The organism is Methylobacterium sp. 142-1Y, assembly GCF_057747795.1.
In genome coordinates, this window is sequence record NZ_CM173224.1 from 3492141 (window position 1) to 3602253 (window position 110113).

Sequence of the window (110113 nt, forward strand, 5' to 3'; positions counted from 1 at the left end):
CCTCGGGGAGCGGGATGAACTCGGCGTCGTTCGGCACCGTGTCGAACCGGCCCTGGCGCCAATCCTCCTTGGCCTGGGCGATCCGCTCGGGCCGCGAGGAGACGAAGTTCCACCAGAGGTGCCGCGGCCCGTCCATCGCCTCGCCGCCCAGCACCATGACGCGGGAGGCCTCGCTCGCCCGCACGCTGATCCGGTCGCCGGGTCGGAAGACCAGGAGCTGGCCGGGGCCGAAGCCGTCGCCGGCGATCTCGATCGCGCCCGACACCGTGTAGATCGCGCGCTCGTCGTAATCGGCATCGAGCGGCAGGACGGCGCCGGCCTCGAGCGCCACGTCGGCATAGACCATCGGGGTCGAGGTCCGCACCGGTGAGCGCGCGCCGTAGGCCTCGCCGGCGATCAGCCGGACGGTCTTGCCCTCGGCAGAGACGATCGGCAGCGATGCGGCGTCGTAATGCTCGAAGGCCGGGGCGGTCTCCTCGTCGTTCGCCGACAGGGCGACCCAGCTCTGGAGGCCGAACAGCCGCGAGCCGGTCCGGCGCAGGGCGCTGCCGGTGCGCTCCGAATGGGTGATGCCGCGCCCGGCCGTCATCCAGTTCAGCTCGCCCGGGCGGATCGGCAACTCGGTGCCGAGGCTGTCGCGGTGCATGATCTCGCCGTCGAACAGGTAGGTGACGGTGGACAGCCCGATATGCGGATGCGGCCGCACGTCCATGCCCTGCCCGAGCAGGAATTCCGACGGCCCCATCTGGTCGAAGAAGATGAAGGGGCCGACCATCCGGCACTGGGTCGAGGGCAGCGCGCGGCGCACCGCGAAGGAGCCGAGGTCGCGCGAGCGCGGCACGATCAGGGTCCGGATCGCGTCGCAGCTGAAATGATCGCCGGGAACCGGATCGTCGGCACTGTGCCAGCTCATCGCGCGTGCTCCTTCTCGCTGAGTCCTGCGCCCTGTGTCGGGCCGGGCGCGTCGGATCGGCAAGAGATTGAGGCCTAACGGACGATTTGAAAATGGAAACGATCGAAACGCATCGTTTCGCCACTCGGGGGGATCGAGGGCCGCGACCGGTTCTTGCAGCACCGACTTTCACCGGTCGGCGGCTGTCCGGAGACCCCGGCGGGAAAGCTCCGCGCAATCCAGCGGAGGCACCGTGCATCCCTGCTGGCAGGAGGGATGAACGCATGCGCGACGACGCGCCGACGGAGGCGCAGGCGGCCGAGCGCCTGGCTCATCATCTCCTGGGGGAAGCCTATCGGGACCTCGCCGCGGTGCTGCTCGGTGTCGACGCCAAGGCGGCCGCGGGCCTGTTCCACGCCATCGAGGCGCGGACCGCGGACGCGCTCCGGGCGATCGTCGCGGAGAAGAGCGAGGGAACCGCCTCGACCCGCATCGCCCGCAGCGCCGGCAAGGCGCTCAGCGACCTGTTCGAGGAGGCGCATCGCCAGACCGGGACAAGCCGCAACGGGATTCCTGCCTCGCGAAAGGTGGCCTGACGCTCGACAGCGCCGGATTCCTGCCTTACGCAAGGATAGAGCGACGGCAACAAGTCACCGGCGGTCCGGCATGCGCAGGCTCTTGAGCATATTTCGCAAAATCGGTGGCCGGTCTCGCGGCGAAAATCTGCAACACGACAGAAACATCGGCGGACGGAGCGTCGGCCTGCCGACGCAAGTCGGCTTCGTCCTTATGCTCCTCCTGTGCGCTACGGAAGGCCGCGCCGCCGAGCGGCCACTCTGGCTGCGGGAGCCGGCCCTGTCGCCGGATGGCCGCCGGATCGCCTTCCGCGTCCGGGGCCGGATCTGGACCGTGCCCGCCGCCGGCGGCGAGGCGCGGGCGCTGACCCCCGCGGGTCTCCATGCCGAGACGCCGCTCTGGTCGCCCGACGGACAGAACCTCGCCTTCGCCGCCGACCGCTCCGGCGCCCTCAGCCTGTACAGCACCCCGACCGAGGGCGGCGAGGCGCGGCGCCTGACCTGGTCCTCCCTCGACGAGCGGCCGATGAGCGTCACGCCCGACGGGCGGGCGGTGCTGTTCGCCTCACGGCGCCTCGGCGACGCGACCCGCACCTTCGCGCCGCCGGGCATCTCCGAATACGCGGCCCAGGTCTATTCCGTGCCGCTGGCGGGCGGGCGCGAGACCCTGGTGCTGCCCAACGCCGCCCTCGACGCGGTATGGGACCCGGAGGGGCGGCGCCTGCTCTATACCAGCCCCAATATCGAGCAGCGCTTCCGCCAGCATCAGGTGTCGCAGGCGGTGCGCCAGGTCTGGCTCTACGATGCCGCCACCGGCCGCCACGAGCGCCTGACCGACGGCACCCGCGAGAACCGCGGCGCGGTCTGGCTGCCGGGCGGGGAGATCGCCTATCTCGGCGAGGCGTCCGGCACGCTCAACGTCTGGCGCCTGTCCCTGGCGGACAGGGTGCCGCACCCGGTCACGCATTTCGACGGCGCGCCCGTGCGCTTCCTCTCCGCCTCCCGCGACGGCGACCTCGCCTTCGCGCGGGACGGGCAGATCTACCGCCTGCGCCGGGGCGCTGCGGCACCGGAGCCCGTGCCGGTCACGGTGTCGGAGGCGACCTTTTCCGACGAGGTGCCGGCCCGCCTCTCGGATTTCAACGACCTTATCGCCTCGCCGGGCGGCCAGGAGGTCGCCTTGGTGGCCCAGGGCGAGATCTACGTCGCCTCGCGGGACGGGAAGTCGGTCAAGCGCATCACCCGCACGGCCGGCGAGGAGCGCGGCCCTGCCTTCTCGCCGGACGGCCGCCGCCTCGTCTACGCCGCCGAGCGGGACGGCCATTGGGGCCTCTACGAAGCGACCCCGGCGCAAGCCGACGAGCGAGGATTCGCGCAGGCGACGCGGCTGATCGAGCGGGCGCTGCCGACCCCGCCGGGCGATGCCTTCCGGCCGACCTGGTCGCCGGACGGAAGCCGCATCGCCTATATCCACGACCGCAGCGCGGTCCACGTCCTCGACCCGGCAACCGGCGCCGACCGGGAGGTGGTGCCGCCGGGGCGGTTCTATCCCTATCGCGATGCGTCGTGGTGGCTGTCCTGGTCGCCGGACGGGCGCTGGCTGGCGCTGCCGGTCCAGCTCGACCGGGGCTTCACCGACAACGTCGCGGTGGTGCCGGCGGACGGCTCGCTACCGCCCCGGCGGGTGGCGCCGGCGGGCGAGGGCCAGGGCGAGGCGCAGTGGAGCCCGGATGGCGGGATGCTGGTCTGGCGCAGCGAGCCGGAGGACCTGCATTCCGCCTCCGGCGCCGCCGAGCCCGCCGACATCGACGCGGTCTTCGCCTCGCGCCGGGCCCGGGACGCCTTCGAGGCCCGCCTGCGCGCGCCGGTCCTGCCCGAGGCGGCCACGACTTCCGCACCGGGCCGAGCGGCGGAGCCGGGAGCGGCAGGTCCCGCGCCGGAGCGGATGGCCGCCCGCCCGGCACCCGAGCCGCAGGCCTTCGACCCGGACGGGCTGGAGGACCGCCAGCACCGGCTGTCGCAGGGCCATGTCGACGTCGTCCAGGCCATGATGCTGCGCGACGGCATGAGCCTGCTCGTCGTCGAGCAGAGCGAGCGGCCGAAGGGCGAGGGCTACGCGCTCACCGGCACGATCCGCGACCTGCGCCAGGGCACCCGCCGGACGGTCTTCTCGGACGTGCCCGCCAAGCGCTATTCCCCGGTGCGGCTGAGCCGCGACCAGCGCACCCTCTCGTTCCTCTCCGGCAACGGCTTCACCGAAATCGACCTGACCAAGGGCACCTCGCGCCATGTCCGGGTCGAGGCCGAGGCGGGACACGATCCGGCGGCGCGTCTCGCGGCCGGCTTCGACCAGTATTGGCGCCTGACGCGGGCGAAGTTCCTCGATCCCGGGATGCACGGGGTCGATTGGGACGCGATGCGGGCCCGCTACGCCCGCTTCCTGCCGGCGCTGGCGGACGCCCGCGACCTCGCCGAGCTCCTGTCCGAGATGGCGGGCGAGCTCGACGCCTCGCATACCCGCGCTTTCCTGAGCCCGAGCGTGCCGCCGGGCGAGGAGACCGCCTCCCTCGGCCTCTTCTACGACGAGACCTATGCCGGTCCCGGCATGCGGGTGGCGGCGATCCTGCCCGCCGGCCCCTTCGATGCCGGCGACACGCGGCTCGCCCCCGGCGACGTGATCACGGCGATCGACGGTGAGGCCGTGCCCGAGGAAGGCGGCTTGCGCCGCCTGTTGCGCGGCACGAAGGACCGGCGGATCGAGGTGGCGTTCCTCAAGCCGGACGGGACGGCGTTGCGCGAGCGACGGGTGCCGGTGAGCCTGGAGCGCGAGCGCGACCTCGCCGTCGAGCGCTGGCGGCGGCGGCGCCGGGACGCGGTGGCGGCCCGTTCCTGCGGCCGCCTCGGCTACGTCCATGTGCGGGCGATGAACGCCGCCTCCTACCGCAGCACCTTCGCGGAGGTGTTCGGCCGCTTCGGCCAGGCCGAGGGGCTGGTGGTCGACGTGCGCTTCAACGGCGGCGGCAACCTGCACAACCAGCTGCTCACGATGCTCTCGGGCCGGCCCTACCTGACCTTCGCGCCCCGCTCCGGCCCGGTCCAGAGCGACCCGCGCGACCGCTGGATCCGCCCGTCCGCCGTGCTGATGAACGGCGCGAGCTATTCCGACGCCTCGATCTTCCCGCAGGGCTACCACGATCTCGGCATCGGCCCGCTCGTCGGCGAGCCGGTGGCCGGCACCGGCACCTTCGTCTGGTGGGTACCCTCGCCGATCGTGCCGCGGCTCACCTACGGGCTGCCGCAGATCCCGCTCTACCGCACCGACGGCACCCGGCTCGAGAACACCGACGTGCTGCCGGACCTCGCGAGCCCGGCCGACCCCGCCGCCTGGGCCGAGGGACGCGACCCGCAGCTCGATGCGGCGGTGGACCGGCTGCTCGGCGGGACCGGAGGGACCTGCCGAGCGGTAGGGGCTGCGGCGGTGCCGGGGTGACCCGAGGCCAGGATGGGATCAGTCTGGCGATATGAGTAGGTACCTTCGACCTCTCGCGGACATTTCGAGCAAGCTGACCCAGGATGGTAGTGGATATGAGGACGGCTTCGCCCAGCGAACTGGATCTTGTGAGAGCCTTGGAAGAGCGTCTGCATGATCCCGCCATTCGTAGCTCACAAGATAAGGTGGCCGCACTGCTGGCAGATGATTTTCTTGAATTCGGAAGATCTGGTGGAGCATACGGGAAAGATGAAGTCGTTCGCAGACTGGCTGCGGAGCAGGAATGCGAGCGATCGGAGCTGACCGCCTACGGATACGAGCTGAGGACCCTCTCTGCGGGCGTCGTGCTTTTAACCTATAGAACCGTTCGGAAGGTGGAAGGAGTACCGGACATGCATACGCTGCGCAGTTCGGTTTGGAAGCTGATCGACGGCAACTGGCAGATGGCATTCCATCAGGGAACGCCAACCGTTGCCGAAATCTAACGTCTGCCCACCCCCCAGCGGTCCTCTGCGAGGTCAGAGTGTTCGAGTTTCCGCGCTACAGAAAACTCTGCGGATCGACGTCGATCCCGACCCTGAGATTCCCCCGCACCTTCGGCCCCCGGGCGAGCCAATCGCGCAGATAGCTCTGGAGGTCGATCTCGCGCTCGGTCTTGACCAGGAGGCGGAAGCGGTAGCGGCCGCGCACCAGCGCGAGCGGCGCCTCGGCGGGGCCGAGCACCATCACGCCGGGCGGCGGCTCGGCGACGCGGGCGAGCGCGCGGCCATGGGCTTCCGCCGCCTCGCGGTCGGTGCAGGAGATCACCAAGGCTGCGAGGCGCCCGAAGGGCGGCAGACCGGCGACCTCGCGGGCGGCCGTCTCCTCGGCATAGAAGCGCTCGGCATCGCCCGAGATGAGCGCCGAGAGCACCGGGTGCTCGGGCTGGTAGCTCTGGACGAGCGCCCGGCCCGGCTTCTCGCCGCGCCCGGCCCGGCCCGTCACCTGCTGGAGCAGCTGGAAGGTGCGCTCGGCCGCGCGGGGATCGCCGGAGGTCAGCCCGATATCGGCATCGAGCACGCCGACGAGGGTGAGGTGCGGGAAGTTGTGGCCCTTGGCGACGAGCTGGGTGCCGACGACGATGTCGCAGCCGCCCTCGGCCACGGTCTGGAGCTCGGCCCGCAACCGCTCGGCCCCGCCGGGAAAGTCGCTCGACAGGACGATCACCCGCTTGTCCGGGAAGGTGGCGGAGACCTCCTCGGCGATGCGCTCGACGCCCGGCCCGCAGGCGGTCAGGTTGTCGAAGGTGCCGCATTCGGTGCAGGCCTCCGGGCGCCGCTCGGCATGGCCGCAATGGTGGCAGACCAGCGCCCGGCGGAAGCGGTGCTCGACGAGCCAAGTCGAGCAGTTCGGGCATTGGTAGCGATGGCCGCAGGCCCGGCACAGGGTGAGCGGGGCGTAGCCGCGGCGGTTGAGGAAGAGCAGCGCCTGCTCGCCCCGCGCGTTGGTCTCGGCGATGGCGGAGACGAGGCTCGGCGACAGGTAGCGCCCGCGCGGCACCTTCTCGGCCCGCATGTCGATGGCGCGGATCTCCGGCAGGCGCCGTCCGCCGAAGCGCTCGGGCATCACCACCCGGCGGTAGCGGCCGCGCTCGGCATTGACCCGGGTCTCGATCGCGGGCGTGGCCGAGGCCAGGACCACGGCGGCATTCTCCAGCTTGCCGCGCACCACCGCCATGTCGCGGGCGTGGTAGCAGACGCCGTCATCCTGCTTGTAGGCGCCCTCGTGCTCCTCGTCGACGACGATCAGCCCGAGCTTGGCGAACGGCAGGAACAGGGCCGAGCGGGCGCCCACCACCACCTGCACCTCGCCGGAGGCCACGCCGGCCCGGATCTTTTCGCGACGACGCCCGCCGATTCCGGAATGCCAGGCGGCGGGCCTGACCCCGAAGCGCTTGGCGAAGCGGTCGAGGAACTGCGCCGTGAGCGCAATCTCCGGCATCAGCACCAGGGATTGCACGCCCCGGCGCAGGGCCTCGGCCACCACCTCGAAATAGACCTCCGTCTTGCCCGAGCCGGTCACGCCTTCGAGCAGCGTCACGCCACCCTCTCCCGCCGCCCCCCCGCCGGCGGGCGGGGCAGTGAGAGTGGCGATCAGGGCGCGAGCCGCCTCGGCCTGGGGCTCGGAGAGGGGATCGTGCGGATGATCGGGATCGGGCGGCTCGGCGACCCGTTCGGGGGCGAGCGCCACGGTCTCCAGCACGCCGTCGTCGATCAGCCCGTCCACCACGCTGGCGCTGACGCCGGCCTCCAGGCTGAGCGCCCGCTTGCCCCGCACCACGCCGTCGGCCGCCACCGCCACCACCTTGCCCCGCGCCGGAGTCATCCGGCTCGGCGGCATGCCGGTCGCGCGGACGCCGACCTTGGCGGTCTCGGTGCGGCTCTCCTCCGGCAGGCGGAGCGCCATGGCGAGCGCCGAGCCCTTCGGCGCCAGGGTGTAGCGGGCGATCCACTCGACGAGGCGGCGGAGCGCCGGGCTCAGAGGCTCGACACCGATCCGGCCGGTGACCCGCCTCAGGTTCGAGCCGGCGCCGTCGCGCAGGCTCCACACGACACCCACGATCTCGCGGGGCCCGAGCGGCACCTGCACCACGTCGCCCTCCGCCAGCGCCAGCTCGGGCGGCACGGCGTAGCTATAGGCCTGGTCGAGGGCGAGCGGGATCAGGACGTCGGCGATCGGGGCGGTCATCGGGCTGTGCAGTCGGGCGGCATCACCCGTTCATATAGGAACGGTCACGCCGGCGCGCCGCCGGATGCCTCCGATCCCGACGCCTCGTCGTCCTCGCCGATCCGCCGCCGCACGCCCCACTCGGCGAGAATCGCGTTGAGGTCGTCGAGGACGAAGTGGCGGGCGCTGTCCTGGTCGTAGCCCTCCTCCAGGAGGGAATCGTACTCGGTGAAGACGTGGCGGGCATACGACACCATGCCGAGCCAGGCGGCGGTCTCCGGCGCCGCGTTCCGCAGGCCGGTGCTCGCCAGCGCCCGATCGACGATCGCTTCCGCTTCGAAGTCCGGCACCTTGGGGGCGAGGCGGGCGAGCGCCGCCTCGACCGCGTCGCGGCGCGTCGGGAGCGCGCGGGGCGCGGGATCGGGGCGTCGGGTCATCGGCGTCCTTCGCGGGCGGGAGGCCGACCCTGCCGGAGCGGACCGGTCCTGTCACCCCCGGGCACGCGGGTGCCAACCGGCGACGAGTGAGGACATGTGCGGACGCGCGCCAGACACCGACCCGGATGCGCCGATCGGCGCCGGTGTCCCTGCCGGCCGAAAGATGCATAAGGGAGGACGATTGCCCGTTCCGCCGTCCCGCGACCCAGCGGGCGGCGCCCGAGACCCACCATGCGCCTTCTCCTCGCCACCACCCTCCTCGCCCTCGCCGCCGGCACCGCCTCGGCGCAGACCGAGGCCCCCGCCCCGCTCGGCACGCCGCCCGCGGGCGTCACCGCGCCCGACGCGGCGCCGGCCGCGCCCGCCGCCGGCCGGCGCCAGCCGCGCCGGGTCGACGGTGCCGCGCAAGGAGCGGCCAAGCCGGCCGCTCCCAAGCCCGACTCGGCCGAATCCCTGCGCAAGGCCCAGGCCGCGACCGCGGCCCGCGACAAGGCCTGGGACGTGCGGATGAAGCGCACCCTCGGGTCGATCTGCCACGGCTGCTGAGCCCGGCCGGGCGTCCGACGCGGGAGGCGTGCCGATGATCCGCTTCGAGGGTGCGGGCAAGACCTATCCCGGGCAGACCAGGCCTTCGCTCGACGCCTTCGACCTCGCGGTCGAGGCCGGCACGACCTGCGTGCTGATCGGCCCCTCGGGCTGCGGCAAGTCGACGGCGTTGCAGATGGTCAACCGCCTGGTGTCGCCGAGTGCCGGCCGGGTTTGGGTCGAGGGGCGCGACGTCGCCGGACTCGATCCGATCGGCTTGCGCCGCCGCGTCGGCTACGTCCTCCAGGGTGTCGGGCTGTTTCCGCACCGCACGGTGGCCCAGAACGTCGCGACCGTGCCGGGCCTCCTCGGCTGGACCCGGCCCCGGATCCGGGAGCGGGTCGACGCGATGCTCGACCTCGTCGGCCTCGACCCCGGCGAGTACCGCGACCGGCGGCCGGACGCGCTCTCGGGGGGGCAGCGCCAGCGCGTCGGCGTCGCCCGGGCGCTCGCCGCCGACCCGCCGGTCTTGCTCATGGACGAGCCGTTCGGTGCCGTCGATCCGGTCGCCCGCGCCCGCCTGCAGGACGAGGTCCGGGGGATCCTGGTCAAACTCAAGAAGACCGTGCTGATGGTCACCCACGACATCGATGAGGCGGTGCGGATGGGCGACACGGTCGCGCTGATGCGCGAAGGGCGCCTCGTCCAGGTCGCGCGGCCTGAGACCCTGCTCGCCGCCCCCGCCGACGCCTTCGCGGCGGAGTTCGTCGGCGGCGACCGGCTGCTGCGCCGCCTCTCGCTGCTCCCTGCCCGCGACCACGCCGAGCGCGAGGCCGCCGGCGACGCGCCGCGCCTTCCCGCGGACGCCTCGCTCAAGGACGCCCTGGCCCTGATGCTGGCGAGCGGGCGGGAACGGGTCGGGCTCGGCGAGGGCTCGGTGACGCTGTCGGGCCTGCGCGCCGCCGCGGAGGCCGCTCCTCCGGGATGAGCGGCGGGTGCGCCTCGCGCGGGGCATCGCACCATCCGTCGCGAGACGACGACCTTCGGTCCCGAATCGTCGCCGGATTCGAGGGTCCCGGACCCGGACCGGAGGCAGCCTATACCGACCGTGTGATCCCTCCATCGACCCGCAGGTTCTGCCCGGTGATGTAGCCCGCCCCCTCGGAGGCCAGGAAGGCGACCACGGCGGCGATCTCGTCCTCGCGTCCGTAGCGGCCCATCGGAATCCGGTCGCGGATGCCCGGCTTCTCCGGCAGGCTGTCGATGAAGCCCGGCAGAACGTTGTTCATCCGGATGTTGTCGGGGGCGTAGCGGTCGGAGAAGAGCTTGGTGAAGGCGGCGAGCCCCGAGCGGAAGACGCCCGAGGTCGGAAAGGCCTGCTCGGGCTCGAAGGCCGCGAAGGTCGAGATGTTGATGATCGTGCCGCCGCCCTGGCGTTGCATGATCGGCGTGACGAGGCGGGTCGGCCGCACCACGTTGAGAAAGTAGACCTCCATCCCGCGGGTCCAGTCCTCGTCGGTCAGGTCGAGCAGCGGGCCCTTGGGCCCATGGCCGGCGCTGTTGACCAGCACGTCGACCCGTCCCCACCGCGCCATCGTGCCCTCGACGAGGCGGGCGAGATCGTCCGGCGACCGGTTCGAGCCCGTCACCCCGAAGCCGCCGAGGGTTTCGGCCAGGGCCTCGCCCTTGCCCGACGAGGACAGGATTGCGACCCGGAACCCCTCCCCCGCCAGCTTGCGGGCGGCCGCGGCCCCCATGCCGCTGCCGCCGGCGGTGACGATGGCGACGCGCTCGTGGCTCATGATGCTGCTCCCGGTTCTCGACGCCGCCTGCATGCCACGGGCGGGCCCGGGCGTCACGGCGCCGCCGGGCTCAGCCTCTCGACGGGCAGGCCGGCCTCGCCCCAGCCGTCGGTGCCGTCCGGGTACCAGTGGACGTGGCGGTAGCCCAGCGCCAGGGCGCGCTTCGCGGCGTTCCACGACATCCAGCAATTCCGTTGGCAGAACAGCACGATGGGCGTGTCGAGCCGGCCCTCGGTCGCCGCCGCGAGGCCGCTCCGAAAATACGCCTCGGTCTGCGGCGCCAGCGCGCCGAAGCCGGTATTGGGCAACCAATGGGCGTGCGGGATGCTGTCGTGGGGCGCATCGCGCCAGATCGTGCCGGGGGGCAGGGTCGTGGGCCGGGGCGGGCGCGGCAGCACGTCGACGAAGGCGGCGCCGGCCCGCCACAGCCGCTCGGCCTCCGGCGTCGTGACCGTCTGGGCGCCGCGCAGGGTCGCGGGCGTCGGACTCCGAAAGTCTTCCTGGCGGTACCCGTCGGGCTCGGGCGGCGCGGCGGCCGCGCGGCCGACGGTCGCGGCCGGCACCAGGGCCGAGAGCATCAGAGCAAGGACCGCGAGCGGCCGCCTCACGGTTTCGGTTCCGCCGGCAGCAGCCGGTTCTCCTCCTCGTCGAGGAGCGGCACGGCGTAGTCGCGCAACACCGCCTCGATCTCGGCCCGGCGTTTGCGCAAAGCGGTGTTGAGGATCCGCTTCCACTCGTTCTCGCCGTGCCGCACGCCCATGGCGATGCGGTAAGCCAACGGCGGCCGGTCGGGCTCGCGCAGCAGCGGCACCAGGTCGAGGCCGCCGGCCTGCTTGCCGGCTTCCTTGGCGAGCCAGCCGGCGGCGGGCCCCCACAACACCGCGGCGTCGAGCTTGCCCGAGGCGACGTCGGCGACGATCTCGGCCGAGACGGTCTGGTACTTGCGCGCCGGGTCGAACTGATACGGCGAATAGGGCTTCATCGTCGGCACCAGGCCGACGGCCCCCATCCGCTCGACCGGGGGCGTGCCGACGATCACGCCGATCGCCTTTGCCTTGAGGCGCGGATCGTCGAGCCCGGTCAGTCCCTCGAAGGTGCCGTGGCGCGACACCAGGACGTAAAGCGAGCGGTAATAGGGGTTGGTGCTCTGCACCAGCTCGTTGCCGAAGGCCGAGCCGACGATGACGTCGCACAGGCCGGTGCCGAGGGTGTTGCGCACGAAGCCCGGCCCCTGCGTGAGCCAGTAATAGCGCAGTTTCACCTTCAGCTCGTCGGCGATGATCGCCGCGATGCGGTTCTCGAACCCGTCACCCTTGCGCTCCGAGAACGGCATGTTGCCGGGATCGGCGCAGACCCGCAGGGTATCGGTCGTGACGAGATCCGGCAGGTTCTGCGCCCGCGCCGGGGCGGCCAGCGCGAGGCCGGCCGCCAGGACGAGTGCCGTGAGAGGTGCCCGCGTCATCAGCCGCCCAGGCACTCCTTCTCCTGCTTGCGCGCCGCTTCCGGCTTGTCTTCCTTCTCGCCCGGCCGGATCCGGCCCATCGCGCCGGCGGCCCGCGCCTTCAGGTAGACGTAGATGTCGTCCATGTAGCAGGTGACGTTCTTGTTGTCGCCGAAGGCCGGCATGACCTTCTGGGTCGAGGCGTTCACGTCCTGCTTGCCGCCGACGACGATGCCGACGAATTCCTCGTAGGAGAGGGACTTCAGCGAGTCCTTGAGCGCCGGAGCGTAGGTCGAGCCCATGCCGTCCGGGCCGTGGCAGACGTGGCACTCGGCGTGATAGCGGCGGTACCCCGAATAGGCGTACCAGTCGACCTTCTTGCCGTTGTCGGTGACGTGGAAGGTCGGGGCGCCGGCGGCGTCGAAATACTTGCCATCCTCCACCTTCACGGCGGCATCCTTGGCGAGCAGCTTCTCGTCGGGCTCGGCGGTCTTGTCGTTGGGGTTGAGTTGGTTGGCCAGCGCCGGATCCGGCTTGGCATCGGACTTCTTGGCATCCTCAGCATGTACGGCAACCATCGCGACGGTTGCTAGGGCGAGGCCGGCCGCGAGCGGCCGCAGGACAACTTTGCTGAGGTGACGCAAAGGACGCTTCTCCCTGATATCATTGAGCTGCCGCCAAATCGGCGTTCCGCAACCCTGATGATAATCTAATCATAAGGAGGCCGGCGCGGATACCCGCGCCGGCCCGGACTTAGGTCTGAGGCAAGGAGGCCGAAGCGGCCTCCTGCCGGTCCCCGCGCGATCAGTTCGGCAGGGTGAAGACGGTCAGCTGGCCGCCGAGGTTGGTGTAGCTCGACAGGGCGGCGTAGCCGCCGACCGCGCCGAGGCCGGCATTCGGGTCGGTGAGGCCGGCCGCGAGGCCGATGCCCGCCCAGCCGCCGACGCCCGAGAGGACGGCGACCTGCTGCTTGCCCTTGTGCTGGTAGGTCATCACGTTGCCGATGATGCCCGACGGGGTCTTGAACTTGTAGAGTTCCTTGCCGGTCTTGGAATCGACCGCCTTCAGGTAGCCTTCGAGCGTGCCGTAGAACACCACGTCACCCGCGGTGGCCAGCGCGCCCGACCACACCGAAAACTGCTCGGGCACCGACCACTTGATCTTGCCGGCCACGTTGTCCCAGGCGATGAAGTTGCCCATGCCGCCGTGGCTGTTGGGCGCCGGGTACATCGACAGGGTCGCCCCGACATAGGGCTGGCCCGGGGTGTAGCTCACCCGGAACGGCTCGTAGTCCATGCAGACGTGGTTGGTCGGCACGTAGAACAGGTTGGTCTTGGGCGAGTAGGCCGCCGGCTGCTGGTCCTTCGAGCCGAGCGCCGCCGGGCAGATGCCCTTGGAGTTGGTGTCCTCGCCGTTCTGGTCGGTCGAGTACTTGGCGACGACGAGCGGACGGCCGTAGGTCTTCGAGGACTTGTCCTGGTCGACCTTGGTGGCCCAGTTCACCGCCGGATCGTACTTCTCGGCGACGAGCAGCTCGCCGGTGGCCCGGTCGAGGGTGTAGCCGAAGCCGTTACGATCGAAGTGGGTCAGGAGCGGACGCTCCTTGTCGCCGACCTTCTGATCCGTGAGGATCATCTCGTTGATGCCGTCATAGTCCCACTCGTCGTGGGGGGTCATCTGGTAGACCCACTTCGCCATGCCGGTATCGGCGTCACGGGCGAAGATCGTCATCGACCACTTGTTGTCGCCCGGGCGCTGCTTCGGGTTCCAGGTCGAGGGGTTGCCGGTGCCGTAATAGACTAGGTTCAGCTTCGGATCGTAGGAGTACCAGCCCCAGGTCGAGGCGCCGCCGGTCTTCCACTGGTCGCCTTCCCAGGTCTTGATCGACGAGTCCTTGCCGACCGGCTTGCCGAGCTCGGTGGTCTTCTCCGGGTCGATCTTCATCTCGGCGTCGGGCCCGACGTTGTAGGCGCGCCAGGCCTGCTTGCCGGTCTTGAGATCGTAGGCGGTGATGTGACCGCGGATGCCGTACTCGGCGCCCGAGATGCCGACGATCAGCTTGTCCTTCACCGGCATCACGGTGGCGGTGTTGGTCTCGCCGACCTTCGGGTCGCCGTTCTGGACCGACCAGTTCACCTTGCCGGTCTTGGCGTCGAGCGACACGATGGTGGTGTCGGCCTGGTGCAGGAAGATCGCGCCGTCGGCATAGGCCAGGCCACGGTTCACCGTGTCGCAGCACATCACCGGGATGACGTTCGGGTCCTGCTTCGGCTCGTACTTCCAGAGGATCTTGCCCTCCTGGTTGAGGTCGAGCGCGTAGACGATGTTCGGGAACGGGGTGTGGACGTACATCACGTCGCCGACGACCAGCGGTGCGCCCTCGTGACCGCGCAGCACGCCGGTCGAGAAGGTCCAGGCCACCTGCAGCTTGTTGACGTTGCCGGTATTGATCTGGTCGAGCTTGGAATAGCGCGTGTTGGCGTAGTCGACGGTCTGAAGGACCTGCTCGGCCGGGTTGGCCGTGCGCTTCAGGACGTCGTCGTTCGCGAGCGCCGGGACGGCACCGAGGATGCCCGCGCTCACCGCAAGAAGATGGACCGCTCTCATGGATTCCTCCGACAGGTGCATTCCGCTGCGCGCCCCCGATGGGGGCGCATCAAGCCGTTTCCTGCTGTTTGCGTTTGGGGATGTCGTTGGCCTCGGCAGCGTGTCACAACCGGCCGCCAGCGGGACTGGCGCGAGAGGTGCCCGGGCGGGGCCTGCCGTGTCTGCGAACCGAACACCGCCTTCCCCTGGCGGCACCGTTGAAACCGAAGCTTGAAGGAACTCTAAGAGAAATTGGGACGCCGTCAACACACCAGCCTGCCGCAGGGTGGCCTCCCGCGGCTCCCAAATTCATAACTAAGGTATATATCCCGTTGCATGCTGCGGGGCAGCATCGAGATGGTGCCATGCAACATCAACGGTTCGTGTACGGACTTGTTGGCCGGCGAACGAGCACGATTCGCCGCACGAGCCTAACCGTAAGTCGTCGACTATTCCCATTCCAATTCCTGGTAGGCGGTCGTGGCGTTGCGGGCGTTGAAATCGTCGAACAGAGCCCAATCGCCCGCCTCTCCCGCCGCCGCCCGGCCGGCCTCGCCGATCGGCGTCCCGTCCCGCACCATCGCCCGCACCTGCGCCTCGAGGACCGCGAGGTAGCGGTCGATCGGCCCGGCGGCGGCGGGCCACGGGACGGCGGCGGGGCCGTGGCCGGGCACCACCCGGGCGGCGGGCCGCGCCCGCAGGGCGCGCAAGGTGGCGATCCAGCCGGTGAGCCGCCCGTCGAGGGCCGGCACGTGGCCGACGAAAAGCAGGTCGCCGAGGAACCAGGTCTCGGTGGCCCCGTCGCGGACCGTCAGGTCGCTGTTGGTGTGGGAGGTCGGCCAGGCTTCGAGGTGGAGCGCCCGGCCGCCGAGGTCGAGGTCGAGGGCGCCTGAGACCAGCAGGGTCGGCGGCACGATCCGGGTGCCGGCAAAGTCGGGCCCGACGAGGTCGGCATTGGCCCGCAGGTAATCCTGCGCCCGTGCCGCCAGGGCCTCCGGCAGGGCGCGGTGGCCGACGAAGGTCGTGCCGTCCGTGGCGAAGGCGGCGTTGCCCAGCACGTGGTCGGGATGGACGTGGGTGTTGACCACATAGCGCACCGGCAGGGCCGTGCGCTGCCGCAGCGCCGCGCGCAGGCGCTCCCCCGCCCGCAGGCTACCGCCGGTATCGATCACCGCCACGGCGTCGCGCCCGATCACGAAGCCGACATTGGCGATGGCCCCGTCATTGCCGCGCCCGGCGAGTGCGTAGGGCGCCGCATAGACGAAGACGCCCGGCGCGACCTCCTGCATCGGCAGGGGCGTTGCCTCGCCGGCCTGCACGGCATCGGCCCGTGCCGACGATGCGACCACAATCAGGACGAGGAGGAGCGCGGTGACGATCCTCACGCGGCACCGGTCTGCGCATCCCCCGCCTGCGGCGGCGCCAGGGGAGTGAACAGGGTGCGGTCGGGCTTGAGGTCGAGGAGCGGCGTGCCGTCGAGGCAGTCGAGCCCGCGCACGTGCAGGTTTCCGTCCTCGACCCCGATCAGCCGGACGATGCTGGTGCCGATCGGGTTCGGCCGCACGGGCGAGCGCAGCGAGAAGGTGCCCCGCGTCGTGCCGTCGCCGGCCGGGCTCTGGCGCACGAGGTCGCGCCGCGACCGGTCGAGCCAGTACAGCACCTCCAGGCGCTCGTAGAGGGCGACGCCGTCGAGGGCCTCGCGCCAGGGGGGATAGACCTCGATCCGGCAGAGAGGCCCGTCGGGCCGGCCCTGGCGCGGGCAGACGAGGCGGTCGGTCCAGGGGGTGCGGATGCGGCCGATGAAGACGAGGCCGGCATCCAGCGCGGCGGGAGGCGCGACCGCGACCTCGCCGGCCCGGATCTCGTTCAGGCGCACCATCGGACATCGTCTCCCCGGGGGTCGTTCTCCCCCGTCGTGCAGGTCGGGCGCTGACGGAGATGTTCAGACTGCGCCGGCCCGACCTGCCGCCGGCCCGACCCGCGGGGGCAGTCGTCGGGCCTAGCGTCGAGACCCTAGAGCAGCGTCGGCTCGCCTGGCAATCGCCGGACGGGATAGGCCGTCGCGCCTGGGCGCCGGCGCCTCAATAGGTCGCGAAGATCTCCCGCAGCGTCGCAGGGTCGCGCGTCGTCGTGAGGGCCAGCGCCAGGAGGATGCGGGCCTTCTGCGGCGTCAGGTTGTCGGCGCTGAGGATGCCGAGTTCGGCCAGCCGCTCGGTGTCCGGCACCACGCCGCTGCCGGCGCGGGTCGATTGCACCACGGCGAGGCCGGCGGCGACCGCCTCCCTCAGGGCCTCGGCCTCCGCCGGCGGGGTCATGCCGGGAGCGAGCCCGGCCGAGACGATGCCCCGTGCGCCGGCATGCGCGAAGGCCCGCACCGCCGTGCCGTCGGCATCGGCGTAAGCATAGGAGATATCGACCCGCGGCAGGGCGTCGAGGCCCCGGATGTCGAACGGCGTCCCGGGGGCATGACGGCGCTCGGACCTGCGGTAGTAGCGCACATGCGGCCCGTCGACCTGGCCGAGCACGCCGAAATCCGGTGTCCGGAAGGTCTGGAGCCGGGCGACCGAGGTCTTGGTCACCTCGCGGGCGGCCTGGATCTCGTCGTTGAGCACCACCAGCACGCCCCGCCCGCGGGATTCCGGCGCGGCGGCGGTCCGCAGGGCGGCGACGAGGTTGAGGGGGGCATCGCTCGACAGGGCGCTGATCGGCCTCTGCGAGCCCACCACCACCACCGGCACCGCGACCGTGAGGGTGAGGCTCAGCGCGTAGGCGGTCTCCTCCAGGGTGGCGGTGCCGTGCCCGATCACGATGCCGGCGAGGTCCGGATGCTCCGCCACCAGGCGCTCGCAGATCAGGACCAGCTCGCGCCAGTCGGAGAAGCCGATCCCGGGGCTCGTCACCGCCCGGAAGCGCACCGGCACCACCTCGGCGACGGTGGCGGCCTCCGGCACCCGGCCAAGAATCTCCTCCGCCTCCAGGCGTCGGCCGGTGGCGGTGTAGTCGAGGATGTCGAGGGTATCGCGGCCCACCGACGAGAGGGTGCCGCCGGTCCCGATGAAGGCGACCTTGGGGAGTGCGGTCATTCTGCTGGATTACCTCGTGTGTGTGCCGCTCCGGCTGGCACGAACCGGGCCAGCCTCGTTGCCGCAGCCCGGCATATCGAACAGGGCCGAGAGGCCGCAGGCCGAGCCGAGCATCCGCCGACCGCTATGGCCGACGCCCGGCACCACGTGGAGGGGTTGCCGCAGGTCGGGATGGCGCGCCTTCAGGGCCGCCCGGTAGAACTCGCCGCGGGCGAGCCGGAACGGCCCCTGCGCCTCGGCCATGCAGCTCTTGTCGAGGGCCGGGTGGTCCGGGTCGGTGTCCAGGCCGCCGAGCAGGTAGGTCACCGGCCGGGCGACGTAGGCCGCCTCGAGCGCCCCGGGGTCGGCCCCGGCGGCGTAGCGCGGCAGATCCTGCACGCCGTATTTCCAGCGGTCGTAGCCGGGGCAACCGGCGGTCGGGCCCGGCCGCTCGGGGGTGAAATAGGCATAGCTGCTCGGATTGGCGACGACATAGCTCACGCGCACGCCCTGCCGCGCCAGGGCGTCGCCGGCCCGGGACAGGACGGCGTAGCGCTGCGCCACCTGCCCGCCGCCGGAATGCCCGGCGACGACGATGCGCGACAGGTTCGGGAAGCGGGTCCGGTCGCCGAGGCGGGCCAGGATCGCGTCGAGGGCATCGAAGGAACTGAGGGGCTTGGATCCGGGAAGATGAGATCCGGGAAGATTGGGCCCGAGCGCGTCGTCCCCGCCCTCCCAGCCCTCGCGCGTCCAGCGCAGCACGTCCTGCGGCAGGTCGTAGGCCTCCCAGTCGGTGCGGCTGAGGAATTGCGGCGCCACGATCAGCGTGCCCTCGCCCGCCGGGCCGGCGGCCTCCCGGGCGGACAGGCCGGTCTCGAAATAGGTCGCGGCGTCGCGCAGGCGGCCATGGAGCACGATCACCGCCCGGGTCACCTCCGGGTGGCGCCCCTCCAGGTCGGCGGAGGCGAAGAGCGGCAGACGCGCGCCCGGCGCCACCGTAAGGCTCCGGTCGGCGAGGACCGCGACGGGCCCGTGGTGCCGGCCCGCACCGTCGGCGGCCTCGGGTCGGCCGACCGACGCCGCGAGCAGGAGGGGCACCGCGATCAGGAGCTGGCGGATGCGGAAGGACGGCATCATCGCGCCTCGACCGATGGGGCGCCGCCCGAGCGGCCTTGTCCGGGATGAATGGTGCCGGCGGAGGGGATCGAACCCCCGACCTTCGGTTTACAAAACCGCTGCACTACCGCTGTGCTACACCGGCTGGACGGCGCAAATATCTGCCATGGCTGGCAAATCGCGGACATCCGGGGCGACATAAACCGCGTTTGCGCGCGTCTCGTCAAGGCACAAAACTCGGGTCCGCCGAGCCGGGCGACCGGCCTAAGCAGCCTTGCGTCGGCAGACCAACGCTTCGTCCGCTTAGATCCTTGTTTTGTCGCAGATTTTTTCCGCAAAACCGGTGGCGACTTTTGCGAAATCCGCTTAGCCGCCGGGCGTCTCGCCCGTCTCCACACCGGAGGCGGCCTTGAGGGCGATGCGGCCCGGCCCGGACTGCCGGCGCTCGGCCGCCTCGCGCATCAGGAGGTGGGCCTGCTCCGTCAACGCGTGGCCGATGTCGGACATCCTGTCCGCCGTCTCTTCGGGCAGGTTGGTCGCCCGGCGGGAAAGCTCGACGAGGGGTTCCGTCTGATCGACGATGAGCCCGAGGGCCCGGACGAGCCCGGGCAGCATCGCGGCGACGTCGTCGACGGACGGGAGGGGGCGCTGGGTCATGGCCGGTTGAAATCCTTCACGCCACCAGAGCCGGTGCGGGACGGTGGACGAGCACGGGTGTCGGATCGCCCCGCATCTCGCCGAGCCGGCGGATGGTGCGGGCGTCGAAATGGGCCTGCCCCGCCAGCGTGCGCTTCCCATCGATCTCGGTCGGCAAGCCGAGCGGAACGACGCGGAAATACGCGTCGAGAAAGGGTCCCAGATACGACATCGGCATCAGCGTCGTCACGCTCGATACGCCATTCGCCATCCCCCATTCGACGATGCCGGCCAACAGCCGCATCGTGACCAGGCGGGACGTGCCGCGGGCGCGATGGGATGGAGCGACGGCCTGCCGGGTCCACTCCCAGACGTGAGGCCCTCGTGGAATCTCCTCGCAGACGTGCGGAAACACTTCCGACAGCAAATGCGGACCAATGGTCGGCACCAAACGGCTGTATCCGATCACCTGGCCGTCATCGATCGCCAAGAGATGGACGGCGGCAGGCGTATCGAATTGGTCGATCTCGCGTCCGTCGGGACGATCAAGATCTCTCCAGCCCATTTCCTCGACAAATACTTGATGTCTGAGTCGCCACACGGCCTCCATTTCGCATCTGTATTGATGAATGTTCGCAGCATCCACGGCATGGATCATTGGCATTTCCCCAGTGACACTGGGGAAATATTCATTTTGCGCAACGGCCGTGTATTGGGAAATCCCCTAATGAATGAGTCCCTGCCGAAGCGCGTTGGCGACGGCTTGAACGCCGTTCAGCGCACGGAGCTTCTGGCGCGATGTCGACAGGTGATGCTCCACCGTCTTCGACGAGACTGCCAATATCTCACCCGTCTCCCAGGCCGTCTTTCCGTCTGCCGCCCATTGCAGCACCTCGCGCTCGCGATCGGTCAACCGAACCTCGACCGATTCCGACCCGCGCAGCAGCATCAGGCGCGCGGCCGCGTAGGTGGCGATGAGTTGCACGGTGCCGACCTTGTCGGGAGGCACGTCGAAGTGGCGTCCGGAGACGCTGCATGCCGCGAGGCTGGCATCAAGGGTGAGCAGCGGGATGGTCAGGCCCGCGCGTGCGCCATGGTCGGCGGCCTCGTGCATGATCCGCACCGCCATCGGATCATCGGCATACCGCTCCGCGGCCGACGACCAGGTGAACGGCTCCTGATCGAAGCAGAGCCGGCGTACTGTCGCGTCGCGGTAAATATAACCTTTGGCAGCGTATCGCTTGATCCAGGCCGGCGGCATGCCGTCGAGAAGGACGTGCCCATACTGGCGCCCGGCGGAAGCGCCTGGACTGGGGATCATGCCGGCCAGCATGTGCTCGACTCCGTATTCGGAGAGCTCCTGACGCAGGAGAGTCCCGACATCTTGCGGGCTGGCGGCTCGATCAAGCGCGCGAAGAAATGCGAGCGTGGTATCAAGCGTTCTGCGTGTCATGGCTCGGCCGTCCCATCTCCCTTGGAGGAACGCAAGATAGATTGTCCGCCGCGAACTCCATCGTGAGAAGCGCGCGCGATCTCATCGGCAATGCGGCCTGCCCGAACGGGCTGGAGGAGGCACACGCTCGTCCAACCGGCCTGCGGCATGCTTCCGACATCATGATCTCGCCACCCCGTGGTCTCGACGAAGACGCGATGCCGAAACCGGCACAGGGCATGCGGGAGGGGGTGCTCCGACGGTTGTTGTCCGCGTCGACGACCGTGACCGCCGCCGCCCCTCCTCCGCGGAGCGGGGTACGGCATTCGTCGGCGGTTGCGATACCCCGTGATTCTACGATCGCCGGCTCAGCCGACGATCCCCGTCAATCGATGATTCCGTGGCGCAGGGCCTGCGCCACGAGATGGGCGCGGTTGGTCGCTCCCAGCTTCTGCGCCGCCGTGTTCAGGTAGCTCTCGACGGTGCGGTGCGACAGCGACAGGATCTCGGAGGTCTCCCAGCCGGTCTTGCCGGCGGCGGCCCACTTGATGCACTCGATCTCGCGCGGCGAGCAGCGCGGCGATCCCGGGGCGAGCGCGCGCTGCCGCGTCGCGGCCGGCACCCGGACGGCGAGATCACGGACGGCGAGGTCGGCGTAGATGGCCAGCATGTGCAGCCCGGACAAGGCCTGGTCCGGCAGGTCGAGATGCGCACCGCCGAACGACACGATCCGCGTGCACGTCAGGTCCTGGATCGGAATGCAGTATCCGTCCCGCAATCCGATCTCGGAGGCCTCCCCCATGATGGTCCGGGCCAGGCGCTCGTCGCGGCCGACGGGCGCGTCCGACCACCGGAACAGCCCGTTCATCCGCCGCGCATGCGCGACGACGGGATCGTGGTGGATGTAGCCGCATTCCCCGTAGCGCTCGGACCATCGTGCCGGCAGCCGCCCGAGCGTCAGCCGGTCCTGCAGGTTGTCCTGAGATTTCAGTGGCGCCCCGGCGACGACGAACGTCTCGTATCCAAAAATGTGCGAAGCATGCTCAAGTATCGCGCAAACCTGATCCGCGTCGGAACTTTGTTTTATTGCCGAAAGCAGGTCAAAACTGATCTGGGTGAAATTGGTCATGACTCCCGGCGCCTTGATTATCGTCTGCTGCGGAATATGATATGAGCTTTGGTTGCGCCATATTTTGTCGACCGAGAGATATTAGCATATTCGCGCGGGGAATGGAAAATCGAGCGGCGACAATATATTTTTCAAAGACCTCGCAACGAAACGCGCAATCAGAAGAAAAATTCGCGCCTTCCGACTGGATCGCGGAATATCGCGACTGAAATTCGGCGACCTAGTCGGCGTATCGGATCACCAGATCATGAAATACGAGCTTGGTCAGGACCATATCAGCGCAGGATTGCTCTGGAAGATCTGCTCGATCCTGCGATGCCCGATCGACTCGATCTTCATTCCACCGGAAGCCGGCCGGGTCGGGCTGGAGGCCGCGCAGGACGATGCGCCGCTGCCGGACGAGCAGGCGATCCTGGCAGCCTTCCGGCGGATCACGCCGCCCGAGGTCCGGATGCGGGTGGCGCGGCTGATCCTCTCCCTCGCGGCGCAGGGCGCGGAGGCGGAGCGGGACGGACCCGAAGGGTGAACGCGTTCAGGCAAGCGCCATCGGGGGCAAGCGCCATCGGGGGCGAGCGCCATCGGGGGAATGTCGCGAACGACATCCCCCTGACGGCGTGACGTGATCCCTCGACCCTGGTCATCGCCTGATCACGCTGCGATCGGTCTCCGGTTCTGCCGCTTCGTCCGCGACGAATCGGCGCCAACGTCTTCGAAAAGTGCTCCGAGCAGGCTTGGATTCCTGTTTTGTCGCGGGCTTTTATCGCAAAAGCGGCGGCCACTATTGCGAAGCCTGTTTAGAGCGCTTCACGATCGCGCTGCAATCGCGAAGCTCTCCAAGTCTTTGTCTTGTCTCGTTTTCTGCGACGAGCCGGCATCCACTTCGTCGGAAAATGCTCTAGCCGAAGAGCCGCCGGTCCGTGAGGACGTCGTCCCGGATCACCGGAGCCTCGCTGCCGCGCACGGTCCGCAGGCGCTCCAGCGTCCGCTCGTCGAAGGCGGCGGTCACCGCGACGGTTTCCTGGGTGCCGACGATCTGGGGAATGCCGAGGGGCGTGACCCGGAAATGCAGTTGTACCAGCCGGAGGAGCCACAACGGGTTCATCTCGATGACGATCTGATCGACCCCGCTGGCGAGCCCCCATTCCACGATTCCCGTCAGCAACGCGCTGCCGATCGGGCTCAGCATCCGGCCGCGGTCGCGATGCCCCTGCTTGACGCAGTAGCGCGTCCATTCCCAGATGTGCGGGCCCCGCGGTGCCGGCCCGTCACAGAGTTGCGGCAGCACCTCCGTCAGCAGGTACGGTCGGGTCGTCGGCAGCATCCGCTGGTAGCCCAGCACCTCGCCCCGGTCCGTCGCCAGCATGTGCACGGCATGCTGGTCGTCGAACTGGTCGATTTCCCGTCCATCCGGCCTCTCGATGTCCTTCCATCCCATCTCGGTGACGAAGACCTGATGTCTCAGGCGATAGGCCTGCTCCATCTCGGATGCAAAGCTGCGGATATTGGCGGCGGTGACGATGGAGATCATGGCGGCTTTCCTGAAATGGCAACACCATTTCAGCATCCGGCACCGAGACCCGGCAGTACGCGATCGCGTACCTTGTCGGACGGGTTCCGCATCGCTCAAGCGTGTGGAGCCACCGACTCCACCGCGCGGGCTTGCCGATACGGTTTCCGAACGGATCGTCCGAGAACCGCATCATACGATTTCCGACTGATCGCTTCGCGATGCGGAAATCGGCTTCGCTCACGCGCCGCGCGGGCTGGTGATACGAAATCCGGAAGTGTTCTTCCGGATTTCGTATCAGTTCGTCACCGGCTTCGCGGTCCCTTGCGGATGAAACATATGGCAGAGTGGACTTGCCGTCGGCGGAGAGATCGGTTCGTCTTTGGTGTGCCAGACCCCGCGTATCAGTTGGATCCGGGCTCCTCTTCAGTCCCCTCGCTTGCGTCACGGGCCGGTCCTCGGGCCAGCCCCGGAGCGCGTCATTTAGATTTGATCTCACGGGAGCCTGCGCCGGCGGCCTGACGGCAAGGAGATCGTGATGGAGGTCCTCTACCCCCGCTGCGCCGCCCTCGATGTTCACAAGGACACCGTCGTCGCAGCCATCCGCCTGGCCGAGAGCAGCGAGGTTCAGCGTGAGGTGCGTACGTTTGCCACCACCACGCCCGCTCTGCTCGACCTCTCCGCCTGGCTCTACGAGCACGCCTGCACCCATGTCGCCATGGAGGCGACCGGCATCTACTGGCGCCCGGTCTGGCAGGTCCTCGACGCCGACAGCCGCACCCTGATCCTGGCCAATGCCGCCCATGTCAAGAACGTGCCCGGCCGCAAGACCGACGTCGCCGACGCGGTCTGGCTCTCCGACCTGCTCGCCCACGGCCTGATCCGCGCCAGCTTCGTGCCCGAGGCCCAGACCCAGGCGATGCGCGACCTGCTGCGCACCCGCAAGCAACTGGTCCGCGAGCAGGCCAGCCACGTCCAGCGCATCCAGAAGACCCTCGAGGAGGCCAACCTCAAGCTCTCCTCGGTGCTCACCGACATCATGGGCCAGTCCGGTCGCGCCGTGCTCGACGCGCTGGTCAAGGGCGAGCGCGATCCGGCTGGGCTGCAGGCGCTGGTCAGCCCACGGGTGAAGGCGGCGCCCGAGGCGATCCGGGCCGCGCTCACGGGCCGGATCGGGGATCACCACCGTTTCCTGCTCGGTGTGCATCTACGCCAGTACGACGGGTTGGGGCGAGCGATCGCGGAGATCGACGCGCAGGTGGAGCGCGACCTCGGCCCTTTCCGGGAAGCGGTGAAGCTGCTGGTGACGATCCCGGGCATCAGTGACCTCACCGCGCAGGTGATCCTCTCCGAGATCGGCCCCGACATGAGCCGCTTCCCGACCGCCGGCCATCTGATCTCCTGGGCCGGGCTGTGCCCGAGGAACGACGAGAGCGCGGGCAAGCGGCGCTCGACGCGGCTGCGCAAGGGCGCGCCCTGGCTCAAGACGGCCTTGGTGCAGGCCGCCTGGGCCGGAGTGCGCAAGAAGGCGAGCTACATCAGGGCGCAGTTCCAGCGCTTGCGCGGCCGGCGCGGCCCCAAGAAGGCGATCTGCGCGGTCGCCGCTTCGATGTTGACCGCGATCTATCACATGCTCAAGGCCGGCACGGCTTACGTCGATCCCGGGCCTGATCACGGCCGCAAGGCGGCCCCGACCATCCGCGCCAAGGCGCTCGTGCGGCAGATCGAGCGCCTTGGATTTGCGTGCGAAATCAAACCCGTAGAGCCAGTTTCTATTTAGACGATCAGCCCGAGCCGGATGCCCTGGGCGACGGCATGGACCCGGCTCGACACGCCGAGCTTCGCGCGGGCATTGCGCAGGTGCTTGTCCGCACCGTGCTCGGAGATGCCCATGATCATGCCGATCTCCCATTCGCTCTTGCCCTCCGACGCCCATTGCAGCGCCTCCTTCTCGCGCGGAGCCAGGGATACGCCCGTGCCGGGCGTTTCGCGGATCAGGAGCAGGCGGCCGAACGCGTAGGTCGCGACGAGGCGCAGCATGCCCAAGTCTTCCGGGGAGATGTCCAGCTTCTCTCCCGCAAAGGAAAATCCCGCAACGTCGCCCTCGATCGTCAGCAACGGGATCGTGATGCCTTGGCGCAGGCGAAAATCCGCGGCCTCGTCCATGATCCGCTGGGCCGTCGTGTCGGCTCTGCACAGGGGTTGCAATTCGTCCCAGCGAAAATCGCCCGTCTGCGTCATCAGGTGCCGAATGGCCGGGTCCCGGGCGATGTAGTTTTTCGCAAAATATCTTTCGGTCCATTCCCGCGGCCAGAAATCGATCAGCACATTCGATAATTGCTGCCGCTTATTGGCCCCCGGATGGGGAATTGTTCCGGCCATGAAATTCTGTATTCCTAAACGGTCGAGCAATGGAAGAAGTCGCCGACACACATCCAGAGGGTTGCCGGCACCGTCGATGGACTTCAAGAAATCAAGGGTTGTGTCAAGCTGTTTACGTGACATGTCTGCCTCTTAGCAAAGATCACGACGCAATTCTTATAGCTGGATGCGGCAGTACATGAGTCAAATCGCAATGCGCGCGCCGTAGGGGCAGGTCGGCCGAGGCGGGAAGACTGGGCGAGGATGGACCGCCGCGCCACGGTCCCGGGCCCGGGCCGGATGTTGCGCTGCAACATAATGCCGCGGTGTTCGACCTTGGTCCGGTCCTGGCACGCGAATCGCTCCGCCGGACCGGTACGGCGCGAGCAACCCGTCCGGCCCGGACCTGCGCCCGACCCGTAGCGCGAGCGGCCGACGGAGGTGGCATGGCGGAATTCCTCACCGTTGCCCTGGTCTGCGCCAGCACCCTGGCCGCGCCGGACTGCTCCCGCGAGACGGCGCTCGACGTCGCGGTGGCGCCGGCCCCCTCGCCCGTCACCTGCCTGATGCAGGGCGAGACCCTGGCGGCGCAGAGCGGCTTCGTGCGCGGACGCGAGACCTACCTGAAGGTCGCCTGCGAACGCCGCCGCACCGCCGCGCTTCGGTCCGAGGCGGAGGCGCAATAGGCCGAGGGGTCTCGCAAGCGGCCTCTTGCGAGGTCGCCGGGGGATGGATGGATCGGCTCCGCCGGTCTATGGGCTCGCCTCCCGTTGCGTGGGGGACCGTGCGGTCCCACCTGCGCGGGAGGAGCCGCCTCTTTCGGCGCGCAATCAGGAGCGTCGCCCCCGCCCCATGCCCATCGAAGCCGTCCCGCCGCAGACCCACCTGCCGCCGCTTGCCAAGCTCGCCCTGGAACTCGGCCCCCTCGGGGTCTTCTTCCTCGGCAACGCCTATGCGGAAAAATTCGGCTTTGCCGCCGACCAGCGCCTGTTCGTGGCAACCGGGCTGTTCATCGCCGCGACCCTGGTGGCGCTGGCGGTCCATTACGTCTGGGTGCGGCGCCTGCCGATCATGCCGCTGGTCTCCGGCGTCGTCGTGGTGGTGTTCGGCGGCCTGACGCTGCTCCTGCGCGACGAGGTGTTCATCAAGCTCAAGCCGACCATCGTGAACAGCCTGTTCGGGGCGGTGCTGCTCGGCGGCCTCGCCTTCGGCCGGCCGTTGCTGGCCCTGGTGCTCGACAGCGTGTTCGACCTCACCCAGGAGGGCTGGCGCAAGCTCACCTTCCGCTGGGGCCTGTTCTTCTTCTTCCTCGCCGCAGTGAACGAGGTGGTGTGGCGCACCCAGACCACGGATTTCTGGGTCAGCTTCAAGGTGTTCGGCATCATGCCGCTCACCATCGTCTTCGCCCTTGCCCAGACTCCCCTGCTGCTGCGCTACGAGCGCAAGAAGGACGAAACCAAGTCAGGATCCGGCCAAGGGTCCGGTCAAGCATAGGGACGCGGTGCCGCAGGCGGAACGGGTGCAGGGTATCGGCGATTCACCCCGTCATGAGCCCCGCCCCGACCGACCTCACCGAGAAGGCCCTGATGATCCACCGCCGCCTGTGCGGGGTCTATGGCTGCCCGATCGCTTATTTCCACGACCTCGACCCGGTGAGCGAGCTGATCTCCTCGCTCCTGTCGCACCGGACCCGCAACGCCGAGTCCGGCCGCGCTTTCAAGGCGCTGCGGGCGCGCTTCGACGACTGGGATTCGCTCATCGCCGCGCCGACCGAGGAGGTGCAGGCGCTGATCTCAGGCGTGACCTGGCCGGAATTGAAGGCGCCGCGGATCCAGGCGGTTTTGCGCGCGGTGCAGGAGCGGGCCGGGAGCCTCGATCTCGGCTTCTTGCGCGAGATGCCGGTGGCCGAGGCGCGGGCCTGGCTCGAGGCGATTCCCGGCATCGGGCCGAAGACCAGCGCGGCGGTCCTGTCGTTCAGCGCGTTGCGGATGCCGGCGCTCCCCGTCGACAGCCATCATCACCGGGTGGCGCAGCGCACCGGACTGATCGGCCCGAAGGTCGATGTCGGCCCCTCCCACGCCGCCTTACGGGCGCAGCTGCCGGCGGACTGGGACGCGCAAAAGCTCTACGACAACCACGAGGTGCTGATGCTGCACGGCCAGCGCTGCTGCTTCCACCGCAACCCGGCCTGCGGGCAATGCGCCGTGCTCGATCTCTGCCCCACCGGACAGGCGAGGACGGGCGCGCGGGCGACGCGGGAAACGGCTGCCCTGCACCCCTGATTCCTCCTGCTTGACCCCCTTGCCGGAACGGTCCAGAACGCCGCGCCCGCGGGAATGTGACAGCCCTCGGCCAAGGGACCACGATCACGATGCCCGCGTTCAAGGAACTGGTCTTCTCCGGCGTCCAGCCGACCGGAAACCTGCACCTCGGCAACTATCTCGGCGCGATCAAGCGCTTCGTCGCCATGCAGGCGCAGTTCGAGTGCCTGTACTGCGTCGTCGACCTGCACGCGATCACGGTCTGGCAGGACCCGGCCGAGCTGACGCGGCAGATCCGCGAAGTCACCGCGGCCTTCCTGGCCGCCGGCATCGATCCGGCCCGCTCGGTGGTGTTCAACCAGAGCCAGGTGCCGCAGCACGCGGAACTGGCCTGGATCTTCAACTGCGTCGCTCGCCTCGGCTGGCTCAACCGCATGACGCAGTTCAAGGAGAAGGCCGGCAAGGACCGCGAGAATGCCAGCATCGGCCTCTACGACTATCCTGTCCTGATGGCCGCCGACATCCTGGCCTACCGCGCCACCCACGTGCCGGTGGGCGAGGACCAGAAGCAGCATCTCGAACTGACCCGCGACATCGCCCAGAAGTTCAACAACGACTTCGCCGGCGCCATCGCCGAGCAGGGCCACGGCGAGGCGTTCTTCCCGATCACCGAGCCGCTGATCGGCGGGCCCGCCGCCCGGGTGATGAGCTTGCGCGACGGCACCAAGAAGATGTCGAAGTCGGACCCGTCCGATTATTCGCGCATCAACCTCACCGACGATTCCGACGGCATCGCCACGAAGGTGCGCAAGGCCAAGACCGACGCCGAGCCCCTCCCCTCCGAGATCGCCGGCCTCGAGAAGCGGCCGGAGGCCGACAACCTCGTGGGCATCTTCGCGGCGCTCAACGACGTGAGCCGCGAGGACGTGCTGCGCGAGTATGGCGGCGCGCAGTTCTCGGCCTTCAAGGGCGCACTGGTCGACCTGGCCGTGGCCAAGCTCGGGCCGATCGGCGCCGAGATGAAGCGCCTCGTCGCCGATCCGGGCCACATCGATGCGGTGCTCGCCGACGGCGCCGCCCGGGCGGAGGCCATTGCCGCTCCCAACATCGCGGCGGTGAAGGACATCGTCGGGTTCGTGCGCCGGCGCTGAGCGCCCCCGTCAGAGCCGTCACGTGCCCGATCGTTCCGGGGCCGCAACAGCGGAGCCCGGGACGACGCCTGGATTGCAGGACCGACGGACAGGCCGGTGCGCGGAGGTAGCGCCACCGGCAATGTCTGTCGAATATCGAACTGAATAATCAGGCTTGATGTCGGGTATCTGACAATTCAGCCTGCCCTTCCGCGGGCATCTCCCGTGCAGGAAACGGCCACACGCACTGTTGCGGGAAAATCATCCCGTGGACACCATGCTCGCGTGCAGTCGCACACAATCATTCTTACATCTTGCCGCTGGCTTTCAGCCGTGTCAGCCGCGATACGGCGGCCTCGGCAGAATCATCCCGCTGCATCTCCTGCGCCCATTCCTCGATCATCGTCGGCCGGGAACGCATCTTTTGTCGCAGGTTGTCTATCTCGTCGCGCAGGATGGTGTTGCGCGGAGCCGTGTCGTGCTTCGGATTCGGGGGTGATTTGCGGTGACTCGACATGCCGGGCATGCTCTGCCGGCGTCGTTAACAGATGGTAAATTTCCGCCGGATACAGGCCCCGTGCCGGCCCCGCTCACCCGATGGTGATGGGCGGTCTTGAAGCGTGGGCCACAGGGCCGATAACCCGGAGCGACACGAATCCAAATCCGGGAGGCGGCCCGCATGGCGATCCAGGCCCTCATCTTCGACGTCTTCGGCACCCTGCTCGACTGGCATGGCGGCGTCGCCCGGGAGGCGGCGCGGATCTTAGGCCCGTTCCGGCCGGATCTCGACGGTCCCGCCTTCGCCCGGGCCTGGCGCGACCGCTACCAGCCCGGCATGGAGCCGATCCGCCAGGGTGCCCGGCCGTATACCGACCTCGACACGCTGCATGCCGAGAGCCTGGAGGGCGTGCTCACCGGCCTCACCCTCGGCGAGGCGGTGCCGCCCGAGGCACGCCGCGAACTGGTCCTCGCCTGGCACCGGCTCGATGCCTGGCCGGAGGTGCCGGACGCGCTTGCCCGGTTGCGCGAACGATACCTGCTGGCGCCCTGCTCGAACGCCCATGTGCGGCTCGCCATCGCGCATGCGCGCCGCAACCGTCTGCCCTGGGACGCGGTGCTCGGGGCCGAGTTCGCCCAGGACTACAAGCCGAAGCCCGCCGTCTATCTCCGCGCCGTCGAGGCTTTGCGGTGCGAGCCGGCCGAGGTGATGATGGTGGCGGCCCATTCCTCCGATCTCGCGGCGGCCGCGTCTTGCGGGCTTGCCACCGCACACGTCGCGCGGCCCGGCGAGAGCGGCCCGGGCACCGGCGAGCCGGCGCCCCTGGTTCCGGTGGATGTCGCGGCGTCGGACCTGGCGGATCTGGCGCGGCAGCTCGGCTGCTGAGGAGCCGCTCGATTGTCGGCGACCGCGACGCAGTAAGCCTCATTCCAACCCACGACCTCGTCCTGAGGTGTCAGTTCATCAGAGATGGACTGACCTCGAAGGAGGGCCCCAGGGATCGCAGCGGCATCGGGAGCCCTCCTTCGAGGCTCCTTACAGTCGCACCTCAGGATGAGGCCGCGAGTGGGATGAAATGCTATCGGTCCGTCGGACAGGCCTTGCAGGAAAGGCCCGCCTCCTTCGAGGAGGCGGGCCCTATCGTCCTCAGTTCAGCAGAGCATGCGCCGGCCGCCGCTCGTCCGGCGACACCGACTGGTCGCCGATGAACAGCCCGGCGGGGCCGAGGCGCACCGGCACCGTCTCGCCGTCATGGACCTTGCCGGCCAGGATCTGCTCGGCGAGCGGGTCCTGCACCGCCTTCTGGATCACGCGCTTCAGCGGGCGCGCGCCATAGGCCGAGTCGTAGCCCTTCTCGGCGAGCCAGGCGCGGGCGTCGGGCTCGATGTCGAGGGTGATCTTGCGATCCTCCAGGAGCTTGGCCAGGCGCCCGAGCTGGATGTCGACGATCGCCCCCATCTCCTGCCGCTGCAGGCGGTGGAACAGGATGATCTCGTCGACCCGGTTCAGGAATTCCGGCCGGAAGTGCGAACGGACCACGTTCATCACGTCGTCGCGCACCACGTCGGTATCCTGGCCCTCCGGCTGGTTGACCAGGTATTCCGAGCCGAGATTCGACGTCATGACGATCAGCGTGTTGCGAAAATCGACCGTCCGCCCCTGCCCGTCGGTGAGCCGGCCATCGTCGAGGACCTGCAGCAGGACGTTGAACACGTCCGGATGCGCCTTCTCGACCTCGTCGAACAGCACGACCTGGTAGGGCCGGCGCCGCACGGCTTCGGTCAGCGCGCCACCCTCCTCGTAGCCGACATAGCCCGGAGGCGCGCCGATCAGGCGGGCGACCGCATGCTTTTCCATGTATTCCGACATGTCGATGCGCACGAGCGCCGTGTCGTCGTCGAACAGGAAGCCGGCGAGCGCCTTGGTCAGCTCGGTCTTGCCGACGCCGGTGGGGCCGAGGAACATGAACGAGCCGATCGGCCGGTGCGGATCCTGCAACCCGGCGCGGGCGCGACGCACGGCGGTGGCCACCGCCACCACCGCCTCGGTCTGGCCGACGACGCGCTTTCCGAGCGCCGCCTCCATCCCGAGCAGCTTCTCGCGCTCGCCCTCCAGCATCTTGTCGACCGGCACGCCGGTCCAGCGCGACACGACCCCGGCGATATGGCTCGGCGTCACCGCCTCCTCCATCATGCCCGAGCCGTTGCCGCGCGAGCCGTCGGCACCGCGGGCCTCGATCTCGGCGAGTTCCCGCTCGAGCCCCGGAATGATGCCGTAGGCGAGCTCGCCCGCCTTCTGGTACTGGCCCTGCCGCTGCGCCGCCGCGAGTTCGTTCCTCGCCGCGTCGAGCTTCGTCTTCAGCTCCGCGGCCCGGCCGAGCTTGTCCTTCTCGGATTTCCAGCGCGCGGTGATCGCCGCCGACTGCTCCTCGAGGTCGCCGAGTTCCTTCTCCAGCCGCTGCAGGCGATCACGGGAGGCGGAATCGGTTTCCTTCTTCAGGGCCTCGCCCTCGATCTTGAGGCGCACGATCTCACGATCGATGTTGTCGAGTTCCTCGGGCTTCGAGTCGACCTGCATGCGCAGGCGCGAGGCCGCCTCGTCGACGAGGTCGATCGCCTTGTCGGGCAGGAAGCGGTCGGTGATGTAGCGGTTGGACAGGGTCGCGGCCGCCACGAGCGCCGAATCCTGGATCCGCACCTTGTGGTGCTGCTCGTACTTCTCCTTGATCCCGCGCAGGATCGACACCGTATCCTCGACGGTCGGCTCCGAGACGAAGACCGGCTGGAAGCGCCGGGCGAGCGCTGCATCCTTCTCGACGTGCTTGCGGTACTCGTCGAGCGTGGTCGCGCCGACGCAATGCAATTCGCCGCGGGCGAGCGCGGGCTTCAACAGGTTCGAGGCATCCATCGCCCCGTCCGCCTTGCCGGCGCCGACCAGCGTGTGCATCTCGTCGATGAACAGGATGATCTGGCCTTCCGCCGCCGTCACCTCGGACAGCACCCCTTTGAGCCGCTCCTCGAACTCGCCGCGATACTTCGCACCGGCGATCAGCGCGCCCATGTCGAGGGCGAGCAATTGCTTGTCGCGAAGCGATTCCGGCACGTCGCCGTTGACGATGCGCAAGGCCAGACCCTCGACGATGGCGGTCTTGCCGACGCCGGGCTCGCCGATGAGCACGGGATTGTTCTTGGTGCGCCGCGACAGCACCTGGATGGTGCGGCGGATCTCCTCGTCGCGGCCGATCACCGGGTCGAGCTTGCCGTCGCGGGCCGCCTCGGTGAGGTCGCGGGCATATTTCTTCAGCGCGTCGTAGGCATTCTCGGCCGTGGCGTTGTCGGCGGTGCGGCCCTTGCGGAGCGCATTGATGGCGCCGTTGAGCGAGGCCGCGGTGACGCCGGCCGAAGCCAGAATCTTGCCCGCCTCGGACTCCTTCTCGACGGCGAGCGCCAGCAGCAGGCGCTCCACGGTGACGTAGGAATCGCCCGCCTTCTCGGCGGCTTTCTCGGCGGTGTCGAACAGGCGCATCAGCTCGCGGGTCGCCTGCGGCTGCGAGGCGCCGCCCGAGACCTTCGGCTGCTTGGAAAGCCACGCCTCGGTCTGGGCCAGCGCCACGCGCGACTGGCCGCCGGCCCGGTCGATCAGGCCGGCGCACAAGCCCTCGGGATCGTCGAGCAGCACCTTCAGCACGTGGCCGGGCGACAGCTGCGGATGGCCCTCGCGCAGGGCCAGCGACTGCGCCGATTGCACGAAGCCCCGCGCCCGCTCGGTGTATTTCTCGAAGTTCATGCGTTCGCTCCTCCTTGGCCGGTCCTCCCGCCCTCTCGACGAGGCGATGGGGGACCGCGGGTTCGCCCTCGCGCGTCTGCCGCGCGCCGGGCGCCGGCCCTTCTTGGAAGCGACCGGCCTCCCCCATGTGGTGTGACATATCGGTAACACAAGGGGCGCGCCCTCGAATTTGCGGTCACGAGACATGCGGTGTGCGGATGCCTCGACGGGCGCCATCCGGGTCCGATTCCCACGCGCGGCGAATCCGGCTAGGCAGGGGGCATGAGCAGTCCCGCCCTGACCGTCACCGCCCTCCACCGCTACCCGGTGAAGGGTCTCTCGCCCGAGGCCCTGACGCGGGCGGCGCTGACGGCCGGCGGCTACTTCCCGGGCGACCGGCTGTTCGCGATCGAGAACGGCCCGAGCGGCTTCGATCCCGCTACGCCGGTGCATCAGCCGAAGATCAAGTACCTGATGCTGATGCGCAACGAGGCACTGGCCCGGCTGACCACGCGGTTCGACGACGCGAGCGGCGTGCTGACGATCCGCGAGGGCGACCGGGAGGTTGCGCACGGCGACCTCGCGACGCGCGAGGGACGGCTCGCCGTCGAGGTGTTCTTCCGCCGTTACCTCCCCAAGGAGCTGCGCGGCCCGCCGAAGGTGCTGACGGCGCCGGACGGCTACCGCTTCACCGATTCGCGCAGTGGCTTCCTCTCGCTCATCAACCTGGCGAGCGTAGCGGCGGTCGAGGACATGGTCGGGGCACCGGTCGATCCCCTGCGCTTCCGCGGCAACCTCCACGTCACCGGCCTCCCCGCCTTCGCCGAACTCGACCTCGTCGGGACGGAACTCGCCACGGAGGCGGGTCTGCGCCTGAAGGTGACGAAGCGCATCGTGCGCTGCGCCGCCACCAACGTCGACCCGGTCACGGGCGAGCGGGATCTGGCGATTCCGGGGGCACTGCAGAAGACCCTCGGTCACGCCGATTGCGGGATCTATGCCGAGGTGATCGCAGGCGGCGAGGTGCGGGAGGGCGACGTGCTAAGGGTGGTGGCGAGCTGAGGCGGCGGGCGCTCACCGCTTCGTCGGCAGCCAGTCCGGTTCCGGCTCCTGGCGCGGCAGCACCGCCGCCACCTCGTCGAGGTCGACCGTGTAGCTGTCGGTCAGCAGGCGCCAGAGATCCTGGCGGCTGGCGGCGCGGCGGCTCAGCGAGGAGACGGTCGCGGCCAGCAGCGACGGGTTGGTGAGGGCGGGACGCGGCAGGAGCGAATCGGCGAGGCGCATCGTTGGGAGATCCGGTGGACCGTCCACAGGATGCTCGGATCGTGGTTAAGCAGGGGTAAAGCGTGGCCGGTCTCCGGCGCCGTCATCGAACCGTCGCGGGCCGCCGCCAGAACCCGGCGACCCGAGGGGAGCGGCCGTCGCGTCGAAGTCCGCGCGTGAGATTTCGGTGTGACACGCCGCGCGATGATGCTTAGAACCCCGCGCCGACCGCGCGCCGCGAGAGTGCCGCGGCCCGACCTTGCGAGAGGAAACCCGCCACGATGAGCGATTCCGGAGCGGACAAAGCGCCCAACGCCCAGCAGCCCGACGTCCAGCTACCCAACGTTCACGTGCGGGCCGAGGTGCTGGTCCAGGCGCTGCCGCACATGCAGCGCTACGACGAGGAGGTCGTGGTCATCAAGTATGGCGGCCACGCCATGGGCGACCGCGCCGCGGCGGAGGATTTCGCCGAGGACATCGTGCTCCTCGAGCAATCGGGCCTCAAGCCCGTGGTGGTCCATGGCGGCGGGCCGCAGATCGGCCGCATGCTCGACCGGCTCGGCATCAAGTCCGAGTTCCGCGAGGGCCTGCGCGTCACCGACGAGGCCACCGTCGAGGTGGTCGAGATGGTCTTGGCCGGCTCGATCAACAAGCAGATCGTCGGCTGGATCTCGGCCGAGGGCGGCAAGGCGATCGGCCTGTGCGGCAAGGACGGCAACATGGTGCGGGCGCGCCGCGCCGCCCGCACGGTGACCGATCCCGATTCCCACATCGAGCGCCACGTCGATCTCGGCCTCGTCGGCGAGCCCGAGCACGTCGACCGCACGGTGCTCGACGCGGTGCTGAAGGCCGAACTGATCCCGGTCCTCGCACCGGTGGCGGTCGGCGCCGACAACCAGACCTACAACGTCAACGCCGACACCTTCGCGGGTGCGATCGCCGGGGCGATGCGGGCCAAGCGCCTGCTGCTCCTCACCGACGTGCCGGGCGTGCTCGACAAGAACAAGAAGCTGATCCCGGAACTGTCGATCGAGGATTGCCGCCGGCTCATCGCCGACGGGACCATCACCGCCGGCATGATCCCGAAGATCGAGACCTGCATCTACGCCCTGGAGCAGGGCGTCGAGGCGGTGGTCATCCTCGATGGCAAGGTGCCGCACGCGGTGCTGCTCGAGCTGTTCACCGATTACGGCGCCGGCACGCTGATCCGCCGGTCCTGACGCCCGCCCGACGATCGCAAGACCGGGCGGCCGACCTCACGGCCGCCCGACCCGTCCTTCCCTTCTTTCATCTTCCCTTCCGCCCCGCCTCGCTTAATCTAGGCGCCCGGGGCCGTGGGGCCCCCGTCTCCGGATCGTCCCTTGCTCCTGCCAGGCGAGAGCCACCTCACCGCGCCTCAGGCCCGCGGCTTTTCCGGGATCGACACCTGGGTGTTCGACCTCGACAACACGCTCTATCCCCACGACGCCCGCGTCTGGCCGCAGGTCGACGAGCGCATCACCCTCTACGTGATGAACCTGTTCGGGCTCGACGGGATCTCGGCGCGGGCCTTGCAGAAATATTTCTACCACCGCTACGGCACGACTTTGCGCGCGCTGATGGCCGAGTGGAATATCGACCCCTACGAGTTCCTCGACTTCGCCCACGACATCGACCATTCGAGCATCGCGCTCGATCCGGGTCTCGGCGTGGCGATCGAGGGATTGCCGGGCCGCAAGCTGATCCTCACCAACGGGTCGCGCCGGCACGCCGAGAACGTGGCGGCGAAGCTCGGCATCCTCGACCATTTCGAGGACGTGTTCGATATCGCGGCGGCCGATTTCGTGCCGAAGCCCGAGCGTAGCGCCTACGAGAAGTTCCTGAACCGCCACGGCGTCGACCCGACCCGCTCGGCGCTGTTCGAGGACATCGCCAAGAACCTCGTCGTCCCGCACGATCTCGGCATGGCGACGGTGCTGGTGGTGCCCCGCACCATCGACCCGTTCCGCGAGACCTTCGAGCAGGAGGCGGTGCGCGCGCCCCATATCGACCACATCACCAACGACCTCGCGGGTTTCCTGACCGACCGGGTCGCCCCGGTGCTGGCGGCGTGAGCCCGCCGGAGGATCGCGAAGCGCACGACCCGGCCGAGATCTGGGGCCGGCGCATCGGCCGCGGCCTGGGTGTCGTGGCGCTCGCGGGTCTGGCCTACTGGCTCGGCCGGCAATTGCAGGTCTGGTGACACCGATGACAGAGACGCCCGACGCCGACTGGAGCGCCCGCCGCGCCCCCGACCTCGCCGCCATCGAGGCCTTGGCCGAGGCCGCCTTCGCGCGCCTGCCGGAGGCGTTCCGCGCCTTATGCGAGGGGGTGGTGATCCGGGTCGACGAGTTTCCCGACGACGAGACCCTGGAGGAGATGGGCTGCGAGAGCGAGTTCGACCTCCTCGGCCTGTTCCGCGGCACCGGCCTGGCGCAGGGCGGCGGCGTCCTGAACCTCGCCACCGGGCAGTTTCCCAACATGGTCTGGCTCTACCGCCGTCCGCTGCTCGATTACTGGGCCGAACACGACGAAACCTTGGGCCATCTCGTCGCGCACGTGCTAGTGCATGAGATCGGCCATCATTTCGGCCTCTCCGACGACGACATGACGGCGATCGAGGCGGCTGCGACGGACGACTAATTCCCTTTATCGCGAGATCGCCCTCGATATCGGCAGATTGTTGCGCCCGATACGGCGAAAACAATACGGATTGCTCGCCAGTGCGACTACGCTGAAGCATCCGCATGAACCCGACCGATGACGGGCCCGAGCGCACCCTCAATGGCGGCGCCGGGAAACGGCAGATCATGCGGCGACCTCGACAATTCGGAGCCGGTCTCGGCCGCGAGGCGGCCGGGCGCCGCTCAGGCGAATGGTGCTGCAATGAACGCAACGATCATCCTCGACCCGGTGCGCGTCGATACCGGCAGCGCCGACCGCGACGGCCTCCTGGCCTATCGCAACGGCGCCCTGATCGGCGTCCTGACCCATCTCGATCCGGACCTGCACGAGGAGGAGGGGGTAGGCCGGCACTGGTTCCTGGAGGCCGGGTTCGGGCGGGTCGCCGAGGCGCCGCGCCCCCGCCCCTTCCGGAGCCTCGACGAGGCCCGCTCCTGGCTTCGCCAGCACGCGGCCGGCGTCACGCCGCGCTGCGCGGCTGCCATCCTCCAGGTCAAGCCGCGCTGCGCGGCGGCAGGGCACTCGCCTTCGGCCGGCTGGTGCGGAATTGGCCCCGCTCCACGGCGATGAAGACCAGCACCACCACGGTGACGCTGGTGAACCACCAGCTCGCGGTGGTGCCGATACCGAGGCAGGCGGAGGCGAAGGCGGTGGCGGCGGTGGCCATGGCCCCCGGGGTCAGCACCGGATGCTCGCGGCCGGAATGGCGGATGCCGCTCCACAGGACGAAGGCCGCCGCGAAGGCGCCGACGATCCCGAGCTCGTACCAGATCTCGAACAGCAGCGAGGCCGGGGCGTTGGCCGGCAGCATGCCGATCACCTTGCCGCGGATCGCCGTCTCAAGGCCGTGACCGGTGATGAGCCGCAGGGGCTCGGTCGTCACCACCCGCTGCCAGGCCTTGAGGGTCAGGATCGTCGGGTGGAGCGGTCCGAGCAGAGGCGTCAGCACCGGCCGCAGCAGGAACGGCAGGAGCGGCGCCAGGGCGACGAGGCCGGCCGCGACGCCCGCCGTGACCCGCACGCCGAGGCCCTGGCGCCAGGCCGAGAGCGCGAAGGCCGCCGCCCCGCAGGCGAGCGCCAGCAGCGGCACCGGCCCGGGGGCGAGCACCAGCGCGAGCGCCACCACCACGGCGAGGCCGAGCGCCTCCATGTCGCGCCGGCGCGAGCGTAGCCAGGCGGCGGCGGGCCAGACCAGCAGGGCGAGCAGCATCGCGCCGCGTTCGAGCGAGCTGTCGTCCTCGAAGCCGCCGCGCAGCGAGGCGCCGCTGAACAGCCCGAGCAGCACCGCCCCGATCGCCGCCGCCCCGACGCCGAGGGGCAGGAGGTAGAGGTTGGCCGAGCGCATCCGGTCCGGCAGGGCGAGGTAGCCCGCCACCGTCAGGCCGACCGTGGCAGCGAGGTTGAGCAGGCGTTCGCTCGCCGGGCCGGGGAACGGCGTCCAGACCAGCGACAGGGCGCACCAGCCCAGCAGCAGCGCGCCGGCCAGGATCGCCCGGGCGCCTCCGAGCCGCGCAAGCCCCGCTCCGAGGGGACGCTGAACCCCGTCGAGGAGGGCGGCGATGATGAGCAGCGCGATGCCGATCGGCGCCAGGATCACCACGCTGCGCCGCGACACCAGGGCGGTGACCGGGATCACCAGCGTCAGGCCGAAGAAGGCGAGGCGGCGCAGAAGCGCCGCCGCATCGACGGCGGGATCGGGGGTGTGCGACGTCGCGCGCGGCATGGCGGCCAATCCGGATGACGGCGCCAAAGGGCGCCGTTCCCTCCCCTCCTAGTCGAGAGGGCGGTCCCTGCGCTGTAGATGGGGCGCAACACTGAGGAAGGGCGCGGCGCGAGAGGCGCGTCAGGGGAGCGGCTGGAGCGCCGGTAAAAGGTCGTTGTTCTCCTCGATCCGCAGCATCCGGACGTCGACCACGGCGGCCCGGAACCAGGGGCATTCCCGCGCCACGTCCTGGATCGCCAGGACGCACCGCACCGGGTCGACCTGGTCGTTGCCAAAATAGACGCTGCCCTGCTGCCGATCGAAGCCGTGGCGCTCCAGCACCCGGGCGATGTCCTGGTAACCATTCTGCCAGGACGAGTTATGGTATTGAGTCTTCAGCGTCTCGGTATCGAGATCGAAGCAGATCGCATACACCCGCCTGCTCCATGCCGGCCGATTCGGAATGTGCCTGGGCGGGAGAGTATCGGCCTCATGACCTTGCGGCAAGCGGCGTTTCGGGCGTCGGGTCTTCATCGCTCTGCTGCCAGCCTCGCCGAGACGACCGCCCGGAACCACCCGGACGTCCCTCGGATGGAATCTGGACGGTTCCCGCGCCTTTGTGAAGGCGAGGGATCAGGCCTCCAGAGCCGCCGCCACATCCTCGTCCGTCACCGATTCCAGGGCCTTCGCCACCTTGCAGGCGCGCGAGCGGGCACCGGGGACCATGACTAGGATCACCGTCTCGGTGCCCGGGCAGGCCGGATCGGCGCAAGAAATCTCGTTGACGGCGAGCGTCACCTCGGGGTCGAAGCTCCCGAGGCGGCGGGCGATCTCGGCCACCCGGGCTCGCGCCGCCGCATCCGGCGAGGGGCGCTTCCGGAAGGCGCCGAGGAGGTTCATCGCGTCAGCGCGGCAGGCTGAGGAGACCGGCCTGGCCGTCGGCGCAGCCGAAGGCGAGGTGCTCGCCGCCCGAATGCCAGCTCATCGCCGTCACGGCGCTGCCCCGCACCGCGGGACGCACCAGCAGCTCGGAGGCGTCGGTGAAGCGGATCAGCAGCACGCAGCCATCCTCGTAGCCCGCCGCCAGGACCGGGGCCCTGGGGTGGAACGCCACCCGCGAGACCCGGGCCGGGCGCACGCCGCATTCCCGCGGCGCCTTGCCGGTCGGGCCTTCCTTGGAATCGAACGGCCAGACGATCACCGCCTCGGCGCCGCTCGTCGCCAGCCAGTCGCCGTCGGACGACCAGGCGGTGGAGCGCACCTTGGCCGGGTAGCCGGTCATCCGCATGTGGCCGCGATCGGGCTGGAGGCGCCAGCCGTGCAGGGCGTTCTCCTGCATCGTCGTGATGACGAAGCGCCCATCCGTCGACCAGGTCACGTCGATGTGCGAGCCCTTCCAGGTCAGGGCCTCGGGCGGGGTGTCGAGGTTCGGGTACCACAGGGAGGCGCCGCCGTAATGCGCCACCGCCAGGCGGTAGCCCTTGGGCGCGAAGGCGAGGCCGCGGGCGGTGGAGGGCGCCTCGAAAAGCTTCTCGCGGCCCTTGGCGTCGCGGGCGACGACGCGCTTGCCGGCCGCATAGGCGACGCCGCCGTCCGGATGCAGGGCCAGCGCGTCGATCCAGGCGCCGCCCTTGGCCGTCGCGACCTCCTCGAGGGTCCCGTCGGCCTTGACCGCGACCACCCGTCCGTCGTCGCCGCCGGTGACGAGGCGCTTGCCGTCGCCCGCGGCGACCAGGATGCCGGCCTCCGGGTGGGCCGCGACCCGGGTGGCCTCGCCCCCTTCCGCGACGAGGAGCACCGCCCCGTCGCCGAGCGCCAGGGCGAGCTGCCGGCCGAGCCAGTGCGCCGCGATGACGTGGGCGCCGGCCGGGATCTCGGTGACCTGCTGGGTGAGGGAGGGGGCGGCGGTGGCGCTCATCGCTCTTCCTGTGAACCTCTGATCCCGGTGAACCTGGAATCTTTGGGCCGGGCCTCTCACACGGGGCCCGTCCGCGCAAGGGCGGGCGCGGTTCCCGCCCGGGTTAACCGCCCGTCCCGCAGGGTTAAGGCTTCGCTCACCAAACCGCGTCAATTCGAGGGATCGGGCCTGAACACTGCCCAGGTTCCGGTGGTTCTTCCCTCGAACCGTCGCCGGAACGCCTCAGGGCAAAAAGGCGGCCCCCATCGTCCTGGAGCCAGTTGCGTCATGATCCAGTCTGCCTTTGCGGCGATGGTGCCGCCCGCTGCCCTCCCCTGCGAGACGGTGCTGGTGGTCGAGGACGAGGCGATGGTCTGCGAGATCGCCGCCGAGGCCCTGGCGGACGAGGGCTACCGCGTGCTCACCGCCGCCGACGCGGTCGAGGCCGGCCGCATCCTGATGGCCGAGCGGGTCGACATGCTGTTCACCGACATCGATCTGGCCCGCAACACCAACGGGGTGGCGCTGGCCCGGGACGCGCGGCGCCACTGCCCGCGCCTGCCGGTGGTCTACACCTCGGGCGGCCGCCACACGCTGGGCGACGGCGAGGCGGTGACCGGCTCGGTCTTCGTCCCCAAGCCCTACCGCCCGAGCCAGATCGTGGCGCTCGCCAACCGTATCCTCGGACACTGAAATCCCGGACCTGGAACCCCCTGCCCCAGATGGAGCCCCGTAAGCCGATGCGCCCGCCCTTCGTCCTCTCCGGCCTCCTGGCCCTCGTGCTCGCCGGCCACGCCCTCACGGCCGGAGCCAAGGACGCACAGCAGACGCCCGTACAAACGGCGCCAGTGGCGGCCCCCGCCCCGAGCGCGACCTGCGACATCGTCGGCCTGCGCCTCGAGGACGTGATCGCCAAGTCGCCCGAATTGCAGCGCTCGGCCAACGAGCAGACCGTGCGCGACCTGCGCACCCTGCGCGACGCCGCCGTGGTGCTGGACGCCTACAGGCACCCGCAGGTCTGCGCCCAGGTTCTGGCGGTCCTGCGCGGCCTGGCGGCCAATCCCGAAAAGGCGATCGACCAGAGCGGCGACACCGACGAGGAGAAGGCCGAGGCCGTCGAGAAGGCCCGTACACCCAAGGCACCCGAGACGTCCTCCGGGAAGATGCCGGAGACGAAGGCGAAGTAGATCTTGGTCGAGCGGGCGGGATAATCCGGCAAGACGACTTGCCTGTCTCGCCCGGCCGTTCCCGCGACGGATCGTGTAACAGATTGGAATTCCTCTGAGTTTCGCCGGCGGCCTTGATCCCGCCCGGTCCCCTCGCTAGTTCGGTGCTGCCGGCGGCCCGGGATCGTCTTTCGGGGATGCCGGCCTTGTCCGACGAACAAGAGCGAGAGCCGGGAAGGCGTCGCGCCGACGCTCCCATGGGCGGCCGGCCCGCGCGCCGATGGCCGTTGGCTTTTCGCCGTCCCAGAGGAGTCGCACGACGTGCTCACGCAAGGGTTGCCCCGGTCCCGGGCCCGCATCGGCCGCGCTTTGGCCCTCGGCCTCGCCCTGTCGCCGATGGCGATCGCCCTGGCGGCACCGGCCGAGGCGCAAGGCACCCAGGCACCGGCGCCCGAGACGCCCGCGACCGTCACCCAAGCCGCCGTGAGCCAGCCCGCCGCCCCGCCGCTGCGGGTGGAGCTGAACAAGCTCGAGACCGCCGGGGAGGCCTGCAAGGCGGTGCTGGTGGTCGAGAACGGCAAGGGCGGCGCGATCAAGTCGCTGCGCCTCGATCTCTACGCCTTCGACCCGGACGGCATCGTGCAGAAGCGCAGCATGGTCGAGCTCGGGCCCCTGCCGGCGCGCAAGACGACGCTGCGCCAGTTCGAGATCTCCCCCACCCCCTGCGCCCAGGTCGGCCGGGTGCTGCTCAACGACGTGGCGGCCTGCGACGGCAAGGACGCGTCGGGGCACGACCTGACCCGCGATTCCTGCCTGGAGCGCATCGAGCCCTCCTCCGCCAAGGGCGCCGCGCCGTTCGTGCGCTGACCGTCCCCTCCTCATCCCATTCTTTCCGGAGACCGCCGAGATGGATCCGACGACAGCGACTGCCGGCCACGACTTCTCCTTCCTCGGGCTCTTCCTGCAGGCCGACCCGATCGTGAAGGGGGTGATGATCCTCCTGGTCCTGGCCTCGCTGGTCTCCTGGACGATCATCCTCGAGAAGGTGGTGCGCCTCGCCGGCGCCCGTCGCCAGGCCAAGGCCTTCAACCGCCTCGTGGCCACCGGCGGCATACCAGAGGCGCGCTCGGGCATCTCCGCCCGGGTGGTGGCCGCCGCCCAGGAGGCCTGGCGCGACCAGGATTCGAGCGAGACCCGGGCCGAGCGGCGCGAGCGCATCGAGCGGGCGATGCGGGCGGCGCTGACCCTCGACATCAAGCGCCTGCAGATCGGCCTGCCGTTCCTGGCCAGCGCCGGCTCGGCGGCGCCGTTCATCGGCCTGTTCGGCACGGTCTGGGGCATCATGAACTCGTTCTCGTCGATCGCGAAGAGCCAGGACACCAGCCTCGCCGTGGTGGCGCCGGGCATCGCCGAGGCGTTGTTCGCCACCGCGATCGGACTCGTCGTCGCGATTCCCGCGGTGCTCGCCTACAACAAGTTCTCGACCGACCTCGGCAAGATCCAGGCGTCCTTCGTCGCCGGCATCGGCACCCTGGGCAACCGGCTGGCGCGCGACCGCAGCCACCATCCCCGCAGCGCCGCGGCCGAGTAACCCTTCTTCCCTTCAACGCGTACAGCCCCTGCCGTGATCGAGGCAGGCGGCCGGAGGCCCGCCAGATGGGTATGGGACCGGTGCAGGCCGGCGCCGGCGACGAGGATGGCTTCGACGCCGCGCCGATGTCCGAGATCAACGTCACCCCGATGGTCGACGTGATGCTGGTGCTGCTGATCATCTTCATGGTCGCGGCCCCGCTGATGACCGTCGGCGTGCCGGTGCAGCTGCCGAAGACCGCCGCCGCCAAGAGTTCCGAATCGAAGAAGCCGGTGGTGGTCTCGATCGACAAGGACGGCCAGGCCTTCCTCGCCAAGGAGCCGCTTCCGGCCGACACCGCGCTCGCTCGCCTGAAGGCGCTCGCCGCCGAGGATCCGGGCCAGACCGTGCTGGTGCGCGGCGACAAGGACGTGCCCTACGGGCGTGTCATGGAGGTGATGGGCCTCGTCGGCCAGGCCGGCTTCGCCAAGGTCTCGCTGATCGCCAACGCCCCTTCGGGCGGGGCGGCGACGCCCGCTCCGGCCGCCCCCGCGCCGGCGTCTCCGCAGTAGACCGATGAACCACACCGTGACGACCGACGCGCCGGAGCCGCGCGAGCCGGGGGCGGGCCTCGGCCTCGCCTTCCTGGTGGCGCTCGCCCTGCATGCGGGCGGCCTCTTCGCCCTGACCTACTGGCGCGGCCCCCCGGCCCCGCCCGGCGAGAACGAGATCACCATCGATCTCGCGCCGGACATGGCGGCGGTCGACGTGCCGAACCAGGCGCAGGACGTCGACACCGCGCCGACTCCCACCGACACGACCGAGCCGAAGACCGTGCCGACGGCCGAGCCCCCGTCCGACACGGTGCCGATGGAGACGCCGCCGCCCGAGACGAAGGCGGAGGAGGCGCCGCAGGAGACCCCGGTCGAGCAGGTCCCGGCCGAGGCGGTGCCGATGGAGAAGCCGCCCGAGGCCGTGCAGGCGGTGCAGGAGCCCGAGGAGCAGGTCGTCACCTCGACCAGTCCGGAGGCCCCCGCCGCAGTGGTGGCCAAGCCCGTCGAGGCGCCGAAGCCGGTTCCCAAGCCCGTGCCGAAGCCGGTTGCCAAGCCCAAGCCGGTGGAGAAGCCGAAACCCGTCGAGGCGAAGAAGCCGCCGCAGAAGCCCGTGCGCGACCTGAAGCGCGAAGCGGAGATCCGGCGCGAGGCCGAGAGGGCGGCCGAGCGCCGGTTGGAGGCCGCCCGCCAGCGCCGCAGCGCGGCCTCCGCTTCGCAGATGAACCAGGGCGGCGCCTCGGCCGCCGCCAGCGCCAACGCGGCCCGGGCCTGGGGGGCGATGGTGCGCGGGGCGATCCAGGGGCGGGTCCGCAGCGTCGGGGCAAGCGGCACCGCGACGGTCCGCTTCACCGTCTCGCGGTCCGGCCGGGTCATCGGCGCCTCGCTCGCCGGCAGCAGCGGCAACGGCAGCATCGACGCCGCGGCCGTGGCGGCGGCCTCGGGCAGTGTGCCGCCCGCCCCGCCGGAATTCACCGGCGCGCAGCAGAGCTTCACCCTGCCGGTGCGGTTCAACTGAGGACAGGCCGGCGGAACTCCGCCGGCCGGCGGGATTTCCGATCGGCAGCCCGGCTTATGACGCCGGGCGACCGATCGGATGCCGCATGACCACCTACTTCACCAGCGACACCCATTTCGGCGACCCGCGGGTGCTGCGCATCGACCGCCGGCCTTTTCCCGATCTCGCCACCCACGACGCGGCCTTGATCGAGAACTGGAATGCCGTGGTGGAGCCGGACGACACGGTCTGGCATCTCGGCGATTTCGCGTTGGGACCGCCGCCGGAGCGGGTCCAGGCACTGCTCTCGGCGCTCAACGGGCAGAAGCACCTGATCGTCGGCAACAACGACGGGCCGGCGACGCTCGCCGCGCGGGGCTGGCTCAGCATCGCGCATTACGCCGAGATCGACGTCGACGGACAGCACCTCGTCCTGTGCCACTACGCCTTCCGGACGTGGAACCGGATGGGACGCGGCGTCCTCGACCTGCACGGGCATTCCCACGGCAAGCTCAAGCCGGCGGCCCGTCAATACGATGTCGGCGTCGATGCCTGGGATTTCCGGCCGGTGACGCTGGAAACGATCCGTACGACGCGGCGCAGGCGGCCGACGACCTGAAGCCCGCCGCTCTCACCTCGGGCAGACACCCTGCCATCCATCTGAGCAGTTTTGCGCGGAACCCCGCGGGCGCCCTCGACGTTCCTCGGTCACAATAAGCAAGCTTGGCATCACGCCTCACTCATGGGGCCGATTGCCGCAGCTGCAAATCCCGAATCTGTTCGTGAGTTCAGCGATGACCACACCGCGTCGTCTCCCGCTCGGCTGGCCGCTCGCCGCCGTCCTCCTGCTCGTCGCCGGCCCGGCCCTGGCCCAGCCGGCCTGCATCGCGGCCCAGCGCAAGATCGACGAGGCCGGCGCCCTGCGGTTCCAGGCGCGCCAGGATGCCCGGATCGGCGACCGCGACCGGGTCTGCGACAATCTCGGCGATGCGGAGGACCGCTACGAGGATGCCCGCGACCGCCTCGACGATTGCGGCCTCGGCGTCGCCTCCGTCGATCTCAAGAGCGCCATCCGCTCGGTGCGCCAGGAGAAGCGGTTCTTCCGCTGCGATTGAGCGCGTGCCGTAACGCACACCATTCCATGCACGATTGACCCATCACTCTCACCGGGCGCTGCCGCGACTTGAGGCGCGCCGGATCGGATCATCCGCCATGACCAGCGCCAGCCAGACCCCCTCCGAGTCCCGCCTCTCCGCTCCGACCGCCGGGGCGCATTCGTTCACCGCAGCGCTCTGCGGCTTCCTCGGCTCGACCGCGGCGACGACCGTGGTGATGCTGCTGCTCAGCAGCGTCTGAGGCTCGCGCGGCGCCGAACCTTACGGCGCCACCGACCAGAACCGACGCCGGGCAAACAGCATGTCCGGATGGCCGACCTGCGGGCTTCCCGCCTGGACATGGGTCTGCACCGGCGGCGGGGGACAGACCGGATCGGGGCGCCGCGTCTGGATCGTCGCCGGGACGGGCTGCACGATCCCCATCCTCACCTGGGCTTCGGGATTGCGCAGGGCCGCGACCGTCGCAACGGCGGCCATCAATGCGCCCGCGACGGCGCCGAGGAGGAAATTCAGCATAGCGGCCGGTCCTTGCGCCGACATCGTAGCGGTTTGAGGGCGAATCACCGGCCCGTCGCCAAGCCTGTTGCCGCAACGTCGGTCTTCTTTCACAACCCTAGCTTAACAAATCGATGGCAGACCTGCCCCCGTGGCCGCTTCAGAGGCCAGCCGGAGAGGCAGACGATGAGCTACGCGGCGAACGCCTACGCGAGAACGGCCCAGGTGGCGCTGACCCCCCGCGAGGCCGAGGCCGCGGTGCTGATCAAGGCAGCCGCCCGCCTGCAGGCGATCCAGGACAATTGGGACGTCCAGCAGACGACCCTCAACGAGGCGCTGGGCTTCAACCGCAAGGTCTGGACGCTGCTCTCCTCCGCCGCGACCGAGCCGGATGCGCCGCTGCCCGAGGAGCTGAAGACCTCGATGGCCCGCCTCGGCGCCTTCGTCTTCACCCGCACCCTCGACGCGATGATCGAGCCCACCGCCGACAAGCTGACCGCGCTGATCCGGATCAACCGTGAGCTGGCGAACGGCCTGCGGGGAAATCCCTGATTGCTGTCCAGGCGATCGGCGAGGACGGGTTTCCGATAAACCTCCGACTCTCCACGTCACCCCGGGCCGCGAAGCGGAACCCTGGAGCCATAATCGTGACGATACCGAACGAAGCGGAACGCCGGTAGCCTGGTCCTGGAACGTCGGCGGCTATGAATCCCGGGGCTCTCGACGTCGTCGAGCCCCGGGATGACCATCGAAGGTGTCGATGTCTGTGCCAGACAACTGGCATGAACGAGTCAACCGAGCTTTCGACAAGGTCCGTACGAGCCACGACTCTCGCCGACGATAATCAGCGATGAGACCCCGCATCCGAACGGGTCGAATGCCCCCGCAGAGCGACGCCTACGACTATTTCTGCTGCCGGCGCGCCAGCGCACTGTCGTCACCCGACACCGTGGTCATCGGGGCTTCCAGGCCGCTGGTATTCTGGCCACCGCTGCCCGGGTCGGCCCGGTCACCCAGCGTCTGGTCGAAGTTGCGTCGGTTGGCGGCGTGGTCGTGGTACTGCTCGGTCTGCACGAACTTGCCGTCGAGGCCCCGCGCCGAGCCGTGCTGGGCCTTGTCGCGGTTGCTCAGCACCATGTTCTCCTCGAGGATGCCCTCGGGCAGCTCGGTCATCGCGCCGGTGCCGGAGCCCTTGCCCTGCGCCCCGGGACCCATGTTGTGCCTGTCGGCCTTGGCCATGTTCATCCTCCGATCGAGCGGTCGCGGGAGAGGATCCCGAGGGGATGTCGGCCGCTCGCGGCGCCTCGTCCCGCCTACTCTCTGAGAGTATGATGGACATCGGCCGGGGCAAGCGCGGCCGCAGCAAATATTGCCGGGAACCTTTTGGTGAAGACTGCGATGCAGCCGACGAGCCTGCGTCGAAATTCCTGGCCGCGTGAGCGGACCCGTGACGAAACGACGGCACCTCCGTCTTGCTGCCCGCGGCTGAGTCCTGCCCCGGCGCAGCGGGCCGGCCCGGCACGACCGGCCGCCGCGACGCCGGGAATCGTCACACCTCGCCAGACCAAACGACGCCGAGCCAGGCCGCAGAGCAACGAGCCTCTTCTTCAGCGGCCTGATACAGCCTCACAGCTTGGCACAGAACCCGACCATGCCCGAGCTGTCGGGCGGGCAGAGCGCCACCGCCTCGCCGCTCTCGCGGCGGGTGAAGTTCGCGGTGCCGCCGCGCAGGCAATAGGCCGACACGAAGGTCTCGCCCGCGTCGCAGACCAGTTCGCAATGCGGCTTGGAGCAGCCGTCGGTGCGCAGCATCCGGAACGGCAGCGCACCGCTCGCCGTGGCGGTCGCGCCCGCCGAGCCGACCGGCCCGGCCGGACCCGCCTCGCCCTTCGGGCCGGGCTCACCCTTAGGCCCTGCCTCGCCCTTCGGGCCGGGTTCACCCTTGGGACCAGCCTCACCCTTGGGACCAGCCTCGCCCTTGGGACCAGCCTCGCCCTTCGGGCCGGGCTCACCCTTGGGCCCTGCGTCACCCTTGGGCCCTGCATCACCCTTGGGTCCGGCCTCGCCCTTCGGGCCCGGCGGCCCGGCGAGGCCGGCCATGCCCTGCGGCCCGGTCGGGCCCGGCTCGCCCTTCGCGCCCGGGGCGCCGGTGGCACCGCAATTCGCGATCGCGATCTCGCGCGAGGCCTCGCCGGCCTTGAGCGTCGCGACGCAGTTCTGCGGCACGTAGGGCACCTTCAGGGTGAAGCGCCCACGCTTGTCGGAGGTGACCGGGATGTCGTCGTCGAGGGTGACGACCACGCCGGCCTTGCCGACGCTGCCGGAGACGACGAGATCGCCGGCCGCGATGCGGGCATCCCAGACCGTGATCGGCGACGAGGCCGGGGTGGCGGTGCGCCCGCCCGCCGGCGCCTGCGCGCCACCCTGGGGCTGCTGCGCGAGACCCGGTCCGGATAGGACGGCACAGGCGGACAGGGCCGCAGACAGGATCAACGCGGCGCGGAATGGACGCATCTTGAGCCCCACAAGGCGTGATGGACGGCCCGCGCGCGGAGTCGGGGTGGCGGGCGGCGCACCTTGCGGCGCTGTCAAGCTGCGGTCAACTGCGCAGACGCCCGCCGAAACAGACCCGTCAGGCCTCGTCGTCGAGCACGCCCTCGAGGGCGTAGTGGCGCACGGTGTGGCGGTTGGCGATCAGTTCGTCGACGCTCGGCTCGCCCTTGAGCGCCCGGGCGATGGCGAGCTTCGTCGCCTCGTAGTTGGTGCGGTAGAGGTCCTTGCGGTCGAGGTTCGGATCCTCGGGGCAGCGCGGGTCGAGCCAGATCATGATGATCATGCACAGCTCGTCGAGCCCGTCGCGGGGCAGGATGCCCTCGATGATGCAATCGACGATGGCGTCCCCCGTCGCCGCCTGGACCACGCCGCCGAGGAGTTCGACGTATTCGGCGGTGTGGATCGTCGCCTTGGTGGTCATCATGGTGGCGGGGCGGACGAGCTGGTTGAGGTCGCGCACCACGAACATCCGCGTATGGCCCTGGACCTGCCCCATCATCGAGGCGAAGGCCTGCCCCACCGGTCCGCGCACCGAGCCGATCAGCACCTCGGGCATCGCGTCGGTGTACTGGCCATCGGCGGCCAGCACGGTGGCCTCGCCGGTGCGGAAGACGATCTCGCTCATGGTCCGATTCTCTCGATTCACATCCCGGCGCGGGTCGACCACGGCGACGGTCGCAGCGTCAACCGGCGCGAACCCATCGACCTCTCCGGAAATTGGTCTATAGGGCCGATGTCACGGGCATTGGCGCCGGACAACGAATTGAAGCGGACGGATGAGCGATCGCGACTGGACCCTGCGGGTGACGCCGACCGAGGCGGGCGTACGGCTCGAACTGGACCTCGCCGACCTCGACGGCGCGCCGGTCACGGCGGCGATCGCCCTCGACCGGGCCGAGGCGCGCCGCTTCGCCCGGGCGATGCTGGCGGCGGCCGGCGACGCGGCCGAGCGCACCTTCCCGCACCCGCCGGTCCACGACGGGGAGTAACGGCCGTGGGCCGTCAGTACCGGCCCGGCAGGCGCGGCACCTTGGTGCCGGGCTTCTCGACCGGCTCGGCGCAGGAATAGACGAACTCGGTCTGGAGATCGGTGAACACCGTCTCGCCGACGATGGTGCAGGTCTCCCGCGCCGTCTCCTTGAGATAGGTCGCGGCGGCCTCCGAGAAGCGGCGCCGGCGGGTCAGCGCCGGGTCCTTGCCCTCCAGGCCGCAGCCGGTGATCTCCCGCAGGTTGTTCGAGACGATCAGAACCTTGCGCTGCTGGCGCTGGTCGTAGACCTCGTAGGGGTCGTTGCAGCCGATCGTGACCACCTGCGGCTGGAGGCCGACATAGGTCTTCGAGATGTAGGAGAATTCGGTGCAGCCGGCCGCCGCCGCGACGGCGCCCGCCACGGCGACGAGTGCGAGCCTCCCTGGTCCTGTCCGCATCCCCGATCCTTCCCGCATCCTCAAGCCCAGCTTTGAGCCGGGGCGGGCGCGGCGGTCAAGCCCGGGTCAGGAGGTGGGCTCGTCCCACTCCACTGCCTCGTCCACTGAAGGGTCCGGGGGAAAGGAAAAGGCGCGGGTTTCCCCTCTCCCCGCGGGCGGGGAGAGGGTCGCATCCCCGTCCAGGGGATGCGACAAGCCCGAAGGGCGAGGGTGAGGGGGTATCCACGGATATGGCTCCTCCGGCGTCACCCCCTCACCCTCGCTCCGGCTTTCGCCTGCGCTCCTTTCGCCCCCGGCAAGGGGGGCGAAAGCCTCTCCCCGCCCGCGGGGAGAGGAGAAACCCGCGCTATGGTCGTCTCGGAGTTTTCTTGGAGAGCCATGCGTCGTCCGACGGACCGCCCCCTCAAGGCAAGCGCCCCCTACTCCGCCGCCACGCGATACCGCGCCGTGTCGTAGTTCAGCACCGGCCCGAGCCAGCGCTCGACCTCGGCAACGTCCATCCCCTTGCGGGCGGCGTAATCCTCGACCTGGTCGCGCTCCACCTTGGCGACGCCGAAGTAATGCGCGTCCGGATGGGCGAGGTAGAGGCCCGAGACCGAGGAGCCCGGCCACATCGCGTAGGATTCGGTGAGCTTGACGCCGATCCGCGGCTCGGCCTGGAGCAGGTCGAACAGCGTGACCTTCTCGGTGTGGTCGGGCTGGGCCGGGTAGCCCGGGGCCGGGCGGATGCCGGCATAGGGCTCGGTGACGAGGTCCGCCGGGGAATAGGTCTCGTCGGCCGCATAGGCCCAGAATTCCCGCCGCACCCGCTCGTGCATCCGCTCGGCGAAGGCCTCGGCGATGCGGTCGGCGAGCGCCTTGACCAGGATCGACTTGTAATCGTCGTTCTGGCGCTCGAAGCGCTCGGCGATCCGCACCTCCTCCAGGCCCGCCGTGACCACGAAGCCGCCGACATAGTCGGGCAGCCCGCTCTCGGCCGGCGCCACGAAGTCCGACAGGCAGGTATTGGGCCGCCCGTCGCGCTTCGAGAGCTGCTGGCGCAGGCCGTGGAAGGTGGCGAGCGTGTCGGTCCGGCTCTCGCCGGTGAACAGCCGGATGTCGTCGCCGACCGCGTTGGCCGGCCAGAAGCCGATCACCGCCTTCGGGTTGAACCAGCGCTCCTCGACGATCTGGCGCAGCATGGCTTGCGCGTCCTCGAACAGGGCGCGGGCGGCCGGCCCCTGCTCGGGGTCGTCGAGGATCGCCGGATAGCGGCCCTTGAACTCGTAGGTCTGCAGGAAGGGCGTCCAGTCGATATAGGGGACGAGTTCCGCCACCTCGTAGCTGCGAAAAACCCGCGTGCCGGTGAACGTCGGCTTGACCGGTGTGTAGGCCGACCAGTCGGGCTTGAAGGCGTTGGCGCGGGCTCGTGTGAGGGGAAGGCGCTGCTTGTCGGCCTCCGAGCGGGCATGGGCCTCGGCGACGCGCTTGTACTCGGCGCGCACCGTCTCGATCGTCTGCCCCCTGGTGTCGGGCGAGAGCAGGTTCGAGACCACGCCGACGGCGCGGCTGGCATCGGTCACGTAGACCGCCTGGCCCTTGGCATAGGCCGGGTGGATCTTCACCGCGGTGTGGACCCGGCTGGTCGTCGCCCCGCCGATGAGCAGCGGCACGTCGAAGCCCTCGCGCTCCATCTCGGCCGCGACGTGGACCATCTCGTCGAGGGAGGGCGTGATGAGGCCCGACAGACCGACGATGTCGACGTTCTCCTTGCGGGCGGTGTCCAGGATCTTGGCTGCCGGCACCATCACGCCGAGATCGATGATCTCGTAGTTGTTGCAGGCGAGCACGACGCCGACGATGTTCTTGCCGATGTCGTGGACATCGCCCTTCACCGTCGCCATCAGCACCTTGCCGGCCGCCTGCCGCCCGCCGACGCCCCCGTTGGCGGCTTTTTCCGCCTCCATGTACGGCATCAGGTAGGCCACCGCCTGCTTCATCACGCGGGCCGACTTCACCACCTGCGGCAGGAACATTTTTCCCGCGCCGAACAGGTCGCCGACCACGTTCATGCCGGCCATCAGCGGGCCCTCGATGACGTGGAGCGGACGGGCGGCTGCGGCGCGGGCCTCCTCGGTATCGGCCTCGATGTATTCGGTGATGCCGTTGACGAGCGCGTGCTCCAGGCGCTTCTCCACCGGCGCCTCGCGCCAGGCGAGATCGGCGGTCTTGTCGCGCGCCTGTCCCCCCTCCTTGAAGCGGGCGGCGGCGTCGAGCAGGCGCTCGGTGGCGTCCTCGCGGCGGTTGAGGACCACGTCCTCGCACAGCTCGCGGAGTTCGGCGGGCAGCTCGTCGTAGACCGCGAGCTGGCCGGCATTCACGATGCCCATGTCCATGCCGACCTTGATCGCATGGTACAGGAACACCGCGTGCATCGCCTCGCGCACCGGCTCGTTGCCGCGGAAGGCGAAGGACAGGTTCGAGATGCCGCCCGAGATATGGGCGTGCGGCAGGGTCTCGCGGATGATCCGCGCCGCCTCGATGAAGGCGACGCCGTAGCCGTCATGCTCCTCGATGCCGGTCGCCACCGCGAAGACGTTGGGATCGAAGATGATGTCCTCAGGGGGAAAGCCGACCTGTTCGGTCAGCACCTTGTAGGCGCGGGTGCAGATCGCGACCTTGCGCTCGAGCGAATCGGCCTGCCCGTCCTCGTCGAAGGCCATCACCACCACGGCGGCGCCGTAGGAGCGGCAGATCCTGGCCTCGTGGATGAACTTCTCCTCGCCCTCCTTGAGCGAGATCGAGTTCACGATCGCCTTGCCCTGCACGCATTTCAGGCCGGCCTCGATGACCGAGAACTTCGAGGAATCGATCATCACCGGGACGCGGGCGATGTCGGGCTCGGCGGCGACGAGGTTGAGGAACTCGACCATCGCCTTCTGCGAGTCGAGCAGGCCCTCGTCCATGTTGACGTCGATGATCTGGGCGCCGGCCGCGACCTGGTCGCGGGCGACGTCGAGGGCGGCGGCGTAGTCGCCGTTGGTGACGAGCTTGCGGAAGCGCGCCGAGCCGGTGACGTTGGTGCGCTCGCCCACGTTCACGAACGGGATCTCGGGCGTCAGCGTGAAGGGCTCGAGGCCCGACAGGCGCATCAAGGGCTTCACGGTCGGCGCCCGGCGCGGCGCCTTGCCGGCCACCGCACCGGCGATGGCGCGGATGTGGTCCGGCGTGGTGCCGCAGCAGCCGCCGACCATGTTGACGAGGCCGCTCTCGGCGAACTCGCCGACGAGCCTGGCCATCGCCTCCGGGCTCTCGTCGTAGAGGCCGAACTCGTTCGGCAGGCCGGCATTGGGGTAGGCGCAGACCAGGGTGTCGCAGGTGCGCGACAATTCATCGATATGCGCGCGCATCTCGCGGGCGCCGAGCGCGCAGTTGAGGCCGAAGGTCAGCGGCTCGGCGTGGCGCAGCGAGTGCCAGAACGCGGTCGGGGTCTGGCCCGACAGGGTGCGGCCCGAGAGGTCGGTGATGGTGCCCGAGATCATGATCGGCAGGCGGGTGCCGGTCTCGTCGAAAACCTGCCAGGCCGCCGCCACCGCCGCCTTGGCGTTCAGCGTGTCGAACACCGTCTCGATCAGGATGAGTTCCGCGCCGCCGGCGATCAGGCCGCGGACCTGCTCGGCATAGGCCTCGCGGACCTGGTCGAAGGTGACAGCGCGGTAGCCCGGATTGTTGACGTCCGGCGAGATCGACAGGGTGCGGTTCGTCGGGCCGATGGCGCCGGCGACGAAGCGGCGGCGCCCGTCCTGCTTTTCGGCGAGAACCGCCGCCTCGCGGGCGAGCCGCGCGCCTTGCGCGTTCAGCTCGTGGATCACCGATTCCATGCCGTAATCGGCTTGGGCGATCGTGGTGCCCGAGAAGGTGTTGGTCTCGACGACGTCGGCGCCGGCGAGGAAATAGTCGAGGTGGATCTGCCGGATCGCGTCCGGTTGACTGAGGATCAGGAGATCGTTGTTGCCCTTCTGGTCATGGGCGTGATCGCGAAAGCGCTCGCTGCGGAAATCGGCCTCGGTCAGGCCGAGGCGCTGGATCACCGTGCCCATCGCCCCGTCGAGGACGAGGATCTTCTCCGCCGCGCGCCGGCGCAGGGCGGTCAGGATGTCGGCACCGTCGGCGGGGCGGAAATCGGTCATCGGGGTGTGGTTCCAGCGGGTCGGGCAGTACAATAGATGCAAAATTTAGCCGGGTCGCGCAGTACGACCCGGTTTGTCTGTGTCGGTCAATACGAGATTTTTCCCGACTCAGCGCCGGGTTTCAATCTCGGCGAGGCGTCGCTCGATCGCGTCCAGGCGCTCCTCGACTTCCGCAACTGCATAGCGGCCGAGGATGGACTCACCGTTGACCGCTTGCCGAAGATTGTCGAACCGCCGCTCGATCTTGTCGAAGCGCGCATCGTGTTCGTCGAGCTTGCGGTCGATCCGGTCGAATCGCTGCTCGAAGGCTGCGCGCATCTCACGCAGCAGCGGAACGATCATGTCCTGCGGTTCAGCCACGGAAGGCTCTCCTTGAGAGAAGACGGATCAGGCCGCCGCCTTCTCCGCCACCACCGGCGCCGCGCGCAAGCCCAAGAGGTGGCAGATCGCGTAGACGAGGTCGGCGCGGTTCATGGTGTAGAAATGGAAATCGGTGATGCCGCGGTCAACGAGATCCAGCACCTGCTCGGCGGCGACCGCCGCGGCCACCAGCTTGCGGGTGGCGACGTCGTCCTCCAGCCCCTCGAAGCGGGCGGCGAGCCAGTCCGGCACCGAGGCGCCGGTGCGGCGGGCGAAGTTGGCGGCCTGCTTGAAGTTCTGTACCGGCAGGATGCCGGGGATGATCGGAATATTGATGCCGCGCGCCCGCACCCGGTCGAGGTAGCGGAAGAACAGATCGTTCTCGAAGAAGAACTGGGAGATGGCGCGGTCGGCGCCGCAATCGACCTTGGCCTTCAGCGCGTCGAGATCCTGGTCGAGGGAGCCGGCCTCCGGGTGGCGCTCCGGATAGGCCGAGACCGAGACCTCGAAGTCGCCGATGCGCTTGATGCCGGCGACGAGGTCGCAGGAGCGCTCGTAGCCGCCCGGATGCGCCGTGTAGGCGGTGCCGACGCCCTCCGCCGGGTCGCCGCGCAGGGCCACGATGTGGCGCACGCCGGCCTCGTGATAGGCGCGCACCACGTCGTCGACCTCACCCCTGGTGGCGGCCACGCAGGTGAGGTGGGCGGCGGGCTTCAGGTCGGTCTCGCGCACCAGGCGCGCCACGGTGTTGTGGGTGCGCTCGCGGGTCGAGCCGCCGGCGCCGTAGGTCACCGAGACGAAGCTGGGGCCCAAGGGGGCCAGGCGCTCGATCGACGACCACAGGGTCGCTTCCATCTCGGCGGTCTTCGGCGGGAAGAACTCGAACGAGACCCGGATCGGGCGGTGGCTGTCGCGGCTGGGGCGGAAGGAGGAGGGGAACATCGGCGGCCTCGGCGGACGATCGAGAAAGGGGAGAATCAGGCGACGGCGCGGTCGGGCAGCCCGGCACCGATCTGCTGATCGGCGGCGGCCTCGGGGTGATGGGCGAGCCAGAGCGTGACGGTCAGCTGGTGCTCCGCGGCCCCGGAGGGCGCGAGGTGGCGCAGCCGCACGTCGGTCAGGCCGGCCTCGGAGAGCCAGCTCGCGACCTGCTCCGGAGCGAAGCCGAGGCGGCGATGCGCCTCGTCCGCGCGCAGGAATTCCAGGCTGTGGGGGGCGAAATCGACCACGAGGAGGCGGCCGCCCGGAGCGACGAGGCGGGCGGCCTCGCGAAGCGCCCGCGCCGGGTCGTCGAGATAATGCAGCACCTGGTGGATCAACACGAGATCGAAGCTCGCCCGGCCGAAGGGCGGGGCGTGGATGTCGCCCTGGCGCAGGTCGATCCGGGTCAGGCCCTGGCGCTCCAGGTTGGCGCGGGCGACCGAGAGCATCGTGTGGTTGGCATCCAACCCCGTCGCCCGGGCGGCCCGCGGCGCCAGGAGACCGAGCATCCGCCCGGTGCCGGTGCCGAGATCGACCACGCTGCCGATCGGGCCGCTCCCCAGCGCGTCGAGCACCGCCGCCTCGACGGTGGCCTCCGGCACGTGGAGCGAGCGGACTCGGTCCCATTGCGGCGCCAGCCGCGCGAAGAAGCTCTGGGCGGCTTCCGCGCGCTGCGCCCGCACCGCCTGGAGGCGCGCCCGGTCCTCGGAGAGCGGCGGCGCCGCGGTGTCGAGGGCCGCGATGAGGGGGGCGACCAAGGCAGCCATCCCCTCGCGCAGGCGGAAGAACGCCCAGGCGCCCTCACGGTGGCGCACCACCAGCCCGGCCTCGACCAGGAGCTTGAGGTGGCGGGAGATCCGCGGCTGCGACTGGCCGAGGATGTCGGTGAGGTCGGAGACCGACAACTCCCCCTCGCCGAGCAGCGCCAGGATGCGCAGGCGCGTCTCCTCCGCGGCGGCCCGCAGCACGCTCAAAGCGTCGACGAAGGGGACGGTGGCGGTCATACCTGGGGGCTCCTCGCCTCCGATGCGAAACATAAAGATATCTTTATGTGATGAATGCACGGGGCGCAAGCGGCGTTTCGCGGGCGGAAACGTGGCGGTGAGGGTGAATCGCGCGAACGCGGAGCCGAGAGCGGCGCTCATTCGGGGAAGGGCCGTCTGGGGAACGGTGTGGCGCCGGGTGTCCCCTCTCCCCGCGGACGGCAGGGCTGTCCGGGGAAAAGAGGAGGCGCGGGAAATCTCCCTCTCCCCGCGGGCGGGGAGAGGACTTCATCGACCTTGTCGTCGATGAAGTGAGCGGAGGCGAAAGCCGAAGCGAGGGTGAGGGGGAGGTTCCGGAAGAGCCTCATCCTGAGACACCCCCTCACCCTCGCGGCGAACCTGCGGTTCGCTGCTCCCTTCACCCCCGACGAGGGGGGTGAAGGCCTCTCCCCGCCCGCGGGGAGAGGGGAAAACTCGCGCCTCAATCTTTCCCCGGACAGCCCTGCACCCGCGGGAAGAGGAGAAGCCCGCGCCCTTTCTTTTCGCGATGCGCCGCGTTGACCGTACCCGGGAGCCTCCGGTATGTTCCTGCTTCGTTCGGGCTCCTCCGCCCGCCCAGGAGCGTCCCGCTGCCATGGCGCAGGCCACCTCCCCCGGCTCACCCTCCGGTTCGAATCCCCGCGGCAAGACCCTGTTCTTCTTCGAGAAACCCTCGGCGATGCGCCAGGTGCAGCGGTTCTTCCGCTCGCCCAGCACGGTCTGCGTCGCGGCCGAGGGGCACCTCCTGGAAGTGGCCGAGCCCGGGGAGATCCGACCGGACTGGAAGCCCTGGCGCTTCGACGCGCTGCCGATCGCCCTGGAGCGGCTGCCGGTCGCACCCGGTCACGGCCGCTCGGGCCAGTCGCATGCGCCGAAGCTCGCGGCGATCCGCCAGGCGCTGTCCGGGGTCGAGCGGGTGATCATCGCAACCGATCCGGGCCGCGAGGGCTCGATGATCGCCTGGGAGGTCTTGGAGCATCTCGGCTGGCGCGGCCGGGTTGATCGCCTGCGCCTCGGGGCGCTCGACGAGATCTCGATCCGCCGCGCCTTCGGGCTGCTGGCGCGCGAGGACGATTCCGGCGAGCGCGACTATGCCGCCTATCTCGAGGCCCTGTGCCGGCAATACGAGGATTGGCATCTCGGCCTCAACGGCACGCGGGCGGTGTCGTTGCGCCTGCGCCCCCCGGCCTTCCGCGAGCCCTGGCGCTTCGGCGGCGTGCAGACGCCGACGCTGGCGATCCTGGCCGATCTCGAGGAGCGCATCCGCAATTTCGTGCCGCGCGACTTCTATAAGGTCGCCCTGCCGGTGACGACGGAGAGCGGCGCCGGCCTGACGCTCTGGCACGCGCCGAAGGACAAGATCTTCGCGATCGAGGACGCCGAGACGATCCGCGACGCCGCCGAGGGCTGGGCCGGCCCGCTCGCGGTGGTGCAGAAGGACGTGCGCCGGACACCGCCCAAGCTCTTCTCGAAGGACACCCTGGCGCGCGCCTGCGCCAAGCGCTTCGGCTGGGACCCCCAAGTCACGGCGCGCCACGCGCAAGCGCTCTACGACAAGGGCTATCTCAGCTATCCCCGCACCGAATCGGTGCACCTGCCGGAATCGCAAGCCAAGGACGCCGCCGCGGTGCTCGCGGCGATCGCGGTCGCCGACAAGGATCTCTCCGCCCACAACCCGGCGACGCCGCAGATCCGCCGCGGGCCGAAGGGGCATTACGTCAAGGACCCGGGCGAGCACCACGCCATCGTGCCCCTGCGCAAGGTGCCCGGCCCGGGCGACGCCGCGCCCGAGGCGCTGCGGCTGTGGCTGCTCGTCGCCAAGAACTTTTTGGCCGCCCACATGGCCGACGGGATCGACGCCCGCACCACGGTGACGGCCGAGGTGGCGACGCCGCTCGGGCAGAAGCGCTTCGTCATCACCGGCAGCGTGGTGAAGGTGCCGGGCTGGCGCGCCCTCTACGGCACCGAGGCCGACGAGGACGAGGTGGTGCCCGGCAAGGCCAAGGCCGACGACGAGCCGACCACCGGGCGCCTGCCGCCGGTCCGCGATGGCGAGGCCGGCACGGGCGGCGAACCGACGATCGAGACCGCTCGGACCGAGCCGCCCCGGCGCATCACCCGGGGCGAGCTGCCGGTGGTGATGGGCCGCCTGATCGACCAGATCGAGGATCCGGCCCTGAAGCGGGCGCTGGAGAACCCCGCCAACCCGACCGAGCCGAAGGGGCTGGGCACCGCCGCGACCCGCGACGCGGTGCTGCCGAAGCTGATGAAGAGCCACTACGTCACGCTGCTCAAGGGCAAGGACCCGGCGATCACCGTGACGGACGTGGGCCTCGCCTTCGTGGCCGCGGTGCGCCGGGTGTTTCCGGCCTATGGCGACCCGGTCGGGCGGGCGGTGTTCGAATCGGAACTGGCCGAGATCGGTCGGGCGACGACGAAATCGGAAGCCGTGCGGCGGGCCGAGGCCTTCCGCCAGCGCACCCGCGAGCGGGTCGAGGCGTTGATCGGCGCGGTCTCGGGCGTCGAGCGGCTGGCGGTCGAGGGCGAGGCCCCGCCCCGCGGCGGCCGGGCGCCGACCGCCGCGATGGTGTCCTTCGCCAAGTCGCTCGCCGCCCGCAAGGGGATCCCCCTCCCCCCGGAGGCGACCCGCGAGGCCGGCGCCTGCCGGCTCTTCCTCAACACCCATGCGGGGCCCAGGACCGCCTTGGGGGAGGACAGGACCATTCCGGCGGGCGATGGCGCGACCCGCCCACCGACCCCGGCGATGCTGCGCTTCGCCGCCTCGCTCGCCCGCGAGAAGCGCCTGGAGGCGCTGCCGCCCGAGATCGAGACCGACTTCAACGCCTGCCGCGCCTTCCTCGACGCTCATGCGGGCGGCGAGGCCGGGGCGCCCTCCTCCCGCGAGGCCCCGGTCAAGAAGACCGCCATGAAGAAGGCCGCCGCGACCAAGACCCGCCGCCCGCGCACCCCTGCGAGCCCGGCCCGCGCGCCCCGCCGTCGCCGTACCGCCGAGGCATGAGGCGGCTGCCGGCAGACAGAGGCAAGAGGTAGCTGCCGGCAAACAATCGCCCGCGCGCCCGCACGAGACGGCTGGACAGGCGATCCGAGCGTCTCTATACCGCCGCTCAACGCCGCTGCCCCACGCAGCCGGCGGGCCCGGGTAGCTCAGTTGGTAGAGCATGCGACTGAAAATCGCAGTGTCGGCGGTTCGACTCCGTCCCCGGGCACCACTTCCTTATCTCCGGTAAGGGTGGTGCCGTCCTTCAACAAGGACGATCTCTGGTGCTTGGACCGTCGCCACGCGCGGCCGGTGCGCCCGGGTAGCTCAGTTGGTAGAGCATGCGACTGAAAATCGCAGTGTCGGCGGTTCGACTCCGTCCCCGGGCACCACTTCTCTGAACATTCCAGACCATTGATCGAGATCGGCAAGAAAGCTGACCGAGCTTTCCTGCGCTATTCTCGTATTTCGCTTCGGCAAAGGAAGGCTCGACCTCCTGTCAAAGTCGAACGCTCGTCATTCTTCCCTGCCCGTCATCCCGGGGCTCGCCGGAGGCGAGAACCCGGGAGCCATAACCGCTGACGGCTCGGGAACAGGCTGAACATGGCCGGCTCTATCCTGAAGAGTCAGCGGTTATCGATCCCGGGTTCCGCCGCGCGGCTCCGGGATGACACGGAGGGTTTCAGGTCTCCCTGTGCGATCGTCAGCCCGAGACCGTCAGGCTCGTGCAGCCCGTGCCACCGGTCCTTTCGCCGCCGACCCCCTCCCGCCCGACGCCGCGCGGCCCTGCCACAGGTTGAGCGGTACGGTCAGGAGCACCGTGCCGAGCACCCACCAGGCCGGGCGCACGTCGTAGGAGAAGTCGAGGTTGGCAGCGAGCACGGCGAGCGGCGGCACGCCGGTGGCGAGCGCGTACCACAGGGCCTCCAGCCCTGCCGTGGCGAGGCCGGCGGCCACGCTGAGGCCCAAGAGCGGCAGCGGCGCGGTCGGCACCTTGAGGTGGTGCATCAGCCGCCAGCCCATCAGGGCCAGGAACAGCCCGCTCCAGTAGACCGGGTTCGAGACGTCGATCTTCGATTGAATGAAGAAGTGCAGCAGGGCCAGGGCGGTGAGCGGGTAGACCAGCCGGTGCAGCCGCGGCCAGGCCTTGCCGAGGCGGCGGATCATCCCGTCGGTCGAGGTGACGCCGAGCACGACGAGGCCGAGCAGACCGGCGAAGCCGATGGTGAGGTAGATGCGAAAAACGATCTCGCTCGCCACCCGGGCGAGGTCGAACTTCTGGTCGGCGATGTAGAGGGTGAAGTGCACCAGCGCGTAGGCGAGCGCGGTGAGCCCCAGCATCCGCCGCACCAGAATCAGCTTCGGCGCGTTGGCGATGCGCCGCATCGGCGTGACCGCGAGCGAGAGGATCAGGAACCGCACCGACCAGTCGCCCATGGCGTGGAGATAGGCGGTCAGCGGCTTCGCGCCGAGGCGGTCGAGGGCGTAGGCCCCGGTGAACCACAGGCCGGGCGCGAGCGCGAGGAGGAAGACCGCGAGCTTGAACCGCGACAGGCGGCCGGCGCGGTCGAGCCAAGGGTAGGCCAGACGAGGAAAGGCGATCCGGGGTGGGGCGAGCATTCGGGAACCGGGAGCAGGGCTGACTGCGCCACAGATAAGCCGCGAGCGGAGGTTTGACCCGATCCGCCGACCACACGATGGCGTGAGAGGCCGCCCCTCACCGGAGACGAAGCCGTGCCGCGCAAAGCCCTCGCCGCCCTCCTGATGCTGCTGGCGCCCGCGGCGCAAGGAGCCTGCCCCACCCCGCCGGCCCCGCCGCCGGCGAGCGAGAAGCCGGTGAAGCCCGCCCTGCCGCAGAAGCCCGCCTGCCTCGATGCCAAGGGCGGCTGCCCGGGCTGGGAGGCCTACACCTACAATGACGGGATCAAGGCCTACAACGCGCAGCTCGGCCCCTACCGCACCGGCGCCGAGGCCTATGCGCGCAAGCTCAAGGCCTTTGCCGACGGCAGCGTGGCCTACGCGAACTGCGAGATGCAGTCGATGCAGTGATCCGCCACCCGGAAGAGACCGTCCGGAGAAGCGGATCGCCAGTGAGCCGTGGCGCGCCGCGTGCGCGCCACGGGTGAGGCCTCAATGGTGCGGGCGCGGGGTCGATACCCGGTCCGGGCGCAGCAGGCGGCCGCAATTGGTGCCGCTGCCGTTCGGCAGGTCGACGCAGATGTTCTGCATCATGCCCTGGTCCTCGTGATCGAGGATGTGGCAATGCAGGACATATTCGCCGATGTAGCGCTGATAGCGGGTGCGGATCTTGATCGTGTAGGTCGAGGAGTCGAGCTTGGCGGGAAAGTCCGCCGGTTTCTCGATCAGGTTCTTGACCCACAGCGTGTCCTTCCACACGCCCTTCAGGCCGGGATATTGCGTGTCGGTGCCGCCGGCCTGGTCGACCGCACCCGGCGCGCTGACGTCGACCCCGTTCGGATCGCGAATCTCGACGATCTGGAACGGGTTGACGTGGATGTGGAACGGGTGGCTGGCGAAGGCCGATTGCAGCGTCCATTCGTCGACCCCGCCGAGGGGCAGCAGCCGGTCGACGACACTCGGATCGTAGGGCCGGGGCGCGAACGTCGCCGGATCGAACTTCTTCGGGTCGAAGGACGTGTTGCCGACCTCGAAGGTTGCCGGCTTGCCGGGCTCGATCTTGATGAAGAAGGTCAGCTCCTGCCGGCCGGTGACCTCGCCCTCGGCGATGTCGGGGTGGGGCACGAAGCGGGTGAGCTTGAGACCGTCCTTCAGGTCGGCGACGACGCTCGGCTTGACCGAAGCCAGCATGGTCCGCTCGGCCGCGGCCACCAGCGCCTCGGTCAGGGCAGCGGCGGGGTCCGGCGCCGGGGTGCCGGGCGCGACCGCGACCGTGGCGAGCAGCTGGCGCTCGCGCGCGGACTGGGTGACGCTGGCGGCGCCCACCACGGCCTCGTTGGTGACGCAGTAATCGCCCGCCTCCGGGAAGATCACGAGGGCGTCGTTGCGGTAGCCGGGCTGCAGGGTCGTGGCGGTGGTCTTGAACGCCGCCTTCATGGTCAGGCCGTCGGCGGCGACCAGATGGTAGGCGATCGGCGCACCGTCGCAATACCGGGCGAGGTACTGCGCGGTCTGCGCCTTGCCGAGATTGACCGGATCGGGAGCGCCCGGCTTGCGCGGCCGGAAGGCCAGCACGATCGTGTCGCGCACGCCGCCATGGATCAGGCGCCAGCGCTCGACGCGCCCGGCCCGGGCCTCGAAATGCGGGCGCATGAGCCCGTTGATCGTGGTGAAGCGGCCCGAGGTCGACCAGGATTGGGGCCCGAACTGGTCGTAGCGATTCGTCGGATCGGGACCCAGCTCGATGCCGCCGATGTCGCCCGGATCGCAGACCCAGCCGCCGTCGGGTCCCGTCTTGATCTTACCCGTCGCGTCGCGGCAAGCATACTGGATCTGCTGCAGGACGAGCAGGCGCTCTTCCATGCTGCTGCCGTCGCCGTTGGTCAGCAGCGTGTCGATGTCGCCGTTGGCGTTCGCCTGCGGCAGGCGGTTCCCCCGCACGACGAGGGCGCCGGCCATGCCGCTCGACACCTGCAACGCCGTCGAGCCGTGCCGGTGGGTGTGGTACCAGAAGGTGCCGGACGGGTGATCGTCCGGGAGATCGTAGTAATAGGTGAAGCTCTGCTTCGGATCGATCGACACCAGCACGTTGTCGCCGTTGCCGGCGGGGCTGACCCAGAGGCCGTGCGAGTGGAGGTTGGTGCTGTTGGCGCAGTGCGGCGTGTTCGGCGCGGCATGGCCGCCGGCGCAATCCGGCTCGGGCTCGAGATCGTTGTGCAGGGCGACGGTGACGCGCTGGCCCGGGGCGACCTCGATGACCGGCGCCACGTAGGGCGCCGACGGATCGACGCCCTCGCCGGTATAGCTGCGCAGGTTGACCTGGTCGTTCCGGCCCGTCGCCGGGTTGTACAGGGTGCCGGCGATCTTCCTGACATGGAGGTCGAGCGTGCGCCGCGGTGCCGGCGCCGTCACCGCCGCGCCCGGGGCGAAGCCCCGGAGCCGCGGCGTGCTCGCGCCCCGCTCGCCGAGGATCGGCGGGTTGGCGAAGAGCGGGCTTTTCGCGGGCGCCGCCGCAGGCCCGGCCGGAGCCGCCGCGGGCCCGGTCTGCGCCGCGACCGGCCCGGCCGCGAGGGCCGCCAGCAGGGCGAGGGGCACGGCCCGCCGCCGGCGCGGCGGAGCGGATCGGGGCCCGGTCGTCGGGCGTCCAGCCTGGTCGATCGGCATGCGTTAAGGCCTCGTGTCTGATCGGGTCGATGGGAGGGCGCGCAGGCCGGCCTCGCAGGGGGGTCAGGCCCGTTTCACGGCGATGAACGAGGCGACAGTGCCGGCCGGCGCACCGCCATGGGGCTTTGCCCGGATCACCGTCCCGACCAGGGCCGGGACTTGGCCCACGCCGTTGGGCCAGCGATAGGCGGGCACGCCGCGATAATCGTATTCCCAGCCCGCCGTCGGCGTTCCGGCGCGGCCCAGGCCGACGAGGGCGATCTCCGCTCCCGCCGCGGCGCTCCCCGTGAGATCGAGCACGTAGCCGCCGCCCATGTCGAGCGTGCCCGTCACGGCCTGTCCGTCGAGACGAAGGTCGAACACGCCCTCGCCAAAAATGTTCTGCGCCGCCTTGTCCGGATCACCGGAGATCAAAGCGGGATCGTTCCTGTAGCTGCGATAGGTCCACAGGCCGGACACATCAGCCATGGATCACCTCAATCGACTTGACGGCAGGATCCATGATCGCACCCATCCTTTTTCGGAGCGACGTCGATCCGTTGTCGTGAGTACTTTCCGGTCTCCGGGCGACGAACGAATCGTTCGGAGCGACCGATGATTGTAGCATTGAGGTTGTTTTGACAACCCTACCGTCACGGAAATGAGCGGCTCAGCAGAAAGCGACTATCGCATCCCGGCACTGGTCGATCCGCCCGGCGCCCGGGGCCCGGATCGGGGCCGAGGAAGGGCTGCCCTCTCGGCCGGACCATCGCGCTCGCGGGGGAGAGACCGCTTCGGCGGGCGGTGGCCGGCGTGCTACGATGCCGGCCGCAGGAGTGCCACCGACAGGTTCGACGCGATGACGCCGCTTCCGCAGAGACACATGAACGTGGACGAGTACCTGGCCTGGAGCGAAACCAATCCAGGACGCTACGAGCTCGTGCAGGGCGAGGTCTACACGATGACACCGGAGCGCGTGCTGCACGCCGAGGTCAAGGCCGCCGTCTACGTCGCGTTGAGGCGCGGCATCCGGGCTGCTGCGCTGTCTTGCCGAGCCCTGCCGGATGGCATGACCGTCCGGATCGACGCTCGTACGGCGTATGAGCCGGATGCCCTGGTCTATTGTGGACCACGCAGGGACGCGAACTCCGTCGAGATTCCCGATCCGGTCATCGTCGTCGAAGTCCTGTCTCCCAGCACCCGCCGGACCGATGCGAGCGAGAAGCTCTCCGGCTATTTCCGGGTGCCGAGCATCCATCACTACCTGATGGTCGATCCGGATCGCCGTACGGTCGTCCACCATCGCCGGGCCGGCGACGGGATCGACAGCACGTCCCTGCAGGACGGCACCCTCGTCCTCGACCCGCCGGGCCTCGAACTCACCGTCGCATCCCTGTTCGAGGAGCCGTGAGGCGGCGCTTGACCCTCCCGGCGGCGGATGCGACAGCCGCGCCATTTCCTTGCGCGCGAGCCCCTGCATGACCTCCTTCCTCGACCTCCTCGTCCTCGGCAACGCCATCGTCGACGTGATGGCCCGCACCGACGAGGCCTTCCTGGTGCGTGAGGGCGTGCACAAGGGCGCGATGCAGCTCATCGACGAGGCGCGGGCCGAGCACCTGTTCGGGGTGATGGGACAGGCCACGATCATCTCGGGCGGCTCGGGCGCCAACACGGCGGTCGGCGCGGCGCTCCTCGGCGCGCGGGCGGCCTTCATCGGCAAGGTGCGGAACGACGAGCTCGGCCGCCTCTTCGCCCACGACCTCAACGCCACCGGCGTGCATTTCGGCGTCGCCCCGGCGACGGAAGGCCCGGCCACCGCCCGCTGCTTCGTGCTGGTGACGCCGGACGGCGAGCGCACCATGAACACCTATCTCGGCGCCTGCCAGGGCCTCTCCGCCGCGGACGTGGACGAGGAGACCGTGCGGAGCGCCCGCCACGTCTACCTCGAGGGCTACCTGTGGGACCCGCCGGCCGCCAAGGAGGCGTTCCGCAAGGCGGCCAAGATCGCTCATGGTGCCGGCAACAAGATCGCGCTGACCCTGTCGGACGCCTTCTGCGTCGACCGCTACCGCGACGAGTTCCTGGGGCTGATCCGCGACGGCAGCCTCGACATCCTGTTTGCCAACATCCACGAGCTGAAGAGCCTGTACCAGACCGCCGATGCCGACACCGCTCTGGCGGCGCTCCGTGCCGAAAAGGGCCTCCTCGGCGTCGTCACCCGCTCGGAAGAGGGCGCCCTGGTCGTCTCGGGGGCTGAGACCCGGTCCGTGCCGGCCTCGCCCGTGCGCGAGGTGGTCGACACCACCGGTGCCGGCGACCTGTTCGCGGCGGGCTTCCTCGCCGGCCTCGCCCGCGGCCTCGACCACGCCGATTGCGCCCGCCTCGGTGCGGTGGCGGCGGCGGAGATCATCTCGCATCTCGGCGCCCGGCCGCAAGGAGACCTCAAGGCCTTGGCGGAGCAGGCGGGCCTGTAAAGGTCTTCAGACGGGCGGCGCTTCCGTCAGAGCTTAGGCGATGATAGGGAGCGTCGCACGCCCGTCACGGCGGTGCGGCACGGCACTCAAGACACCACCCGCCAGGGAGCGGCCCCGTTGGTCGAGAACCGCCGCTTCGGCAACCTGATCCCGCATCTCGTGCTCTGCCTCGGGGTCGGGATCGTCGTCTTCCCGGTCTATCTCGCGCTGATCGGCTCGACGCACGATGCCGCCACCATCGCCAACGGCCAGATGCCGCTCTGGCCGGGGGGCCACGGCTTCGAGACCTACCGGCGGGCGCTGACCGAATCCGGCATGGCCGGCGTCCCCGTCGGGGTGATGCTGCTGAACAGCACGATCATGGCGCTCGCCATCGCACTGGGCAAGATCTTCATCTCCCTGCTCTCGGCCTATGCGCTGATCTACTTCAAGTTTCCGCTCCGGCAGACGGCCTTCTGGGCGATTTTCGTCACCCTGATGCTGCCGGTCGAGGTGCGCATCTACCCGACCTACAAGGTCGCGGCCGATCTCGGCCTGCTCGATACCTATGCCGGCCTCGCCCTGCCGCTGATCGCCTCGGCGACGGCGACGCTGCTGTTTCGCCAGTTCTTCCTCACGGTGCCGAACGAGCTCGTCGAGGCCTCCCGCATCGACGGGGCCGGGCCGGTGCGGTTCTTCCTCGACACCCTGCTGCCGCTCTCGCGCACCACGATGGCGGCCCTGTTCGTGATCCAGTTCCTGTATGGCTGGAACCAGTATCTCTGGCCGCTGCTGGTCACCACCCGCGACGACATGCAGACTGTGGTGATCGGCCTGCGCAAGATGACCTCGATCACCGACCAGCTCACCGAGTGGCAGATCGTCATGGCGACCGCCGTGCTGGCGATGCTGCCGCCGGTCGTGGTCGTGTTCGCGATGCAGAAGCTGTTCGTGCGCGGCCTGGTGGAGACCGAGAAGTGATCGCTTTCCGTATGATCGGGTGCCTCTGATGGCCGGCCTCGCCCTCGACCAACTCCGAAAAACCTATTCCGGCGGCGTCGAGGCGGTGCGCGGCGTCTCGCTCGACGTGCCGGACGGCGCCTTCTGCGTCCTCGTCGGCCCCTCGGGCTGCGGCAAGTCCACCGTGCTGCGGATGATCGCCGGCCTCGAGACCGTGACCTCGGGGGCGATCACCATCGGCGGCCGCACCGTCAACGACGTCGAGCCCGCCGACCGCGACATCGCGATGGTGTTTCAGAACTACGCGCTCTATCCGCATATGCGCGTCTACGACAACCTGGCCTACGGCTTGCGCAACCGCGGCACGCGTAAAGACGAGATCGAGACACGGGTGAAGGAGGCGGCGCGGCTGCTCGGCCTCGAGGCGATGCTGACGCGCTATCCGCGCCAGCTCTCGGGCGGCCAGCGCCAACGCGTCGCCATGGGGCGGGCGATCGTGCGGAAGCCCCAGGTCTTCCTGTTCGACGAGCCTTTGTCGAACCTCGATGCCAAGCTCCGGGTGCAGATGCGGGTCGAGATCCGCCGCCTGCAACGCCAGCTCGGCGTCACCACGGTCTACGTCACCCACGACCAGGTCGAGGCGATGACCATGGCCGACCGGCTGGTGGTGATGAATGGCGGACAGATCGAGCAGGTCGGTAGCCCGATCGAGATCTATCGCCGCCCGGCCACCCGCTACGTCGCGACCTTCATGGGCTCGCCGCCGATGAACATCCTGCCCGCCGAGGCCGTGGCGGGGGGCGTGCGGATCGACGGGACGGTGATCCCGGTGACCGGCATGAAAGCCGGCACCGCGGTCGAGGCCGGCATCCGGCCCGAGGACCTGCAAATCGCCGAGGACGGGCTGCCCTTCCGTGTCGCCTTCGTCGAGGAGCTCGGCGCCACCCGCCTGCTGCACGGGCCGCTCGCCGGCACCGACGTGGCGGTGCAGGTGCCCGCCGGCTCCGCCACGCAGGAGGGCGACACGGTGCGCCTCGCGATCGACGGAAGCGCGCTCCACCTGTTCGACCCCGCCTCCGGGCGGCGATTGACGCAGGGCTGACCGGAGGCCGGCGGCCTTTCCCGCTGCCTAAGCCTCGGCGTATGCAGGCGGAACGCGATCCCGCAGAAGCGGGATCTGAGGCGTCATCCCGCAAACGGGAGACGCGTGACTGGGAGGCTCGGTCTTCGTGCACAAACCCCTCGCCGGCATCAAGGTGCTCGAACTCGCCCGCATCCTGGCCGGTCCCTGGATCGGCCAGCTCCTGGCGGATCTCGGCGCCGACGTGGTCAAGGTCGAGCGGCCGGTCGTCGGCGACGACACCCGGACCTGGGGCCCGCCCTTCGTCGAGGGCGCGGACGGCGAAACGCTCTCGGCCTCGTACTTCCACTCGACGAACCGCGGCAAGCGCTCGGTCGCGGCCGATTTCGAGACCGAAGACGGCCAGGCCGTGGTGCGCAAGCTCGCCGCCCATGCCGACGTGGTGATCGAGAACTTCAAGGTCGGCGGCCTGAAGAAGTACGGCCTCGACCACGAGGCTCTGAGCGCCCTCAACCCGCGGCTGATCACCTGCTCGGTCACCGGCTTCGGCCAGAACGGGCCCTACGCGCCGCGGGCCGGCTACGACTTCATGGTCCAGGGGCTGGGCGGGATCATGTCGCTCACCGGCGAGCCCGAGGGCGAGCCGGTCAAGACCGCGGTCGCCTTCGCGGACGTGTTCACCGGGGTCTACGGCACGGTGGCGATCCTCGCCGCGCTCCAGGGCCGGCACGCCACCGGCAAGGGCTGCCACATCGACATGGCACTCCTCGACACCCAGGTCTCGGTGCTCGGTAACCAGGCGCTGGTCTACCTCGTGTCGGGCATGCTGCCGCCCCGGATGGGCAACGAGCATACCAGCATCGTCCCCTATCAGGTCTTCCCGACGTCGGACGGCCACATCATCGTCGCCTGCGGCAATGACGGGCAGTTCCAGAAGTTCTGTGGTGTCCTCGGCACGACCTGGCACCTCGATCCGGACTATTCCACCAATCCGGGCCGCGTCACCCGCCGCGACGTGCTGATCCCGCTCATCGCAGCCGAGACCGGCCGCCACACCAAGGCCGATCTGCTGGCCCGGCTCGGCGCCGTCAACGTCCCGGTGGGCCCGATCAACGACCTCGCCGAGGTCTTCTCCGACCCGCAGGTGGTCCATCGCGGGATGCGCCTCGACCTGCCCGATCCCCGGGCGAAGGGCGGCACGATCCCGAGCGTGCGCTCGCCGATCGTCATCGACGGCGTGCCGATGGCGGCCCAGACCGCCTCGCCGCAGGTGGGGGACCATACGCAGAGCGTGCTGGCGGATCCGGCCTGGGGCGGGTGAACCCGTCCCGATTCCAAAAAACGGGCCGCACGCGTGATGCTGCTCTCTCTCCCACCCTTGACCTCATCCTGAGGTGTCAGCCGATCAGAGATCGGCTGACCTCGAAGGAGGGCTCCAGAGATGTCAGGGTCATCTGGAGCCCTCCTTCGAGGCTCGTTTCACTCGCACCTCAGGATGAGGTTGCGAGCAGGACGGGCCGCCACCAACACTGAGCCGGGCCTTGAGAGACCACCGGAGGACACACCCATGACCGACGCCCCCCGCCCCCGCACCGGCGGGCAGATCCTGGTGGACCAGCTCGCCCGCCACGGCGTCGGCGACATCTTCTGCGTCCCCGGCGAGAGCTATCTCGCGGTGCTCGACGCGCTGCACGACGCGCAGATCCGCCTCACCGTCTGCCGGCAGGAGGGCGGCGCCGCCATGATGGCGGAGGCGCACGGCAAGCTGACGGGCAAGCCCGGGATCTGCTTCGTCACCCGCGGGCCCGGCGCCACCAACGCCTCGCCCGGCCTGCACATCGCCAAGCAGGATTCGACCCCGATGATCCTGTTCGTCGGCCAGATCGAGCGGGCGGCGCGGGAGCGCGAGGCGTTCCAGGAACTCGATTACCGGGCGGTGTTCGGCACCATCGCCAAGTGGGTGACCGAGATCGACAGCGCCGACCGGCTGCCGGAACTGATCGCCCGCGCCTTCCACGTCGCCACCGCCGGCCGGCCCGGACCGGTGGTGATCGCGCTGCCCGAGGACATGCTGGTCGAGACCGCGACGGTCGCGGATGCTCCCGCCTTCCGGCCGGTCGAGACCCATCCGGCCCTGTCCCAGATGGTCGCTTTGCAGAACCTCCTGGCGCAGGCGGAAAAACCCTTCGCGATCCTCGGCGGCAGCCGCTGGTCGGCGGAGGCCGTGCGGCGCTTCACGCGCTTCGCCGACCTGTTCTCGCTCCCCGTCGCCTGCTCGTTCCGGCGCCAGGGCCATTTCCCGGCCGATCACCGCTGCTATGCCGGCGATCTCGGCCTCGGCGTCAACCCGAAGCTGCTGGCCCGGATCAAGGAGTCGGATCTGCTTCTCGTCGTCGGCGGGCGGCTGTCGGAGATCCCGTCCCAGGGCTACACTTTGCTGGATATACCCGGCCCGCGCCAGCGCCTCGTCCACATCCATCCCGATCCGGAGGAGCTGGGCCGCGTCTACAGCCCGGCGCTCGCCATCAACGCGAGCCCGACCGCCTTCGCGGCGGCGATCGAGACGGTGCAGCCGCCCCGGACCTTGCCCTGGGCCGCCGGCACCGAGGCCTTACACGCCGATTACCTCGCCTGGAGCGATCCGACCCGGATCACCACCCCGGGCACGCTCCAGATGGGTGGCGTGATGGCCCACTTGCGCGAGACGCTGCCGGCCGACGCGATCCTGTGCAACGGCGCGGGCAACTTCGCCACCTGGGTCCACCGGTTCTGGCCGTTCCGGGCCCATGACGGCCAGCTCGCCCCGACCTCGGGCTCGATGGGCTACGGCGTCCCCGCCGCCGTCGGCGCCAAGCGCCTGCTGCCCGAGCGCACGGTCGTGGTGGTGTCGGGCGACGGCGACTTCCTGATGAACGGGCAGGAATTCGCCACCGCCGTCCAGTACGGGCTGCCGATCATCGTGATCCTGGTCGATAACGGCATGTACGGCACGATCCGGATGCATCAGGAGCGGGAATATCCCGGCCGCGTCTCCGGCACCGCGCTGAAGAATCCCGATTTCGCCGCCTATGCCACGGCCTTCGGCGGCTACGGCGAGCGGGTCGAGCGCACCGAGGACTTCCCGGCGGCCCTGGCGCGGGCGCGGGATTCCGGCCTGCCGGCGATCCTGCACTGCCCGATCGATCCCGAGGCGATCACCCCGACCACGACGATCCAGGCCCTGCGGGACCGGAAGCGGGCCTGAAACTTCGAGTTCGAAGCTTTCATCCCACCTGCAACCTCATCCTGAGGTGCGACCGCAGGGAGCCTCGAAGGAGGGCTCCAGAAGTCTCGGTGGTCTCTGGAGCCCTCCTTCGAGGCTCTCTGCGGTCGCACCTCAGGATGAGGTCGTGAGTAGGATGATCCGGAGAACTGCGCCGACGGGGCCACACTCTTCACGACCCTCCCTTGTCCCCCGGTCGCGGCTGTGCTTAGCCAGCTACTAACAAGCTGCCCGCCGCTGGAGACGGTGCGGGCCGCGTCACCCCCCGGCGCCCTGTCGTCGGAGTGTCACGCGGGCCCCGCATGAGGGGCCGCACACGAGGAGACGACACCCCGATGGCCCCCACCACGACCATCCGCATCGCGCTCGCGGGCTTAGGCCTGGCGCTCGCCGCCACCCCGGCGCTCGCCGTGACCGAGCTGCAATGGTGGCACGCGATGACCGGCGCCAACAACGACGCCGTCAACCGCCTCGCCGACGAGTTCAACGCGAGCCAGAGCGACTACAAGGTGGTGCCGACCTACAAGGGCAATTACGGCGAGACGCTGAATGCCGGCATCGCGGCCTTCCGCGCCGGCACCGCGCCGCACATCATGCAGGTGTTCGAGGTCGGCACTGCCACGATGATGTCGGCCAAGGGCGCGATCAAGCCGGTCTACCAGCTGATGAAGGATGCCGGCGAGCCGTTCGACCCGAACGCCTATCTGCCGGCGATCACCGGCTACTACTCGACGACCAAGGGCGAGATGCTCTCGTTCCCGTTCAACTCGTCGTCGATGGTGATGTGGGTCAATACCGACGCGCTGAAGTCGATCGGCCTCTCCGAGCCGCCGAAGACCTGGCCGGATCTGTTCGCCGCGGCCAAGAAGCTGACACAGAACGGCTTCCCGAATTGCGGCTTCTCGACCACCTGGGTCACCTGGCTCAACATCGAGCAGCTCTCGGCCTGGCACAACCTGCCGGTCGCCACCAAGGCCAACGGCATGGACGGCCTCGACACCACCCTCGAGATCAACGGGCCGCTCCAGGTCAAGCACCTCGCCAACCTCGCCGAGGCGCAGAAGGACAAGTCCTTCGACTATTCCGGCCGCTACGACAGCGGCTTCGGCCGCTTCACCGCCGGCGAGTGCCCGATCATGTTCGGCTCGTCCGGCTCCTACGGCAACGTCAAGGGCGCGGCGAAGTTCGCCTGGGCCTCGGCGCCGATGCCCTATTATCCCGACGTGCCGGGCGCGCCGCAGAACAGCATCATCGGCGGCGCCTCGCTGTGGGTGATGGGCGGCAAGAAGCCCGACGAGTACAAGGGCGTGGCGAAGTTCTTCACCTTCCTGTCCGACACCGACCGGCAGGCGAAGCTCCATCAGACCACCGGCTACATGCCGATCACCAAGGCCGCCTACGAGAAGTCCAAGGCGGACGGCTTCTACGACAAGAACCCGGCCCTCGAGACGCCGATCAAGGAACTGACCAACAAGCCGCCGACCGAGAATTCCCGGGGCCTGCGTCTCGGCAACCTGCCGCAGATGCGCGACCTATGGGCCGAGGAGATCGAGGGCACGCTGGCCGGCAAGAAGACGCCGAAGCAGGCCCTCGACGAGGCGGCGGCCCGCGGCAACGCGATGCTGCGCCAGTTCGAGAAGCAGGCCGGGCGGTAACCTCATGAGCCCCGAACGCATCACCTTCGGAGGCCGGCTGCTGCCGGCGGCGCTGATCGCGCCGCAGCTCCTGATCGTCGGCCTGTTCTTCTACTGGCCGGCAGTCCAGGCGGTCTGGCAGTCGTTCCAGATGCAGGATGCGTTCGGGCTCTCGACGGAGTTCGTCTGGTTCGAGAATTACCGGGCCCTGTTCACGGACCCGGCCTATTACCAGGCCCTCGTCACCACGCTGGTCTTCGCCGCGGCGGTGGCGGGGTTGTCGCTCGGCTTCGCGCTGCTCCTCGCCGCGATGGCCGACCGGGAGATCCGGGGCTCCGGCATCTACCGGACCCTGCTGATCTGGCCCTACGCGGTCGCTCCCGCCGTGGCCGGCGTGCTGTTCGGCTTCCTGTTCCAGCCCGGCCTCGGGCTGATCGCCCGGGGTCTCAACCAGATCGGCATCCCGTGGAACCCGCTGCTCGACGGGAACCACGCGATGATCCTGGTGGTGATGGCGGCGGCCTGGAAGCAGGTCTCCTACAACTTCCTGTTCTTCCTCGCCGGGCTCCAGGCGATTCCCGGCAGCGTGATCGAGGCGGCGGCGATCGACGGCGCCGGCCCGGCCCGGCGGTTCTGGACCATCGTCTTCCCGCTGCTCTCGCCGACCACGTTCTTCCTCATGGTCGTCAACGTCGTCTACGCCTTCTGCGAGACGTTCGGCGTCATCGACGTACTCACCCATGGCGGCCCGGGCCGGGCGACCCAGACGCTGGTCTACAAGGTCTACCAGGACGGCCGCATCGGCGCCGATCTCGGCGGCTCGGCGGCGCAATCGGTGGTGCTGATGGCGATCGTGATCGGCCTGACGGCGATCCAGTTCCGGTATGTCGAGAAGCGGGTGGCGTATTGAGGGGGCTGGGGGAGCCTTACCCCCGGAAGCACTTCGATCAAATTCGACTGCTCAGCTATTTCGCGGGCCCCGTAGAGACCTGTCTAGGAAAAGAGAGGCGCGGATCTTCTCCTCTCCCCGCGGGCGGGGAGAGGGCCGAACCCTCGTTCAGAGGGTTCGGCAAGCCCGTAGGGCGAGGGTGAGGGGGTGTTTCCGGAGGAGTCTCACTCGTCGAGACCCCCTCACCCTCGCTCCGGCTACGCCTCCGCTTGCTGCGTCTCCTGAACGGAGACACAGCCCTCTCCCCGCCCGCGGGGAGAGGAGGAAACCTGCGCTCCACTTTTCATCAGGGCTTCCGGGAACGGGCTCACGGTACTCGGGAGCGAGTGGACGAGCGTAAGCTCCGTCCCGAATCGCCCCTGTCATACGCTTTCCGGTTGATTAGGCCAGCTTGGGCTTTGGCTTTGCGGTTTTGGGCAGCCAGTGGAAGCTTGTGCGTGAGCTGATGAGGCCGGGCTGTTCGCTTAAGGTCGCGCACCGCTGCTCGACCACGCGTTCCAACTCATCCAGGTTGGCGATGTACCGATTGACCACCGGCTCATCGACCAGCGGCCACAACGTCTCGGCCGGCTGCAGTTCGGGCGTATAGGGCGGCAGGTAGACGAGCCGCACACCCTCGGGCACGCTTAGATTGGGCTGCGTGTGCCAGCCGGCATTGTCGAGCATCACCACCGCCCGGCAGCGCGTGCCGGCTCCGACCTCGCGCGCGAAGTCGGCCAAGAGTCGCTCGAAGAACGGCTTGGACAGGCCGTTGGAGAGGTACCACACCGTCTCGCCCATGGCCGGCGCCACGAAGGCGGTGACGTGCAGCCACTTGAAGCGATGCTGGCCCAGCGCCACCGGCCGCTCTCCCGCCGGCGCCCAGACCCGTCGCGTGACCGGCTTCAGGCCGAGGCGGTGCTCGTCCATCGCGTAGACGACGACCGGCAGGCGCGGCTCACGGGCCTCCTCCTCGTCGACGGCCTGCGCCAACTTTTTTTAAAAGCCTGCGCAGCCTCGGGCGTGGCCGCGCGCGGGTTGCGCGGGCGCGGCCGTTGCAGCGACCAGCCCAGCGCCTTGAGCGCCTCCCAGCCGCGCTGCACCGCCACCTGCTCGCGCCCCAGGTCCTGGGCCAGGACGTCCGCCACCGTGCGGCTCGTCCACACGCCCCCGTCCGGCGGCGGCTCGGCCAGGCGCTGACGCAATCGCTCGAGGACATCTGGCGTCAGGAGGCTGGCCGCGGCCCCGTTGTGGCGGCGCCGATCACCCAGCGCCTCGACCCCCTCAGCGTTGTAGCGCTCGCACAAACGGCGCACCCAGCGTTCGCTGAAGGCGGTCGCCGCGGCGGCTTCTGCGAAACTGTGGCCCTTGGCCAGAAGCCAGATCGCCTGGGTCTGGCGGGCGGTGCGCGCGTCACGGCAGGCCGTGAAGCGCTCCGCCAACTCCGACACGCTCAGGTGGGCCACCGGGCCAGCCATCGCCGCCTCCTTCGACAAACAGCATGCCCAACAAATGCGCCAGCACACCCGTCAGTTCACAGCTAAGCTGATCGAATCATACGGAAATCGTATCAAAACGAACCGCGCCTCACCCCACCCCCGGCTCTCTCACCAGCCGGTACACGGCGTAGCCCGACAGCAAGGCGAGCCCGAACCAGGTCAGGGCATAGATCAGGTGGTTGTTGTGGAACACCACCACGGTCAGCCCGCCGACCGGCTGGCTCGGCCCGTTGCCGGAGGCATCCGCGTCGATGAAGTAGGGTGCCACCGGGCCCAAGTTCCGCGCCGCCGCGATCGCGGCGACATCGCGGGAATACCAGCGGTCATGGGCCGGATCGTTGCTGCGCAGGAAGCCGCCGCCGGGCTCAGGGAGACGGAGCAGCCCCGTCACCGTCACGCTCCCCTCCCCGTCCCCGGCCGAGCCCTGCCAGTCGGACGGCACGAAGCCGCGATTGATCAGGATCGTGTCGCCGGATGCGGTGACGAGGGGCACGAGGAGCCAGGAGCCGGCGCCCTTCTCGGTCACCGCCATCGTGCGGATTGCGCGGTCGGGCAGGAAGCGGCCGGTCGCCGTGACGCGGCGGTACTCGTCGGCATCGCGGGAGAGTTTCGGCCATTCGGCCCGGCCGGGCACCGGAACCGGGGCGGCGGCGAGCCGCGCCTCGACCCGGGCGATGAGATCGAGCTTCCAGGCCCGGCGCTCGACCTGCCAGATCGCGAGGGCGAGGAACAGGGCCGTCGCCAGGAGCGAGAGCCCGAGCAGGAGGAGGCGCTTGGGCCCGAACCGGGGCGCGGACGCCCCGGCCGGTGGTGACGGATCGCTGCGCGTCGTCACGGCATGGCGCGCATGTCGCCCGGCGACATCGGCATCATGTTGGCGTTGAGGTGGTACATCACCCAGAGCGAGCCCGAGAGCGCGATCACCACCAGCACGATGGTGAAGATCAGCGCCATCATGGTCCAGCCGCCTTCCGAGCGCGCGTTCATGTGCAGGAAGTAGATCATGTGGACCACGATCTGCGCCACCGCGAAGGCCATGATGACGAAGGAGGTCACCCGCGGATCGGTGAAGACCTCGGCCATCACCAGCCAGAACGGGATCGCCGTGAGGATCACCGACAGGACGAAGCCGGTGATGTATTCCCTCCGGCTGCCGTGGCCGGCCTCGTGGTGGTCGTGGACGACCTCGACGTGCACGTCGTCGGAGACGGGAGCGCGGGCGCTCATTTCAGGGACCCCATCAGGTAGACGAAGGTGAAGACGCCGATCCAGATCACGTCGAGGAAGTGCCAGAACATGCTCAGGCACATCAGCCGGCGGCGGTTGGCCGGGATCAGGCCGCGCTGGTGCACCTGCACCATCAGGGTCACGAGCCAGATCAAGCCGAAGGTGACGTGCAGGCCGTGCGTCCCGACCAGGGTGAAGAACGAGGACAGGAAGGCGCTGCGCTGGGGCGTGGCGCCCTCGTGGATCAGGTGGGCGAACTCAAACAGTTCGAGGCCGATGAAGCAGAGGCCGAAGGCCCCGGTGATCGCCAGCCATCGCTGGGTCATCCGCTGGTCGCCCTTCTCCATCTCCAGCATGGCGAAGCCGTAGGTGATGGAGGAGAACAGCAGCATGGAGGTGTTCACCGCCACGAGCTTGAGGTCGAACAGGTCCGCACCGGACGGGCCTGCCGCGTAGTTCCGCCCGAGGACGCCGTACGTCGCGAACAGGATCGCGAAGATGAGGCAGTCGCTCATCAGGTAGAGCCAGAACCCGAGCATGGTCCCGCCCTCGGCGTGACCGTGCTCGTCGTCGGCGACGTAGAAGTGCAGCTCGCCGTCGTCCGCTGCGGCGTTGTGTGCGTGGGCCATGGCGGGTTCCTCAGGCCTTCACGAGGGCGAGCGTGCGGGTGCGCTCGGCCTCGGTCCGCGCGACCTCGTCGGCGGGGATGTAGAAGTCGCGGTCGTAGTTGAAGGTGTGGATGATGACCGCCGCGATCGCGCCGAAGAACGAGATCACCGCGAGCCACCAGACGTGCCAGACCATGGCGATGCCGAAGACCGTGGCGATGGCGGAGATGATCACGCCCGCGCCGGTGCTCTTGGGCATGTGGATGGCCTTGTAGCCGTCCAGCGGACGCTTGTAGCCGCGGCTTTTCATGTCCGACCAGGCGTCGCCGTCATGCACCAGCGGCGTGAAGGCGAAGTTGTAGTCGGGCGGCGGCGAGGAGGTCGCCCATTCCAGGGTACGGCCGCCCCAGGGGTCGCCGGTGAGGTCGCGCAGCTGCTCGCGGCGCAGGATGCTGACGGCGAACTGAACGAGCATCGCGGCGATGCCGCAGGCGATCAGCGCCGCGCCGATGGCGGCGACGATGAAGAACGGCTGGTACTCGTGTCCCGGGAAGGAGCTCATCCGCCGGGTCACGCCCATCAGGCCGAGGATGTACAGCGGCATGAAGGCGACCCAGAAGCCGACCACCCAGCACCAGAACGAGACCTTGCCCCAGAACGGGTCGAGCCGGAACCCGAAGGCCTTCGGCCACCAGTAGTAGATGCCGGCAAACAGCCCGAACAGCACGCCGCCGATGATCACGTTGTGGAAGTGCGCGACCAGGAACAGCGAGTTGTGCAGCACGAAGTCGGCCGGAGGCACCGCGAGCAGAACGCCGGTCATGCCGCCGATGACGAAGGTCAGCATGAAGGCCACCGTCCACATCATCGGCAGATCGAAGCGGATCCGGCCGCGATACATCGTGAACAGCCAGTTGAAGATCTTCGCGCCCGTGGGGATCGAGATGATCATCGTGGTGATGCCGAAGAACGAGTTGACGCTCGCCCCCGACCCCATGGTGAAGAAGTGGTGCAGCCAGACCAGGTAGGACAGGATGGTGATGACGACCGTGGCGTAGACCATCGAGGCGTAGCCGAATAGGCGCTTGCCGGAGAAGGTCGAGGTCACCTCGGAGAAGATGCCGAAGGCCGGCAGCACCAGGATGTAGACCTCGGGGTGGCCCCAGATCCAGATCAGGTTCACGTACATCATCGGGTTGCCGCCGAGATCGTTCGTGAAGAAGTTGGTGCCGACGTAGCGGTCGAGGGTGAGCAGCGCCAGCACGGCGCCGAGCACCGGGAAGGAGGCGACGATCAGGATGTTGGTGCAGAGCGAGGTCCAGGTGAAGACCGGCATCTTCATCATCGACATGCCGGGCGCCCGCATCTTGACGATGGTGGCGATCAGGTTGACGCCGGACAGCGTCGTGCCGATGCCGGCGATCTGCAGCGCCCAGATGTAGTAGTCGACGCCCACACTCGGCGAGTAGGCGATGTTCGAGAGCGGCGGATAGGCGAGCCAGCCGGTGGCCGCGAACTCGCCGATGAACAGCGACATCATCGTCAGCACGACGCCGCCGGTGGTCATCCAGAAGCTGAAGTTGTTCAGGAACGGGAAGGCGACGTCACGCGCACCGATCTGCAGCGGCACGACGTAGTTCATCAGCCCGGTGACCAGCGGCATCGCCACGAAGAAGATCATGATCACGCCGTGGGCGGTGAAGATCTGGTCGTAGTGATGCGGCGGCAAGAAGCCGTCGGAGCCGCCATGGGCGATCGCCTGCTGCGAGCGCATCAGCACCGCGTCGGCGAAGCCCCGCAGCAGCATGACGAGGCCCAGGACCATGTACATGATCCCGATCTTCTTGTGGTCGACGCTGGTGAACCAGTCGCGCCAGAGCACGCCCCACAGCTTGTAGCGGGTGATGAGGCCGAGGACGGCGAGGCCGCCGACGGCGACCGCCAGGAAGGTCACCACCACGATCGGCTCGTGGAGCGGCAGGGATTCGAGGGTGAAGCGGCCGAACAGCAGCCGCCACCAATGCGGGTAGGTGTCGATCGGGTTGGGTTCGGAATTCATGGCTCAGCCTGGATTGCGGAGTATCGGTCGGGGTCCGGGCTCGTTCAGTTCACGCGCGGCGTCGCGGCGGCGGCCTTGGAGGCCGAGGAGGCGCCCAGTCCGTAGGCGTCGGCCGGCGTGCAGAGCGCGGTGACGAAGGTCGCCTGCTGGGTCGCCCCGGTGCCGCGGCGGACGGCCTTGTCGTAGGTCAGGCTCATCACGCTGTGCAGGCCCTCGCGGCCGCCGCCGCCGCGGGCGTCGATCGCCGCCATGTCGTGCATGCACATCTTGGCGCGGTCGACGCACATGTTGAGGATCGCGTCGTAGAGGTCGGCATCGACGGCCTTGTAGTAGCGCACCGGCTCCTTCTCGCTCGGGCGCTCGAGCTTCAGGTAGTCGGCCCGGGTGAGGCCGCCGCCCTCCTGCTTGACCTTGTCGACCCAGGCGCTGAACGCGCCCTCGTCGACGCCCTTGAAGGTGAAGCGCATGTGCGAGAACCCGGCGCCGCTGTAATTGGCGGAGAAGCCCTCGTAGTCGCCGGCCTTGTTGATGACGGCGTTCAGCCGCGTCTGCATGCCCGGCATGGCGTAGATCTGGCCGGCGAGCGCCGGGATGAAGAGCGAGTTCATCACCGAGGAGGAGGTGATGCGGAACTCGATCGGCCGGTCGACGGGGGCGGCGACCTCGTTGAGCGAGGCGATGCCCTGCTCGGGGTAGAGGAACAGCCACTTCCAGTCGAGGGCGACGACCTGGATCACCAGGGGCTTGCCCGAGACCATCGGGTCGCCGACACTCGACACGATCGGCTTTGCGGCGCTGATGCGCGTCACCGGCCGGTAGGGATCGAGCAAGTGGGTGCCGAGCCAGGTCAGCGCGCCGAGCGCAACGATGATCAGCAAGGGCGCCGACCAGATCACCACCTCGAGCCCGGTCGAGTGATGGAAATCGGGATCGTAGACGGCCTTCTTGTTGCCCTCGCGATAGTGCCAGGCGAAGGCGATGGTCAGCGCCATCACCGGCACGATGATGAGGAGCATCAGCACCGTGGAGGCGATCAGCAGGTTACGCTGTTGCAGCGCCACGTCGCCGGACGGCGAGAGCAGCACCATATTGCATCCTCCGGTGAGGAGGATGAACGGAAGGACGAGGAGGAGGCGCAAGTGTTTCACGGGCAGCCCGGACGGTCAGCATACGGCTCCCGTCCTGTACGCCTGCCGCGGGCGCCGCGGGATTGGACGTTTTGTCCAGGCCCCCAAAGGACCGGTTCTCCTCTAAGGAAGGGACCTTCGTAGAGTGACGAAGCAGGATTCCGATATGGCCACGATCACGGCGGACGACGCCGCCGCCAACTCCTCCAAGCCGGAACGGGATGCGCGCCTGGTCTCGTCGGAGCCGGGCCGCGTCGCCCCCGGCGAGATCGCCCTCGGGGTCATCATCGGCCGCACCTCCGAGTTCTTCGATTTCTTCGTGTTCGGCCTCGCCTGCGTGCTGGTCTTCCCGCGCCTGGTCTTCCCGTGGGCCGAGCCGGTGACCGGCACGCTGTATTCCTTCGGCCTGTTCGCCCTCGCCTTCGTGGCCCGGCCGGTCGGCTCGGTGCTGTTCATGGCGGTCGACCGGCGCTACGGCCGGGCCACCAAGCTCACCATCGCGCTGTTCCTGCTCGGGCTGTCGACCTGCCTCATCGCGTTCCTGCCGGGCTACGAGACGATCGGTCACTGGTCGGCCGTGCTTCTGGCGGCGTGCCGGATCGGCCAGGGCCTTGCGCTCGGCGGCGCCTGGGACGGGCTCGCCTCGCTGCTTGCCCTCAACGCGCCGGCGAACCGCCGCGGCTGGTACGCGATGCTGCCGCAGCTCGGCGCGCCGGTCGGCTTCATGCTGGCGAGCGGGCTGTTCGCGTTCTTCCAGCTCCAGCTGTCGGATGCCGACTTCATGGGCTTCGGCTGGCGCTACCCGTTCTTCGTCGCCTTCACGATCAACGTCGTGGCCCTGTTCGCGCGGCTTCGCTTGGTCGCGACGGAAGAGTTCCGCCGCCTGCTCGAGGCCGACGAGCTCGAGCCCGAGCCGGTCGTCGACACGGTACGGGCCACCGGCCGCAACATCCTGGTCGGCGCCTTCGTGCCGCTGGCCTGCTACGCCCTGTTCCACCTCGTGACCGTGTTCCCGGTCAGCTGGATCAACCTGTTCACCGGCCGCTCGGTCGGCGAGTTCCTGATGGTGCAGTTCGCCGGCGCCGTCATCTGCACGATGACGATCGTCATGTCGGGCCTCATCGCCGACCAGATCGGGCGTCGCTCGACCATCGCGCTCGCCGCCGCCTTGATCGGCCTGTTCGCGCTCGGCAGCATCATCGCCCCGCTGCTGTTCGGCGACAGCATGCCCGGCCAGACGATCTTCGTGGTGGTCGGCTTCGCGCTGCTCGGCCTCGCCTACGGCCAGAGCTCGGGCGCCATCGCGGAGAATTTCGGCACCAAGTACCGCTATACCGGCTCGGCGCTGACCTCGGACCTCGCCTGGCTCGTCGGCGCCGGCTTCGCGCCGCTCGTCGCGCTCTACGCGTCGAGCCATCTCGGGCTGCCGTGGGTCGGGGTGTACCTGCTCTCGGGTGCGGTCTGCACGCTGGCGGCGCTCGGGCTCAACCGGCGGCTGGGTACGACGGCGTAACGCAAGGCAAGTCAATCGAAGCGCGGGATCCCCTCTCCCGAGTGGGCTAGCGGATTCACACTTCTCCTCTGAGAGCTAAGCCTCTGTAAATGTGCGCGCTTTCCCCTCCCCCTTGTGGGGAGGGGTTAGGGGTGGGGGTGGTGCAGGAGGCACCGCTGCGCTCTATCCGGCACCACCCCCACCTCCAGCTCCTCCCCACAAGCTTGAGCGATCTCGGGCAAGCCCGAGATCGCCTGGGGAGGAGAGGCGCGCTACTTTCCAAGGGGAAAGCACCCAGACCGAGATGTGTGAATGCAGTAGCCCGAGTGGGAGAGGGGTAGGGGTGAGGGTGGCTGGGCTTCCATAATGACCCTGAACAGTCGAGCTGCCAGCACGACGGTCACAGCTTTATACGGAAGCGTATCACCCTCACCCCTGACCCCTCTCCCACACGGGAGAGGGGATCGCGCTTTTTCTTGAAACGTTGATTCAAGACCTGATTTTGGTCTACCCCTCCCCCACGCGGAACCGCGCCGCGTGGCTGCCGATCTCCTCGAATTCCCCCGGCGTCGCACCCGCCTCCGCGAGCGCCGTCCGCGCCTCCTCCGGGCTCACGCTGCCCGGGAGCGCCAGGAGCTGGCTCAAGCCGCCGCCATTGCCGGCGCTCGCCACCACCTCGCCCCCCAGTTCCGCCACCGCGTCGGCCGCATCGTCGCGCCAGCGCTCGAACCGGGCTGCGTAGAGCACCCAGTCGCGCTGGGCCGCAGCCGGATCGTCGAGGGGCTTGGCAACGCAGAAGACGGGCGTGCCGGCCGGGTGGCCGGGGCGCTCGATGAAGGGCAGGCGCGCGATCACCTTCGGGCGGCCCGGGCCCACGAGTTGGCGCCACCAAGCGCCCGCCGTCACCCCCTGGTCGAGGCGGAACACCCCGAGATCGCCGCGGGAGGCGGCGACCGCTGCGATCACCGCGGCGGCGCTCGGATGCGGCCGGTAGGGCACCGTGAAGCCGAAATGGAACCGGGCCGAATCGCGCATCGGCGCATCGCCGCCCGAGACGTCGGCATGGACCGCGAACGGCGCCTGGACGTAGGTGAAGGTGGCGATGATGACGCGCCAGATCCCCTCCACGGTGTCGAGAGGCAGGAGGCCTGTATGACGCTCGGCGATCATCCGCATCATCGAGGCCTCGCGGCCGGGCCGGAAGGCTGAGCCGGAGGCCGAGGTCTTCTTGACGGCGATCAGCCGGTCGATGATCCGGCCGCGCTCCATCAGGAGGTCGTGCATGGCCGAATCGATGCGGTCGATGTCGGCCCGAAGGGCGGCGAGGTCGGCGGGCGGGGTCGACGTCATGGCTTTACGGGGAGAAGCGGCGGGAAGATCCGTCTTACGACCGCCCGCGCCCGCGGGCCAGGGCCCGCAGGGCACGGCCCTTCCGGAGAAAGCCCTCCCGTCGATTGACGGCGCGACAGCGAAGCCCTACCTCTTTCGTCCGTTGAAGCGGAATTTTTGGACGCTTTAACGGCCGGTCCGGTTTGGAGAACGAGCCGCTTCCGGATTTTGCCAAAGCCTCGTCTCAAGCCCGCCGCCCGGCGACAGCCCCGTGAGAAGCATGGCCACACCACTCCTCAAGCCCGGCATCGATCCCGCGTCCCAGGCGGTCGAGCCGACGAGCCCCGTCGCCCGGTTCGGAGCCGATGCGCCGCTGGCGATGGATGCGGGCGTGGACCTGGCGCCGTGGCAGATCGCCTACCAGACCGCCGGTACCCTCAACGAGGCGCGCAGCAACGCGGTCCTGGTCTGCCACGCGCTGACCGGCGACCAGCACGTCGCCAACACCCATCCGGTGACCGGCAAGGGCGGCTGGTGGGATCGCCTGGTCGGGCCCGGCAAGCCGGTCGATACCGACCGCTACTTCGTGATCTGCGCCAACGTGGTCGGGTCGTGCATGGGCACGACAGGCCCGGCCTCGCTCGATCCGGCGACTGGCCGGGCCTACGGGCTCGATTTCCCGCTGGTGACGATCCGCGACATGGTCCGCGGCCAGGCGATGCTGCTCGACCGGCTCGGCATCAAGGACCTGTTCCTGTGCATCGGCGGCTCGATGGGCGGGATGCAGGTGCTGCAATGGGCGGCGAGCTACCCCGAGCGGGTCTTTTCCGCGATGCCGATCGCCACCGGCGCCCGCCACTCGGCCCAGAACATCGCCTTCCACGAGGTCGGAAGGCAGGCGATCCTGGCCGATCCGAACTGGCATGGCGGGCGCTACCTCGATGTCGGCACGCGCCCCGCCAAGGGGCTCGGCGTCGCCCGGATGGGCGCCCACATCACCTACCTGTCCGAGCCCGCGCTCCACCGCAAGTTCGGCCGCCGGCTCCAGGACCGGGACGCCCCGACCTTCTCGTTCGACGCCGACTTCCAGATCGAGAGCTACCTGCGCCACCAGGGCATCACCTTCGTCGAGCGCTTCGACGCCAACGCCTACCTCTACCTCACCCGGGCGATGGACTATTTCGACCTCGCCGCCGACCATGGCGGCGTGCTCGCCAACGCCTTCCGGGGCACCAAGACCCGGTTCTGCATCATGTCCTTCACCTCCGACTGGCTGTTTCCGACCGCCGATTCGCGGGCGATCGTCCACGCGCTGAACGCCGCGGCGGCCCCGGTCGCCTTCGTCGAGGTCGAGAGCGACAAGGGCCACGACGCCTTCCTGCTCGACGAGCCGGCGATGATCTCGGCGGCCAAGGGCTTCATCGCGGCGGCAGCCCGGGAGCGCGGCCTGTGAACGCCTCCGCCCCCCTCGCCCCGGCGATCCTGCCCCAGGACGCCACCGGCTCCTCGCGCATCGACCACCTGGTGATGCTGAACCTCGTCGAGCCCGGCTCCCGGGTGCTCGACGTCGGCTGCGGCGACGGCTCGCTGCTCGCGCTCCTGCGCGACCGGCGCGGCGTCGACGGCCGCGGCATCGAATTGTCGCGCGAGGGCGTCAATGCCTGCCTCGCCCACGGCCTGCCGGTGATCCAGGGCGACGCCGACACCGACCTCGCGGCCTACCCGGACGACGCCTTCGACTACGTGATCCTGTCGCAGACGATCCAGGCGACGCGCCAGCCCAAGGAGGTGCTGGAGCACCTCTTGCGGATCGGTCGCCACGCGATCGTGTCGTTCCCGAATTTCGGCCATTGGCGGGTGCGCAGCGAATTGCTGCTGCGCGGCCGGATGCCGATGACCGACACCCTGCCCGATCCCTGGTACGCGACCCCGAACATCCACCACTGCACGATCCGCGACTTCGTCGGGTTGTGCCGCCTCGTCGGCGCCCGGATCGAGCGCGCCTCGGCGCTCGACGCCTCGGGACACCCGATGCGCTTCGCCTTGCCGTGGTGGGTGTGGAACCTCGTCGGCACGCAGGGGGTGTTCCTGCTGCGGCGGGGGTGAGGATTATCCGTCGGCCATGATCTTGTCTCGCGCCGCCGACACGAGGAACGCCGAGCGCGTCACGCCGCGCTCGCGGGCGGCCTGGTCGATCATCGCGAGGGCGCCGGCATCGAGCGAGAGGTTCACCCGGACGGACCGGCCCTCGTCGAGGACGAGCGGCACGGTCGCGACCAGGATCGCCTCCGCCACGGCCTCCGCCTCCTGCGGGTCGGCCAGGAGGGCGTCGGCGCTGCGCGGCTCCGGCGCGGCGAGGCCGGCGACCAGGCGGTCGCCGATCCATTCGCGCAACGCTTCCCCGGCATGGGCGATGGCCTCGTCGATCGTCGCTCCCATGGCGGTGCAGCCGGGGCAATCCGGAAAGGCAGCTCCATAGCCGCCGGGCTCGCCATCGATCAGGGCGATGTAGCGGGGCATCTCGTCCTCACTCAGATCCAGCCGGCAGCCTTGGCGATGACCCGGGCGACGCCGGGCGTCAGCACCCGATGACGGGGCACCATGATCTTCACGCCGGGCCGCTGCGGATGAGCGAACTTTTCATGCTTCGCCCCGCCTTCGCTGAACCAGCCTTCTGCCAGCAGGCGAGCGACGATCGCCCGAGCATCCGTCTCGACCTTGGGCATCGCACGTTCCGTGTGTATTTATTTATGCATGAAAACTCGACGCATGAAAGACCCTTCCTCGGCTCCGAGGGCACGGCACCGGGTCGCCAGGATACGCAGCGCCGCAGGCGTACCTGCGTCTCCACTCACGACGCGCCAGGCTTGAAGGGCGCCTCCTCGCCCGGCGGCACGCCCGCCTCCCGCGCACCGATCCCCGCCCGCCGCAACGTCCCGGCCAAGAGCTCGACCTGCGCGGCGATGCGCCCGAAGGCCGCCGAGTCCGCTCCCTCGGGCTTGGGCGGCGGCCTGTCGCCGGCTGCCGTCGCCGCGAGGGCCTGCGAGAGCCAGTCGCGCCAGGTGCGCCACGAAGCGGCCTCCGCTCCCGCCGGCTCGGGCTCGTGGCGCAGGATCGAAAGGCGCCCGGCCATGCGGCGGAGCGTGGCGTCGGCGACCATCGCGGCCTCGATCCGGGAACGGCCGCGGCGCATCGGTTCCTGAAGGGCACGCGAGAGCGCGGCTTCGAGGTTGTTGCTGGCGAGCCCCGCCGCCCGGGCCGCGACCTCGGCGGCACCGGGCGTGCCCTCCCCGAGCCGCTCGGCGACGACCGCCTCGGCGTAGCGGGCATGGGTCTGGAGGGCGGTGCGCAGCGCATCGCGCACGCGGCCGGGCTCCCAGAGCGGCCACAGCAGCAGGCCGGCCAGCACCGCCACCGCGCCGCCGAGCACCGTGAACAGGGCCCGCATCCCGACGATCTCCCAGGACGAGTGCCCGGGCTCGACGAGTTCCACCAGCACCACGACGAGCGGCGTCAGGCAGGCGATGAAGGTGCCGTAGCTCACGCCCCGGGCCGCGAAGCCGATGACGCTGAGCGGCACCATCATGGCGGCGAGGATCGGCGGCGAGGTGGCGTAGAAGGCGAGCACCGCCCCGATCACCCCGCCCAGCACCGTGCCGCCGATGCGCTCCAGCGCCCGCTGCCAGGTGGCGGCGTAGAAGGGCTGCATCGTCAGCACCACCGTGATGGTGAGCCAGTGGGTGAAGGGGCCGGGCCACCAGAAGGTGACGGCGAGCGCCGGCAGCGCCACCACGGTCGCCCGCACGGCGTGGCGCAGGTTGGCCGAGGACCAGGTGAGGTTGGCGCGCAACGGCTGCATCACGATCTCGCGCCAGGGCGGGGCCGGCGCGCCGGCAAGCCCGCCGCCGCCGGCCAGGTCCTCCGGCCCCGACAGCTTGGCGCCGATCCGCACCCGGTCGAGGATGCGCTCGGCCATCCGGCGATAGGCCGGATCGGCATCCGCGGCGGGCTTGGCCCGGGCGAGCGCTCGCTCGACGCGCCGGAGGTCCACCGGCCGGTCGCGGCGGATCGCTCGGCTCAGGATCTTCAGCATCGGCGGCAGCAGGCGCAGGAGGCCGGCGGCTTGCGCCCGCTGCGCCGGGGTGGCGCGCTCCAGGTAATCCGACAGGGCGATCATCACCCCGAACAGCTGCTCGGCCGCCTCCAGCCGGATCAGCGCCCGGGCGTTGCGCTCGGAGAGCCGGGCACGGCTGCGGGCGAGATCGAGCACCAGGGTGCGGGCGGTCTCGATCGCGTCGCGCACCGCCCGGCGATGGCCCCGGGCATGGGCTTCCCACACGGCGGGATCGGTGCCCTCCGGATCGGCCGAGAGCCGGCGCAGGTCGCGGGCGAGGCGCGACAGGCCGCGCCAGACGCCGCCGATCGCCAGATGGGCCGGACGGTAGGGATGGAGCCGCCACACCACCAGGGCCAGGAAGGCGGCCCAGAGCCCGCCGGCCCAGAACATCCCGGCGACGACGACGCCCTGATGCACCGTCAGGGCCCGGTCGAGGGCGAGGCAGAGCACCACCACCAGCACGTTGCCGACGGTCTGGGCCGGCACGCCCCAGACCCGCGCGAAGGTGCAAGCGAAGATGACGACGAGCGCCACCGGCAGCACCAGGGCGGGCCCGTAGCCCTCCATCACCCCGAAGGCGCCCCAGGCCACGCCGCCCAACCCCGCAAAGGCAAGGAGCGCCCGCAGGCGCGGCCGGATCGGCCCGCCGATGTCGCAGAAACAGGTGAGGTTGGCGGCGAGCGCCATGGTGAGGAGCGGAGGCCAGGCCAGCCACCATTCGAGCAGGATGATGCTCGCGAAGGCGACCGCCGCCCGCAGGCCCTCGGCGACGTTGATGCCGGTGAGGTCCGGCGCCACCGGCAGCCGGGCGAGGTCGGGGCCCGGCTCGCGCAGGGTGCCGCGACGGAGGGGGAAGGGCTTCATCGGACGGGAGAGGTCACGGGGCGTGCGGGTCCTCGAAGGGGCCCTGCGAGCGTGGCAAGCCGCGTGACCCTCATCCGTTATAGGAGGCGGGGCCGCCCCGTGTACCGCCCGGGCCGGCGGGCGTGGGCGGAGTGCCGCAGCGGGAAGCGGACCGTGGTCAAGCGCCTCCAGCCCATCGCCGTCGGCAAGCCTGAGAGGCCCGGGCCCGAGGAGGCAACCATGGGCGGATTGGAGCCCGGAGGGTCGTTTCCGGGGATTTGCGGGCCGCATGGTGGCGCAACCCGCCCGGACGATGGTCCAGCCCCCTCACCCTGGCGCCCAGGCGCGGCCGCGCTACGTTCGGGACCGTGCCGAAGCCCGGCCCCAGACCGCGCGGCACCGTCCGGAGGATCCCCGCCATGCGTCCGACCCCGCTCCTCGCCCTGATGGGCGCGCTCCTCTGCGGCCAAGTCTGCGGCCAAGTCTGCAGCCCAGCCGGCGCGCAGGGCATCCGCAACGCCCCGCCGCCCCGGGCGCTGGAGACGGCGGCCTACATCTTCGCGGCGGCCAATGTCTGCGGCTACCGCATCGGCACGGCGCCGTTCGAGGCGCTGCTCGCGCGCTACCAGGTGACGATCGACGACGTGCGCCCGCCCCGCGGCCCGTTCGGCGCCAAGGTGCAGACGATCTTCACCCTGATGTCGAACCAGATGATGCAGAACCGCGACGCCGCCTGCCGGGCGGTGGCGGGCGAGTACGGCCCGGAGGGCACCATCGTTCCGGGCATCCTCCTGCCCGCCGCACCCGCAGAGGCGCCCCCGCCCGCCAAGCAGCCCTGAGCACGCAGGACTCGGCCTTGATCGTACGGAGACACGGATGAGCGACGAGACCCGCCCGCACGGGCGCTACGCCTACAGCCCCCTGCCGCGCCGTTCCGCCTACGACTGGCCCGGGGGGAAGCGGCTCGCGGTCTACGTCGCCCTCAACGTCGAGTGCTTCGATTTCGGCGGGGGACTCGGGGCGGAGCTGGCGCCGGGCGGCCCGCAGCCGGACGTGCTGAACTACGCCTGGCGCGACTGGGGCAACCGCGTCGGGGTGTTTCGCCTCGCCGACCTGTTCGACGAGCTGTCCCTGCCGGCCTCGGTGCTGGTGAACAGCCGCATCTACGCCGAGTGCCCGGGCCTGATGGACGTCTTTCGCGCCCGCGGCGACGAGGTGGTGGGGCATGGCCGCACCAATGCCGAGCGCCAGGGCACGCTGCCGGAGGACGAGGAGCGGGCGCTGATCGCCGAGGCCACGGCGATCCTGACGCGGGAGGAGGGCCGAGCTCCGGCGGGCTGGCTCGGCCCCTGGATCTCGCAGAGCCGCACGACCCCCGACCTGCTGGCGGAAGCCGGTTACCGCTACCTCCTCGACTGGTGCCATGACGACCAGCCGACCTGGTTCGCCACCCGCGACGGCGGGCGCATCCTCTCGGTGCCCTATCCGCAGGAGCTGAACGACATCCCGTCCATCGTCGGGCGCAAGGATTCGGGCGCACAGTTCGCCGAGATGATCGTCGATACCTTCGAGGAGATGAAGAAATGCGCCGAGGCGGCGCCGCTGGTGATGGGCATCGCGCTCCACCCCTACCTCGTCGGTCAGCCGCACCGCTTGCGGCCCCTGCGCCGGGCACTGGCGCATATCGCGCAACACCGGGACGAGGTGTGGATCACCCGGGCCGGGGACATCGCAGATTGCGCGGGGGCGCTGCCGGAGGGTCTGGTGGCAGGCTGACGAACCGAAACCGTCGATGTCATCCCGGGGCCGCGAAGGCGGAACCCGGGATCCACGACCGCTGACGGTGCAGGATGAAGCGGAACGCCGTCAGCCTTTTCAGGACTCGTCATACGCTTTCCGGTTGATCGCTTCGCGATGCGGAAAGCGGCTTCGCTCAGGCGCCGCGCGGGCTGATGATACGGAATCCGGAAGTGATCTTCCGGATTCCGTATCAGCGTTTCTCGATCCCGGGTTCTCGCCTTCGCTGAGCCCCGCGATGACGTGGGGAAATGTCGGCGTGTGCGTCAGATCGATATCCGCGACCGGTCGAACGGGCTCCGAGGTCGCGGGCAGGATGAGGGTGCAACCGACGATGTGCCGACAGCGGGCGCTCACGCACCGACCAGCAAACCCTGCCCCAGGAACCCGCCCGGCTCCGGCACGCCCGGCAGGGCATAGAAGTACCCGCCGCCGACGGGCTTGATGTATTCCTCCAGCGGCTCGCCGTTGAGCCGGTTCTGCACCGCCACGAAGCCGGCCTCGAGGTCGGATTGGAAGCAGCAGAACAGCAGACCCATGTCGAGCTGGCCCGACGGGGTGATCCCGGCCGAGTAGTTGTAGCCGCGGCGCAGGATCAGGCTGGAGGCGGTGTCGACGTTGCGCGGGTTAGCGAGACGGATATGCGCGTCCATCGGCGTGCGGGTGCCGGCCGGGTCGGAGGCGTAGTCCGGCAGGGTGTGCTCGTCGGTCGCGCCCAGGGGCGCGCCGCTGTCCTTGTGGCGGCCGAAGATCCGCTCCTGCTCGCGCAGGGGCGTGCGGTCCCAGCGCTCGACGAAGTTCCGGATGATCCGCACCACCTGGTACGAGCCGCCCGCCGCCCAACTCGGCTCCGCGCTTCCCGGCTGCACCCAGACCTGACGGCGCATCAGCGCGTCGTCGCTTGCATCGAGGTTGGCGGTGCCGTCCTTGAAGCCGAGGAAATTGCGCACCGTGTCCTGCCCCTGGCGCTTGACCACGTGGGGCGGCAGCATGCCCTCCAGTTTCCAGCGCAAGGCGACGAGGCCCGGTGTGTGGCGGATCACGTCGCGCAGGGCATGCAGGTTGGTCTCGGCGGTGTTGGCGCAGAATTGCAGCAGCAGGTCGCCGTGGCAGAGCTTGCCGTCGAGGGAATCGTTGGGGAAGCGGTCCATCGGCCGCAAGTGCCGCGGCTTCGCGGCCTCCAGGCCGTAGCGGTCGTCGAACAGGCTCGCGCCGACGCTGAGCGTGGCGGTGAAGTTGTCGGGCAGCACCCGCGGCCCGAGGATGCCGGAATCGGCCGGCGGCAGGCGCGGATCGAGGGACGGCACCGGCCCGCCCTCGGTCAGGAAGGCGAAGCGCTCGGTCAGGATCCGAAACAGCTTGGCGAGTTCGCCGCGATCCTCGGCCAGCACGTCGAGAGCGACGAACAGGGCGGCGGCCGGCTGGGCCGTGACGATGCCGGCCTGGTGGGGCCCAAGGAACGGCTGGCGGTCGAGGGTGCCGTCGCTGGCGGCCGAGGGCGTGGCGTCGGCGGCGCGGGCCGGCGCCAGGGCCAACGTGCCGGTGGCGGCCGCGCCGGTGCCGGCGACGAGCCCGCGCAGCAGGAAGCGGCGGGAGGTCGAGAACGGGCAGGAGGCCATAAGACTTGCCTCAATCCAGGCCGAGCTTGCCGCGCAACGTCGAGAGATCCTCGGCCAGCACGGTGATCGGCCCCTTCAGGGCGTTGCGGTCGCGGTCGCTTAAAGAGTCGTAGGGGGCGAATCCGCCATCCTCGGTCCGGTACTTCGCCAGCAGCGTCTCGACCCGCGAAAAGTTCTTCTCGGTGCGGGCGACGAAGTCGGGATCGCGGGACGCCACCAGCGGGCGCAGGAGGTCGAAGATCTTGCGCGAGCCCTCGACATTGGCGTGGAAGTCCCACAGGTCGGTCCGGCTGTAGCGGTCCTCCTCGCCGGAGATCTTGGTCGCCGCGACCTCCTCGATCAGGCCGGCGGCGCCGCCCACCATCCTGGCCGGCGGGATGGTGAGGTCGGCGATGCGCCGCTTCAGCTCGGTGGCGTCGGCCAGCAGCCGGTCGGCGTCGGCGCTCAGGCCTTCGGTGCTGTTGTCGGCCCACAGCCCCTTCTCGAGGCGATGGAAGCCGATGAAGCCCGGATCGGCGTCCTTCTTCTCGAAATCGTCGGCCCGCACGTCCATGCTCTTGTCGAGGTCGTTGAACAGCGACGCCACCGGCTCGATCCGCTCGTAATGGCGGCGCGCCTGCGGGTAGAGGGTCTTGGCCTCGGCGATCCTGCCCGCCTTCACCGCCGCCACGAAGGCGGCGGTCCGGCTGTGGAACGCCTCGACCTCGCCCATCACGTAGAGCTTGTAGGCGGCGAGCGGGCCGACGAGAGCCATCGGATTCGGGGCGCCGGGCGCGGCGGCGGAGGCCGCCGTCACCGTCAGAGTGCCCTTCGGGTTGCTGAGGAGCCCGCAGGTCATCTCGTAGGACCCGGGCTGGAGCGTCGCCGAGAGCGACTGCACGAAGCCCGGGATGATGTTCTCCCGCTCCTCGACGATCATCGTACCCTGGAGGATCTCCCATTCCAGGACGCGGCGGCTCTTGTTGCTGATCTTGAACACCGACTTGCCGGCCGGAACCGTGAGCGCGGCGGGCTCGCAGCCCTTGTCGGTCACCGTCACGGCGACGGGTTCGGGACTTTGCGCCGAGGCGGATCCGGCGGAGAGGAGGAACGCGGCGACGAGGGCCGGCCAGCGGGCGGTCATCGGAAATGTCCTTGGTCGATGTCCAGGGGGCGATTCGCTGGGGTCGATTCCCTTGGGTCGATCCCCTTGGGTCGATGCCCTGGGAGCGTCAGGCGTGGCGGGGCTGCACGGCGGGGGCCGGCCGGGCGCCCGCCAGGAAGGCCCACAGGGCCGGAACCAGGAAGCCGAGATAGACCAGCACCTCGCCCCAGGCCGGCGCCTCCTGGTAGCCGAAGATGCCGGTGAGCAGGGTGCCCAGCACCGTGTCGGCGGGCAGGACGTGGCCGAGGTCGAAGGCGGTGGCCTGGAGGTGGTTCCACAGCCCCGCCTCGTGGAAGGCCTTCAGGGCGCTGGCGAGCAGGCCCGCGGTGACGAACAGGATGAACACCCCGGTCCAGCGGAAGAAGCGGCGCAGGTCGATCCGCACCGCGCCCTTGGCGAGCGCGATGCCGATGCCGACCGAGAGGGCGATGCCGAGCAGCGCGCCGACCGGCACGCCCCAGCCGACATCCTGCTGCACGGTCGCGAGGAGGAAGAAGACCGATTCGAGGCCCTCGCGACCGACCGCCAGGAAGGCCATCACGGCGAGCGCCAGCCCTCCCCTGACCTTGCCATCCTTGGCCTTGCCGTTCCGCTCGAGCGCGTGGTCGACGGCGCCGTGGAGCTCGGCCCGCACCGAGCGGGCGGCCTTGCGCATCCAGAACACCATCGTGCACAGCATGCCGGCGGCCATGAGTGCGATCAGCCCTTCCGCCAGTTCCTGCTGCTTCTGCGGGAACTCGGCGCCGATCGCCTGCAGCCCGAGCCCGAGGGCGAGGCAGAGCGCGGCGGCCAGCACGACGCCGCCCCAAACGGCCGGCATCCAGGCCCGTCGCCCGGTCTGGGCGAGGTAGCCGGCGATGATGCCAACGATCAGGGCCGCCTCGAGTCCCTCGCGCAGCATGATCAGGAACGCAATCAGCACGGGCGTCTTTCCGGAAACGATACGAGAGAGGCCGGTATTTAATCCAAAAACCCGTCGCCTCCTAGCGCCGCCGCGCGCTTCTTCTTTATAATAACTTGAAACTGGCGTCCGATCGTCGGAGGGCTGCGGCGGGGCGACCGGGGGCCGGCTTTCTCAGATTCGCCGCTTTTTCCGCCTAGAGACCGACACTGCCGGCCGCGACGGTCGGTCTCGTTAACCGTGCGGATGCCGGCTCGGCGCATGATCGGACAGGCCCCCGGCCCGCCCGCCGCATGTCCGGAAGGGCGGCCGCACTCCTCTCGAGCGTGCTGCCCCGACGATGATCCGCCTCGACAACGTCACCAAGATCTACAAGACGGACGGATACCGCCGCACCATCCTCGACCAGGCGTCGATGACCCTGAAGCCGGGGGTGAGCTACGGCATCCTGGGTATCAACGGCGCCGGCAAGTCCACCACCCTGCGGCTGCTCGCCGGGTGCGAGATGCCCACCAAGGGCCGCGTGATCCGCACCACGCGGATCTCCTGGCCGCTCGGCTTCGGCGGCGGCTTCCACCCGCTGATGACCGGCCGCGAGAACGTGATCTTCGTCGCCCGCATCCACGGCGAGGACCCGCGCCGGGTGCTGGCGTTCGTGGAGGATTTCGCCGAGCTCGGCGACTACATGAACGTGCCGATCCGCAACTACTCCTCGGGCATGAACGCCCGGCTCGCCTTCGGCATGAGCATGGCGATCCCGTTCGACTGCTACATCGTCGACGAGATCACCGGCGTCGGCGACGCGCGCTTCGCCAAGCGCTGCGAGGAGGTCTGGGGCAAGCGGCGGGCCAATGCCGACATCATCATGTGCTCCCACTCGATGGACACGATCCGGGACTACGCCCAGCAGGGGATCGTGCTGGCGAACGGCCGCGCCGTGATCTATCCCGACATCAACGACGCGATCGAGGTCTATCAGCGCCTCAACCAGTGAGCGCCGCGCCTTCTCCGATATCCCTCCCGACATCCCTGCCGGCCGGCGCGTCCCGCGCCCCGGTCCCGCCCGCAGCCGGAACCTCCTGTCATGACGATCGATGCCCGCAACCCGGACGGCAAGGCGCTCAGCCCCGCCGACCGCTCCCGGCTGATCGGCGAGGCCCTGCGGCAGGCGGCCCGGGTGTCGCGCTTCTCGAACCCGAACAAGTCGAGCATCCGGACGATCCGGGCGCACCGGCGCCGGGACATCGTCACCCCGCTGCTGTTCCTGTTCCTGTTCGTGATCCCGTCGGTGAGCAGCGCCGTGTTCTTCGGCCTCTACCTGTCTGACCGCTACGTGACCGAGGCGCGCTTCGCCCTGCGGCCGGCGATCGGCGGCGCGGAGAAGGCGACGCCGGATGCGGTCGGCACCACCTCGAGCATCCCGTCGCAGATGATCGCCCAGGACTCGATGATCGTCGGCGAGTACATCAAGAGCCGGACGATGGTCGAGACGCTCGAGCGCACCCTGCCGCTGCGGCAGATGTTCTCCCGCGACGACATCGACCATTACTCGCGCTTCGATCCCGAGAAGCCGATCGAGAAGCTCGTCCGCTACTGGGGCGACCGGGTGAAGGTCGGTGTCGAGACGTCCGGCCTGGTCGAGGTGACGGTGAACGCCTTCGATCCGGACGATTCCCTGAAGCTGAACCGGGCGGTGCTGGCCGAGAGCGAGCGGCTGGTGAACCAGCTCACGGAGCGGGCCCGCAACGACGCCCTGGCGGAGAGCGAGCGCGAGATGAAGCGCGCCGAGGCGCGCCTGACCAAGGTGATGCTCGCGGTGCGCGACCTGCGCAACCGCGACGGCGTGCTCGACGCCCAGAAGTCCAACGACACCAACCTGAAGATGATCGCCGAGATCCGCACCCAGCGCATCAACCTGGCGGTCAAGCTCAGCCTGCTCCAGCGCGACCTGCGCGACGACAGCCGCAGCATCCAGGACCTCAAGGCGCAGATCGGCCAGCTCGACGAGACCATCTCCCGCATCGAGCGCGAGGCGGCCAACCAGGATCCGGAGCAGCGCCGGGTGCTCTCGGCCACGCTGACCCGGTTCGAGGAGCTCGATGCCGAGCGCAAGAGTGCCGAGAAATACTACTCCGCGACGATCGCGGCGCGGGAGCGCTCGCGGATGATCGCCGACCGGCAGATCGAGTTCTTCAGCATGATCGTCGAGCCGGTGCGGGCGGAATCGTCCCAGCAGCCGCGGCGCATGCTCTACATCACCATCTCGATCGCCGTCTCGGCCCTGGCCTTCGGCCTCTCGGTGCTGATGCGCAAGCTCCTCGCCTGATCCTCTCCGGCCGCTTCTGAACACTGGCCCGCCTCGGGGCGGGCTGCGCCGACCTCGAATCCCCGCCGCCCGGGCGGGGTTTGGAACCACCATGCTCTCCCCCGCGCCGTCCGGCTGGACGCTCTTTCGCAACCGCGACTTCCGGCTCTTCGGCGGCGCCCGCTTCCTCACCGGGCTGGCCTACCAGATGCAGGCGGTGGCCGTGGGGTGGTTCGTCTACGACCTCACCCGCAGCGCATTGGCCCTGGGCTTCGTCGGTCTCGCGAGCTTCGCGCCGGCGATGCTGGGCGCACTCGTCACCGGCCACGTCGCCGACACCTACGATCGGCGCCGGGTCGCTGCCCTCTCCTACGGATTGCTGGCGCTGGCGGGCTTGGGCCTGATGGGCCTGGCGGCCTCCCCTTCGACGCCGGTCTGGCCGGTCTACGCCCTGATGGTGCTGGTCGGCATCGCCCGCGCCTTCGCCAACCCGGCGAGCCAGGCCCTCCTGCCGACCCTGGTGCCGCGCGAGCAGTTCGGCAGCGCCATCGCGCTCAATTCCTCGCTGTGGCAGAGCGCGTCGGTCACCGGACCGGCCTTCGGCGGCCTGCTCTACGCCCTCGGCCCGGCCGTGGTGTTCGGCCTCGCGGCCGCCTGCTTCGCGCTGGCGGCTGTCAGCATCATCGGCATCCGGCCGCGCCCTGCCGCCGTCACCACCCGGCCGGCGGTGACCTGGGGCACCCTGCTCGCCGGCCTCACCTATATCCGCTCGCAGCCGGTGGTGCTGGGGGCCATCACGCTGGATCTCGTGGCGGTGCTGCTCGGCGGTGCCACCGCGCTCCTGCCGATCTTCGCCCAGGAGGTCTTGTTCGTCGGCCCCCTCGGCCTCGGGCTCCTGCGCAGCATGCCGGCCCTCGGCTCGGTCCTGATGGCGATCCTCCTCGCCCACCGGCCCCTGACCCGCGGGGTCGGCCCGCGACTCCTCATCGCCGTCGGGGTATTCGGCCTCGCCACGATCGGCTTCGGCCTCTCGACCTCCCTGCCGCTCTCGATGGCCTGCCTGTTCGTCACGGGGGCGGCCGACATGGTCAGCGTCTACGTGCGCCAGAGCCTGGTCCAGGGCGAGACACCGGACGCGATGCGCGGCCGGGTCGCGGCGGTCAACACCGTGTTCATCGGCGCCTCGAACGAGCTCGGCGAGTTCGAATCCGGCACGCTCGCGGCCTTCATCGGGGCGGTGCCGGCGGTGGTGGTGGGTGGGGTCGCGACGCTGGCGGTGGCGGCTCTGTGGGGCCGGCTGTTTCCGGCGCTGAGGCGGCGGGACCATCTCATCACTTGAAACCGAGGGCCTACCGGGCGACGCCGAGCGCCCGAAACGCCGCCTCCGGCTCAGCCGCCACGATCCTGAGCAGCGAGTGGGCTGCCGGATCCGGCTGCTTGCGTCCCTGCTCCCAGTTGCGGACCGTCGCGACTGGGACACCGATGGCCTTCGCGAAGGCGATCTGGGTCATGCCCAGACGCTCCCGGATGGCCGTGACGGACAAGACGAGGCGATAGCCAACCGGCTCCGCGTCGGCATCTTCGCCATCCTCGATCATATGGCGGCGAATGTCCTCTTCCGTCGTCGCGTCGATTTTTGCGCGATTGACGGTCGGGCGGTTGGCCCTCAACTGGTCGAGAGAGATGCGAGCCATTGCCGGCACTCCTTCCTGTTGGCGCGGCGCGCGGAAATGATCCAGCAGACGGAGCCGCGCCCGGCGCCTGCTCGATACATACAGCCGACTTTGCAGAATATCATTCTGTCCAACCCAGGACCTCATCCTGAGGTGCGACTGAGAGGAGCCTCGAAGGAGGGCTCCAGAAGCCTCGGCGATCTCTGGAGCCCTCCTTCGAGGTCAGCCGATTTTCAATCGGCTAACACCTCAGGATGAGGTTAGAGGGTAGGACGATCCTGCCTGCCTCAAGTGTTGGGTAGAAAATCCTGCTCAAACAGGCGCTGAGGCAAAACCAGAATCGTTGTCGAAGCCGACTCCCCCGGCTATCCAGGGGGCTGCTTGTATTTTCTATCGGGCAATATAGTCTTGCGCATTGGTACGCACTCGTCAGTACGTTCCAACGCCTGCGGCCGATAGCTCTCGGAACGTTCCCATCCTGTCGCAGTGTAGAACCCCACGGCATCCGGGGCGGAGTTGACGAACAGGGTATGAATGCCAAGCTTTCCCGCATAAGCGGCTACCCTTGCATCGAGGACGCGACCATGTCCCGATCTACGAAGGTTAGCGGAGACGGCAACGAGCCTGACAATGCCTGTTCCGTCGCGCAGATCATCGAGCCTTGTCGTGCCGCACGCTTGCGCATTGAACCTCAGCAACAGGAGATGATGATCGGGCAGCCGCTCTTCTGGACGGTTTGCGTCGTAGCCGCTGAGGCCGCGCTCTTCCCACAGAACTAAGCGCCGGATGTCGTGGTAGGCTCGCCAATCGGCATCATTGGCGATGCGCACGAGAACATATGCCATCTGGTCAGTATAGCAGCGGAGTGAAGGCTTCCTACCCCCAACAGCCCGTCGACGTCACGCCCCGCTCACCGGATGCAGCGACAGCACCCGCCCCGCCCTCTCCCGCACCGGCGCCCCGTCCCGCCGGCAATCCGCCACCGCGGCGCGAGCCGCGTCCACCGCCAGGATCAGCGCGCTCATCGTGCGGATATCGGTATCGTGGGCGCGGGCGTGGCGCACGACGTCGATGACGAGGCCGTCGATCTCGACCGCCAGGGCCTCCAGGGCGGCCGGGTCCTGCGTTCCCCGCGCCTCGATCAGGATGGCGAGCAGCCGGTCGAGGACGGCGTCGATGCGGGCGCGCTGCTCGCGGGCGAATCGCTGACCGAGCCACGCCACCGCCGAGCCGAGGCCGCCGCCGAAGAACGCCACCAGGTACACCCAATCCTCGTAGCGCTGCAGGAACGTCTGCTGCTCGCGCTCGTAATAGTCGACCGCGCCGGGATGGATCGGCAGGCGGGCGCTGGTCGCCTCGGCGGCGCTGTCGAAGTCGGGCGCCTTCATCAGGTTGGCGGTCGGCACCATCGCGGCGAGCCGCGAGCGCAATTCGAACAGGTGCTGGGTGACGCTGGCGGCGGTGTCGCGGCTCAAGGAGGCGCGGGCCATCAGCCGGTAGGAGGCGCCGACGGTCTTCACCTCGTCGTCCGGCCGCTTCGGGCGGCCCCCGAAGGTGCCGGCGGCGATGGTCACGGCCTGCAACTCGGGCAGGCGCTGCACGATCGCCTCGCCGTCGGGGATCGCCACGATCGTCGCGCCGTGACTGGCCGAGGCCGCCTCCACCGCCTGCACCACCCGGGCGGCGGATTTGTCGGAAGGAGCGGCGATCACCGCGGCGGCGTCGATCCGGTGTTCGGCCAAGGCCGCCGCCACCTCGGAGGCCCGCATCGGCACCAGGGCGACGCTGCCGGCGGCGGCCGGGAGTGCGCCCCCCGGATCGGCCGGGGCCGGCGCGGCGCCCGCCGGCGCCGGCGTCAGCGCGTAATAGGCGAGCAGGCTCGTGACCAGGGGCTGGTCGGCACCGTGATGGGCGACGAGGCCGAGCCGCTTGCCGGCGAGATCGGAAAACGTCTGGATGCCGGAATCCGGGGGCGCGGCGACCACCAGGGCCTCGTCGTGCAGCACGGCGAGCGTCAGGCCGTTCTCCGGCAGGCGCACGTCGGGCCGGACCACCGCGAGGTCGGCCCGGCCGCTCTGGAGCGCCGCGGCGCTGTCGCGCACGTCGTCGTACGGAACGACCACGAGGCGTATATCCTCGCGGGCGCGGGCAAGCGCGTCGGCATAGGCCTGGATCAGGTGGGTCTCGACGCGGTCCCGCGGGCCGACCGCGACCCGCAGGGTAGTCGGCCGCGACAGGTAGAGCACCGCGCCGGCCACCGCCCCGAGGGCGAGGGCGACCAGGAGGAAGAAGGATTCACGTCTGTGCAGAAACGCCGGCATCACCCCTCGCGCGAGCCCGGGACGGAGGCCCCCGCCGGGACGGAGGCGATCCGGGACGAGGCCGATGAACCCGGCGGCGATGGCGGATTGAGGGCAGCGCGGCCGATCACGCCGGCCTACCTGGAGCGGGCAGCCTTGTACTACCTGGAGCGCTACGGCGCCTCCGCCGAGATGCTGCGCCGGGTGCTCAAGCGCCGGGTCGAGACCCGCTGCCGCCTGCGCGGCGAGGCGCCGGAGGACTTTTCGGAGATGGTCGACGCGGTGGTGGCCCGGGCGCTGGGTGCCGGGCTCGTCGACGATGCCGCCTTCGCGGCCGCCAAGGTGCGCTCCTTGCGCCGCCGCGGCGGCTCGGCCCGGACGATCGGCGCCAAGCTCGCCGCCAAGGGGGTCGACCGCGAGATCGTCGGGGCGGCGCTCTCCGAAGAGCAGGAGGGCGGCGAGGATGAAGCGGCCTTCGCCTACGCCAGGAGGCGGCGCCTCGGGCCGTTCCGGCAGCCCTCCGCCCGGGCCGCTGCGCGCGAGCGCGACCTCGCCGCGATGGCACGGGCCGGATTCGCCTTCTCCCTCGCCCGCCGGGTGATCGACGCGGAGCCGGAGGGTGACCTGGCGGACCTTTGACCTACCTGTGGGCGTGGGCGGGCGCCGGAACGGCTCCGCCGCGTTCCAATCCACGGGAGACGAGCATGAACCGCAAGGCGAGCGCCGTTTGGCAGGGTAGCGGCAAGGACGGCAAGGGCCAGCTGACCACCCAGTCGGGTGTGCTGTCGGACAACCCCTACGGCTTCAACACCCGCTTCGAGAACGAGCCGGGCACCAACCCCGAGGAGCTGATCGCCGCAGCCCATGCCGGCTGCTTCACAATGGCGCTGGCCTTCCAGCTCCAGGGCGCCGGCTTCACCGCAGACGAGCTGCGCACCGAATCGGTCGTGACCCTGGAGAAGGATGGCGACGGCTTCACCATCACGGCGTCGGCCCTGACCCTGACGGCGAAGATACCGGGCATCGACCAGCAGAAGTTCGACGAACTCGCCGGCATCGCCGAGAAGAACTGCCCGGTCTCGAAGGTGCTGAACGCCAAGATCAGCCTGAAGGCGACGCTCCAGGGCTGATCGCGAGAGGCGCCCGGCCGGTGGCCGGGCGCATGCCGGCCTCACAGCATGCTGGGCAGGATCCGGTCCGGCGGCCGGTGGCCGTCGAGGAAGGTCTTGATGTTGATGATGACCTTCTCGCCCATGTCGACGCGGCTCTCGTGGGTGGCCGAGCCCATGTGAGGCAGCAGCACCACCTTGCCGGCCTTCGCAAGCTTGACGAGGCGCGGGCTCACGGCCGGCTCCTGCTCGAACACGTCGAGGCCCGCACCCGCGATGTCGCCGACCTCGATCAGGCGGGCGAGCGCAGTCTCGTCGATCACCTCGCCGCGGGCGGTGTTCACCACCACCGCCTCGGGCTTGAGCAGCTTCAGGCGCCGGGCCGAGAGCAGGTGGTAGGTCGCGGGCGTGTGCGGGCAGTTGACCGACACGATGTCGACCCGCGCCAGCATCTGGTCGAGGGATTCCCAGTAGGTCGCCTCGAGGTCGCTCTCGATCCGGGCGCCGACCCGGCGGCGGTTGTGGTAGTGGATCGACAGGCCGAAGGCCTTGGCGCGGCGGGCGAGCGCCTGGCCGATGCGGCCCATGCCGACGATGCCGAGGCGCTTGCCGGTGATGCGCCGCCCCAGCATCCAGGTCGGCGACCAGCCGCCGGACCAGGCGTCGTCCGGGATGATCCGGGCGCCCTCGGTGACCCGGCGCGCCACCGAGAGGATCAGCGCCATGGTCATGTCGGCGGTGTCCTCGGTCAGCACGCCGGGCGTGTTGGTGACCGTGATGCCGCGCTGGAGCGCCACGCCGACGTCGATATGGTCGACGCCGTTGCCGAAATTGGCGATCAGGCGCAGGTTCGGCCCCGCCTGGGCGAGGAGCGAGGCATCGATCTCGTCCGTCACCGTCGGCACCAGGACGTCGGCCTCCTGCAGGGCCTGCGCCAGGGCGGCGCCTGTGAGCGGCGTGTCCTCGTGGTTGAGGCGTGCGTCGAACAATTCGCGCATCCGCGTCTCCACGACGTCCGGCAGGCGCCGGGTGACCACCACGAGCGGCTTGCGCTTCAACGACATGATCCCTCCCCTGCCCCCGGGCGGGCCTCCCGGCCTGCCCGTGCGGCCCCATCACGCGATATGGGCGCTCGCACCATACGATATGCGACACGTTTGCCCGGCGAAAAGCCCCGCCTTGGTGCGGGCCACAAGCGTCGTTACGCCCCGTTAACCACGCTCCGGCGATAGGGGCGGTTACGCCCCTCGATCCGGCCGGGGCGCGACGCCCGGGGGCCTCTCTAGCAGAGGTGACCCGGAAGACAATCCGCGCCGCTTCCTCGATGGGAGACCGACCGCCGATGCTCCATCCGCGCCTTCTCGCCGCCCTGCTCCTCGCCGCCCTGGGCATGCCCGCCGCCGCGGCGCCGCCGACGCCGGCCGCCAATCCCGCCCCCGGCGAGATCGGCGTCACCATCGGCCCGGCGACGAAGCTGCCGCTGCCGCGCTACGTCAGCCTGAAGACCGATCGGGTCAACCTGCGCGAGGGGCCCTCCAAGGATCACCGCACCCTGTGGGTGTTCCAGCGCGCCGGCCTGCCGGTGGAGATCATCGCCGAGTTCGAGACCTGGCGCCGCATCCGCGATTCCGAGGGCACCGAGGGCTGGGTGCTGCACTCGCTGCTGTCGGGCCGGCGCACCGCGGTGGTGCTGAGCCGCGGCGCCGACAAGGGCGCGCCGGTGCCGCTCTACGACCGGGCCGATGCGACGAGCGGCGTGGTGGCCCAGCTCCAGGCCGGGGTGATCGGCAGCGTCAAGACCTGCGACAAGACCTGGTGCCGCCTCGTCGTGGCGCTGCCGCAGAAGCGCGGCGACGTCGACGGCTACATGCGCCAGGACCGGCTTTGGGGCGTCTATCCGGACGAGAAAGTGGAGTGATACGAAATCCGGAAGATCACTTCCGGATTTCGTATCACCCGCCCGCGCGGCGCGTGAGCGAAGCCGATTTCCGCATCGCGAAGCGATCAGTCGGAAATCGTATGAAACGGCGAGGGCCGCGCCCCTGTCCAGGAGCGCGGCCCTCGCGAAATCCGACGATGCGGCGCGGTTCAGGCCCGGCCGGTCCGCCGCCGCAGGCGCACGATCACCTCGACGCCGGCGATCTCCATGCCCTCGGGGGCCTGGGGCAGCGAGTCGACGGTGATGCCGCAATCCGGCATGTCGAGCACCTGGCCCTCCTCCTCCAGGAAGAAGTGGTGGTGCTCGCTCGGGTTGGTGTCGAAATAGGCCTTGGACCCGTCCAGCGCGAGCTGGCGCAGAAGGCCGGCCTCGGTGAACTGGTGCAGGGTGTTGTAGACCGTGGCCAGCGACACCGGGACCTTGGCCCGCATCGCCTCGTCGTACAGCATCTCGGCGGTGAGGTGCCGGTCGCCCTTGCCGAACAGCAGCCAGCCGAGGGACAGGCGCTGCCGGGTCGGGCGCAGGCCGGCGCGGCGCAGGCGGTCGCGGAGATCCGAGAGCGGGCAACCGCGCCGCTGGCCGGCGGCGCCGGTCTCGAGGGCCGGGACGCGGGCGCCGAGGACGGCGCGCAGGGGCGACAGGTCGTTCATCAGCGGAGCTATCGACTCGTTGAGCGGCGACAATGATACCGAACGTTATAGGCCGCCCATCCCCCCGCCGCAACCCGACCGCGGCCATGCCGGAGAAGATCAGAAGCGTTACAGAGTAGGGCCTTCGGCCGGCTTTGAACAGTCCCGGACCCTGTGTTAACGAGGCGCCACCCGCCGCGCCTCCGGCCTTGCGCCGGAGCGTCAGCGGCCCCCGACTTGAGGAATTCGCCCCGCACATGTCCGCCGACCAGACCTCCGCCCCCGACGCCCCGAGCCGGCCCTCGCACTTCTCCTACGAGGACCTGCTGGCCTGCGGCCGCGGCGAGATGTTCGGCGCCGGCAACGCCCAGCTGCCGCTGCCGCCGATGCTGATGTTCGACCGCATCACCTCGATCGGCCGCGACGGCGGCGCGCACGGCAAGGGCCACGTCCTGGCCGAACTCGACGTACGGCCCGACCTCTGGTTCTTCCCCTGCCACTTCCAGGGCGATCCCGTGATGCCGGGCTGCCTCGGCCTCGACGCCCTGTGGCAGATGGTGGGCTTCCACCTCGGCTGGCTCGGCTCCGCGGGGCGTGGCCGGGCCCTCGGCGTCGGCGAGGTGAAGCTCTCCGGTCAGGTTCTGCCGACCATGAAGAAGGTCGTCTACGGCGTCGACATCAAGCGGGTGCGCCAGGGCCGGCTGGTGCTCGGCATCGCCGACGGCTGGCTCGAGGCCGATGGCGAGCGCGTGTACGAGGTGCAGGACCTGCGCGTCGGCCTGTTTCAGGCCGCGACTCCCGCCGCCGGCGGCTGAGCCCGTCACCAAGGTCCGTCGCGAAGGCTCGTCTTCGGCGGGCCATGCGGGGCCCGCTCGAAAAGCGGGCCGGTTCGAGCCCGCCGGGACCCTTTCCCCCCGACGGGCGGTTGAGATTACGGCATCGGGCGCCTAGGTGACATCCGCGTGGCGAGTACGCCCGCGGGCGCCCACGGCGCCGTTCCAGAGGGTTCCGACGATCATGAGGCGCGTGGCAATCACCGGGATGGGCATCGTCTCGTCCATCGGCAATTCCACCCAGGAGGTTCTGGCGTCCCTCCGCGAGGCGCGCTCGGGCATTTCCCGCGCCGAGGATTTTTCCGCCCACGGCTTCCGCAGCCAGGTCGCGGGCGCGCCGACCCTCGACGCCGAGACGGTGGTCGACCGCCGCGCGATGCGCTTCCACGGCGGCGGCACCGCCTGGAACCACGTCGCGATGGAGCAGGCGATCCGCGACGCGGGCCTCGAGCAGGCCGAGATCTCGCACGAGCGCACCGGCATCATCATGGGCTCCGGCGGTCCCTCGACCCGCGCCCTGGTGGAAGCCGCCGACATCGCCCGCGCCAAGGGGCCGAAGCGCGTCGGGCCGTTCGCGGTACCGAAGGCGATGTCCTCGACGGCGTCGGCGACGCTCGCGACCTGGTTCAAGATCCGGGGCGTGAACTACTCGATCTCCTCGGCCTGCGCGACCTCGAACCACTGCATCGGCAACGCCGCCGAGATCATCCAGGGCGGGCGCCAGGACATCATCTTCGCCGGCGGCTGCGAGGAGCTGGACTGGACCCTGTCGGTCCTGTTCGACGCCATGGGGGCGATGTCCTCGAAGTACAACGACACCCCGTCGCGGGCCTCGCGCGCCTATGACCGGTCGCGGGACGGCTTCGTCATCGCGGGCGGCGCCGGCGTGCTGGTCCTGGAGGAACTGGAGCATGCCCGCGCCCGCGGCGCGCGCATCTACGGCGAGGTCGCGGGCTACGGCGCCACCTCGGACGGCCACGACATGGTGGCCCCGTCCGGCGAGGGCGCTGTGCGCTGCATGCGCCAGGCGATCGAGGGCCTGAAGGGCGCGAAGATCGACTACATCAACCCCCACGCCACCTCGACCCCGGTCGGCGACGACAAGGAGATCGAGGCGATCCGCGAGGTGTTCGGCGCCGGCGACAATTGCCCGCCGATCGCCGCGACCAAGTCGCTGACCGGCCACTCGCTCGGCGCCACCGGCGTGCAGGAGGCGATCTACTCGCTCCTGATGATGAATAACGGCTTCATCTGCGAGAGCGCGCATATCGACGAGCTCGATCCCGCCTTCGCCGACATGCCGATCCTGCGCGCCCGCAAGGACGAGGCGCAACTCGGCCACGTGCTCAGCAACTCCTTCGGCTTCGGCGGCACCAACGCCACGCTGGTGCTCAAGCACGTCGACGCCTGATATCCCGCGCGGCGTGGACAGGAGCCCGCCCGCCGCGTAAACGCCCGATCACCGACATGAGAGCATCGCCCGATCGCGTGATCGATCGGGCGATGCTCTCGTTTTTTGAGGTTGCCGCATTTTCTCTCGACGAACCGGTCTCCACGTCGTCGGAAAATGCTTGAGCGGAGGATCGGGCGTGGCAGGATTGATGGCAGGCAAGCGCGGGCTCGTGATGGGCGTCGCGAACGACCACTCCATCGCCTGGGGCATCGCCCGGGCCTTACGCGCCCAAGGCGCCGAGCTGGCCTTCACCTACCAGGGCGAGGCTTTGGGCCGCCGGGTCGGGCCGCTGGCCGGGACGCTCGGCTCCTCCCTGGTCTTCCCCTGCGACGTGGAGGATCTGGGAAGCGTGGACGCGACCTTCGCGTCCCTCGACGAGGCCTGGCCCGAGGGCTTCGACTTCGTCGTCCACGCCATCGGCTTCTCCGACAAGGCGCAGCTCAAGGGCCGCTACGTCGACGTCACCACCCGGGAGAACTTTTCCCGCACGATGGTGATCTCGTGCTTCTCCTTCACGGAAGTGGCCCAGCGGGCGGCCAAGCGCATGCGTCCCGGCGGCTCGCTGCTCACGCTCACCTATGGCGGCTCGACCCGGGTGATGCCGAACTACAACGTGATGGGCGTCGCCAAGGCGGCGTTGGAGGCCTCGGTGCGCTACCTCGCGGCCGATCTCGGGCCCCAGGGGATCCGGGTCAACGCCCTCTCGGCCGGCCCGGTGCGGACGCTCGCCGGCGCCGGCATCGCCGATGCCCGCCTGATGTTCAACCACCAGGCAGCGCACGCTCCCTTACGCCGCACCGCGACCCTGGAGGATATCGGCGGCTCGGGACTGTACCTGCTGTCGCCGCTCTCGGGCAGCGTCACCGGCGAGATCCACTACGTCGATTCGGGCTACAACATCATCTCGATGCCGCGACCGGACGTGCTGAAGGCGCAGGATGCGGCGGGGGTGACGGACGCGTGAGCCATGAAAAGGCTGGGGCGTGGAGTTTCAGCCTTTTTTATTATTCTGGGGAGGATGTCGACGGACCGCGCAAACGAGCTTGGTCCGTAAGATTCACATACCGGATATGTTTCCGGACACACTACGAGGAGGCGCTATCGACTCTTGGGGGGCCACGGGCGTACGCGAATCTCCACCATAAATCCGACACGAACGCTCCGGCGATTATCAAGGCGCTCTGCTGACGCTGTTACATTCTGCACGACGAAGCCAAGAACCCGCGCCAGCGCCGGCTTGCACTCCGAATCCGTAAGGCACTTGGGGGTTATTCCTTGGCTTCTAAATATCAGACATTTAGCCATTACTCCTTTTTCTCCCACCAGCCAATTCGCAATTCAGTTATAAGCTGTTATAGATTTTATTATTCGAATTTATCTATTAAGAAAAACCAGAAAATGGTTAAATCGCACCCAGTTCTTGCGTGGCATAGAAAGCTCAATACATATTGTCGAATTTTTTGTCGGTTAGGTTTAGCTCTCGCTGAGTGTCCACTCGCGCTTGCGGCAGCCTCTCGGCAGCGTGAATAACGATACGAAAAAATGTTTGACTTCAGTATTTTTCTATGCTGTTTTTCTGTGCACGTTGAAATCTTCTTAACTGGAGCATCAACGATGTATCCTCTGGATGCTGTCTATGGTCCCGCTGCTTATGGGCGATTTATTCAGCAAGGCGTTAATTTTGGATCGCTAAAGAGTGAACTCAAGCCCTCCTCAGAACAATGGCTGGACGACTCGCTTCAAGTCACGAGCTTTGATCAACTTATAGATATAGTATCATTTCTCTCGGTTATGAACAAAAGATCTTCGCTGTTTTTTCGTGGTCAAGCCAACCATCTTCAGCCGATTCCATGTATATTCCGAAATCGATGGACTTCTATTAGCAAGACAGTGCATAATATACCAAATACGGCGCACGTTAGGGAAAAAATTTGGAATCATTTGAATTGCGTCATTCTACCACTTATTATGGATACACTGAAACAGTTTCCCCTTCCTCGTCGGCGAAGCATGCAGATGTTCAGGGAAGCGGTGTGGGCGGTGTCTCAGCATTACGATATTTGGCCCACACCACTTATTGATGTTACAACAAATCTACGCATAGCAGCAAGTTTTGCACTTTGGGGCGGGCGCGCCGAAGGGCATCTGTACATCGTAGCATTAGTGCCAAGCACCAACTCCGTTACATACGATGCTGATCAGCACATTGTACTGGCGCGATTACAAGCTGTCTGCCCGCCGGTAGCAAAGCGACCTCATTATCAAGACGGCTATCTCGTCGGGCGCTTCCCGTTCGCCGGCCCAAATAGCAATCATGTAGATAATGATCCACGCAATGTATCAAAATTGTCGCGGCGGTTCGTAGCCCGCATTAAATTAATTAATACCAGAGTCCATGTCAACACCAAAACATCAGTTGACACAGAAAATTTTTGGACTTCTGATTTTCCACGGATATCTGAGTCTGCTCTCATGCCTTCAGAAACAACCGACCTATTACTTGATCGATTTATGAAATACGCAGATCAAATTGATACTGCGATGGACAAAATATGTAGGCTGCAACCAGCCTAGCAGGTGCAAGATACAGTGCAAGATACAGTGCAAGCTATGCAAATCGTTCCTGGAAGGTCAACTGATAGGCTAGGGCTGACGCGCCTTCACGATAGCCACTTTGGTCGGAAGATGCCAGAAACCCTGCCAGCCATTCAGATTCCAGAAAAACGCTCGCCGAACCCGACAATTGCAGCCTTCGGCTTGGTCCATTAAAGCATTTTTCAAAGAAGTGGAAATTAGTTCGGCTCCGAAGATGCGGAAAAATCAAAAATCTTGAGATACTTCGCGAGCGCAACACGATCGTCCTTCGATTCTACTTGCATCTCATGCACTGGACCGTAGATTTAGTTGTTGCGGTCAGAGAGTGCCGACCCACGCTATCCCTCTTCTGACATTCGTCAATATGCTGGGTCGGCTGCACGGATTGTTGGTTCGACGCGTCCCTCGCACTCCGAGGTTACGGGACGCTTTGCGTGGCAGCATACTGTCAAGGTGACGAGACGTGCGAGGAGGGCAGACGATGCGCCGCCACCACCCTAAACCCGATCCAGCCGGCCCCGGCCAGGAAAGCGTCTGGGACTACCCCCGCCCGCCCCGGCTGGAACCCGTGCCCGAGCGTCTGCGCGTGGTCTTCGA

General features: G+C 69.2%; 111 protein-coding genes and 3 tRNA genes (2 of these 114 only partly in view). 57 read left to right on the top strand and 57 right to left on the bottom strand.

The window, feature by feature from the left end:
• On the bottom strand, window positions 1-913 hold the 5' portion of the coding sequence (locus tag AC3AOF_RS15875; protein ID WP_488345862.1) for a pirin family protein. 26 nt of this gene lie to the left of the window's left edge; the window shows 913 of its 939 coding nt (coding positions 1-913); it begins with the start codon at window positions 911-913; the stop codon falls past the left edge of the window.
• Between the two features lie 263 nt (window positions 914-1176).
• Between AC3AOF_RS15875 and AC3AOF_RS15880 the strand changes: the two genes are divergently transcribed.
• The 3 genes from AC3AOF_RS15880 to AC3AOF_RS15890 all read left to right on the top strand — a co-directional run bounded on the left by AC3AOF_RS15880 (window position 1177) and on the right by AC3AOF_RS15890 (window position 5442).
• Window positions 1177-1488, top strand: a complete 312-nt coding sequence (locus AC3AOF_RS15880) for a hypothetical protein (protein WP_488345863.1) — start codon at window positions 1177-1179, stop codon at window positions 1486-1488.
• A gap of 193 nt (window positions 1489-1681) precedes the next feature.
• Entirely contained in the window at window positions 1682-4957 is a 3276-nt protein-coding gene (locus tag AC3AOF_RS15885; protein WP_488345864.1) for a S41 family peptidase, read from the top strand.
• 95 nt (window positions 4958-5052) lie between these two features.
• Window positions 5053-5442, top strand: coding sequence for a nuclear transport factor 2 family protein (locus AC3AOF_RS15890; RefSeq protein WP_236989930.1), 390 nt, complete (start codon window positions 5053-5055; stop codon window positions 5440-5442).
• Window positions 5443-5497: 55 nt separating this feature from the next.
• On the opposite strand, the gene AC3AOF_RS15895 is transcribed toward AC3AOF_RS15890, so the two are convergent.
• Window positions 5498-7684 (bottom strand): primosomal protein N', encoded by a 2187-nt coding sequence (locus AC3AOF_RS15895; RefSeq protein WP_488345865.1) that lies wholly within the window; start codon window positions 7682-7684, stop codon window positions 5498-5500.
• A 44-nt stretch (window positions 7685-7728) separates the two neighbouring features.
• Window positions 7729-8100, bottom strand: a complete 372-nt coding sequence (locus AC3AOF_RS15900) for a DUF2293 domain-containing protein (protein WP_488345866.1) — start codon at window positions 8098-8100, stop codon at window positions 7729-7731.
• Window positions 8101-8331: 231 nt separating this feature from the next.
• On the opposite strand from AC3AOF_RS15900, the gene AC3AOF_RS15905 reads away from it, so the two are divergent.
• Window positions 8332-8646 carry a hypothetical protein gene (locus AC3AOF_RS15905; RefSeq protein ID WP_488345867.1) on the top strand — a complete coding sequence of 105 codons (315 nt, stop codon included), beginning with the start codon at window positions 8332-8334 and terminating at the stop codon, window positions 8644-8646.
• 34 nt (window positions 8647-8680) lie between these two features.
• On the top strand, window positions 8681-9613 hold the full coding sequence (locus tag AC3AOF_RS15910) for an ABC transporter ATP-binding protein (protein ID WP_488345868.1): 933 nt from the start codon (window positions 8681-8683) through the stop codon (window positions 9611-9613).
• 109 nt (window positions 9614-9722) lie between these two features.
• Here AC3AOF_RS15910 and AC3AOF_RS15915 read toward each other — a convergent pair whose 3' ends face one another.
• From AC3AOF_RS15915 to AC3AOF_RS15980, 14 genes are all read right to left on the bottom strand, one after another.
• The gene (locus tag AC3AOF_RS15915) at window positions 9723-10427 is read right to left on the bottom strand and encodes an SDR family oxidoreductase (RefSeq protein ID WP_236989925.1); all 705 of its coding nucleotides are present in this window, start codon (window positions 10425-10427) and stop codon (window positions 9723-9725) included.
• Between the two features lie 53 nt (window positions 10428-10480).
• On the bottom strand, window positions 10481-11035 hold the full coding sequence (locus tag AC3AOF_RS15920) for a PQQ-dependent catabolism-associated CXXCW motif protein (RefSeq protein ID WP_488345869.1): 555 nt from the start codon (window positions 11033-11035) through the stop codon (window positions 10481-10483).
• On the bottom strand, window positions 11032-11889 hold the full coding sequence (gene xoxJ, locus AC3AOF_RS15925; RefSeq protein ID WP_488345870.1) for a rare earth element methanol dehydrogenase accessory protein XoxJ: 858 nt from the start codon (window positions 11887-11889) through the stop codon (window positions 11032-11034). The genes AC3AOF_RS15920 and xoxJ overlap by 4 nt, the downstream gene beginning before the upstream one ends.
• The gene (locus AC3AOF_RS15930) at window positions 11889-12512 is read right to left on the bottom strand and encodes a c-type cytochrome, methanol metabolism-related (protein ID WP_272913271.1); all 624 of its coding nucleotides are present in this window, start codon (window positions 12510-12512) and stop codon (window positions 11889-11891) included. Before AC3AOF_RS15930 ends, xoxJ begins: the two co-directional genes overlap by 1 nt.
• A gap of 160 nt (window positions 12513-12672) precedes the next feature.
• Window positions 12673-14475: a lanthanide-dependent methanol dehydrogenase XoxF5 gene (gene xoxF5, locus AC3AOF_RS15935; protein WP_236989922.1), complete on the bottom strand. Its 1803-nt coding sequence runs from the start codon at window positions 14473-14475 to the stop codon at window positions 12673-12675.
• Window positions 14476-14903: 428 nt separating this feature from the next.
• Window positions 14904-15809 carry a quinoprotein relay system zinc metallohydrolase 2 gene (locus AC3AOF_RS15940; RefSeq protein ID WP_488349001.1) on the bottom strand — a complete coding sequence of 302 codons (906 nt, stop codon included), beginning with the start codon at window positions 15807-15809 and terminating at the stop codon, window positions 14904-14906.
• A 26-nt stretch (window positions 15810-15835) separates the two neighbouring features.
• Window positions 15836-16333 carry a tRNA (N6-threonylcarbamoyladenosine(37)-N6)-methyltransferase TrmO gene (gene tsaA, locus AC3AOF_RS15945; RefSeq protein ID WP_236989920.1) on the bottom strand — a complete coding sequence of 166 codons (498 nt, stop codon included), beginning with the start codon at window positions 16331-16333 and terminating at the stop codon, window positions 15836-15838.
• A gap of 202 nt (window positions 16334-16535) precedes the next feature.
• Window positions 16536-17537: an asparaginase gene (locus AC3AOF_RS15950; protein ID WP_236989919.1), complete on the bottom strand. Its 1002-nt coding sequence runs from the start codon at window positions 17535-17537 to the stop codon at window positions 16536-16538.
• Window positions 17538-17546: 9 nt separating this feature from the next.
• Window positions 17547-18653: an alpha/beta hydrolase gene (locus AC3AOF_RS15955; protein ID WP_488345871.1), complete on the bottom strand. Its 1107-nt coding sequence runs from the start codon at window positions 18651-18653 to the stop codon at window positions 17547-17549.
• A 49-nt stretch (window positions 18654-18702) separates the two neighbouring features.
• Window positions 18703-18777: transfer RNA gene (locus tag AC3AOF_RS15960), tRNA-Thr, on the bottom strand.
• A 221-nt stretch (window positions 18778-18998) separates the two neighbouring features.
• Entirely contained in the window at window positions 18999-19289 is a 291-nt protein-coding gene (locus tag AC3AOF_RS15965; protein ID WP_488345872.1) for a hypothetical protein, read from the bottom strand.
• Window positions 19290-19305: 16 nt separating this feature from the next.
• Window positions 19306-19926: an acyl-homoserine-lactone synthase gene (locus tag AC3AOF_RS15970; RefSeq protein ID WP_488345873.1), complete on the bottom strand. Its 621-nt coding sequence runs from the start codon at window positions 19924-19926 to the stop codon at window positions 19306-19308.
• A 66-nt stretch (window positions 19927-19992) separates the two neighbouring features.
• Window positions 19993-20721, bottom strand: coding sequence for an autoinducer binding domain-containing protein (locus AC3AOF_RS15975; protein WP_488345874.1), 729 nt, complete (start codon window positions 20719-20721; stop codon window positions 19993-19995).
• Window positions 20722-21085: 364 nt separating this feature from the next.
• A complete protein-coding gene (locus AC3AOF_RS15980; RefSeq protein WP_236989914.1) occupies window positions 21086-21829 on the bottom strand; it encodes a LuxR family transcriptional regulator in 744 nt (247 codons plus the stop codon).
• Between the two features lie 205 nt (window positions 21830-22034).
• On the opposite strand from AC3AOF_RS15980, the gene AC3AOF_RS15985 reads away from it, so the two are divergent.
• A complete protein-coding gene (locus AC3AOF_RS15985) occupies window positions 22035-22355 on the top strand; it encodes a helix-turn-helix transcriptional regulator (protein WP_488349002.1) in 321 nt (106 codons plus the stop codon).
• Between the two features lie 369 nt (window positions 22356-22724).
• Here the strand turns inward: AC3AOF_RS15985 and AC3AOF_RS15990 are convergent, their stop codons facing one another.
• Window positions 22725-23357 (bottom strand): acyl-homoserine-lactone synthase, encoded by a 633-nt coding sequence (locus tag AC3AOF_RS15990; RefSeq protein ID WP_236989913.1) that lies wholly within the window; start codon window positions 23355-23357, stop codon window positions 22725-22727.
• A 517-nt stretch (window positions 23358-23874) separates the two neighbouring features.
• On the opposite strand from AC3AOF_RS15990, the gene AC3AOF_RS15995 reads away from it, so the two are divergent.
• Window positions 23875-25116 carry an IS110 family RNA-guided transposase gene (locus tag AC3AOF_RS15995; protein WP_488345875.1) on the top strand — a complete coding sequence of 414 codons (1242 nt, stop codon included), beginning with the start codon at window positions 23875-23877 and terminating at the stop codon, window positions 25114-25116.
• On the opposite strand, the gene AC3AOF_RS16000 is transcribed toward AC3AOF_RS15995, so the two are convergent.
• Window positions 25113-25841 carry an autoinducer binding domain-containing protein gene (locus tag AC3AOF_RS16000; RefSeq protein ID WP_488345876.1) on the bottom strand — a complete coding sequence of 243 codons (729 nt, stop codon included), beginning with the start codon at window positions 25839-25841 and terminating at the stop codon, window positions 25113-25115. The genes AC3AOF_RS15995 and AC3AOF_RS16000 overlap by 4 nt on opposite strands.
• 302 nt (window positions 25842-26143) lie before the next feature.
• On the opposite strand from AC3AOF_RS16000, the gene AC3AOF_RS16005 reads away from it, so the two are divergent.
• The 4 genes from AC3AOF_RS16005 to trpS all read left to right on the top strand — a co-directional run bounded on the left by AC3AOF_RS16005 (window position 26144) and on the right by trpS (window position 29109).
• A complete protein-coding gene (locus AC3AOF_RS16005) occupies window positions 26144-26383 on the top strand; it encodes a hypothetical protein (protein WP_236989911.1) in 240 nt (79 codons plus the stop codon).
• A 166-nt stretch (window positions 26384-26549) separates the two neighbouring features.
• A complete protein-coding gene (locus AC3AOF_RS16010; RefSeq protein ID WP_236989910.1) occupies window positions 26550-27191 on the top strand; it encodes a septation protein A in 642 nt (213 codons plus the stop codon).
• Window positions 27192-27244: 53 nt separating this feature from the next.
• Window positions 27245-27979 carry an endonuclease III domain-containing protein gene (locus tag AC3AOF_RS16015; protein ID WP_236989909.1) on the top strand — a complete coding sequence of 245 codons (735 nt, stop codon included), beginning with the start codon at window positions 27245-27247 and terminating at the stop codon, window positions 27977-27979.
• A gap of 89 nt (window positions 27980-28068) precedes the next feature.
• Window positions 28069-29109: a tryptophan--tRNA ligase gene (gene trpS / locus AC3AOF_RS16020; protein ID WP_236989908.1), complete on the top strand. Its 1041-nt coding sequence runs from the start codon at window positions 28069-28071 to the stop codon at window positions 29107-29109.
• Window positions 29110-29395: 286 nt separating this feature from the next.
• Here trpS and AC3AOF_RS16025 read toward each other — a convergent pair whose 3' ends face one another.
• The gene (locus AC3AOF_RS16025; protein ID WP_236989907.1) at window positions 29396-29614 is read right to left on the bottom strand and encodes a hypothetical protein; all 219 of its coding nucleotides are present in this window, start codon (window positions 29612-29614) and stop codon (window positions 29396-29398) included.
• Between the two features lie 153 nt (window positions 29615-29767).
• Here AC3AOF_RS16025 and AC3AOF_RS16030 point away from each other — a divergent pair, with 153 nt between their 5' ends.
• Window positions 29768-30472: a haloacid dehalogenase type II gene (locus AC3AOF_RS16030; RefSeq protein WP_236989906.1), complete on the top strand. Its 705-nt coding sequence runs from the start codon at window positions 29768-29770 to the stop codon at window positions 30470-30472.
• Between the two features lie 261 nt (window positions 30473-30733).
• Here the strand turns inward: AC3AOF_RS16030 and clpB are convergent, their stop codons facing one another.
• Window positions 30734-33373, bottom strand: a complete 2640-nt coding sequence (gene clpB / locus AC3AOF_RS16035) for an ATP-dependent chaperone ClpB (RefSeq protein ID WP_236989905.1) — start codon at window positions 33371-33373, stop codon at window positions 30734-30736.
• A gap of 261 nt (window positions 33374-33634) precedes the next feature.
• Here clpB and AC3AOF_RS16040 point away from each other — a divergent pair, with 261 nt between their 5' ends.
• On the top strand, window positions 33635-34414 hold the full coding sequence (locus tag AC3AOF_RS16040) for an MOSC domain-containing protein (RefSeq protein ID WP_488345877.1): 780 nt from the start codon (window positions 33635-33637) through the stop codon (window positions 34412-34414).
• Between the two features lie 12 nt (window positions 34415-34426).
• Here AC3AOF_RS16040 and AC3AOF_RS16045 read toward each other — a convergent pair whose 3' ends face one another.
• Window positions 34427-34636 carry a hypothetical protein gene (locus AC3AOF_RS16045; RefSeq protein ID WP_236989903.1) on the bottom strand — a complete coding sequence of 70 codons (210 nt, stop codon included), beginning with the start codon at window positions 34634-34636 and terminating at the stop codon, window positions 34427-34429.
• A 260-nt stretch (window positions 34637-34896) separates the two neighbouring features.
• Between AC3AOF_RS16045 and argB the strand changes: the two genes are divergently transcribed.
• From argB to AC3AOF_RS16070, 5 genes are all read left to right on the top strand, one after another.
• Complete coding sequence (gene argB, locus AC3AOF_RS16050; RefSeq protein WP_236989902.1) at window positions 34897-35835, top strand: acetylglutamate kinase; 939 nt, start codon at window positions 34897-34899, stop codon at window positions 35833-35835.
• Window positions 35836-35976: 141 nt separating this feature from the next.
• Window positions 35977-36708, top strand: coding sequence for a pyrimidine 5'-nucleotidase (locus AC3AOF_RS16055; RefSeq protein ID WP_488345878.1), 732 nt, complete (start codon window positions 35977-35979; stop codon window positions 36706-36708).
• A complete protein-coding gene (locus tag AC3AOF_RS16060) occupies window positions 36705-36836 on the top strand; it encodes a hypothetical protein (RefSeq protein WP_488345879.1) in 132 nt (43 codons plus the stop codon). The genes AC3AOF_RS16055 and AC3AOF_RS16060 overlap by 4 nt, the downstream gene beginning before the upstream one ends.
• 5 nt (window positions 36837-36841) lie before the next feature.
• The gene (locus tag AC3AOF_RS16065) at window positions 36842-37276 is read left to right on the top strand and encodes a metallopeptidase family protein (protein ID WP_488345880.1); all 435 of its coding nucleotides are present in this window, start codon (window positions 36842-36844) and stop codon (window positions 37274-37276) included.
• Between the two features lie 243 nt (window positions 37277-37519).
• Complete coding sequence (locus tag AC3AOF_RS16070) at window positions 37520-37885, top strand: hypothetical protein (protein ID WP_236989899.1); 366 nt, start codon at window positions 37520-37522, stop codon at window positions 37883-37885.
• Here the strand turns inward: AC3AOF_RS16070 and AC3AOF_RS16075 are convergent.
• The 4 genes from AC3AOF_RS16075 to AC3AOF_RS16090 all read right to left on the bottom strand — a co-directional run bounded on the left by AC3AOF_RS16075 (window position 37809) and on the right by AC3AOF_RS16090 (window position 40935).
• The gene (locus AC3AOF_RS16075) at window positions 37809-39038 is read right to left on the bottom strand and encodes a peptide ABC transporter permease (RefSeq protein ID WP_236989898.1); all 1230 of its coding nucleotides are present in this window, start codon (window positions 39036-39038) and stop codon (window positions 37809-37811) included. The two genes, AC3AOF_RS16070 and AC3AOF_RS16075, sit on opposite strands and share 77 nt — an antisense overlap.
• A gap of 120 nt (window positions 39039-39158) precedes the next feature.
• Complete coding sequence (locus AC3AOF_RS16080) at window positions 39159-39452, bottom strand: virulence factor (protein ID WP_236989897.1); 294 nt, start codon at window positions 39450-39452, stop codon at window positions 39159-39161.
• A 198-nt stretch (window positions 39453-39650) separates the two neighbouring features.
• Entirely contained in the window at window positions 39651-39917 is a 267-nt protein-coding gene (locus AC3AOF_RS16085) for a hypothetical protein (protein WP_488345881.1), read from the bottom strand.
• Between the two features lie 4 nt (window positions 39918-39921).
• The gene (locus AC3AOF_RS16090; RefSeq protein WP_488345882.1) at window positions 39922-40935 is read right to left on the bottom strand and encodes a WD40 repeat domain-containing protein; all 1014 of its coding nucleotides are present in this window, start codon (window positions 40933-40935) and stop codon (window positions 39922-39924) included.
• A 267-nt stretch (window positions 40936-41202) separates the two neighbouring features.
• On the opposite strand from AC3AOF_RS16090, the gene AC3AOF_RS16095 reads away from it, so the two are divergent.
• The 9 genes from AC3AOF_RS16095 (at window position 41203) to AC3AOF_RS16135 (ending at window position 46554) form a co-directional block, all read left to right on the top strand.
• Window positions 41203-41607 carry a response regulator gene (locus AC3AOF_RS16095; protein WP_488345883.1) on the top strand — a complete coding sequence of 135 codons (405 nt, stop codon included), beginning with the start codon at window positions 41203-41205 and terminating at the stop codon, window positions 41605-41607.
• 47 nt (window positions 41608-41654) lie between these two features.
• Window positions 41655-42101: a photosystem reaction center subunit H gene (locus AC3AOF_RS16100; RefSeq protein ID WP_488345884.1), complete on the top strand. Its 447-nt coding sequence runs from the start codon at window positions 41655-41657 to the stop codon at window positions 42099-42101.
• Window positions 42102-42401: 300 nt separating this feature from the next.
• Window positions 42402-42947, top strand: coding sequence for a Tat pathway signal protein (locus AC3AOF_RS16105; protein ID WP_488345885.1), 546 nt, complete (start codon window positions 42402-42404; stop codon window positions 42945-42947).
• Between the two features lie 40 nt (window positions 42948-42987).
• A complete protein-coding gene (locus AC3AOF_RS16110; RefSeq protein ID WP_488345886.1) occupies window positions 42988-43671 on the top strand; it encodes a MotA/TolQ/ExbB proton channel family protein in 684 nt (227 codons plus the stop codon).
• A 65-nt stretch (window positions 43672-43736) separates the two neighbouring features.
• Window positions 43737-44222 (top strand): protein TolR, encoded by a 486-nt coding sequence (gene tolR / locus AC3AOF_RS16115; RefSeq protein ID WP_236989890.1) that lies wholly within the window; start codon window positions 43737-43739, stop codon window positions 44220-44222.
• Between the two features lie 4 nt (window positions 44223-44226).
• Complete coding sequence (locus AC3AOF_RS16120; RefSeq protein WP_488345887.1) at window positions 44227-45219, top strand: energy transducer TonB family protein; 993 nt, start codon at window positions 44227-44229, stop codon at window positions 45217-45219.
• A gap of 85 nt (window positions 45220-45304) precedes the next feature.
• On the top strand, window positions 45305-45817 hold the full coding sequence (locus AC3AOF_RS16125) for a metallophosphoesterase family protein (protein ID WP_488345888.1): 513 nt from the start codon (window positions 45305-45307) through the stop codon (window positions 45815-45817).
• Between the two features lie 175 nt (window positions 45818-45992).
• The gene (locus AC3AOF_RS16130; RefSeq protein WP_488345889.1) at window positions 45993-46313 is read left to right on the top strand and encodes a hypothetical protein; all 321 of its coding nucleotides are present in this window, start codon (window positions 45993-45995) and stop codon (window positions 46311-46313) included.
• A 97-nt stretch (window positions 46314-46410) separates the two neighbouring features.
• Window positions 46411-46554 carry a hypothetical protein gene (locus tag AC3AOF_RS16135; RefSeq protein WP_236989886.1) on the top strand — a complete coding sequence of 48 codons (144 nt, stop codon included), beginning with the start codon at window positions 46411-46413 and terminating at the stop codon, window positions 46552-46554.
• Window positions 46555-46574: 20 nt separating this feature from the next.
• Here the strand turns inward: AC3AOF_RS16135 and AC3AOF_RS16140 are convergent, their stop codons facing one another.
• Window positions 46575-46829 carry a hypothetical protein gene (locus tag AC3AOF_RS16140; protein WP_236989885.1) on the bottom strand — a complete coding sequence of 85 codons (255 nt, stop codon included), beginning with the start codon at window positions 46827-46829 and terminating at the stop codon, window positions 46575-46577.
• A 165-nt stretch (window positions 46830-46994) separates the two neighbouring features.
• Between AC3AOF_RS16140 and flaF the strand changes: the two genes are divergently transcribed.
• On the top strand, window positions 46995-47360 hold the full coding sequence (gene flaF / locus AC3AOF_RS16145) for a flagellar biosynthesis regulator FlaF (RefSeq protein WP_236989884.1): 366 nt from the start codon (window positions 46995-46997) through the stop codon (window positions 47358-47360).
• 351 nt (window positions 47361-47711) lie between these two features.
• Here flaF and AC3AOF_RS16150 read toward each other — a convergent pair whose 3' ends face one another.
• From AC3AOF_RS16150 to AC3AOF_RS16160, 3 genes are all read right to left on the bottom strand, one after another.
• Window positions 47712-48047 carry a hypothetical protein gene (locus tag AC3AOF_RS16150; RefSeq protein WP_236989883.1) on the bottom strand — a complete coding sequence of 112 codons (336 nt, stop codon included), beginning with the start codon at window positions 48045-48047 and terminating at the stop codon, window positions 47712-47714.
• 387 nt (window positions 48048-48434) lie between these two features.
• On the bottom strand, window positions 48435-49322 hold the full coding sequence (locus AC3AOF_RS16155; RefSeq protein WP_488345890.1) for a collagen-like protein: 888 nt from the start codon (window positions 49320-49322) through the stop codon (window positions 48435-48437).
• Between the two features lie 118 nt (window positions 49323-49440).
• On the bottom strand, window positions 49441-49986 hold the full coding sequence (locus AC3AOF_RS16160) for a formaldehyde-activating enzyme (RefSeq protein ID WP_236989881.1): 546 nt from the start codon (window positions 49984-49986) through the stop codon (window positions 49441-49443).
• A gap of 151 nt (window positions 49987-50137) precedes the next feature.
• On the opposite strand from AC3AOF_RS16160, the gene AC3AOF_RS16165 reads away from it, so the two are divergent.
• Window positions 50138-50350, top strand: coding sequence for a hypothetical protein (locus tag AC3AOF_RS16165; protein WP_488345891.1), 213 nt, complete (start codon window positions 50138-50140; stop codon window positions 50348-50350).
• 13 nt (window positions 50351-50363) lie between these two features.
• Here the strand turns inward: AC3AOF_RS16165 and AC3AOF_RS16170 are convergent, their stop codons facing one another.
• The 5 genes from AC3AOF_RS16170 to AC3AOF_RS16190 all read right to left on the bottom strand — a co-directional run bounded on the left by AC3AOF_RS16170 (window position 50364) and on the right by AC3AOF_RS16190 (window position 57303).
• Window positions 50364-50789: a hypothetical protein gene (locus tag AC3AOF_RS16170; RefSeq protein ID WP_428913408.1), complete on the bottom strand. Its 426-nt coding sequence runs from the start codon at window positions 50787-50789 to the stop codon at window positions 50364-50366.
• A gap of 419 nt (window positions 50790-51208) precedes the next feature.
• Entirely contained in the window at window positions 51209-54958 is a 3750-nt protein-coding gene (gene metH / locus AC3AOF_RS16175) for a methionine synthase (protein ID WP_236989876.1), read from the bottom strand.
• Window positions 54959-55066: 108 nt separating this feature from the next.
• Entirely contained in the window at window positions 55067-55318 is a 252-nt protein-coding gene (locus AC3AOF_RS16180) for a hypothetical protein (RefSeq protein WP_236989875.1), read from the bottom strand.
• 27 nt (window positions 55319-55345) lie between these two features.
• A complete protein-coding gene (gene metF, locus AC3AOF_RS16185) occupies window positions 55346-56260 on the bottom strand; it encodes a methylenetetrahydrofolate reductase [NAD(P)H] (protein ID WP_236989874.1) in 915 nt (304 codons plus the stop codon).
• Between the two features lie 35 nt (window positions 56261-56295).
• Window positions 56296-57303, bottom strand: a complete 1008-nt coding sequence (locus AC3AOF_RS16190; RefSeq protein WP_488345892.1) for an ArsR/SmtB family transcription factor — start codon at window positions 57301-57303, stop codon at window positions 56296-56298.
• Between the two features lie 613 nt (window positions 57304-57916).
• Between AC3AOF_RS16190 and AC3AOF_RS16195 the strand changes: the two genes are divergently transcribed.
• The 3 genes from AC3AOF_RS16195 (at window position 57917) to AC3AOF_RS16205 (ending at window position 60711) form a co-directional block, all read left to right on the top strand.
• The gene (locus tag AC3AOF_RS16195; protein WP_488345893.1) at window positions 57917-60340 is read left to right on the top strand and encodes a type IA DNA topoisomerase; all 2424 of its coding nucleotides are present in this window, start codon (window positions 57917-57919) and stop codon (window positions 60338-60340) included.
• Window positions 60341-60475: 135 nt separating this feature from the next.
• Window positions 60476-60551: transfer RNA gene (locus tag AC3AOF_RS16200), tRNA-Phe, on the top strand.
• Window positions 60552-60635: 84 nt separating this feature from the next.
• A tRNA-Phe gene (locus AC3AOF_RS16205) sits at window positions 60636-60711 on the top strand.
• Window positions 60712-61036: 325 nt separating this feature from the next.
• Here the strand turns inward: AC3AOF_RS16205 and msrQ are convergent.
• Window positions 61037-61939, bottom strand: a complete 903-nt coding sequence (msrQ, locus tag AC3AOF_RS16210; RefSeq protein ID WP_236989871.1) for a protein-methionine-sulfoxide reductase heme-binding subunit MsrQ — start codon at window positions 61937-61939, stop codon at window positions 61037-61039.
• Window positions 61940-62083: 144 nt separating this feature from the next.
• On the opposite strand from msrQ, the gene AC3AOF_RS16215 reads away from it, so the two are divergent.
• Entirely contained in the window at window positions 62084-62368 is a 285-nt protein-coding gene (locus AC3AOF_RS16215) for a hypothetical protein (RefSeq protein ID WP_236992774.1), read from the top strand.
• Window positions 62369-62449: 81 nt separating this feature from the next.
• Here the strand turns inward: AC3AOF_RS16215 and AC3AOF_RS16220 are convergent, their stop codons facing one another.
• Window positions 62450-64621, bottom strand: a complete 2172-nt coding sequence (locus AC3AOF_RS16220) for a multicopper oxidase family protein (protein WP_488345894.1) — start codon at window positions 64619-64621, stop codon at window positions 62450-62452.
• A gap of 63 nt (window positions 64622-64684) precedes the next feature.
• A complete protein-coding gene (locus AC3AOF_RS16225) occupies window positions 64685-65089 on the bottom strand; it encodes a hypothetical protein (RefSeq protein WP_488345895.1) in 405 nt (134 codons plus the stop codon).
• A 370-nt stretch (window positions 65090-65459) separates the two neighbouring features.
• On the opposite strand from AC3AOF_RS16225, the gene AC3AOF_RS16230 reads away from it, so the two are divergent.
• The 8 genes from AC3AOF_RS16230 (at window position 65460) to ugpA (ending at window position 74900) form a co-directional block, all read left to right on the top strand.
• The gene (locus AC3AOF_RS16230; RefSeq protein WP_488345896.1) at window positions 65460-66011 is read left to right on the top strand and encodes a Uma2 family endonuclease; all 552 of its coding nucleotides are present in this window, start codon (window positions 65460-65462) and stop codon (window positions 66009-66011) included.
• A 67-nt stretch (window positions 66012-66078) separates the two neighbouring features.
• On the top strand, window positions 66079-67074 hold the full coding sequence (locus tag AC3AOF_RS16235; protein ID WP_488345897.1) for an adenosine kinase: 996 nt from the start codon (window positions 66079-66081) through the stop codon (window positions 67072-67074).
• A gap of 117 nt (window positions 67075-67191) precedes the next feature.
• Complete coding sequence (ugpE, locus tag AC3AOF_RS16240) at window positions 67192-68034, top strand: sn-glycerol-3-phosphate ABC transporter permease UgpE (protein ID WP_236989866.1); 843 nt, start codon at window positions 67192-67194, stop codon at window positions 68032-68034.
• Between the two features lie 28 nt (window positions 68035-68062).
• Window positions 68063-69115 carry an ABC transporter ATP-binding protein gene (locus AC3AOF_RS16245; protein ID WP_488345898.1) on the top strand — a complete coding sequence of 351 codons (1053 nt, stop codon included), beginning with the start codon at window positions 68063-68065 and terminating at the stop codon, window positions 69113-69115.
• Between the two features lie 127 nt (window positions 69116-69242).
• Window positions 69243-70415, top strand: a complete 1173-nt coding sequence (locus AC3AOF_RS16250; RefSeq protein WP_236989864.1) for a CaiB/BaiF CoA transferase family protein — start codon at window positions 69243-69245, stop codon at window positions 70413-70415.
• Between the two features lie 246 nt (window positions 70416-70661).
• Window positions 70662-72338, top strand: a complete 1677-nt coding sequence (locus AC3AOF_RS16255) for a thiamine pyrophosphate-binding protein (RefSeq protein ID WP_236989863.1) — start codon at window positions 70662-70664, stop codon at window positions 72336-72338.
• A 353-nt stretch (window positions 72339-72691) separates the two neighbouring features.
• A complete protein-coding gene (ugpB, locus tag AC3AOF_RS16260; protein ID WP_236989862.1) occupies window positions 72692-74011 on the top strand; it encodes a sn-glycerol-3-phosphate ABC transporter substrate-binding protein UgpB in 1320 nt (439 codons plus the stop codon).
• Between the two features lie 4 nt (window positions 74012-74015).
• Window positions 74016-74900 carry a sn-glycerol-3-phosphate ABC transporter permease UgpA gene (gene ugpA, locus AC3AOF_RS16265; protein ID WP_488345899.1) on the top strand — a complete coding sequence of 295 codons (885 nt, stop codon included), beginning with the start codon at window positions 74016-74018 and terminating at the stop codon, window positions 74898-74900.
• Window positions 74901-75320: 420 nt separating this feature from the next.
• Here the strand turns inward: ugpA and AC3AOF_RS16270 are convergent, their stop codons facing one another.
• From AC3AOF_RS16270 to cyoA, 7 genes are all read right to left on the bottom strand, one after another.
• On the bottom strand, window positions 75321-75911 hold the full coding sequence (locus tag AC3AOF_RS16270) for an IS630 family transposase (RefSeq protein ID WP_236993125.1): 591 nt from the start codon (window positions 75909-75911) through the stop codon (window positions 75321-75323).
• On the bottom strand, window positions 75824-76396 hold the full coding sequence (locus AC3AOF_RS16275) for a helix-turn-helix domain-containing protein (protein ID WP_236990882.1): 573 nt from the start codon (window positions 76394-76396) through the stop codon (window positions 75824-75826). Before AC3AOF_RS16275 ends, AC3AOF_RS16270 begins: the two co-directional genes overlap by 88 nt.
• Window positions 76397-76505: 109 nt before the next feature.
• Window positions 76506-77252, bottom strand: coding sequence for an SURF1 family protein (locus AC3AOF_RS16280; RefSeq protein WP_488345900.1), 747 nt, complete (start codon window positions 77250-77252; stop codon window positions 76506-76508).
• The gene (gene cyoD / locus AC3AOF_RS16285) at window positions 77249-77644 is read right to left on the bottom strand and encodes a cytochrome o ubiquinol oxidase subunit IV (protein ID WP_488345901.1); all 396 of its coding nucleotides are present in this window, start codon (window positions 77642-77644) and stop codon (window positions 77249-77251) included. The genes AC3AOF_RS16280 and cyoD overlap by 4 nt, the downstream gene beginning before the upstream one ends.
• Window positions 77641-78273: a cytochrome o ubiquinol oxidase subunit III gene (cyoC, locus tag AC3AOF_RS16290; protein WP_236989859.1), complete on the bottom strand. Its 633-nt coding sequence runs from the start codon at window positions 78271-78273 to the stop codon at window positions 77641-77643. The genes cyoD and cyoC overlap by 4 nt, the downstream gene beginning before the upstream one ends.
• 10 nt (window positions 78274-78283) lie before the next feature.
• Entirely contained in the window at window positions 78284-80311 is a 2028-nt protein-coding gene (gene cyoB, locus AC3AOF_RS16295) for a cytochrome o ubiquinol oxidase subunit I (protein WP_236989858.1), read from the bottom strand.
• A gap of 44 nt (window positions 80312-80355) precedes the next feature.
• Window positions 80356-81399, bottom strand: a complete 1044-nt coding sequence (cyoA, locus tag AC3AOF_RS16300) for a ubiquinol oxidase subunit II (protein ID WP_488345902.1) — start codon at window positions 81397-81399, stop codon at window positions 80356-80358.
• Between the two features lie 205 nt (window positions 81400-81604).
• Between cyoA and AC3AOF_RS16305 the strand changes: the two genes are divergently transcribed.
• Entirely contained in the window at window positions 81605-82951 is a 1347-nt protein-coding gene (locus AC3AOF_RS16305; RefSeq protein WP_236989856.1) for an MFS transporter, read from the top strand.
• Between the two features lie 486 nt (window positions 82952-83437).
• Here the strand turns inward: AC3AOF_RS16305 and AC3AOF_RS16310 are convergent, their stop codons facing one another.
• On the bottom strand, window positions 83438-84280 hold the full coding sequence (locus tag AC3AOF_RS16310; protein ID WP_236989855.1) for a chorismate mutase: 843 nt from the start codon (window positions 84278-84280) through the stop codon (window positions 83438-83440).
• Window positions 84281-84539: 259 nt separating this feature from the next.
• Here AC3AOF_RS16310 and metX point away from each other — a divergent pair, with 259 nt between their 5' ends.
• Together metX and metW are read left to right on the top strand one after the other, a co-directional pair.
• Window positions 84540-85712 (top strand): homoserine O-acetyltransferase MetX, encoded by a 1173-nt coding sequence (metX, locus tag AC3AOF_RS16315; RefSeq protein WP_488345903.1) that lies wholly within the window; start codon window positions 84540-84542, stop codon window positions 85710-85712.
• Window positions 85709-86365, top strand: coding sequence for a methionine biosynthesis protein MetW (gene metW, locus AC3AOF_RS16320; protein WP_488345904.1), 657 nt, complete (start codon window positions 85709-85711; stop codon window positions 86363-86365). The genes metX and metW overlap by 4 nt, the downstream gene beginning before the upstream one ends.
• Before the next feature lie 3 nt (window positions 86366-86368).
• Here the strand turns inward: metW and AC3AOF_RS16325 are convergent, their stop codons facing one another.
• From AC3AOF_RS16325 to AC3AOF_RS16335, 3 genes are all read right to left on the bottom strand, one after another.
• On the bottom strand, window positions 86369-86779 hold the full coding sequence (locus AC3AOF_RS16325; RefSeq protein WP_236989852.1) for a type II toxin-antitoxin system HicB family antitoxin: 411 nt from the start codon (window positions 86777-86779) through the stop codon (window positions 86369-86371).
• Window positions 86780-86790: 11 nt separating this feature from the next.
• Entirely contained in the window at window positions 86791-86985 is a 195-nt protein-coding gene (locus AC3AOF_RS16330; RefSeq protein WP_236989851.1) for a type II toxin-antitoxin system HicA family toxin, read from the bottom strand.
• A 125-nt stretch (window positions 86986-87110) separates the two neighbouring features.
• The gene (locus AC3AOF_RS16335; RefSeq protein ID WP_488345905.1) at window positions 87111-89240 is read right to left on the bottom strand and encodes an FUSC family protein; all 2130 of its coding nucleotides are present in this window, start codon (window positions 89238-89240) and stop codon (window positions 87111-87113) included.
• 398 nt (window positions 89241-89638) lie between these two features.
• Here AC3AOF_RS16335 and AC3AOF_RS16340 point away from each other — a divergent pair, with 398 nt between their 5' ends.
• Both AC3AOF_RS16340 and AC3AOF_RS16345 read left to right on the top strand, forming a co-directional pair.
• Window positions 89639-90058, top strand: coding sequence for a hypothetical protein (locus tag AC3AOF_RS16340; RefSeq protein WP_236989849.1), 420 nt, complete (start codon window positions 89639-89641; stop codon window positions 90056-90058).
• A gap of 37 nt (window positions 90059-90095) precedes the next feature.
• Window positions 90096-90995 (top strand): polysaccharide deacetylase family protein, encoded by a 900-nt coding sequence (locus tag AC3AOF_RS16345; RefSeq protein WP_236989848.1) that lies wholly within the window; start codon window positions 90096-90098, stop codon window positions 90993-90995.
• A gap of 374 nt (window positions 90996-91369) precedes the next feature.
• Here the strand turns inward: AC3AOF_RS16345 and efeB are convergent, their stop codons facing one another.
• The 3 genes from efeB to efeU form a co-directional block, all read right to left on the bottom strand.
• Window positions 91370-92635 carry an iron uptake transporter deferrochelatase/peroxidase subunit gene (efeB, locus tag AC3AOF_RS16350; RefSeq protein ID WP_488345906.1) on the bottom strand — a complete coding sequence of 422 codons (1266 nt, stop codon included), beginning with the start codon at window positions 92633-92635 and terminating at the stop codon, window positions 91370-91372.
• Window positions 92636-92645: 10 nt separating this feature from the next.
• The gene (efeO, locus tag AC3AOF_RS16355; protein WP_488345907.1) at window positions 92646-93758 is read right to left on the bottom strand and encodes an iron uptake system protein EfeO; all 1113 of its coding nucleotides are present in this window, start codon (window positions 93756-93758) and stop codon (window positions 92646-92648) included.
• 88 nt (window positions 93759-93846) lie between these two features.
• Window positions 93847-94701: an iron uptake transporter permease EfeU gene (gene efeU / locus AC3AOF_RS16360; RefSeq protein ID WP_236989845.1), complete on the bottom strand. Its 855-nt coding sequence runs from the start codon at window positions 94699-94701 to the stop codon at window positions 93847-93849.
• Window positions 94702-95020: 319 nt separating this feature from the next.
• Here efeU and AC3AOF_RS16365 point away from each other — a divergent pair, with 319 nt between their 5' ends.
• The 3 genes from AC3AOF_RS16365 to AC3AOF_RS16375 all read left to right on the top strand — a co-directional run bounded on the left by AC3AOF_RS16365 (window position 95021) and on the right by AC3AOF_RS16375 (window position 98324).
• Complete coding sequence (locus AC3AOF_RS16365) at window positions 95021-95674, top strand: ABC transporter ATP-binding protein (RefSeq protein WP_236989844.1); 654 nt, start codon at window positions 95021-95023, stop codon at window positions 95672-95674.
• 90 nt (window positions 95675-95764) lie between these two features.
• Window positions 95765-97006: a KpsE/RkpR family capsule polysaccharide export protein gene (locus tag AC3AOF_RS16370; protein ID WP_236989843.1), complete on the top strand. Its 1242-nt coding sequence runs from the start codon at window positions 95765-95767 to the stop codon at window positions 97004-97006.
• A gap of 91 nt (window positions 97007-97097) precedes the next feature.
• On the top strand, window positions 97098-98324 hold the full coding sequence (locus AC3AOF_RS16375) for an MFS transporter (protein WP_488345908.1): 1227 nt from the start codon (window positions 97098-97100) through the stop codon (window positions 98322-98324).
• 10 nt (window positions 98325-98334) lie between these two features.
• Here AC3AOF_RS16375 and AC3AOF_RS16380 read toward each other — a convergent pair whose 3' ends face one another.
• The 3 genes from AC3AOF_RS16380 to AC3AOF_RS16390 all read right to left on the bottom strand — a co-directional run bounded on the left by AC3AOF_RS16380 (window position 98335) and on the right by AC3AOF_RS16390 (window position 100979).
• Window positions 98335-98679: a helix-turn-helix domain-containing protein gene (locus AC3AOF_RS16380; RefSeq protein WP_236989841.1), complete on the bottom strand. Its 345-nt coding sequence runs from the start codon at window positions 98677-98679 to the stop codon at window positions 98335-98337.
• A gap of 344 nt (window positions 98680-99023) precedes the next feature.
• A complete protein-coding gene (locus tag AC3AOF_RS16385) occupies window positions 99024-99488 on the bottom strand; it encodes a GNAT family N-acetyltransferase (protein ID WP_236989840.1) in 465 nt (154 codons plus the stop codon).
• Window positions 99489-99557: 69 nt separating this feature from the next.
• Window positions 99558-100979 carry a TAXI family TRAP transporter solute-binding subunit gene (locus AC3AOF_RS16390; RefSeq protein WP_236989839.1) on the bottom strand — a complete coding sequence of 474 codons (1422 nt, stop codon included), beginning with the start codon at window positions 100977-100979 and terminating at the stop codon, window positions 99558-99560.
• Between AC3AOF_RS16390 and AC3AOF_RS16395 the strand changes: the two genes are divergently transcribed.
• Window positions 100962-101597: a regulatory protein RecX gene (locus AC3AOF_RS16395; RefSeq protein ID WP_442919260.1), complete on the top strand. Its 636-nt coding sequence runs from the start codon at window positions 100962-100964 to the stop codon at window positions 101595-101597. The genes AC3AOF_RS16390 and AC3AOF_RS16395 overlap by 18 nt on opposite strands.
• A 65-nt stretch (window positions 101598-101662) precedes the next feature.
• Entirely contained in the window at window positions 101663-102088 is a 426-nt protein-coding gene (locus tag AC3AOF_RS16400; RefSeq protein WP_236989838.1) for an OsmC family protein, read from the top strand.
• Window positions 102089-102129: 41 nt separating this feature from the next.
• Here AC3AOF_RS16400 and AC3AOF_RS16405 read toward each other — a convergent pair whose 3' ends face one another.
• Window positions 102130-103134 carry a 2-hydroxyacid dehydrogenase gene (locus tag AC3AOF_RS16405; RefSeq protein WP_488349003.1) on the bottom strand — a complete coding sequence of 335 codons (1005 nt, stop codon included), beginning with the start codon at window positions 103132-103134 and terminating at the stop codon, window positions 102130-102132.
• 275 nt (window positions 103135-103409) lie between these two features.
• On the opposite strand from AC3AOF_RS16405, the gene AC3AOF_RS16410 reads away from it, so the two are divergent.
• Entirely contained in the window at window positions 103410-103985 is a 576-nt protein-coding gene (locus AC3AOF_RS16410) for an SH3 domain-containing protein (protein ID WP_488345909.1), read from the top strand.
• Window positions 103986-104155: 170 nt separating this feature from the next.
• Here the strand turns inward: AC3AOF_RS16410 and irrA are convergent, their stop codons facing one another.
• Window positions 104156-104656 (bottom strand): iron response transcriptional regulator IrrA, encoded by a 501-nt coding sequence (gene irrA / locus AC3AOF_RS16415; protein ID WP_165086928.1) that lies wholly within the window; start codon window positions 104654-104656, stop codon window positions 104156-104158.
• A 236-nt stretch (window positions 104657-104892) separates the two neighbouring features.
• On the opposite strand from irrA, the gene fabA reads away from it, so the two are divergent.
• From fabA to AC3AOF_RS16440, 5 genes are all read left to right on the top strand, one after another.
• Window positions 104893-105450, top strand: a complete 558-nt coding sequence (gene fabA / locus AC3AOF_RS16420; RefSeq protein ID WP_236989836.1) for a 3-hydroxyacyl-[acyl-carrier-protein] dehydratase FabA — start codon at window positions 104893-104895, stop codon at window positions 105448-105450.
• Between the two features lie 202 nt (window positions 105451-105652).
• Window positions 105653-106879, top strand: a complete 1227-nt coding sequence (gene fabB, locus AC3AOF_RS16425) for a beta-ketoacyl-ACP synthase I (RefSeq protein WP_236989835.1) — start codon at window positions 105653-105655, stop codon at window positions 106877-106879.
• A gap of 178 nt (window positions 106880-107057) precedes the next feature.
• Window positions 107058-107885: an enoyl-ACP reductase FabI gene (gene fabI / locus AC3AOF_RS16430; protein WP_272913269.1), complete on the top strand. Its 828-nt coding sequence runs from the start codon at window positions 107058-107060 to the stop codon at window positions 107883-107885.
• Between the two features lie 578 nt (window positions 107886-108463).
• Entirely contained in the window at window positions 108464-109495 is a 1032-nt protein-coding gene (locus AC3AOF_RS16435; protein ID WP_488345910.1) for an FRG domain-containing protein, read from the top strand.
• A gap of 502 nt (window positions 109496-109997) precedes the next feature.
• Window positions 109998-110113, top strand: partial view of a DUF427 domain-containing protein gene (locus AC3AOF_RS16440; protein WP_488345911.1) — the start only. Its footprint extends 388 nt past the window's final position; only the first 116 of its 504 coding nucleotides appear in the window; the start codon lies at window positions 109998-110000; the stop codon falls past the right edge of the window.

Coding starts and splice junctions, on each gene's coding strand:
- AC3AOF_RS16195 (WP_488345893.1), top strand. CDS start 57,917: ATGGCGCAGGCCACCTCCCCCGGCTCACCCTCCGGTTCGAATCCCCGC.
- metH (WP_236989876.1), bottom strand. CDS start 54,958: ATGACCGATTTCCGCCCCGCCGACGGTGCCGACATCCTGACCGCCCTG.
- AC3AOF_RS16190 (WP_488345892.1), bottom strand. CDS start 57,303: ATGACCGCCACCGTCCCCTTCGTCGACGCTTTGAGCGTGCTGCGGGCC.
- AC3AOF_RS16140 (WP_236989885.1), bottom strand. CDS start 46,829: ATGCTGAATTTCCTCCTCGGCGCCGTCGCGGGCGCATTGATGGCCGCC.
- AC3AOF_RS16040 (WP_488345877.1), top strand. CDS start 33,635: ATGAGCAGTCCCGCCCTGACCGTCACCGCCCTCCACCGCTACCCGGTG.
- AC3AOF_RS16085 (WP_488345881.1), bottom strand. CDS start 39,917: ATGAACCTCCTCGGCGCCTTCCGGAAGCGCCCCTCGCCGGATGCGGCG.
- AC3AOF_RS16235 (WP_488345897.1), top strand. CDS start 66,079: ATGACCTCCTTCCTCGACCTCCTCGTCCTCGGCAACGCCATCGTCGAC.
- AC3AOF_RS16410 (WP_488345909.1), top strand. CDS start 103,410: ATGCTCCATCCGCGCCTTCTCGCCGCCCTGCTCCTCGCCGCCCTGGGC.
- AC3AOF_RS16015 (WP_236989909.1), top strand. CDS start 27,245: ATGAGCCCCGCCCCGACCGACCTCACCGAGAAGGCCCTGATGATCCAC.
- AC3AOF_RS16010 (WP_236989910.1), top strand. CDS start 26,550: ATGCCCATCGAAGCCGTCCCGCCGCAGACCCACCTGCCGCCGCTTGCC.
- AC3AOF_RS16275 (WP_236990882.1), bottom strand. CDS start 76,396: ATGGCTGGCCCGGTGGCCCACCTGAGCGTGTCGGAGTTGGCGGAGCGC.
- irrA (WP_165086928.1), bottom strand. CDS start 104,656: ATGAACGACCTGTCGCCCCTGCGCGCCGTCCTCGGCGCCCGCGTCCCG.
- AC3AOF_RS16170 (WP_428913408.1), bottom strand. CDS start 50,789: ATGCGGACAGGACCAGGGAGGCTCGCACTCGTCGCCGTGGCGGGCGCC.
- AC3AOF_RS15995 (WP_488345875.1), top strand. CDS start 23,875: ATGGAGGTCCTCTACCCCCGCTGCGCCGCCCTCGATGTTCACAAGGAC.
- clpB (WP_236989905.1), bottom strand. CDS start 33,373: ATGAACTTCGAGAAATACACCGAGCGGGCGCGGGGCTTCGTGCAATCG.
- AC3AOF_RS16030 (WP_236989906.1), top strand. CDS start 29,768: ATGGCGATCCAGGCCCTCATCTTCGACGTCTTCGGCACCCTGCTCGAC.
- fabB (WP_236989835.1), top strand. CDS start 105,653: ATGAGGCGCGTGGCAATCACCGGGATGGGCATCGTCTCGTCCATCGGC.
- AC3AOF_RS15890 (WP_236989930.1), top strand. CDS start 5,053: ATGAGGACGGCTTCGCCCAGCGAACTGGATCTTGTGAGAGCCTTGGAA.
- AC3AOF_RS16075 (WP_236989898.1), bottom strand. CDS start 39,038: ATGCCGCGCGCGACGTCGCACACCCCCGATCCCGCCGTCGATGCGGCG.
- AC3AOF_RS16110 (WP_488345886.1), top strand. CDS start 42,988: ATGGATCCGACGACAGCGACTGCCGGCCACGACTTCTCCTTCCTCGGG.
- AC3AOF_RS15970 (WP_488345873.1), bottom strand. CDS start 19,926: ATGATCCATGCCGTGGATGCTGCGAACATTCATCAATACAGATGCGAA.
- AC3AOF_RS16130 (WP_488345889.1), top strand. CDS start 45,993: ATGACCACACCGCGTCGTCTCCCGCTCGGCTGGCCGCTCGCCGCCGTC.
- AC3AOF_RS16155 (WP_488345890.1), bottom strand. CDS start 49,322: ATGCGTCCATTCCGCGCCGCGTTGATCCTGTCTGCGGCCCTGTCCGCC.
- trpS (WP_236989908.1), top strand. CDS start 28,069: ATGCCCGCGTTCAAGGAACTGGTCTTCTCCGGCGTCCAGCCGACCGGA.
- AC3AOF_RS16375 (WP_488345908.1), top strand. CDS start 97,098: ATGCTCTCCCCCGCGCCGTCCGGCTGGACGCTCTTTCGCAACCGCGAC.
- AC3AOF_RS16255 (WP_236989863.1), top strand. CDS start 70,662: ATGACCGACGCCCCCCGCCCCCGCACCGGCGGGCAGATCCTGGTGGAC.
- AC3AOF_RS16005 (WP_236989911.1), top strand. CDS start 26,144: ATGGCGGAATTCCTCACCGTTGCCCTGGTCTGCGCCAGCACCCTGGCC.
- AC3AOF_RS16070 (WP_236989899.1), top strand. CDS start 37,520: ATGAACGCAACGATCATCCTCGACCCGGTGCGCGTCGATACCGGCAGC.
- AC3AOF_RS16400 (WP_236989838.1), top strand. CDS start 101,663: ATGAACCGCAAGGCGAGCGCCGTTTGGCAGGGTAGCGGCAAGGACGGC.
- AC3AOF_RS16025 (WP_236989907.1), bottom strand. CDS start 29,614: ATGCCCGGCATGTCGAGTCACCGCAAATCACCCCCGAATCCGAAGCAC.
- AC3AOF_RS16390 (WP_236989839.1), bottom strand. CDS start 100,979: ATGCCGGCGTTTCTGCACAGACGTGAATCCTTCTTCCTCCTGGTCGCC.
- cyoC (WP_236989859.1), bottom strand. CDS start 78,273: ATGGCCCACGCACACAACGCCGCAGCGGACGACGGCGAGCTGCACTTC.
- ugpA (WP_488345899.1), top strand. CDS start 74,016: ATGAGCCCCGAACGCATCACCTTCGGAGGCCGGCTGCTGCCGGCGGCG.
- AC3AOF_RS16065 (WP_488345880.1), top strand. CDS start 36,842: ATGACAGAGACGCCCGACGCCGACTGGAGCGCCCGCCGCGCCCCCGAC.
- AC3AOF_RS16120 (WP_488345887.1), top strand. CDS start 44,227: ATGAACCACACCGTGACGACCGACGCGCCGGAGCCGCGCGAGCCGGGG.
- AC3AOF_RS16365 (WP_236989844.1), top strand. CDS start 95,021: ATGATCCGCCTCGACAACGTCACCAAGATCTACAAGACGGACGGATAC.
- AC3AOF_RS16095 (WP_488345883.1), top strand. CDS start 41,203: ATGATCCAGTCTGCCTTTGCGGCGATGGTGCCGCCCGCTGCCCTCCCC.
- AC3AOF_RS16340 (WP_236989849.1), top strand. CDS start 89,639: ATGCGTCCGACCCCGCTCCTCGCCCTGATGGGCGCGCTCCTCTGCGGC.
- cyoD (WP_488345901.1), bottom strand. CDS start 77,644: ATGAGCGCCCGCGCTCCCGTCTCCGACGACGTGCACGTCGAGGTCGTC.
- AC3AOF_RS16310 (WP_236989855.1), bottom strand. CDS start 84,280: ATGACGTCGACCCCGCCCGCCGACCTCGCCGCCCTTCGGGCCGACATC.
- AC3AOF_RS16100 (WP_488345884.1), top strand. CDS start 41,655: ATGCGCCCGCCCTTCGTCCTCTCCGGCCTCCTGGCCCTCGTGCTCGCC.
- AC3AOF_RS15905 (WP_488345867.1), top strand. CDS start 8,332: ATGCGCCTTCTCCTCGCCACCACCCTCCTCGCCCTCGCCGCCGGCACC.
- AC3AOF_RS16330 (WP_236989851.1), bottom strand. CDS start 86,985: ATGCCCAAGGTCGAGACGGATGCTCGGGCGATCGTCGCTCGCCTGCTG.
- AC3AOF_RS15880 (WP_488345863.1), top strand. CDS start 1,177: ATGCGCGACGACGCGCCGACGGAGGCGCAGGCGGCCGAGCGCCTGGCT.
- AC3AOF_RS15980 (WP_236989914.1), bottom strand. CDS start 21,829: ATGACCAATTTCACCCAGATCAGTTTTGACCTGCTTTCGGCAATAAAA.
- AC3AOF_RS16090 (WP_488345882.1), bottom strand. CDS start 40,935: ATGAGCGCCACCGCCGCCCCCTCCCTCACCCAGCAGGTCACCGAGATC.
- AC3AOF_RS16160 (WP_236989881.1), bottom strand. CDS start 49,986: ATGAGCGAGATCGTCTTCCGCACCGGCGAGGCCACCGTGCTGGCCGCC.
- AC3AOF_RS16150 (WP_236989883.1), bottom strand. CDS start 48,047: ATGGCCAAGGCCGACAGGCACAACATGGGTCCCGGGGCGCAGGGCAAG.
- AC3AOF_RS15990 (WP_236989913.1), bottom strand. CDS start 23,357: ATGATCTCCATCGTCACCGCCGCCAATATCCGCAGCTTTGCATCCGAG.
- AC3AOF_RS16125 (WP_488345888.1), top strand. CDS start 45,305: ATGACCACCTACTTCACCAGCGACACCCATTTCGGCGACCCGCGGGTG.
- AC3AOF_RS16345 (WP_236989848.1), top strand. CDS start 90,096: ATGAGCGACGAGACCCGCCCGCACGGGCGCTACGCCTACAGCCCCCTG.
- AC3AOF_RS16225 (WP_488345895.1), bottom strand. CDS start 65,089: ATGGCTGATGTGTCCGGCCTGTGGACCTATCGCAGCTACAGGAACGAT.
- fabA (WP_236989836.1), top strand. CDS start 104,893: ATGTCCGCCGACCAGACCTCCGCCCCCGACGCCCCGAGCCGGCCCTCG.
- AC3AOF_RS16045 (WP_236989903.1), bottom strand. CDS start 34,636: ATGCGCCTCGCCGATTCGCTCCTGCCGCGTCCCGCCCTCACCAACCCG.
- cyoA (WP_488345902.1), bottom strand. CDS start 81,399: ATGGTGCTGCTCTCGCCGTCCGGCGACGTGGCGCTGCAACAGCGTAAC.
- msrQ (WP_236989871.1), bottom strand. CDS start 61,939: ATGCTCGCCCCACCCCGGATCGCCTTTCCTCGTCTGGCCTACCCTTGG.
- AC3AOF_RS16245 (WP_488345898.1), top strand. CDS start 68,063: ATGGCCGGCCTCGCCCTCGACCAACTCCGAAAAACCTATTCCGGCGGC.
- tolR (WP_236989890.1), top strand. CDS start 43,737: ATGGGTATGGGACCGGTGCAGGCCGGCGCCGGCGACGAGGATGGCTTC.
- AC3AOF_RS16135 (WP_236989886.1), top strand. CDS start 46,411: ATGACCAGCGCCAGCCAGACCCCCTCCGAGTCCCGCCTCTCCGCTCCG.
- efeB (WP_488345906.1), bottom strand. CDS start 92,635: ATGGCCTCCTGCCCGTTCTCGACCTCCCGCCGCTTCCTGCTGCGCGGG.
- AC3AOF_RS15895 (WP_488345865.1), bottom strand. CDS start 7,684: ATGACCGCCCCGATCGCCGACGTCCTGATCCCGCTCGCCCTCGACCAG.
- AC3AOF_RS16215 (WP_236992774.1), top strand. CDS start 62,084: ATGCTGCTGGCGCCCGCGGCGCAAGGAGCCTGCCCCACCCCGCCGGCC.
- AC3AOF_RS15915 (WP_236989925.1), bottom strand. CDS start 10,427: ATGAGCCACGAGCGCGTCGCCATCGTCACCGCCGGCGGCAGCGGCATG.
- AC3AOF_RS16370 (WP_236989843.1), top strand. CDS start 95,765: ATGACGATCGATGCCCGCAACCCGGACGGCAAGGCGCTCAGCCCCGCC.
- AC3AOF_RS16435 (WP_488345910.1), top strand. CDS start 108,464: ATGTTTGACTTCAGTATTTTTCTATGCTGTTTTTCTGTGCACGTTGAA.
- AC3AOF_RS15900 (WP_488345866.1), bottom strand. CDS start 8,100: ATGACCCGACGCCCCGATCCCGCGCCCCGCGCGCTCCCGACGCGCCGC.
- tsaA (WP_236989920.1), bottom strand. CDS start 16,333: ATGGTGCGCCTGAACGAGATCCGGGCCGGCGAGGTCGCGGTCGCGCCT.
- cyoB (WP_236989858.1), bottom strand. CDS start 80,311: ATGAATTCCGAACCCAACCCGATCGACACCTACCCGCATTGGTGGCGG.
- AC3AOF_RS15975 (WP_488345874.1), bottom strand. CDS start 20,721: ATGACACGCAGAACGCTTGATACCACGCTCGCATTTCTTCGCGCGCTT.
- AC3AOF_RS15910 (WP_488345868.1), top strand. CDS start 8,681: ATGATCCGCTTCGAGGGTGCGGGCAAGACCTATCCCGGGCAGACCAGG.
- AC3AOF_RS16000 (WP_488345876.1), bottom strand. CDS start 25,841: ATGTCACGTAAACAGCTTGACACAACCCTTGATTTCTTGAAGTCCATC.
- argB (WP_236989902.1), top strand. CDS start 34,897: ATGAGCGATTCCGGAGCGGACAAAGCGCCCAACGCCCAGCAGCCCGAC.
- metX (WP_488345903.1), top strand. CDS start 84,540: ATGGCCACACCACTCCTCAAGCCCGGCATCGATCCCGCGTCCCAGGCG.
- flaF (WP_236989884.1), top strand. CDS start 46,995: ATGAGCTACGCGGCGAACGCCTACGCGAGAACGGCCCAGGTGGCGCTG.
- AC3AOF_RS15885 (WP_488345864.1), top strand. CDS start 1,682: ATGCTCCTCCTGTGCGCTACGGAAGGCCGCGCCGCCGAGCGGCCACTC.
- xoxF5 (WP_236989922.1), bottom strand. CDS start 14,475: ATGAGAGCGGTCCATCTTCTTGCGGTGAGCGCGGGCATCCTCGGTGCC.
- AC3AOF_RS16325 (WP_236989852.1), bottom strand. CDS start 86,779: ATGCCCCGCTACATCGCCCTGATCGATGGCGAGCCCGGCGGCTATGGA.
- AC3AOF_RS15955 (WP_488345871.1), bottom strand. CDS start 18,653: ATGATGCCGTCCTTCCGCATCCGCCAGCTCCTGATCGCGGTGCCCCTC.
- metF (WP_236989874.1), bottom strand. CDS start 56,260: ATGTTCCCCTCCTCCTTCCGCCCCAGCCGCGACAGCCACCGCCCGATC.
- AC3AOF_RS16165 (WP_488345891.1), top strand. CDS start 50,138: ATGAGCGATCGCGACTGGACCCTGCGGGTGACGCCGACCGAGGCGGGC.
- AC3AOF_RS16380 (WP_236989841.1), bottom strand. CDS start 98,679: ATGGCTCGCATCTCTCTCGACCAGTTGAGGGCCAACCGCCCGACCGTC.
- xoxJ (WP_488345870.1), bottom strand. CDS start 11,889: ATGACGCGGGCACCTCTCACGGCACTCGTCCTGGCGGCCGGCCTCGCG.
- efeO (WP_488345907.1), bottom strand. CDS start 93,758: ATGACCGCCCGCTGGCCGGCCCTCGTCGCCGCGTTCCTCCTCTCCGCC.
- AC3AOF_RS16230 (WP_488345896.1), top strand. CDS start 65,460: ATGACGCCGCTTCCGCAGAGACACATGAACGTGGACGAGTACCTGGCC.
- AC3AOF_RS16335 (WP_488345905.1), bottom strand. CDS start 89,240: ATGAAGCCCTTCCCCCTCCGTCGCGGCACCCTGCGCGAGCCGGGCCCC.
- ugpB (WP_236989862.1), top strand. CDS start 72,692: ATGGCCCCCACCACGACCATCCGCATCGCGCTCGCGGGCTTAGGCCTG.
- AC3AOF_RS15950 (WP_236989919.1), bottom strand. CDS start 17,537: ATGACCGCACTCCCCAAGGTCGCCTTCATCGGGACCGGCGGCACCCTC.
- AC3AOF_RS16220 (WP_488345894.1), bottom strand. CDS start 64,621: ATGCCGATCGACCAGGCTGGACGCCCGACGACCGGGCCCCGATCCGCT.
- AC3AOF_RS16305 (WP_236989856.1), top strand. CDS start 81,605: ATGGCCACGATCACGGCGGACGACGCCGCCGCCAACTCCTCCAAGCCG.
- AC3AOF_RS15965 (WP_488345872.1), bottom strand. CDS start 19,289: ATGACCCAGCGCCCCCTCCCGTCCGTCGACGACGTCGCCGCGATGCTG.